Genomic DNA, 115,343 nt, shown 5'->3' on the forward strand with positions numbered 1-115,343 from the left:
AAACGTATGTGTTAATAGTCCTGCAAAAAGCACAATTGCAAATTCGTAGCGAGATTCGTCCCCCCCAACATTCCACTTTGCTTTAAATACAACTGAAAACAAAAAGGTATAAATTACCAGCATTACCATTGGAGTGATTACGGACCACATCAATCCCAGTGATGAACCCTTATAACGGCTAAGTATTTCTCGCCTCGCCATTTGAAATATCAGACTGCGGTTAATCCATATTGATTTAACCATATTTTTGGGCGATACATTTGCTTTTGAATTAGAGGCCAGTACCTGAGTGTTTTTCATTGAACCTTCTCATTAAATTTACAGAAGCGATTCGTACCAAACGAATTTTAAAATTCTTATTCGTTTTATTTCAATAGTCCAAAAAATCAAATCGCTCATGTCAGAAGCCTTTAGCTTTCTATATTTTTTTTAGTAAAACTGCTATATAGAATGCAATCGTTCCATAGCGAGTCTGCCGATAGAGTTTCAACTCTCTAAAAAGACAAATGCGTTTCACTAATGGAGCTTTTCTGGCTTCAATAAACTTATTCAATAACTGGGCATTCTCCTCTGGAAGATCGATCTCCATGGACTGTAATGCTTTAATGTTTTTTCCAATCCAGTCGCGGAACTTACCGTCCATCAAACCAGAAATACGTTTTATTCTGGCAAACCACCCTGTGTTTGATCCAACAATATTATTCGTATGCTGTCGGTAGTCGATAGTCGGTGTCATATCGTAGTGAACTATCCCGTTATAACTTGAAAGTAAGATGTAAATCCACCAATCATGCGATACGATTTCTGTCCAGCGTGGCGTCATTATAACTAACTCACGCGCCTTATGGTTCAACGTCATTGTATTGCCGCCTGCAATACTTTGAATGAGTGCGTTTCTTAACGATGGCGTTCTTACGAAAAGTGGAGAATAACCAATTGTCGCATCCTGCTCATCAATCAGTTCTGTACGCCCACAATGCACTGTGGGCTTTTGCGCGTCTTGTTGAGAAAGCCAATTGACGCTTGTCTCAAGCTTTTTAGGTTTCCATATGTCATCTTGGTCGCAAAAAGCGTATGCAAAAAACTTATCTCCTGCTGACTCAAGTAGATTAAGAAAGTTCCATGAAAAACCTTTTCCAGGTCCCCTCAGTATGTGAAACTTATCATCGCCAATTTTACTCTGATATTCCTTGAGAATATTTACCGTCTCGTCAGTAGAGCCATCGTCAGAAACAAAAATCACCCAGGATTGATGAGTTTGATTCAATATCGAATCAACTTGTTTTCTTAGATATTTACTTCCGTTATAGGTACAGATTAATACGGCGACCGTCAAATTCGGACTACTCATTAGCGAAAAAGCTCAGCTGAGTTTAAATTTGAACCCTTCAGATCTTTGTCTGACAATTTTATCTGCTTTACGCTCGGCCATTCGATACCAATTTCTTTATCATCCCACAAAATGCAACGCTCGGATGCAGGTGCATAATAGTTAGTTGTTTTATAAAGAAACTGTGCGCTTTCACTGATTGTCAGAAAACCATGCGCAAACCCTGCAGGGATCCACAACTGTTTTTTGTTCTCAGCACTAAGCATTACCCCAACCCATTGACCGAAAGTAGGAGAATTGCAACGAATGTCTACAGCGACGTCAAAAACTTCACCCTCGACACAACGCACCAATTTACCTTGCGCATCGTTTCCCACTTGATAATGTAGTCCACGTAAAACACCATGTTCAGATTGCGAATGATTGTCCTGAACGAAAACCTGAGGTGATACCTGCTCGTCAAATTTTTTCTGCTGCCAGGTTTCCATAAAAAACCCGCGCTCATCGCCAAACACTGCTGGTTCAATAATTTTTACGTCTGCAATTTTAGTATTAATAATCTTCATTAAAGCTTGCCTTCATACAGAGCCAGGAGATATTGACCATATTTGTTTTTCAACATGGGTGTAGCTAAATTTTTTAGCTGTTCTCTGTCAATAAAGCCCATGCGATATGCTATCTCTTCAGGGCAGGCGATTTTTAACCCCTGACGTGTTTCAATAGTCTGAATAAAGTTGTTGGCTTCTATCAGACTTTCATGCGTACCGGTGTCAAGCCATGCATGCCCTCGACCCATTATCGATACGGAAAGCTTACCCTGCTCCATGTAGATACGGTTAATATCCGTAATTTCCAGTTCTCCACGCGGCGATGGCTTAAGATTTTTCGCCATTTCCACAACTTTATTATCGTAAAAATAGAGTCCAGTCACCGCATAGTTGCTGCGGGGATGCTCAGGTTTTTCTACCAGTGAAATCGCTTTACCTTCGCTGTCAAACTCGACAACACCATAGCGCTCAGGATCGGTAACATGATACGCAAAAACAGTAGCTCCATTTTCTTTAATAGATGCGGCTTCAAGTTGCTTGTAGAGATCGTGACCATAGAAAATATTGTCGCCAAGGATTAGCGCGACTGAGTCGTCACCAATGAACTCTTCACCAATGATAAATGCCTGAGCTAGTCCATCCGGGCTTGGTTGTACTTTATACTGAATTGAAATGCCCCATTGGGAACCATCACCTAACAGACTTTCAAAGCGTGGTGTGTCCTGCGGCGTACTGATAATCAGAATGTCGTTGATCCCTGCCAGCATCAGCGTGCTGAGTGGGTAGTAAATCATCGGCTTATCATAGACCGGGAGCAATTGCTTGCTGACTGCCATCGTTACCGGATAGAGGCGTGTTCCTGAGCCACCAGCGAGAATAATACCTTTATTCTTTTTCACAATATCACCTTAAATGGACAGGCCACTTATGCGGCCTGCTGCTATTAAATAAGAGTTTCAAGCAACATACGTTCGACGCCCACAGACCAGTCCGGCAGTGTCAGACCAAAAGCCTGCTGGAACTTCTCTGTATTCAGTCTTGAGTTAGCCGGGCGTTTAGCCGGTGTCGGGAATGCACTGGTGGGTACCGCATTAATTGTCTGAACCTGAAGCTCAACACCCTGTGCTTTCGCAAACTCAATCACTTTAGTGGCATAGGCATGCCAGGTGGTCTCACCTGCTGCAATAAGATGGTAAATGCCAGCAACGCTGCTGTTACCCAGCGCCACTCTGATTGCGTGAGCAGTGCTATCCGCGATGAGTTCTGCTCCAGTTGGCGCGCCATACTGATCGTTAATCACAGACAATGCATCACGATCTTTTGCCAGTTTAAGCATAGTCTTAGCGAAGTTATTTCCCTTTGCGGCATAGACCCAGCTGGTACGGAAGATGAGGTATTTCGTCATGTTACTGACGATGGCCTGCTCCCCTTCCAGCTTGGTCTGCCCATAGACATTCAGTGGCGCTGTTGCATCGTCTTCACGCCAGGGTTGAGAACCCGATCCATCAAACACATAGTCGGTTGAGTAATGAATCAACCACGCGCCCGTTTCTTCGGCCGCTCTGGCCAGCGCATCAATTGAGGTAGCATTGACCAGACGGGCTTTGTCCTCTTCTGACTCAGCCTTATCCACTGCGGTATAGGCAGTAGCATTGACGATAACGGCTGGCCTGATTCTGCGAACTGTCTCTGCAATCCCCTCAGGATTTTCAAAATCGCCACAGAAGTCAGTAGAGTGACGATCTACGACAATCAGATTACCCAGCGGTGCCAGTGCACGCTGTAACTCCCAGCCAACCTGACCGTTCTTACCAAAAAGCAGAATATCCATTAGCTACGTTTCTCGTAGTTTTGTTCGATCCAGTTCTGATAGGCACCACTCTTTACATGCTCAACCCATTGTGAATTGTTCAGGTACCATTCGACAGTTTTCTTCAGACCTGTTTCAAAGGTCTCTTCCGGTTTCCAGCCCAAATCTTTTTCAATTTTAGCAGCATCGATCGCGTAACGGCGATCGTGTCCCGGGCGATCCTGAACGTAGGTAATCTGATCGCTATACGGGGTTGCTTTTGGACGCAACTCATCCAGCAATTCGCAGACCTTCAGCACTACATCGATGTTTTTCTTTTCGTTATGGCCACCGATGTTGTAAGTAGTCCCGGTTTTTGCATTTTTCACCACGGTATAGAGTGCGCGCGCGTGGTCTTCAACATAGAGCCAGTCACGGATCTGATCGCCTTTACCGTAGATTGGCAGTGGTTTGCCTTCAAGCGCATTGCTGATGATCAGCGGGATCAATTTTTCCGGGAAGTGATAAGGACCATAGTTGTTTGAGCAGTTAGTGACAATCACCGGCAACTTGTAGGTGCGGCCCCATGCGCGAACCAGATGATCGCTGGCAGCTTTAGTCGAGGAGTAAGGGCTGCTCGGCGCATAAGGTGTCTCTTCGGTAAACAATGGCAGCTCGCCATCCATTTCATCCGGATGCGGCAGATCACCATAAACTTCATCCGTCGAGATATGGTGAAAACGGAAGGCATTTTTTCGTGCTTCAGGTAAGGCACTCCAGTAATGACGTGCCGCCTCTAACAGAGCATAGGTGCCTACCACGTTCGTCTGAACAAACTCTGCCGGACCAGTAATTGAACGGTCAACATGGCTTTCAGCGGCCAGGTGCATGATGGCATCAGGCTGAAATTCATTCAGTACGTCAGTGACAGCCTGTCCATCACAGATATCAACCTGTCTGAACGTGTAGCGGGAGCTGTCGCTGACGTCTTTTAATGACTCCAGGTTGCCTGCATAAGTCAGTTTATCAACGTTTATAACTTCATCATTCGTATTGTTAATAACATGACGGACAACTGCCGAACCGATAAAACCTGCACCACCAGTGATAAGTATCTTCATAACGTGTTTATTCCTGACAAGCTATCTGAGGCATGGGTGCCTGTATAAAATGCAGACAATCATATGCGTCCAGAGCACGCTACCGCCCCTGGGTTACAGCTCCCACAATGCTGATTGTCTTCAGACGAATGACTATGCTGATACCGAGCACTCGCTTCACGATCAGCATTTCATTGATTGATATCACTTTATTAATGAAATTGTTTAAGTGGGTTTATCATTCAACAATCGCAAATTCTATCACTCAGGTATGGCTATTACGAATAAAATGCGTTTGTTTAACAGGTGTTAGTTCAACTTATGAGCGCTTGACTGACGCAGGGGATGGTTACTGATGTGCCAGGACGAGACAATCAGAATAGTGAGAAAGGGTCGATAAGATATTTCAATGTAAACATTAAAAAAGGCGAACCTCCGTTCGCCTTTTTTCAACTACCGAAACCCATCCGGGTTCTTACTCTGCCAGTTCCACGTATCACGCATCATCTCATCGATGCCGCGCGTCACGCGCCAGTCGAGCTCACGGTTCGCCAGGGACGCATCCGCCCAGAAGGCAGGCAGGTCGCCGTCACGACGGGGTTTGATCTCAAACGGAATCGCTTTGCCGGAGGCCTGCTCAAACGCCTTGATCATTTCCAGAACCGAGAAGCCTTTACCGCCGCCGAGGTTAAAGGCGGTGTAGCCCTCAACTTTGCTCAGATGGTCCAGCGCTTTCAGGTGTCCTTCAGCCAGGTCAACCACATGGATGTAGTCACGCAGGCAGGTGCCGTCTGGCGTATCGTAGTCACCGCCAAACACACCCAGCTTCTCCAGACGACCAATCGCGACCTGTGCGATGTAAGGCAGCAGGTTATTAGGGATGCCGGTCGGGTCTTCGCCGATTTCGCCTGACTCATGCGCGCCAACCGGGTTGAAGTAGCGCAGCGCAATCGCCTTAAACTTCGGCTCTGCCTTAGCAAAGTCGCGCATGACGAACTCGATCATCAGCTTAGAAGTGCCGTAAGGACTTGTGGTGCCGCCAATCGGGGTCGTTTCCACATAGGGAACCGGTGCATCCGCGCCATAAACGGTGGCAGACGAACTGAAGATGAAGTTCCAGACGCCCGCGTTACGCATCTCTTCCAGCAGCACTACCGTACCCGCGACGTTGTTCTCGTAGTACTCCAGAGGCATACGCGTCGACTCACCGACCGCTTTCAGCGCGGCGAAGTGAATGACGGCGGAAATGCTGTTTGAGGCAAACAGGTCGCGCAGGCAGGCGCGGTCACGGATGTCGCCTTCGACGAAGGTCGCTTTCTTCCCCGCCAGCTTTTCAACGCGGTTGATCGCTTCGCGTGAGGCATTGCAAAGGTTATCCAGCACCACTACATCATCACCGCGCTGCAGCAGCGCCAGTACGGTATGGGAACCGATATAGCCTGCCCCGCCCGTTACCAAAATAGCCATGTGCACTCCTTGTAAGCTGCCGCGCAGTGCGCGGCAAAATAATTACTGTTGTTTTGCCAGGATGTTCTGAATCGCTTCGCGGAAATCGCGGCCCTGGGCGTTGTTACGCAGTCCGTAAGAGACGAACGCCTGCATGTAACCCAGTTTACGACCGCAGTCGAAGCTGTGGCCGGTCAGCAGTGAAACATCAACAGGTTTGTTTTTGCTCAGGCTGGCGATCGCATCGGTCAGCTGGATACGGCCCCAGGCACCCGGTTCAGTGCGCTCCAGTTCAGCCCAGATGTCCGCAGAGAGCACATAGCGTCCTACCGCAGCCAGGTCAGAGTTCAGCTCAGCCGGATGCTCCGGCTTCTCAACAAAGTTGGTGATACGGCTGATATCGCCTGGGTTGTTGATCGGCTCTTCGGTGGTGATCACGGAGTACTCAGAGAGGTCGGAGGCAGGCATATGCTGTGCCAGAACCTGACTGTGGCCGGTCTCTTCAAAACGGGCAACCATCGCCGCGAGATTATAACGCAGGTGGTCAGCAGTGGAATCATCCAGCAGCACATCCGGCAGCACCACGACAAACGGATTATCACCGATCATCGGACGGGCGCAGAGAATCGAGTGGCCCAGACCCAGCGGCTGTGCCTGACGCACGTTCATGATGGTCACGCCCGGCGGGCAGATAGACTGCACTTCGCTCAGCAGCTGACGCTTCACACGCGCTTCCAGCAGCGCTTCCAGTTCATAAGTGGTATCGAAGTGGTTCTCTACCGCATTTTTCGATGCATGCGTGACCAGCACGATCTCTTTAATACCTGCGGCAACACATTCGTCAACGATGTACTGGATCATCGGTTTGTCGACGACAGGCAGCATCTCTTTCGGAATGGCTTTAGTCGCAGGGAGCATATGCATACCGAGGCCCGCAACCGGGATTACTGCTTTAAGCTTGGTCATATTTATTCCGTTTAATAAAATGAAGATGTGGGTCGATTATGCAGGATCGGCCGGAAGAGCAAGTATAATCTTTATCTGAAAAGCGGACAGTAACTCTCTGTCATAACTTAGAAATTCGGCATTTTGCCCATTGCCAGCGATACCATAAACTGAGTAAAGACAATCAGTAATCGCAGATTGCTATTGTGATCTGCAGCACTGTTCGTTGCATGGCTGAGACCAGCCATAAATGAAAACGGGCCACCCTGAGGTCGCCCGTTGATATCGCTGTGTGATGATTACAGCCAGCCTTCAAACCACTCCGGCATGATGAAGAGATTGAAGTGGTTCACCAGCACCATCAGGCCGACAAAGACCACCGACACCGCCACCCACTGCCGGGCATAGGGCATAAAGCGAATGCCAATCACCGGCTTGATAAAGAACGGGTGTGCCAGTGCCGAGATCAGGATCTGCGAGATGGAGAGCGTCAGCGCCACATAGAGTACGTTAGGCCAGATAAAGGTGGTCGCCAGCACGCCCAGCACCACGATACTCGCCACGATGTTCCAGTAGAACTCGACGTTGGTGCGTCCGTTAGCCTGCGAAATGGCACCGGTCAGTCCCCCCATCGGCCGCAGCATACCGAACAGCAGCATCAGCGGGATCAGGTGGTAAACCTGCTCGTGAGATGCGCCATAAAGTATACGGACGATCACCGGCGAGAAGATGCCAATGACCAGATACATGGCACTGCTGAACAGCATGATCCCCAGCGTTCCCTTGAGGAACAGCTTTTTCAGCTGCTCGGCATCGTGCTGTTTCTCAGCAAAGCGCGGCAGCGCCAGACGGTTGATGACCGGCGTCACCAGTTTCAGCGGTTGCAGCACCAGCTCTTTCGCCAGCGAGTAGACACCCAGCATCTCTGCGCCCATCACCTTACCGACCACCAGCGCATCCGCCTGGGTGCGCAGTTGATTAATGGTCTGGGAGCCAAGCTGGTAGCTGCCGTAGCGAATCGCCCCGAAGAAGGTCGCTTTGTCGAACTCCCAGGTAGGGCGCCATGACTTCTCACCCAATGCAATCATACAGAGGATACGGGTAAAGGCATTGATGAACAGGCCGAGAATCGCTGCCGCTACGGTCAGTGAGGTGAACTCCAGCATTGCCACCACACAGAGGAAGGCAAACAGCTTGGTGCCCATCTCAATCTTCGCCAGCGACACCATCCGCTTGGTCTTGATGTAGTGCGCCTGGTACTGCGACAGATGTCCCAGCACGAGGAAGTTGAGACTGGTCAGCATGATCAGCCCCGTCAGCTCTGGCAGGTGATAGAACCAGGCCACCGGGAAAGCGATCAACAGCATGATCAGGCCGGTGCAGAGACTGAGTGATACGTTAACCCAGTAGATGGTGCTCTGCTCACGGCGGGTGATGTTCTGGCGATGCACCAGATAACTGCTCATCCCCATATCCTGCAGGACACCCGCCACCGCCAGAATGGCGTTGATGATGGCCAGCAGTCCCAGCTCGTGGGTTTCCAGTTTGCGGGCGAGAAAGCTCAGCTGTGCAACCTGCAGCACCGCAGAAAAGCAGGTGCTGCCAAACAGCCAAATCGCCTGTGACTTAAATCCACTCACACCAGTCGCTCCAGAATCTGTGCCAGTTCGCCGTAGGCGATATGCTGATTGAACTCCGTCTCAACTTTATGCCGCGCAGCAGCGACCACCGGGGCCACATCCACTTCGCCCTCAGAGAGCTTAAGCAGCGTCTCTGCCAGCGCCTCGGGATCGTCCTCTTCCACCAGCCAGCCGGAGACGTTGTTCTCAATCAGTTCGGGAATACCGCTGTGGAAGGTGGAGACCACCGGCAGGCCGACCGCCATCGCCTCCATCAGCGCAACCGGAATCCCTTCCATGTCACCATCGGCGGCAGTTTTGGAGGGCAGCAGGAAGATGTCCGCTTCGCTCAGCGCGCGACGGATCTCCTCCTGCGGTTTGAAGCCCGGCATACTGACGCAATCTTCCATCCCCTCGCGGGCGATGAAATCACGCATCATCTCATCCTGATCGCCATTGCCGATGATGGTGTACTGGAACTGACCGCCCCGCTGCTTCAGGATGGCGCTGGCTTTCACCGCCACATCCAGCCCTTTCTTCTCGGTGAGGCGCGCCACCGAGACGATACGCAGCGGCTTGTGAAATGCCTGACGCGGCTGGAAGTTAAACTTCTCTGGCTCAATCCCCATGCGTGTCACATGAATTTTTTCCGGCGGGCAGCCCATCTCAATCAGCTTGTTTTCCCACAGGTGGCTGATTGGCAGCATCAGTTCGCTCTGGCGGAACAGGTTGACGTAGTCGAGCTTGTGCTCTTCCAGAATGTGACGACGGGAAATATCGGCGCCGTGAAACACGGTCGCCTGCTTGCCCTTCAGTACGCCCAGCTCACGCAGCTTGTTCGCCAGCGCACCGGCATAGCCGAAATGCACCAGGAAAACATCCGCGGTGAAGGTCTGCTTCGCGTTGGCCACGATCGACGGCAGCAGCAGCTTGCTGGACTGCGCGCCGTAACGACGCATGTTCAGCGAACGCAGCAGCGACGGTTTGGTCACGTTCGGCAGCACCAGCCTGATGCGCTGGTTGAGCTTATCGACAATCGAGATCTTCTCTTCCGGCAGCAGATAATGCGTCTTCGCCGCCAGACCATATTCATCAAACGCGGCGTGCCGGTTCACTAAATCGCCGGGAAAGACTGAAATAATCTCCACCTCGTAACCGGCATCAATAAAATGGGTTACCTGATTCAGAACGAATGTCTCAGAGGCAACCGGGAAACGCATGGTGAAAAAAGTCAGTTTCATCACATTACCCTAATACTTTGAGAATCTCTTCAGTGATCCGGTTGCCAATTTCCCTTTCATTCGCAACGGCCGTATTGACCTTCAGCTTAATGTTGTCGTAGTCGGCAAGCACACTTTTCACCTTGTCGATCAGCGAGCCATCCATCAGGCTTTTCACATCGGTTGCCATCTGCGGCAGACCCAGCTGGTTCATCACACCCATCGACTTGTGCTCATAGTTGATCGCCACGGCCGGGGTGCCAAAGTTCATGGAGATAATCGCCGAGTGCAGGCGGGTACCAATGGTCAGATGGCAGTGGCTCAGCAGGATGCCCAGCTCCAGGTCATTAAACTCATCCATGATGACATGGTAATGCTCAGGCTGCTCCACGTGATCGCGCAGGGTCAGTGCCACCATGCGGTCATCTTTGGCATAGCTGTCGATGCCGGTACAGGTGGAGAACGCCACGACCTGGTAGCCTTCTGCGATCATCGCATTGATCACCCGACCAAAGGCTGCTTCATACTCTTTCTGTGTGACGCCCAGACGTTTATCAAACGGCGCCAGTTCGCGCACGGTGATGGCGATGGTTTTACGGCTGCTGATAATCCCCTGCCAGTGAAGCAGGTTATGGCTCGGATTTTCCACTTCCCGCGCGCGCACCAGGAAAGCGGTGTCGACGCCGGCCGCGACTTTCGAGCTGGTCACGCCATCACGTTTCATCAGATCGAGGCTGACCGACTCACGCAGAACCAGGCTGTTAACGCGGTCAAAAACAAAGTTCGCCAGCGCATTGACGCGCGGGTTCTGGAACGGACCCACCGAGTGACCAATCAGGTAAATAGGCTTTTTCGCCATCAGCGCACAAAGCGCGTGGTCAAACTGGGTGACGCCATAGAGATCGACGAAGAATGACCCGCCAACCTGAATAATGGCGTCATATTTCGCCAGGCTTTCGGTAAAGGCTTTGAGGTGCGGTGGCACGGCAAACGACTTAAAGACGCCGCCCTTGCCCAGGTGCGCCATCATGATGTCGGGCATCAGACGGTTCGCGACTTTACGCTTAAACGAACCGACCAGACCTTTGCCTGACTTGCTGTTGTGCAGAAACAGCGCATCCTGCTGAATATCCTGCTGGAGCAGATAACCGGAGCTGGTTGGATAACGGCTAATCACATCAATGTCTAAATCACTGCGTGCAGACTTCATAGAATCAATCAGTCCACGAAGAATCGCGCCATCCCCACGATTCCCACACGTATGGTTACCCACCAATAAAATTTTCATAACAACTCCGAATAAATTTTTTTAATTCTGTAAGCCGCCCGGATCCGTCATGGGCAAAATGAGCTCTGTTCAAAATAATGCTTACGGGATAACGCACCCAAAGGTACCGCTCCTGTTAAAACCGGCCGCCTCCGTTGTGGCGGCCGTCATGCAAGGGTTAGGACTTAATGGCAAAGTAAGGCAGGGCAACCTGTTTCCCGTTGATGACCACGGAAACAAAGCCTTCCGGCTTGCTGGTATCGACCTGGTCGGCAGAAAGCGGACGCGACGCCATCAGCAGGTCGCCCTGCTCGTTGGCCCCGACACCCGCTTTGCCGTTGTGCAGACTGAAGCGCTGCGGCGCGCGTTTGGTCTTATCGCCCGCCGGCGGATTGCCTGGCTCCATCCGCGCGTTAACGCGCGCACAGCGACCGGTAACAAAGCGATCCTTGCCGGTGGTTTTCACCAGCACGGCGGCCGATGGCGTCCAGCCCGCCAGTTTGACGAAGAGGCGAACGTCGGTGTCATGTTCAGCGACATAGCGCACATCGAGGACCGGGCTGCTGCCTTCGGCTGACCAGCTCGCTTCAGAGAGGTCTTTCTTGCGCTGCACGTGGATCACGGCGCGGCCACCGGTGGTTTTGTCGCTGATCAGGTTCATCAGGGGCTTGTCGCCGCTGCCGTTGCTGAACTGCGCCTGACCAAAGATTTCGATCTCCCAGGAGTCGCCCACCGTGGGTGAGTAGAGGCTGCCGAGATCAAACCAGGTCTCCTGGTTGGTGTTGTTCTCCAGACGCCAGCGCGAGGTGATGTAGTTGTATTTCAGGCTGCCATCCAGCGCGACGCCGTAAGATTCAACGCGGGTCGACCCCATCTCCCAGATGCTGAGCAGACGATCGCCCTGCATCGAGTTATCGATCCAGCTGCCCGACTGCAGGCTGGTCTGGCGCATATTCAGACGCGTGTTGTGGGCAATCAGCGGGTTCTTACAATCCTCCAGGCTCAGCGCATCAACGATCCACTGACCGTTGGAGAGATCGCCCGGGTTGTCACAGTGCTCAATCCAGCCGTTGTGGATAATCGACTGACCGCAGCGCGGCAGGTTGAGGACTTTGCCCCCACGGCAGTATTGCGCGTTGAAGTTCGACAGCTCGATAGCGGTGCTGTGGTCCCATTTGCCCTGCTTCTGTCCTGACCACCCCGACTTGATGACGTCGCCGCTGCAGCGGGAGGCGTACCACTGGTCGATTTTACAATCGAGGGTATCCTGCAGGCTGATCGCGGTACCGCCGACGGCGTTAAAGCGCAGGCAGGCACCCCGGAAATATTGTCCGCCCGGACAGATGTTATGGAAAAAGCCCTGCTGGTTCGGACTCTTATCGCTGTTGCCGTTGAAGATCAGGTTGGAAAGCTCAACCCGGCGGGCATTCATCTGGAAGACGAACTCTGACTTACCATCGGAAACGAGGGTGGTCGCCGGGAAGTAACCAAAGTTGACCATCGCACCGGACATGCGGAAGAAGTTGAGATACTTGTCGCCCAGGTTGCAGGCGGAGACCATAAAGGTCCCGGCCGGGAACTGAACGCAGATCTGCTGGTTCGCCTGCTGCGACCACTGGAACATCGCCATAATGGCGGGTGCCGTATCAGTTTTCCCATCGGCGATGGCACCGAAATCAAACAGCGTCAGGCGGTTGAAATCGTCTACCACACGACGCCAGTGAAAGCCGTCACCGGCAAAGTTGACGCCGCCATCATTCTGCGCGGGCTGGAAGCTGCCGACGAACTCGCCGCCGCCCACTTCCCGTCCTTCGTGCCAGCTTTTGAGTTTGATCTTAGCCCCTTCAAACAGCGGACGGGTCTTGCGTAACTCCGCCACGGACGGGATCTCGCCAATCAGCTGATAACCCGCCGGCTGAGACAGGCGCTGACTGAAATCAGCGGCGCCCGGGCGACTGACATCCGGGATGTTAAACAGAGTCTGCCCGTTATTATCTTCTACCGTCATCGAATGCGAAGGATCGGCAATCAGCGCAGCATTATCCTGGATAAACTGCGCAAAGTTGCCCTTGTTCAACGCGATAGGCTGAGCAATCTCGGAGACCTTACCGCTGGCGTCACGCAGGAAGACCGGAATCTGGTTGCCAGGCTTGCTGGCATCCACACCGGCTTTACCAATCCAGAGCTTACCCTCAAAGCTCTGCCAGAACTGCGGTGGCATCGCGTAAACATTTTCCGGCGTCAGGATCGGCACGTCTCCTTTCGGCACGGCGGTGGCATCAACCGGTTTCAGGGCAATGCCGTTACTTTTAGCAGCGTAGCTGGAAAAGGTGCTCACGGAGAGAGCCCCCACCAGAGCGGAGGCGGCGGTCTGTAACACTTCTCTTCTTTTCATGCATCAATTCCCGTAGTCAATAAGGCCATTGGCCATGGCGGTGTCCCTGAGGCACGTCGCAAGTGAGCGTTTCCAGCTCCGGTTAAACCAATGACAGCCAGCTTTTTTTGATCTGATTACCGTCGAATTTCAGCGCGGTCTGTTTCGTTTTTTCGCTCATGGCATAGAGCAGCGCATCATCTGTCGCCAGCTGCTCCATTCGCGCCAGAAACGTGGCTTTGTCATTCATGGGCACCAGGAAACCATCTTCGCCGTGGTTGATGATCTCCTGAGGCCCGGTCGGGCAGTCGTAGGCGACGACCGGCAGTGACCAGGATTTGGCTTCCAGCAGCACCAGCGGTAATCCTTCATAGCGGGAGGTCATCAGCGCCATGTCGCTGTCGCGATAGTAGTCATTGATGTTGCTGACCTTGCCGACAAACTTCACGCTGTCCGTGATCCCCAGCACTGCCGCCTGATCGTGCAGCTGCTGACGCAGTTCACCGTCACCGGCAATCACCAGCGTCCAGTCCGGGTGTTTTCTGGCAAAGTCGCGCCAGATATCCAGCATCAGGTCAAACCCCTTCTGGTTATCCAGACGTCCGACGGCCAGCGCCTGACGGGAGCGGGTCTGGCGCTGATAGCCTTTGTAAACCACCGGATTGGGGATTTGCATGCTGGGAATGCGCCAGCGGCTGAACACCTGATGATCTTTGTCGGTCAGAACAATCACGCGGTCGTAGTAGCGCAGCAGCAGGAACTTGAGGAACTTAATCGGTTTGCTGAAGGAGTTAATGGCGATGTGTTCGCAGGCGTAGGCTTTGCCACGCTTCTTCTTCATCAGCAGCAGATTCCAGAAGGCGAACATCACGCTCAGGCGGCCCATGCTGATCAGGAAGACGGTGTCGAAACCCTCTTCATGGATTCGGGCAACCGCGCTTTTGATGGGGTTGCTCTGCCCTTCAAAGCTGACAATCTCTTTGACATGCTCAAACGGGTAGAAGGTTTTTCCGCTGCCTTCCAGCGAGTAGATGGTGACGTCATGCGTTTCGCCAAGACATTCTGACATAAAGTTACAGATGTTCTCGGTGCCCGCATAGGAGTAAGCATCTTTGATCACCAGGACAATTTTTTTCATGAAACGCTATCCACCTCAAATTTTAAAGACAATCCTGCCGACGGGCTTAACGATGCTTAAGGGTAAACAGCACACCATTCACCATATACCAGGCGTAATAGTAATAGATTTTTAAAGGATTGTTTTTATAGATAATTCTTAATAATTCGAGGTGCCACTGGGCCGCTTTATTCTTATTACGTGAAAGGGAATCCCCTAACTCGTAATAGTTGACCAGAATCGTCTGAATTACGCGTGCCTGCTTGTAGCGGGTGAACAACTCATAGAGAAACAGGAAATCTTCGTGCCCTTTGCGCTGGAAGAAGAGTCCCTGAGGCGGGCGGCGGAAGCAGACGGAAGAGAAGCAGACGCGATACTGCTTTTTCACGAAATTTTCCTGCTGCAGATAAGGTTTGCCGTAGGTGATGTCGTGCTCAGCCTTGCGGGTTTTGTAGTGATACTCGGTAATGACAAAATCATCACCGGCCTCAATGGCGGCCACCTGCTGAGTCAGCTTATCCGCATGCCATTCATCATCACTGTCGAGGAAGGCGATGATCTCTTCCGTGGCCGCACGCAGCCCGACGTTGCGGGTCTCTGCTGCGCCCATGTTGACCGCGTTGTCCAGAATGGTGATGCGCGGGTCCTGGCAGTGCTCGCGCACAAACGCCAGCGAGTCGTCAGTGGATTTATCGTTGACCAGATAGAGGTGCCAGTCGGTATAGTGCTGGTTGATCACCGATTGCACGGCGCGTAATACCGTCTGACGGGCATTATACATAGGCATCACAATGCCAACGGTTCCAACAGAAGTCTTCATCTTCAACCCTGAATTAAATGAAAAGAGAGTGGCTCCTGATATCAGGAGCAGAGCGGGACGCGCCGCGCGTCAGGAGATCGCTTTCTCACCACCGAAACGTGCTCTGACTTTGTCTTTGACCCGGTTCATGAAATAGGCACGGTTATCTTTGTTGGTGAGGAAGAAGTAGCGGGCAAAGCTCAGGCTCGCCATCAGCGACTTGCCATCCATCTTGTAGCGCAGCGGCAGCTTAAAGGCTTTGTAGGTGTGGATATCACGCGGGGTCAGATGCGGCTTCATGGTATCAAGCCAGAACATCGAATATTTCACCGATTCGCCTTTGTGCTTGGAGCCAAATTTGGTGACCAGATGATAGTTCGCCAGCGGCGCGGCAATCATCACGAAGTCATAGCCCATGCGGTCGGCACGAATGCAGAAATCATAATCCTGATGGCGGATATAGCGGGTATCGAACTGAATTTTTGCCGCGTCTTCCCGCTTCAGCACGATGGTGCTGGTCTGGATGAAACCGTAGCAGCCGAACAGATACTCAGCGACGGTTTCGTTTTTGCCTGGTGGCTGCATCGGCATCACTTTCAGGAACGATCCATCCTGATAGATATTGACCTGACTGAAGATGACAAATTTCTGTCTGCCCTGCCCCTCCAGCTGCGCGATTTTCTCGCTCACCTGCTGCAGTTTGTCAGCGGCCCACTCGTCATCGGCGTCCAGGAAGCTGACATAGTCGCCGGTGGCCAGCTCAATGCCTTTGTTGCGCGCACCGGCGCCGTTAAGTTTCACCTCAGAGAGCACCAGATTGATATCCAGCTCCTGATAGCGTTCGCTGCGAACAACGTCCGCCAGCGCTGCGGCATCCGCCGACTTATCATCAACGATGATGACCTCAAAATTGCGATACGTTTGAGCTTTAACGCAATCCAGCGTCGTGACAATCGATTCTGACGCGTTATAAGCCGGAATTACGATAGAGAAACGAATGTCCTTCATGGCCAGCACCTCATCAAAATAATTCAAAAAATAAACAGTTCAGTCGACAACCGTCGAAGAAAAACCGGGGATCTGACAGGCGGCTGCCTCTCTGGAGAGTCCAGCCGCCCGGTAATCAGTGAATCAACCAAAACTCCCGCGCCACTTCATAGCCGGTCACCGCCTGCTTGGTTGAAATGGTGTTGTAGTAGAGGTAATAGAGCAGGAAGAACACCAGCATGCCAAACAGCGCGGGTTTCCATGACCGTCTGGCCTGATAAATCAGCGAGGTCAGGATGATCGGTTCAACCTGCTGCAGATAGTTAGACAGACGCGAACCGGATGGGAAGTTGTACAGGAAGATCCTGATCGCGCCGCCGATGGCAAAACTTAAAATCAGCAGATAGTTAAGACGATACTGGGCGTAATTTTCGCGCTTCAGTTCATCGGTCAGCATGAAATAGAAAAACACAAACACCAGCATGATGTTTTTCAGGTTCGACACCGCCAGGATACTGCCACCCATCGCATAAGAGGGGTCATTGTTATAGCCCGACGCCCTCTCACCCAGCGATCCCAGATGTCCGGCAATCAGGGCAATAAAGCTGGAACCGCCCACGACGGAGAGCGGCAGGCTGGCCACGATGATGATCACCGGCCACCAGCGCCAGTCACGAATAAACAGGAACGGCACCAGCGTCACGACCATGATTCCGGTGTTGTGACTGGTGAATGACAGCACGAAGAAGGCAAACGCCCACCAGTAGCGCTTGAGATAGATCGACCACAGGACGCCAAGGAACAGCGCCGAGCTCAGGCCAAAACGAATCTGGTTGATGTCTTTGTTGATAAAGATGTGCGCCGAATAGAGCATCAGCGCCAGCACCGGATAGGGTGACATCTTCCGGAAAAAGTAAGTGTTAATGAAAACGGCAATGGCGCAGAAGACAAACAGAAAGATGCTGGCATTGTGCGAAAACAGGCTGGTCAGCCAGGCGATCGCAAAAATCAGCGGTTCATAACGGAAAAATGCGACGGTTTTAAAGAAGCCGTTAATCTCGATACGTCTGACAAAGTCTTCAAAGAAACTCCGATACTGGAAATCATCCATGCCGGTGCCGAGACCGCGAATCCCCCCGAAAACAATCAACAGTATGGCGGCCACGCAGAGCAGCCAGGTCAGAATATGATTTGTGCGTTCGTCTTTTTTTAGCGCGATTTCAAACAGCGCAAGCAGCAGTAAAAAGCCTGATACATACCAATAGGGAGCCATGGTGTGATTCCTTAATTCCACAAGTTCTCATGCCAGCAATCATCCTGCTTCGCCTTCCCGGCCGGCTTTTCCGCGAGCCAGAGAGCACGATCACAAATGACGTGCGGGCGATGCCCTGCTGGAGATGAAGTCTGTTGAGTGACGCTCGCCATGCGATTTATCGTTTTATCGCTTTTCCGGGTCCGGACAGAATAACCTGTGTCAATTGATGCGTGTCGTCATTCAAAGGGACGATAAAAAGGGGCGGTCAGACCGCCCCCTGTTGCTTACTCAATGATCAGCTTTTGTTGGTCTTGCCGTAGTCGTAGGCGTAGTAGTCGTAACCATAGCCATACGCGTTGGCCGCTTTACGCACCACGGCGTTGAGGATCACACCTTTAATCTCAATACCGTTCTGGGCAAAGCGTTTGAAGCTGACGTCCACTTCTTTCGTGGTGTTGGCTTCGAAACGCGCCACCATCAGCGAGGTGCCTGCCAGCTTACCGATAATTGACGCATCGGTAACGGCCAGGATAGGTGGCGTATCGATTAATACCAGGTCGTAGTTCTTGCTCGCCCAGTCCAGCAGCTCACCCATGCGACGATGCATCAGCAGCTCAGACGGGTTCGGCGGCACCTGACCACGAGGCAGGAAGTCGAAACCGTATACCCCCTGCTGAATCAGCGCCGGGCTGAACTCGGTTTTACCGGACAGGACGTTGGACAGGCCTGATTTGTTATCCGCGCCCAGCAGCTCGTGGGTGTAGCCACGACGCATGTCGCCATCGATGAACAGGACACGCTGACCCGCTTTCGCGACCAGGGTCGCCAGGTTGGCACAGATAAAGGTTTTACCAATACCCGGGCTGGCACCGGTGATCATCAGGATGTTGTTTTTCGCTTCCATCATGGCGAAGTGCAGGCTGGTACGCAGACTACGAATCGCTTCGATAGAGAGGTCAGTCGGGTTACCCAGCGCCAGCAGCGTTTCGTGCGGATCGGTTTTCACCTTGCTGCCGCGACGCGCCAGGGCTTCAGTATCCTTCTTACGCTGCCAGTCTGACAGAGGCACGCTGGCATAGACATTCATGCCCAGCTCTTCCAGCTGATCCGGGTTCTCGATGCCGTGATGCAGCAGCGCTTTCAGCAGAACCAGACCGACCGATACGAACAGACCCAGAATCAGGCTTGCGGCGATGATCAGCATCTTCTTCGGTGCGACCGGCGCGTTTGCTGTCTGCGCGCTGTCGATGATGCGGACATCACCCACGGTGCTCGCTTTACTGATGCCCAGCTCCTGCTGACGGTTCAGCAGCTGCATGTAGATCTCCTGACCAGACTGAACGTCACGGGTCAGACGCAGGATTTCCTGCTGAGTCTGAGGCATGCCAGAGATTTTCTTGTTCAGCTGAGCCTGCTCATTCTCCAGCGTTTTACGTTTTTCCAGCAGCGCACGGTAGGTTGGGTGATCTTTGGTGAACAGCTGAGAGACTTCCGCTTCACGGAAGGTCAGTTCGTTCAGCTGGCTCTGCACGCTGACAGAAGAGTCCAGGGCAGATTTCGCTTCCAGTGACAGGTCAACCGATTCGTTCTGACGACGGAAGGCGTTCAGTTTGTTTTCCGCATCATCCAGCTTGCTGCGAACGGCAGGCAGCTGAGTGCGCAGGAACTCCAGACTTTTCTCGGCCTGCTCAGACTTGCGCTCAACGTTCTGCAGCAGATAGTTGTTCACGATCTGATTCAGGACTTTGCTGATCTGCTCCGGATCTTCACCCAGGTACTCCAGACCCAGCACGCCGGTATCTTTACCTTTGTCAGCCACGGTCAGGTTGGAGAGAACAGAACGGATCGCCTGCAGGTCGTTCAGCTTGGTGACGGTGAAGCTGGTGCCTTCGTCAGCGTGGATCTCGCTGACCAGCATGGTGACGTCGCCGTGCGACTCCAGCTGACCGACTTTACCTTTGAACAGCTCATCACCATCTTTAGAAACGGTGTAGCTCTGCGGGCCGGTCACTTCCAGTTCCACGTTACGCTTGTCGATGGTGCGTGGGATTTCCAGGCGGGAAATCGCGATGCTGGCAGGTTTATTCCCCATCAGGCGCGACAGACCCTTACCGATAACCGGGAAGTAGTTCTGCTCAACCACGGTATCCAGACCCAGATCGTCAACCGTTTTGCCGATGACCATACGGGATTCGAGGATCTCGATTTCCGTATCAGACGCCGGGGTCGGTGGCAGAATGCTGTCAATTTCGTTCAGAACGGTGCTGGCGTTCTTCTGCTCAACCTGAACCAGCGCATCTGCGCTGTAAATCGGTGTCGCAAACAGTGTGTAGAGTGTTCCCGCCAGCATGAAAAAAGCGGTAACGGCAACAATGATCCAGCGATGATCAATTAGCTGTCCCACAAGATGCGCCAGATCCCATCCATTCGACTCCTCTCCCGGCGCGGTTCTGACCTTATTTTTTATATTCATGGATAATCCCAACTATCGGCTTAATACGTTGACCCACTTCTGGGTAGCGTTTTCCAGTAACCCGTAAATCTCTTCAAAGGCCTCACGGCTTTTTCGATACGGATCCGCAATTTCTTTCTGATTGAGCCAGTGCCCAAGCAGCATGGTTTTGCCACGCGCAGCGGGGTCGATGCGATTCACCTGTTCAATCTGTCGCTTTTCCATCACCAGAATCAGATCGGCCTGACGGCACATCTCGGCCGTCAGCTGCTGCGCCTGGTGACCGTCCAGCGACAGACCCTGCGCAGCGGCGACGTCAGAGGCTGTCTGGTCAGCCGGGTGGCCTACCAGCGCCCCCAGGCCAGCAGAGCGAACATCCAAATCGGGCAGCGCGCGTTTAAACAGGCGCTCTCCGGTGGGAGAGCGGCAGATATTGCCGACGCAAACGACTAACACGGACGTAATCATGGTCAGACCTTAGTTCGACCAGTTGCGGATACGCAGCGCGCTCTCGCTCACATCGTTGATACCCGCAATGGTTGGCAGTAATTGCGAGATCACACGGTTCCAGCGCGTCAGCGGTGTAGAGGTGACATAAACGATGTCGTAAGGCTGAAGCTGGAAATCGGTGCCCATCACCATGGATGCCGCATCTTTGGTGTTCAACTGATAGATGTTGGCAATCTTGCTGCGATCGGTACCGTGCAGTGGACGGATAACGAAGACACCGGTGGCGTCAGAGGTGGTCTGATCCATCCCGGCCGCATTACCCAGCGCTTCCGCCAGCGTCATGCCGCTGCGGTCCATTTTCAGGGTCGCCTGCTGCTTCACTTCGCCCATGACGAAGATTTTCAGATCGTCATTACGCGGAACGTAGAGGATATCGCCCGGATAGAGGAGATGGTTCTGGCTCAGGTCGCCATTCTGCATCAGCGCCTGCAGAGAGACACGCTGCTCACGACCGTTGTGCGTCAGCACGACGTTACGCCAGTCTGCATCGGCAGCCAGGCCGCCCGCGGCGTTAATCGCATCCAGAATCGTCAGCGGCACGTTGGTAATCGGCTGCTGGCCTGAGGTGGTGACAGAACCGGTCACGTAGGCTTTCTGTGATTTGAACGAGGCGATGCTGACATCAACCTGAGGACTTTCGATGTACTGTGCCAGGCGACGGGCGACTTCGTTACGAACGTCGCCGACGGTACGGCCCGCGACACGCACACGACCGATGTAAGGATAGAAGATGGTGCCGTCTGAGTGTACCCAGTTGCCGGTGTCGCTGGCGCTACGATACTGACCGGCTGGGGTGGTCAGCTCCGGGTGATCCCAGACTGTGATGGTCAGGACATCGCCCACACCGATACGGTATTCGTAGTTCTGAATTTCGTTCTGGAGAGTCGGGTTCGCCTGGGCCACCAGTGGCTTAGGACGCATCTTCTCAACCAGTGAAGGGGTTAACGGAAAGACGTTGACGTATTTGTCGATGTCAAAGTTGCTATCCTGCTGCTCAATGACATCTTTTCCCGACGTAGAAAGGCGCTGACCTGGTTCGATCGTACACCCGCTGAGGAATGTGGCGGATACCAGCAAGGGTATCAATTTCATTTTGATTGTAATCATTTAGATCTTCGCTATCAGTTATTTATTGATAGAGGCGAAACCGCCGCTGTGTAAGCGTCCAACAAAAAAAGTAAATCCTGCCTGACTTAAGCTCTGAACCTGTCGTTCATTATCCTTGCTCCACTTGTTATACGTTGTCGCCATCTGTCAGGGCGAATCTGCGTGCCGTGCATCATAGTAGACTAATAATGCACGACGATATCCCTGACGATGGCGCCAACAACGACACGCCTGACAACGGCACAACACCTCTGAGTGCGCGTTAACGCACTCCTTTCGACTCACACTTAATACGCACCGTCACGTTTCAGGACGACACCCACTGTTTTGAACAGAATGGCGATGTCATTCCACAGTGACCAGTTTTTTACGTACCACGAGTCGAAATAGACGCGGGTTTCATAGTCAACATCATTACGACCGCTGACCTGCCACAATCCCGTCATGCCTGGCTTAGCCATCAGGTAATAATCAACATCACCAGCATAACGGCAGAGTTCATCTTCAATGACCGGACGAGGACCGACCAGGCTCATATCACCGCGCACCACATTCCAGAGTTGAGGTAACTCATCCAGACTGGTTTTACGAATGAAGTGGCCCACTTTAGTAATACGTGGATCATTTTTAAGTTTGAAATCTTTATCCCATTCCGCACGTGCAATCGGGTCAGTACGAAGGACCTCTTCCAGCACTTCTTTGGAATTAATCACCATCGAGCGGAACTTCAGGCATTTAAATTTACGGCCATTCATTCCTACACGTTCGTGACCATAAATCGGCGGTCCACCATCACGGCCAACCAGGAAGCCGAGCACCAGCAGCGCAGGCATCAGCATCAGAATAATCGACAGCGCACCGACAATATCGAATGTCCGCTTCAGGAAGCGCGACGTGCGTTTCGCCAGGTTGTTCTGAACACGCAGAATCATCACTTCATGGCTGAAGATGTAGGCCATGTCGGTCCCGTAGAGCGGCACACCGCGCAGGGTCGGGATAACGGAGACGGAACGGCAGTTGTGCATCGCCAGCGACTTCAGCCACATATCGCGGTACTGACTCTGCTCAAACTCCACCGCCACGATGAACTGGGTTTCACTGCTGGCCAGATGCCAGAGTTCCTGCTCGTCACGCAGCACCGGCACGCCGTTCATGATCTCCTGCGGGCAGGTTCCATCAACGTCATAGAAGGCCACCACGTCAAAGCCCATCACCTCTTCGCTTTGCAGCGCCTGCCAGGCTTCGTGGGCATTTTTGCTGCTGCCAATAATAATGGTCTGTTTTTTCCACAAGCCATTTTTATTAAGCAGACGTTTTGCCAGGGCGCGACAGGTTGGAATGAAAATCAGCGCCAGTACCCAGGTCAGCAGCCAGACGAAACGCGACATCTGCCACTGCGACAGCGCGGTAATCGACAGGTCAATAACAGAAAATATAAGAATGGTACGAAAAACTTCTTTTAATTCGAACCAGAAAGGTTTGCGGTAAGTGTAGTGACGAAGTCTTACCCAGAACCAGCCGATGCAAATAATTGACAGACAAATGTGCGTGGCAATTTGTAGATTCATTTCTTTTTCAGAAATATCTGCCAGCGGCGAATCTGACTGAACATTAATTAGCATCATCGCTATAAATAAAGCTGCGTTGAAACAAATTAAATCTGAACAGGCCAGCGTTAATTTGGTAATAAGACTTTTAAACGTAAATTGTGTATCGCGCATATTTAACTCTTTATTTTATTTCCTTTAACCCGCAACGGCTATCGCCTGTTTAATCGCTGAACGATGAAGCCTCTTCAGACTGAGCCGTTTCTAAGGGGAGCTCCTGCGGCGTTTACGCCCATGATCTTAACCATAAATCCAATAATATTGTGATGAATACCAACAGATTACTCTGACTTTAATCACCGCCAGCGCTGCTCATTTTATCAACGAAAAACACGATTCAGGCACGCTACCGCCCTTGGCTGTCGCTGCCAATATCGCTGTCATCATTCATATTGCTCCCCATAATGCGTCAGCGTTACCGGAACGCATCATACAGACGTTCGCGCTCAAATTACGCAATCCGGACATTGCGATTAATGTCGAATTGGTACGCAAATTACGACTCTGGGGAAGAGTTTGCTAACTTGTTGCTATACTAGTTATTACTGGCTTGTTTACAAGCAGGTCCCGCTATCCCTGGACTATTTTAGGAAAAAGACTACCAGCGATTAGTATTGAAGCCAGACAGGCAGTGCAATCCTTTCGTAATAATTCGGATTAATGCCATACTCCCGCTGCGATAAATCGCATAAGCCCCGCAGGTGAATATCGTTTTCACGGTGCAGAATGAGTAAGAATTATCTCCCCTCCCCTCTGCAGAGTTAATCAAACCGTCACACCGTTATGCTCATCTTTTGCACGATAAATCCGGGCTATCCGGCTGCAACGCCCCTGCCCTGCCATTTGTACCGGGCTTCCCACTCCACTATCATCAGAGAAAACGCAATTTAAAATATTCAGGTGAACACGAGATGCTGGACGTAATGGCGGATCCCTCGCTCTGGGCAGGATTAGTAACGCTAATCGTTCTGGAACTGGTTTTAGGTATCGACAATCTGATCTTCATCGCCATTCTGGTTGAAAAGCTTCCCGGACCGCTTCGTGACCGGGCACGCGTGATCGGACTGCTGCTGGCGCTGCTGTGCCGGCTGCTGCTGCTGGCTTCGCTTTCGTGGCTGGTCACGCTGAAGGAACCCTGGGTTACGCTGGCGGGCCATCCCTTCAGTGCGCGCGATTTGCTGCTGCTGTCAGGCGGGATTTTCCTGCTATTTAAGTCCACAACAGAGTTGAATGCGCGGCTGGAAGGCCATGATGAAGAGAGCGGTCAACAAAAAGGCGGCGCTAAATTCTGGCCGGTGGTGGCGCAGATTGTGGTGCTGGACGCCATCTTTTCACTGGATGCCGTGATTACAGCCGTCGGGATGGTCAATGACCTGCCGGTCATGATGATTGCGGTCACCATTGCCATTCTGCTGATGCTGCTGGCCAGTAAGCCCTTAACCCGCTTTGTGAACAGCCATCCGACGATTGTCATCCTCTGCTTAAGCTTTTTACTGATGATTGGCTTCAGTCTGGTGGCGGAGGGCTTTGGCTTTGTGATCCCGAAAGGGTATCTCTACGCCGCCATTGGCTTCTCGGTAATTATTGAGGCGCTGAACCAGCTGGCTCACTTCAACCGCAGGCGGGTCCTCTCGGCGGGCCGCCCGCTGCGTCAGCGAACGGCGGAGGCGGTGCTGCGACTGCTGCGTGGCGCGGCGGAACCGGCGGAGCTGGACGCAAAGACCTCGTCACTGATTGCAGACAGCGATGACAGCATGCTGTTTAACCGGCAGGAGCGGGTGATGATTGCCCGGGTGCTGGGCCTGGGTCAGCGCCACGTCAACAGCATCATGACCTCGCGCCATGACGTCGAACATATCGATCTCAGTGACGACCCGGCAGAGATCATGTCACGCCTCGACCGCAATCAGCACACGCGAATCCTGATTACCGACCACTCCAGCGAACCGCTGGGTGTGGTTCACGTCATCGATCTGCTGCATCAGTCACTGCACAATGTGTCGCTCGACCTGCGCGCCCTGATCCGCCAGCCGCTGGTGTTTCCTGAACGCCTGACGCTGCTGCAGGCGCTGGAGCAGTTTCGCCAGGCGCACACGCACTTCGCCTTTGTGGTGGATGAGTTTGGTTCGGTGGAGGGCGTCGTCACCCTGAGTGATGTGATGGAAACTATCGCCGGCAATCTGCCGAACGAAGCCGGTGAAATCGACGCCCGTTACGATATTCAGATTCTGGCTGAAGGCCACTGGGTGGCTAACGGCCACATGCCACTGGAAGATCTGGCGCTCTATGTGAAGCTGCCGCTGGATGAACAGCGCGACTATCATACGCTGGCAGGATTACTGATGGATAAGCTGCAACACATCCCGCAGGCCGGCGATGCGCTGCAGCTGGGCGACTATCTGCTGAAAACCCTGCAGGTTGAAAACCACCGGGTTCAGAAGGTGGAGATCCTCTTCCAGCCCCCTGTTGTTGAGGAGGTGTAAGATCCTGCGCCCGTTACGGGCGCAGGATTTTCTTCAGGTTCTGTTTGTTCTCGTCATTTTTCTGACGATCGATCCACTGATTGAGCCGGGATTTCGCTTCACTCTGCAACCGGTCACGCAACACGGCATCCACCGGCAGTGAATATTGCAGACTGTCCCAGTCGCCATACATACGCAGCGGAATCGGCTGAGCAGACAGCGTCTTCACCAGCGCGTCGTCGCCCTGCCAGCCGCTGATTTTCAGACCCAGCGTGACGTCCAGCTGACGCTGCGCCAGATCCACCCTGCCCGCGCCCTGTAAGCCGAGATCCTGACCATTGCCTTCGATGTCGCTGAAGCTGAGCACACCTTTATTCAGGGCGACCTGCGCACTGATCGACTCAATGCCTTCATCGGCCTTCTCAGTATTGCTGACTTTGTCGCTCACCCGCGCCACGGCGCGCTGCACCATCTGCTGAAGGTTAATCTGAGCCAGCTTCAGGTTACTGGCGCTGATCGTCGCCCTGCCCTGCCAGCGACGTTTGGCCGCCTCGACATTCAGCGTGTCGCCGGCCAGTTCGCCATCAAGACTCAGATTGCCCTGCAGACTCTCCGGCAGCGCAAATGCCTTCAGCAGCGGCTGAATGGCAATCAGCCGGAGCTGGGGCTTCAGGGCCACCTGCGTCTCCGGCTGACGGATATCAATGCTGCCAGGGATCGAGAAACTGCCATTGCCCAGTTTGCCGCGCAGGGTGTTCAGGGTCATCAGCCCCTGCTGGTTGATGGCATCGACGGTGAGGCCGGTGAGCGACAGTCCGCGCCAGACCGCACTGTCCGCCTGTAATTTCAGGGCCAGATCCATCTCGTTCAGCGGGGAATCGGCATTGCGGGTTTCACGCGGCGCAGCAATCACCGGCGACCGTGCGACGGTCGCGCGCTGCACGCCGGGCGTCTCGGCAACGGGGGCACCGTTCAGCAGATTATCGAGGTTCAGCGTGGTCGCTTTCAGATCCAGCGCCAGCCGCTGCGGCGGCGCAATATGACCCTCACCCTGACCGGTCAGCGTGGTGTCATTAGCCGTGAGTTGCAGGTTGCTGAAGGCAAACTGCTGGCGGTCGCCATTCCATTCACCCTGCAGGGTCAGCGAACCTTTAATGCCCTGAGGCGGGATATCGGCACCGGAAAGGGTGTAATCAAACTGCTGGAGCTGGCCGGTGAGACGATGAGGATACTGGGCGGCATCCAGCTGACCTTTGAGGGTGACAGTGGCGTTGCGCTGGTTGCGCATCAGCGTGGTGCTCAGCGCCAGCGTCGCCTGCTTGTTCGCGTCCTGCTCCATGTTCATGTTGAGGTCGCGGAAATTGTATTCGTCGCCGCCTGGCTGCTGCCAGATCAGCAGGCTGTCTGCCACCTGCAGTTTAGCGATGTCAAACGACCAGCCGCCGGAGGGAGCAACCGGATCGGCATCACGGGGTCCCTGGGGAGCATTTTTGCTCAGCCGGGCAGCGCTGTCTGGCGTGACGCGCACCACCGCATTTTTCAGCAACACCTGGCTGACGCTCAGCTGATGGGATAACAGCGGCCAGAGATCCACATCCAGCCGCATATTGTCGGCCGAGACCAGCGGCTGGCTGGCACCCGGCGCGGTCAGACTCATCCGGCCGGAGAGAATGCTGAGCTGCGGCCAGACGTGCCAGCGCAGATCGCTGCTGACCTGAAGCTGATAACCACTGCGTTGTTCGACCTGCTGCACCATATAGGCACGGAAGTCGTTGGGATTGACCAGCAGCACCAGCGCGCTCATTCCCGTTACGACCACCACTAACAGGATGGCCAGCGTGGTTATCACTCTTTTCATCAAACCCTCAGATCAGTCTTTGTCGATACGACTGGCGTCAGCGCCCTGCTGACCCCGATATTTGGCATCTTCACGACGGTTATAAGGGCGCGCAGCCGGGCCAGAAAGCGGCTCGAAACTCAGCGCGCCGATAAGCATACCGGGACGCAGCGCCAGCGGCAGTTTACCGGAATTGTAGAACTCCAGCACGATCCGGCCCTGCCAGCCGGGATCGATGCGGTGCGCCGTGACATGCACCATCAGTCCGAGCCGGGCCAGCGAAGAGCGACCATCCAGCCAGCCCACCAGATCGTCCGGCAGCGTCACCGACTCCAGCGTCACCGCCAGGGCCAGCTCACCCGGATGCAGGAAAAAGGCTTCGCCATCCGCCAGCACGATCTCATCGCTCATCACGCGATCCAGTGCCGCGCTCACTTCCTGTTTCGGGCCGCTCAGATCGATAAAGGCTGCGGTATGACCGCTGAAGGTACGGAACTGATTGCCCAGGCGCACATCGACCGTGGCGCCGTTGATGCGCTCGACCGGCGGACGCGGCTCAATCGCCAGCTTGCCACTGTCCAGCCAGGCTTCGATATCGCGATCGCATAATCTCATTGCGGTAACTCCATGACATGAGTGTAGCAAACCGGCAGGCGTGCCTGCCGCCGGTCTGCCTCACGTCCTCAGGGACGTGAACTATTCAAAAAACTGATTGATTTTCGCCTTGAGGATATCGATGGCGATACGGTTCTTGCCGCCGCGCGGCACGATGATATCCGCGTACTGCTTAGACGGTTCGATAAACTGCAGGAACATCGGACGCACGGTCTTCTGATACTGGCTCATCACCGAATCCATGGAGCGGCCACGCTCATTGACGTCACGCTTCATACGGCGCATCAGACAGATGTCGAGCGGCGTGTCTACGAAGATGGAGAAGTTGAGCTCCTGGCGCAGGCGCGCGTCGGTCAGCAGCAGGATCCCCTCAAGGATAATCACCTTCTTCGCCTTGAGGATCTGCGTTTCCTGGGTGCGGGTGTGCTCGACATAGCTATACACCGGCAGCTCAATATCCTGCCCGGCTTTGACGGCCTGCAGATGCTGCAGCAGTAAATCATGATCCATCGCGCTCGGATGGTCATAATTGGTTTTAACCCTCTCTTCCATGGTGAGGTGACTTTGATCTTTGTAATACGCATCTTCCGGGATAACCCCGATATGCTCGCCACCAACCTGATCACGGATTTCACGATAGAGCGTGCTGGCAATTAAACTTTTACCGGATGCGGAAGCGCCGGCAATGCCTACAATCACGCACTGATGGGACTTGTCAGTCATACTTTTTTAAGACCTGATAACTGGAGCCTGCCACTGGTCACACATTACGCGGGCAGCTGACGGGCCGAAATGGAGAGGGTGTGTTCGCGCTAAGTATAGGGATTTCGGCCTTTTGATGCCAGAGAAATGGCGTCTGCGACTTTTCAGACTTTCTCCTTTGGACGCCACTCATTTCACCGATAAACTAGTGTCACCCCCTACTCAGAAAAAAATGGCCTGCGCAGCGGGCCGTTCAGATAACCCGTGTCGCGAACGTGACGACCGAATGATGCATCAGGAGTTGTATGCACTGGAAGACTTTGACCTATTTTGGCGACAGCATGCTGTTGATTCCGACAGCGGTGATTATTGCGCTGATTCTGCCGTGGAAGAGTGATAACCGTCTTACGGTGTTTTACTGGATTGTGGCATTTGGCCTGGCCGGTCTGACCGTCAGCCTCTCTAAAATTCTGTTTCTGGGCTTTGGCATCGGCAGCGCCCGCTTCAACTTTACCGGCTTCAGCGGTCACAGCGCCATGTCTGCCACCCTGTGGCCAGTGATGCTGTGGCTAATCTCCGGGCGCTGGCCTGCGCTGCTGCGCGTGGCGGCGATTGGCGTTGGCTATCTGATCCCGCTGATGGTCGGTTTCTCCCGTCTGGTTATCCACGCACACTCGAAAAGTGAGGTGGCGACCGGTCTGCTGCTGGGCTTCACGCTGAGCACCGCGTTTCTGATCTCCCAGCGCCGCACCGCGCTAAAGGGCTTCAGCTGGCCGCAAATCGGGGCCGCGCTGCTCGTGCCGTTTGTCCTGATGAGTCACGGTCGCGTTGCCACTACCCAGCAGTTTCTGGAGCGCTTCTCCGCCAGCCTGGCGGGTCTGGAAAAACCCTACACCCGGGCCGATCTTTTTCGCCAGTAATCAACAGGCTGCCTATCGATATTTCCCTGCCCGTCAATTCGCTGAATAACGGGCAAACTCGATTTCCTCCCTTTTTTCTTTGCCGAATGTGCTAGCATGCAGTCAGAGAATGACCGGTGCCTGATTCGCCATTGCGGAGCCCTGCACCCTGCCGGAAGTCTGCATGACGATTGAGATCTTTGCCCCGCAAAATAGCACACCTGGCCGCTGGCTCTCGGCCCTGCTCCTGGGCTGTGCGGTATTTGTCCTGACGCTGTTCTGTCTTGAACTGATCGTGGTGAGCGTGAAAATTTCACCGCTCTGGTTCCCGACCACCTTCATGACCATTGTGGTGTTTCGCTGCCCGTTACGTCAGCTGCCGCTGCTGCTGACGGCCTGCGTGCTTGGCACCGCAGCCGCTAATGCCATCGTCATCGGCCCTGCCCTCTCTAACATTAAATTCGCCCTGCTCAACCTGGTGCAGGCAGGCGTGGGCGGGATGCTGCTGCGCGCCCTGCTCGATCGGCGTGCGCCGCTGAATTCGCTGCACGACTGGGCACGGCTGGTGCTGTCGGTGGGCATTGTGACCCCGCTGCTCGGCGGGCTGATGGCGCTGTGGATGCTCAGGGTCAGCGGGCATGCGTCGTTTCCCTTCTTCTATACCTGGGTGATCTCTGAAATCATCGGCATGCTGGTGTTAGGCCCGATGTTACTGCTGATGCCATGGCCGCTGCGTCGCGCGCACTTCAGCGATCTGCGTCCGGCGGAGTGCGTGCTGACGCTGCTTATCACTTTAGGCGCCAGCTACCTGGCACTGCGTTTTATGCCGTGGCCCTTTACCTTTATCGTGGTGATCCTCTTCTGGTGCGCCGTTCGCCTGCCTAAGCTGCAGGCGTTTGTGCTGTTCTTCCTCAATGCCAGCTTTATCGCATTATTGCTGGCCTGTAACCTGGTCAGCGTGGTGAATAACAACACCGCGCTGGGCCCGGTCTCCAGCTGGTTACCCTTCCTGCTGGTCCTGATCCCCAGCCATATTATGTCGCTGGTGATGGATGCGTTCCGGCGCGAAAAGCTGCATATCACCGACAGTGAAACCCGTTTCCGTCATGCGATGGAGTACTCCGCGATCGGTATGGCGCTGGTCGCGCCGCAGGGTAACTGGCTGCAGGTGAACCGTTCGCTTTGCCAGATCCTGGGCTACCCGGCGGAGGAGCTGAAGCGGCTGACGTTTCAGCAGATTACCCATCCCGACGATCTGGCCCTCGACCTGCAGCATGTAAACCAGCTGCTGGAAGGTGAGATTGATACCTACACCTTTGAAAAACGCTATTTCCGTAAGGATGGGGAGATCGTCTGGGCGCGGCTGACGGTTTCGCTGGTGCGTGACGGCGACACAGCACCGCTCTATTTTATTGCGCAGATCATCGACATCTCCGAGCTGAAAAAGAGCGAGCAGGTAAACCGACGCCTGATGGAGCGCATCACGCTGGCGAATGAGGCGGGCGGCATCGGCGTCTGGGAGTGGAACCTGCTGACCGGCGAGATGCTGTGGGACAAGCGCATGTACGCCCTGTTTGGTCTGGCTCCGCACGAGTCGCCCAGTTATGACCTCTGGCTCCATCTGCTGCATACCGCCGATCGCGAATATGCCGCATTGACGGTGCAGCAGGCGATAGAGCTGCGCAGTGCGTTCCATATGGAGTACCGCATCGTGGACGCGCAGGGTCAGCGCTGGATCCGCACGCAGGCGAACCGGCAGCTGAGTAAAGAGGGCCGTATCGAGCGTATGCTCGGCATCTGTCAGGACATTACGCCGCTGCGTAATCTTAATGAAGCGCTGTTTCAGGAGAAAGAGCGCATGGCGATCACCCTGGACTCGATCGGCGAGGCGGTGATCAGTACCGATGAAGCGATGCGCGTAGCCTTTATGAATCCGGTGGCGGAGAAGATGAGCGGCTGGTCTCAGGAGCAGGCCGCCGGCAAGCCGCTGAGCGAGCTGCTGCACATCACCCAGGGACAGACCGGCCCTGAGGTGGAGAATCTGCTACTGTGCCAGTTACCGCCGGAAAAAATCACCCCCGACCTGGATGAAGATCTGGTGCTGCACACCCCGGATGGCGGCCATATCGATATTCACTACAGCATTACGCCACTGCGCTCCGAGGCGGGTCTTGAACAGGGCGCGGTGATGGTTATTCAGGATGTGAGCGAGTCGCGAAAACTGATGAAGCGCCTGAGCTACAGCGCGCTGCATGACACCCTGACACGTCTGCCTAACCGGGCCAGCTTTGAGCTGCAGCTTAAGCGACTGCTGTTTGACGCGGCTGAACATCATCATCAGCACGTGCTGGTGTTCATCGACCTGGATAAGTTTAAAGCGGTCAATGACAGCGCCGGCCATGCTGCGGGCGATGCGTTACTGCGGGAACTTTCAGAGCTGATGCAGCACCATCTGCGCAGCAGTGATTTCCTGGCCCGACTGGGCGGCGATGAGTTTGCCCTGCTGATGGCCGACTGTCAGGTCGACCAGGCGCGTGACGTGGTGCAGCGGATTGTGGCCGCCGTAAACGACTATCGTTTCCAGTGGCAGGAACGCCGCTATCAGGTGGGGGCGAGCGCGGGCGTCACACAGATTTCCGCCGACAACTGCGTCAGCGGTGATGTGCTGTCGCAGGCAGACATCGCCTGCTACAACGCCAAACGCAGCGGGCGCGGACGGTTGGTCGTCTTTGAACAGCACCGCCTGCCGCTGCCGGGCAACCCTCAGGGAGTAGATGCTGCGATGATTGATGCGCTGCAAATTGAGCTGCCCGCCTGGGCTGTCGCCCCACCCAAAACGCCTCAGTCAGCCTTTATCTGGCTGCTGGAGGTCCAGCTATTGACTGCGGAGGGGATACTGGTGGATGAAACCCTGCTGCGTCATAACCTGCCGGATGAAACGCTGCGTCGCCGGCTCGATAGCAATATCATCGAGGCCTTTTTCCGCCAGGACGTCGGGACGCTGAATAAAAAAGGGATCCCGGTCATCCTGCCGCTGAGTGAAGAGCTGCTCGGTGACGCCGCTTTTGTGCAGCAACTCTGTCAGCGCTTTGTCGCCGCAGGTCTCGCCAGCAGCCGCTGTGGTTTTGCTTTTCCGGCCGCCAGCGTACTGAGTAAAAGCGATCGGTTCTATACCGCGCTGCTGCAGCTGCGTGAGTGTGGCTGTCGCATCGCGCTGCACCATTTTGGCCGCAATCTGGACGCCTTTAATCTGCTGAGTGACGAAGTGGTCGATTACCTGGTGCTGGCACCGGAACTGGTTGCTAACGCCCACACCAGCCTGATGGATGAGATGCTGCTGACCATCATTCAGGGCCAGGCAACGCAGCGCCATATTTCGGTGCTGGCGGGTCCGGTTTCCGTTCCGGCGGTGCTTAGCACGCTGGCTGATCTTGACGTCGATGGCGTCTGGGGCAGCGCGATAACCGAGCGTCAGCCGCTCCGTTCCCTGGCGGAAGATCGCCTCTTTGCTATCCGCTGATTCCCGCGCTGGCCGCTTGCCACCCTGCTGAAGCTGCGCTAAAGTCGCCCCCTTTTTTCCGGCATGGGGGCGAAAATGTTCATAGGATTCGATTACGGCACGGCTAACTGCTCCATTGCAGTGAGCGAAAATGGCTCGCCGCGTCTGTTAACGCTGGAAAAGGGTCAGCGTCTGCTGCCGTCAATGATCTGTGCACCGACCCGCGAGTCGGTCAGCGAATGGCTCTATCGCCATCATCAGGTGGCAACCCCTGACAGTGAAACCACCGCGCTGCTGCAGCGCGCGCTGCGTTACAACCGCGAAGAGGATATTGAGGTTCAGCCCGGCAGCGTGCAATTTGGTCTGACCGCCCTGCAGCACTACATGGTCGATCCCGAAGATGTCTGGTTCGTTAAATCCCCCAAATCCTTTCTGGGTGCCAGTGGCCTGAAGCCACAGCAGATCGCCCTGTTTGAAGATCTGGTCTGCGCCATGATGCTGCACATCCGCCAGCAGGGTGAAAGCCAGCTCGGGCAGACCCTCGATCAGGCGGTGATCGGTCGCCCTGTCAACTTCCAGGGGCTGGGCAGCGATGAGTCGAACCAGCAGGCAGAGGGTATCCTGCTGCGTGCCGCCCACCGCGCCGGATTCCGTGACGTTGAGTTTCAGTTTGAACCCGTCGCCGCCGGACTCGATTTCGAAGCGACCCTGCAGCAGGAGACGCGGGTGCTGGTGGTGGATATCGGCGGCGGCACCACCGACTGCTCGATGTTGCTGATGGGCCCGCAATGGCGAAACAGAGCCGACCGTCGTGAAAGCCTGCTGGGCCACAGTGGCTGTCGCGTCGGCGGTAACGATCTCGATATCATGCTGGCCTTTAAGACGCTGATGCCGCTGCTGGGTCTGGGCGGCAACACTCAGAAGGGCACCGCCCTGCCCGCGCTGCCGTGGTGGAACGCGATTGCCATCAACGATGTGCCGGCGCAGAGCGACTTTTACAGCGCCGCCTGCGGGAAATGGCTGCGGGATTTAGTGCGTGACGCAGAACAGGGTGACATCGTGGCGCGTCTGCTGAAAGTGTGGCAGCAGAAGCTGAGTTACCGTTTAGTGCGCGCGGCGGAAGAGAGCAAGATTGCGCTGTCAGACGCCCCGGTGCATACCGCCTCACTCGACTTCGTGGCCGCCGCGCTGCAGACAGACGTGAGCGTGGGTCAGCTGCAGGAGGCGATCAGTCAGCCGCTGGAGAAAATCCTGGAGCAGGTGCAGCTCGCCTTAGCCACCAGCCAGATTAAGCCTGATGTCATTTACCTGACCGGCGGCAGTGCGCGTTCGCCTCTGCTGCGCGCGGCGCTGCAGCAGACGCTGCCCGACACGCCGATTGCCGGTGGCGATGATTTCGCCTCGGTCACGGCCGGTCTGGCACGCTGGGCAGAGGTGTTGTTCCGCTAGGCTGGCACTGTAATACTAAAAACGGCACCTGAGGGTGCCGTTTTTGTTTGCGGATAACTGAGAGCAGACTCCCATCGCTTTACGTCTGAGAGTCCTCTGTTCAGGTGTTATTGAGGATCAGAAGGCAATATTGGCGCTGATACCGCCGATAAAGGCATCTTTGACTTCACTCACCGCACCCGGTGCTACGACATACTGCAGGTTAGGCCGCAGTGACATCCAGTTCGTCACTTTGGCGTTGTAGTAAACCTCATAGTTGTACTCTGACCCTTCCTGAATCGGCAGATAGGTCGGGCTGTCAAAGCGGCTCTCACCGTTAGCCTGATTCTGCTGACGCAGTGAGCGGGTATAGTCGCTGTTCACATGAATGCGTGATGCGCCTACGCCAATCTCATCCTGCGGACGGGCATCAAACGGACCGGTCCAGGTAAAGGCGACAGACTGGTAGTTGTCGGTTTTCGAGGTCTTGTGATCGTTCATCACAGCCTGTACCCGCACGCCCAGACCACGATTCACATCGCCATCCTGCGCGGTCAGCTGCTGTTGTAACAGCAGATAGCCGCCATAGGCGTGAGCCTGATCCTGATAGCCGCCGTTGCGCCAGCTGCCATAAACATCGCCATCCACTGACGAGTAGTAGTAGCCGATGCGGTAGTTACCCGGTAATTTCTCCGGCCCGAACGTCGGTTTCCAGCCCAGTTCGACCGGCACCAGATTGCCTTCAGAGTTGCTGGTATCCAGCCGGAAGCCATCGCCGCGATCGTAGTTGGCGCGGTTCTGGTTGTAGAAACCCACCTGGAAGAACAGCTCAGGCGTCATATTGATTTTTACCCGACCGCCCCACTGCGAGACCGGCCAGTTGAACCAGCGGTCGCCACGCCAGTTACCCGCCTGGCCGCTGCCCAGCGCCAGGTTCTGGAACAGGTTGCCGTCGAAGTTATCGAAGTCCTCGCCCACGGTGACCCGCCCGGCTTTCAGATCAACTACATCGTTGAACAGCCCTTTGCGCAACCAGAACTGCGTCAGCCGCCAGGTCTGACCGCGACCGTACACCTCCTGAACCGATGAGAGCATACCGGTGCGTTTATCCGCCACCTGCTCAGAGAGATTCTGTCCGTCGCGGTTAGTGACGGTCATCTGAAACTCTGCATCCTGCCAGTTCAGCAGTTTTTCCAGGTCGAAGTTGGTGCCAAACGTCCACTGATCGCTGTAGCGCATGGTGGTGTTGGTATCTGCGCCGCCACCCAGATTGGCGGCACTTTCCATGGTGTAGTTAACGTCAAACTTAATCCCTTCGTCCTGCAGCTGCGTTCGGTAACCGTCCCAGTCACCAAACATCCATTCGGAATCCGGGCTCAGAGCGTCAGCCGCCATAGCGGGCGCGGAGAGAATAGCCAGGATCAGGGTGCCGGTTGCCACACGGCGCAGCGGAAAAGCGTGCTCTGCTTGTCTGTTTTTCATGGTGCGTTTTCTTATGTGAGTGACAGGAAGTGACGCGCAGAGGATAGTGCTGGATAAACTTCAGTTTTTGTAAATACGTGCGCATAATTTCCTGAAACATCAGTTTATTAACGCATTTGTGATCGGGATCGCTGAATGGATACTCTGCGGGCAGAATGCGCATTTTTTGACAGGCGTAATCGATAAAGGGGCGCTAGCGCCCCCTGAATCAGCGGCTGGCCTCGTCCAGCTGTGCAATCTGCTCTGGGGTCAGGGTCAGCTGTGTCGCCCCCACCAGGTCATCGATCTGCTGAAGCGAGGTGGCGCTGACGATCGGCGCGGTAATCCCGGGACGGGCGATCTGCCAGGCGAGTGCGACCTGCGTCGACGTCACCTGATGCGCCTCGCTGATGGCATCCAGCGCGTCGAGAATCCGCAATCCGCGCGGATTGAGGTATTTCTCTACCACGCCCTGCCCCCGTGCGCTTTTTCCGGCATCAGCCGCATCGCGGTATTTACCACTGAGAAAACCACTCGCCAGCGAGTAGTAGTTGATGACGCCCAGACCGTGCGCCATGACCACCGGCTCAAGCTCCGATTCATAGGGCTGACGGTCGTAGAGGTTATATTCAGGTTGTAAGGTCTCATAGCGCGCCAGCCCCTGGCTCTCACTTACCTGCAGTGCCTCCTCAAGCCGCGCCGCACTGTAGTTAGAGGCTCCGATGGCGCGCACTTTCCCTTCCCGGATCAGGCTGTCGAAGGCACTCAGGGTGTCGGCCAGGGGCGTATCCTGGTCGTCGCGATGCGCCTGATAGAGATCGATATAGTCAGTCTGTAACCGGCGCAGTGAATCTTCGACCGCCTGGCGAATATATTGCGGCTTCAGCCCGGTTTTCTCGGGTGACAGCTCCATGCCGACCTTGGTCGCCAGTACGATCTGGTCACGTTTACCGCTTTTTTTCAGCCACTCACCAATAATGGTTTCCGATTCTCCCCCTTTGTTGCCCGGTGCCCAGCGGGAATAGACGTCGGCGGTGTCGATAAACCAGAGTCCTTTCTCCACCAGCGCATCCAGCAGCGAAAAGGAGGTCGGCTGATCCACCGTCCAGCCAAATACATTGCCGCCAAACGTCAGTAACGGCACCGCGATACCACTGTCACCTAACTGCCGGGTTTGATTCTGACTCATCCTCTGCTCCTTATTTGCCTGATAAAGGGTCTTTATCTCAGCATAGCAAAGGGATTTTCATGGCTTAATGACGATTGTGCTGCGATTAATGAAAGAACAGGCATAATTACGCCGTCCTGACAGATATCCTTAATTCCTTCAATTTCTGCCTGTCAGAGGCGACTACACTCTGTCGTTTGCAGGCTCCCCCTTTGATGCCTGCGCCTGGGACTACGTCACTGCTGGAGAGCATCAACAATCATGAGCACCCGACATCCTGTTATGAAAAAAACCCTGATCGTGCTGGCCCTGATCGCCGTGGCCGCTGGCGGCTATTACGTCTGGCAGCGCCCCGCTGAGCCGCAGAGCAGCCAGAGTGGCTCGCCAGCCCCACGCGGTAAGGGTGGCGATGACGGCGCACGCCGTTCGCTGGCACCGGTTCAGGCCGCTACAGCGACCCGCCAGAGCGTGCCGCAATATCTGAGCGGTCTCGGCACCGTCACCGCCGCCAATACCGCCACGGTGCGCAGCCGGGTGAATGGCGATCTGCTGGCGATCCATTTTACCGAAGGTCAGCAGGTCAAAGCGGGCGAGTTGCTGGCGGAAGTCGATCCGCGGCCTTATCAGGTAGCCCTCACCCAGGCACAGGGCCAGCTGGCGAAAGATCAGGCGACGCTGGCTAACGCCCGCCGGGACTTGGCACGCTATGAAAAGCTGGCGAAAACGTCGCTGGTGTCGCAACAGGATCTGGATACCCAGCGCTCACTAGTCAGCGAAACGCTCGGCACGCTGAAAGCCGATGAGGGCAGTGTCGCCAGTGCGCAGCTTAACCTCACCTACAGTCGGATCACCGCACCCATTGCCGGCCGGGTTGGTCTGAAACAGGTGGATGTCGGCAACTACGTGACCAGCGGCGACACCAACGGCATTGTGATCATCACCCAGACGCAGCCGATCGATGTGGTCTTTACCCTGGCAGAAAACAGCATCACGCCGATTCTGAAAGCGCAGAAAAGCGGTGAGCCACTGCTGGTGGAAGCCTGGGATCGCAGTAACCAGAATCTGATTGCCAGCGGTAAGCTGCTGAGCCTGGACAACCAGATTGATGTCACCACCGGCACCATCAAAATCAAAGCGCGTTTTGACAATCAGGATGACACGCTCTTTCCCAACCAGTTCGTCAATGTGCGCCTCAAGGTCAACACCCTGCAGGATGCGATTGTGATCCCGCCTGCCGCGCTGCAGATGGGCAACGAGGGCCACTTTGTCTGGGTGGTTAACAGCGACAACAAGGTCAGTAAGAAAAGCGTGATGGCCGGGCTGCAGGACAGCCAGAAGGTGGTGGTCAGCGCCGGTCTGGAAGCGGGTGAGCGTGTCGTCACCGACGGTCTGGATCGCCTGACTGAAGGTGCGAAAGTCGAGGTCGTGACCGCCCAGAGCAGTGCACCGGGCAGCAGCCGGGCCACCCTGCCGTCAAAAGGAGAGCGTGAGTAATGCAGGTCATGCCTCCCGATCACAGTGGCGGGCCGTCCCGGCAGTTTATTCTGCGTCCGGTTGCCACTACGCTGTTGATGATTGCGATTTTACTGGCCGGGGTGCTGGGTTATCGCTTCCTGCCGGTGTCGGCCCTGCCAGAAGTGGACTATCCGACCATCCAGGTGGTCACGCTCTATCCGGGCGCCAGCCCGGATGTGGTCACCTCTTCCATTACCGCCCCGCTGGAGCGCCAGTTTGGCCAGATGTCCGGCCTGAAACAGATGGCGTCGCAAAGCGCAGGGGGCGCCTCGGTTGTGACCCTGCAGTTCCAGCTGTCGCTGCCGCTGGATGTGGCGGAGCAGGAGGTGCAGGCCGCCATTAACTCCGCCACCAACCTGCTGCCCAACGATCTGCCTAATCCACCGGTCTACAGCAAAGTGAACCCGGCCGATCCGCCGATTATGACGCTGGCGGTCACCACCAGCAGCATGCCGCTGACGCAGGTTCAGGACATGGTGGAAACGCGGGTGGCGCAGAAGATTTCTCAGGTCAGCGGCGTCGGTCTCGTCACCCTGTCGGGCGGTCAGCGTCCGGCCGTGCGGGTAAAAATGAATGCCCAGGCGCTGGCGGCGCTGGGTCTGACCAGCGAAAGCGTGCGTACCGCGATCAGCAATGCCAACGTCAACTCCGCCAAAGGGAGCCTGGATGGCCCGACCCGCTCAGTCACCCTGTCAGCCAATGACCAGATGAAATCTGCTGAGGATTACCGCCAGCTGATTATCAGCTACAAAAATGGCGCACCGGTGCGGCTTGGCGACGTGGCGACCATCGAACAGGGCGCGGAAAACAGCTGGCTGGGTGCGTGGGCCAACCGCGATGCGGCGATTGTGCTCAACGTTCAGCGTCAGCCCGGAGCCAATATCATCGCCACCGCCGACAGCATTCGCGCCATGCTGCCTGCGCTGACGGCGACGCTGCCAAAATCGGTGGAGGTGAAACTGCTCACCGACCGCACCACCAATATCCGCGCGTCGGTCAGTGACACACAGCATGAGCTGATGCTGGCGATGGCGCTGGTGGTGATGATTATCTACCTCTTTCTGCGCAATGTGCCGGCCACCCTGATCCCGGCAGTCGCCGTGCCGCTGTCGCTGATCGGCACCTTTGCCGCGATGTATTTCCTCGGTTTTTCGATCAACAACCTCACGCTGATGGCGCTGACCATCGCCACCGGCTTTGTGGTCGACGATGCCATCGTGGTGATTGAGAACATCTCACGCTATATCGAGAAAGGAGAAAAGCCGCTCACCGCTGCGCTGAAAGGGGCTGGCGAGATCGGTTTCACCATCATCTCCCTCACCTTCTCGCTGATTGCGGTGCTTATCCCGCTGCTGTTTATGGGGGATGTGATTGGCCGCCTGTTCCGCGAATTTGCCGTGACGCTGGCAGTGGCGATTCTGATTTCTGCCGTGGTCTCGCTGACGCTGACGCCGATGATGTGCGCCAGAATGCTGAGCGCAGAGTCGCTGCGCAAACAGAACCGTTTCTCCCGGGCCAGTGAAGCGATGTTTGACCGCATCGTGGCCGTTTACGGTCGCGGCCTGAGCCGGGTGCTGAATCACCCCTGGCTGACGCTGTCGGTGGCGCTGGGCACGCTGGTTCTGACCCTGGTGCTCTGGATGATCATCCCCAAAGGCTTCTTCCCGCAGCAGGACAACAGCATTATTCAGGGCACGCTGCAGGCTCCCCAGTCCGTTTCCTACGCCAGCATGGCGCAGCGCACCCGCGACGTCGCCTCGGTCATCATGAAAGATCCGGCGGTGCAGAGCCTGACCTCCTTTGTCGGCGTGGATGGCACCAACGCCTCGCTGAACAGCGCGCGGCTGCAGATCAACCTGAAACCGCTGGATGAGCGCGATGACCGTATTCCTGAAATCGAGCAGCGCCTGCAACAGCAGGTCAGTCAGCTGCCGGGCGTCCAGCTGTGGCTGCAGGCGGTGCAGGATCTCACTATTGATACGCAGGCGAGCCGCACCCCCTATCAGTTCACGCTGCAGTCGGGTTCCCTGTCGTCGCTCAGCACCTGGGTGCCCGCCCTGCTGAACCGGCTCAGAACCCTGCCGCAGCTGCGCGATGTCAGCAGCGACTGGCAGGATCAGGGGCTGGAAGCCTACGTCAATGTCGATCGCGACAGCGCCAGCCGCCTCGGCATCAGCATGGCGGATGTCGATAATGCGCTCTATAACGCCTTCGGCCAGCGGCTGATCTCTACCATCTACACCCAGGCCAATCAGTATCGCGTGGTGCTGGAGCAGGACAATCACGCCACGCCGGGCCTGCAGAGCCTGGACGCGATTCGCCTGAACAGCACCGACGGCGGCAGCGTGCCGCTGAGCGCCATTGCCCGCATCGAACAGCGCCATGCGCCCCTCAGCATCAGCCATCTCGACCAGTTTCCTTCGGCGACCTTCTCTTTTAATGTCGCTGACGGCTACTCGCTGGAAGATGCGGTGAAAGCGGTGTCGCAGGCTGAAGCAGAGCTGGGGATGCCGGCGGAGATGATGACCCAGTTCCAGGGCAGCACCCTGGCGTTCGAAGCGGCGCTGAGCAGCACCGTCTGGCTGATTGTGGCGGCGATTGTCGCGATGTATATCGTGCTGGGTGTGCTCTATGAGAGCTTCATCCACCCCATCACCATCCTCTCCACCTTGCCCACGGCCGGTGTCGGCGCGCTGCTGGCACTGATGCTCAGCGGTAACGAGCTGGATATTGTGGCGATCATCGGCATCATCCTGCTGATCGGTATTGTGAAAAAGAATGCCATCATGATGATCGACTTTGCGCTGGCGGCCGAACGTGAACAGGGAATGAAACCCTATGACGCCATCTATCAGGCCTCACTGCTGCGCTTCCGTCCGATTCTGATGACCACGCTGGCGGCCCTGCTGGGTGCACTGCCGCTGATGCTCAGCACCGGCGTCGGCGCGGAACTGCGTCATCCGCTGGGGATTGCGATGGTCGGCGGCCTGATTCTGAGTCAGGTGCTGACGCTGTTCACCACGCCGGTGATCTACCTGCTGTTTGATCGCCTGGCGCACGCCACCCGCCGCCGCTTCGGCCGCACGGAGGCCGCAGAGTGAAGTTCTTTGCCCTGTTTATTCACCGGCCCGTCGCCACCACCCTGCTGACGCTGGCCATTGCGCTGGCCGGAATTCTGGGGTTCCGGCTGCTGCCGGTTGCCCCGCTGCCGCAGGTCGATTTTCCGGTGATCGTCATCTCCGGCTCGCTGCCGGGGGCCTCACCCGAGATCATGGCGTCGTCGGTCGCCACGCCGCTGGAGCGGTCGCTGGGACGTATCGCGGGCGTCAGTGAAATGACCTCGATGAGCTCGCTGGGCAGTACCCGTATCATTCTGGTGTTCGATTTCGACCGCGACATCAACGGTGCCGCGCGCGACGTGCAGGCTGCGCTGAACGCGGCGCAAAGCCTGCTGCCGACCGGCATGCCCTCACGTCCGACTTACCGCAAAGTGAACCCCTCTGATGCGCCGATTATGATCATGACGCTGACCTCAGATACCTACAATCCGGGCCAGCTCTACGATTATGCCTCGACGCAGCTGGCGCAGAAGCTGTCGCAGATTCAGGGGGTTGGCGACGTTACCGTGGGGGGCAGTTCGCTGCCCGCCGTGCGCGTGGCGCTGAATCCGCAGGCGCTGTTTAATCAGGGTGTCTCGCTGGATGCGGTGCGCACCGCCATTTCCGACGCCAACCAGCGCCGCCCGCAGGGCGCAGTGGATGATTCACAGCAGCGCTGGCAGTTGCGCACCAATGACGCGCTGCAGACCGCCCGCGAGTATCAGCCGCTGATCGTGCATTATAAAAACGGCGCGGCGGTGAAGCTGTCTGATGTGGCGACCGTGGAAGATTCGGTTCAGGACGTACGCAACGCCGGGATGTCACGCGGTAAACCGGCCGTGCTGCTGCTGATCCGCAAAACCCCTGACGCGAACGTCATTGAGACGGTTGACCGCATCCGTGCCGAGATGCCGCTGCTGCATGAGGTGATCCCGGCCGCCATCGACCTGCAGATTGCCCAGGATCGCTCCCCTACCATCCGCGCCTCGCTGCATGAAGTGGAGCAGTCGCTGTTAATCGCCGTCGGGCTGGTGATTCTGGTGGTGTTCGTGTTCCTGCGCTCCGGGCGCGCCACGCTGATCCCCGCCATCGCCGTGCCGGTCTCGCTGATTGGCACCTTCGCGGCCATGTACCTGTGCGGCTTCAGCCTCAACAACCTGTCGCTGATGGCGCTGACCATTGCCACCGGCTTTGTGGTGGACGATGCGATCGTGGTGCTGGAGAACATCGCCCGCCATGTGGAAGCGGGTATGAAACCGCTGGCCGCCGCGCTGAAGGGCGTGCGCGAAGTGGGCTTTACCGTGCTGTCGATGAGCCTGTCGCTGATTGCGGTTTTCCTGCCGCTGCTGATGATCGGCGGGCTGATTGGCCGTTTCTTCTCTGAATTTGCCATTACCCTGTCGGTGGCGATCGCCATCTCGCTGGTTATTTCGATCACCCTGACGCCGATGATGTGCGCGTATCTGCTGAAGCCTCACGCGCCACGCAGCCAGCCGCGCCGGCGCGGTGCAGGTCGGCTGCTGATGGCGATCCAGCAGGGCTATGGCCGATCGCTAAGCGTGGTGCTGAACCATGCGCGCTGGGTGCTGCTGCTCTTTTTCGCCACGATTGCCCTGACCGGCTGGCTGTTTGTCTCTATCCCGAAAACCTTTATGCCGGAACAGGATACCGGGCGACTCGCCGGGTTTATCTCCGCCGACCAGAGTATCTCGTTTCAGGCGATGCGCAGTAAGCTGCAGGATTTCATGGAGATCGTCGGAGCCGACCCGGCGGTGGACAGCGTGGTGGGCTTTACCGGCGGCATGCGCACCAACAGCGGCTCCATGTTTATCTCCCTGAAACCGCTCACTGAGCGGAAAGAGAACGCGCAGGCGGTTATCGCCCGGCTGCGCGACAAGCTGGCGAAAGAGCCGGGTGCCAGCCTCTATCTGAATGCGGTGCAGGATCTGCGCGTCGGCGGCCGGGAGTCGAACGCCGGATACCAGTATTCGCTGCTGTCGGACGATCTCAACGCGCTGCGCACCTGGGAGCCAAAAATCCGTCAGGCGTTCTCTGCCCTGCCGCAGCTGGCGGATGTGAACTCCGATCAGCAGGATAAAGGCAGCGAGATGGCGCTGACCTACGATCGTGAAAGCATGGCCCGTCTGGGCATCGATGTCTCCGAAGCCAATGCGCTGTTAAATAACGCCTTTGGTCAGCGGCAGATCTCCACCATCTACCAGCCGCTTAACCAGTACAAAGTGGTGATGGAGGTGGATCCGCGCTATACCCAGGATATCAGCGCCCTGTCACAGATGTTTGTGATAAACAGCGAAGGCAAAGCGATTCCGCTGTCGTGGTTCGCTCACTGGCAGCCCGCCAATGCCCCGCTGTCGGTGAACCATGAAGGGCTGTCGGCCGCCTCGACCATCTCGTTCAATCTGCCGGAAGGGGTTTCGCTGTCACAGGCCTCTGACGCGATTGAGCGCACCATGACCGCGCTGGGCGTGCCTTCCAGCGTACGCGGCAGCTTTGCCGGCACGGCGCAGGTGTTTCAGCAGTCGCAAAGCAGCCAGCTGTGGCTGATGCTGGCGGCGATTGCCGCGGTCTATATCGTGCTGGGGATCCTCTATGAGAGCTATGTGCATCCGCTGACGATCCTTTCCACACTGCCTTCGGCGGGCGTGGGCGCGCTGCTGGCGCTGGAACTGTTTGATACGCCCTTCAGCCTGATTGCCCTGATTGGTATTCTGCTGCTGATCGGTATCGTGAAAAAGAACGCCATCATGATGGTCGATTTTGCGCTGGAAGCTGAGCGCAACGGCCAGCTCAGCGCACGGGATGCCATTTTCCAGGCGTGTCTGCTGCGCTTCCGGCCGATCATGATGACCACACTGGCGGCGCTGTTTGGCGCGCTGCCGCTGGTGTTATCCAGTGGCGACGGGGCGGAACTGCGTCAGCCGCTGGGGATTACCATTGCAGGGGGTCTGGTGATGAGTCAGTTACTGACGCTCTACACCACGCCGGTGATCTACCTGATGATGGATAAGCTGCGGCGCAGAAAGCGGTCGCGGTCAGCCGCACCGCAGACGTAACGCCTGAGGCTGCGGCAGGCCACCGGGCAGATCGGCTGAATCGGGGGAAGGGATGAGTACGCAAAGCACCAACGTCCGCTGGCAGTTGTGGATTGTCGCCATCGGCTTTTTTATGCAGACGCTGGACACCACCATCGTGAATACGGCTATTCCGGCGATGGCGCACGATCTGGGCGTCAGCCCGCTGCACATGCATGCGGTGATGGTCTATTACGTCCTCACCGTGGCGGTGATGCTGCCGGTCAGCGGCTGGCTGGCGGATCGCTTTGGCGTGCGCAACATCTTCTTCAGCGCGATCCTGCTGTTCAGTCTGGGATCGCTGCTGTGTGCCCTCTCCGGCACGCTGGATCAGCTGGTGCTGGCGCGGGTGGTTCAGGGGATTGGTGGTGCCATGATGGTGCCGGTGGGGCGACTGACGGTGATGAAAATCGTTCCACGTGAGCAGTATATGTCCGCCATGACCTTTGTCACCCTGCCCGGCCAGATTGGCCCGCTGCTGGGCCCGGCGCTGGGCGGGGTGCTGGTCGAATACGCCAGCTGGCACTGGATCTTCCTGATCAATATCCCGGTCGGCATCGCCGGCGCGATTGCCACCCTGATGCTGATGCCCAACTACAGCATGCAGACCCGCCGCTTCGATTTTGCCGGTTTTTTTCTGCTGGCCGCCGGTATGGCGACCCTGACGCTGGCGCTGGACGGTCAGCGCAGCAGCGGCGGCTCCGCCCTGCTGCTGGGTGCGATGATCCTCGCGGGCCTGTTCTCGCTGCTGTTCTACCTGATGCACGCGCGCGGCAATGATAACGCGCTGTTCAGCCTGAAGCTGTTTGATAACCGCCTCTACGCTATCGGCCTGCTGGGCAGTTTTACCGGCCGTATCGGCAGCGGCATGCTGCCCTTTATGACGCCCATCTTCCTGCAGCTCGGCATGGGCTACAGCCCGTTCCACGCCGGTCTGATGATGATCCCGATGGTGCTGGGCAACATGGGGATGAAGCGTATTGTGGTGCGCATCGTTAATCGCTATGGCTACCGCAACGTGCTGGTGATGTCGACCGTGGCGCTGGCGCTGGTGGTGCTGCTGTTTCCGCTGGTGGCGATCCTGGGCTGGGTCTGGCTGCTACCGCTGGTGCTGTTTCTGCAGGGCATGGTCAACGCCATTCGCTTCTCCTCGATGAACACGCTGACGCTGAAAGAGCTGCCGGACACGCTGGCGTCGAGCGGAAACAGCCTGCTGTCGATGATTATGCAGCTGTCGATGAGTATTGGCGTCACCGTTGCCGGGCTGCTGCTGGGCGCCTTTGCTCAGGAGGGCGCAGCCAACAGCGCAGCAGAACATCAGATGTTTATTTACACCTACCTGTGCATGTCACTGATTATTATCCTGCCCGCGCTGATCTTCTGGCGCGTTCCACGGCAGGTGAGCAGCAACGTCGATTTGCGACGCCGGAGAAAACAATGAGAGTTAACCTGCGCCTGGGTATCGGGGCCAAACTGTTTATGGCGATTTTCGCCACCTGCATGCTGGTACTGATTACCATGCACTGGGGAGTCCGCCTCAGCTTTGAGCATGGCTTCGTCGACTATATCAAGCGCGGCAATCAGCAGCGCCTGAGCCTGCTCGGCGATGCGCTGGCCGATCAGTATGAGCAGCACGGCAACTGGGATTTCCTGCGCCACAACGACCGCCTGGTGTTCACCATGCTGCGTTCGCTGGAGCAGAATCCGGGCAACAGTCAGCTGCCGCCGCATGGCTGGCGCACCCAGTTCTGGATCCTCGACCAGCAGTATAGGGTGCTGGTCGGGCCGCCCACGCCGGTGCCGCCCGAGGGCACGCGACGCAACATCACCACCAGCAACGGTAAGGTGGTCGGCTGGGTTATCGGCTCACCGCCGGAGCGGCTGACGCGCAGCACCGACATTAACTTCGATCAGCAGCAGCGCCGCACCAGCTGGATTATCGTTGGCCTCTCGACGCTGCTGGCGGCGCTGGCCACCTGGCTGATGGCGCGCGGGCTGCTGGCCCCGGTCAAACGGCTGGTCGACGGCACCCATCATCTGGCCGCGGGCAACTTTGCCACCCGCGTCGAAGTCAGCAGCCGGGACGAACTGGGCCAGCTGGCCGGTGACTTTAACCTTCTCGCCAGCTCGCTGGAGAAAAACGAAAGCATGCGCCGCGCCTTTATGGCGGATATCTCCCATGAGTTACGCACGCCGCTGGCCATTCTGCGCGGTGAACTGGAAGCGATGCAGGATGGCGTGCGCAAACTGACGCCGGAAGCGATCGCTTCGCTGCAGAGTGAAGTGGTGGTGCTGACCAAGCTGGTGGATGACCTGCATCAGCTGTCGCTGTCGGATGAGGGCGCCCTGGCCTACCGCAAACAGGCGACCGACCTGGTACAACTGCTGGAAGTCACGGCGGGCAGCTTTGCCGAACGCTACCGCGCGCATGGCCTGACGTTAAAGCTGAACCTGCCCGATGATGCTCCCTTCTTCGGCGATCCCGATCGCCTGATGCAGCTCTTCACTAACCTGCTGGAGAACAGCCTGCGCTACACCGACAGCGGAGGCCGGGTTGAGGTGACGCTGAAGTATCAGGCTCCGCACTGGCGGGTAGAGTTTGATGACAGCGCGCCGGGCGTGGATCGGGAACATCAGGCGCAGATTTTTGAACGTTTCTTCCGCACCGAAGGCTCCCGTAATCGGGCCAGCGGCGGATCGGGACTCGGTCTCGCCATCTGTAAGAACATTGCCGACGCGCATGGCGGCGATATCTCTGCGTCGCACTCTGATTTAGGTGGACTGAAAATCGCGCTACACTTGCGCTATGTTCCCCTTGCGTAGACGCTTATGAGCCTGGAAAACCACGACCCGCTGATTCTGGTGGTCGAAGATGAGCCCAAACTGGCGCAGCTGATGATCGACTATCTGCACGCCTCCAATTACCGCACCCATCACATCGCCGACGGCAACGGCGTGCTGGATTATGTGCGCCAGACCCCACCCGACCTGATGCTGCTGGACCTGATGCTGCCGGGCACCGATGGTTTAACGCTGTGCCGGGAAATCCGCCGTCATTCGGAACTGCCGATTATTATGGTCACCGCCCGCACCGAGGAGATCGATCGGCTGCTGGGGCTGGAGCTGGGTGCCGATGACTATATCTGCAAACCCTTCAGCCCGCGGGAAGTTGTCGCGCGGGTTAAGACCATTCTGCGCCGGGTAAAACGTTCGGCGGAAGAGCCGCAGAGCAGTTCGCTGCTCAGAGTCGATGAGAGCCGCTTTTCGGCCAGCTGGCGTGATAAGCCGCTCGATTTAACCCCGGCCGAGTTTCGTCTGCTGAAAACCCTGTCGCTGGAACCGGGCAAGGTCTTTTCGCGCGAGCAACTGCTCAACCATCTCTATGATGATTACCGCGTAGTAACCGATCGGACCATCGACAGCCATATCAAGAATCTGCGGCGCAAGCTGGAGAATCTCGACAGCGAGCAACCCTTTATCCGTGCCGTCTACGGCATGGGCTATCGCTGGGAAGCGGATGCCTGTCATTTGATCTAGTTTGATCCCGATCAATTTACTTCCCTTTTCTCACTGCCTACAATTCCGCACCTTTTGCAGGGCTTCACGGCCCTGCCTCTGCCGCCTCTGGCGGCATACTGACCTGACATCAGTGAGAACCCCATGAAACCTGAACTGCTCTCCCCCGCCGGGACGCTGAAAAACATGCGTTACGCCTTCGCCTATGGTGCCGATGCCGTCTATGCCGGTCAGCCGCGCTACAGCCTGCGGGTGCGTAATAATGAATTTACCCACGAAAATCTCGCGCTGGGCATCAACGAAGCGCACGCGCTGGGCAAAAAATTCTACGTGGTGGTCAACATCGCGCCGCACAACGCCAAGCTGAAAACCTTTATTCGTGACTTAACGCCGGTGGTGGCGATGCAGCCTGATGCGCTGATTATGTCCGATCCGGGTCTGATTATGCTGGTGCGTGAGGCCTTCCCGGCGATGCCGATCCACCTCTCAGTGCAGGCCAATGCGGTCAACTGGGCCACGGTGAAGTTCTGGCAGCAGATGGGGCTGAGCCGGGTAATTCTGTCGCGCGAGCTGTCGCTGGAGGAGATCGCCGAAATCCGTCAGCAGGTGCCGGAGATGGAGCTGGAAGTCTTTGTTCATGGTGCGCTCTGTATGGCCTATTCCGGCCGCTGCCTGCTCTCCGGCTATATGAACAAACGCGATCCGAACCAGGGCACCTGCACCAACGCCTGCCGCTGGGAATACAAAGTGGCGGAAGGCCAGCAGGATGAGGTGGGCAACATTGTCGGCATCCACCAGCCGGTGAAGGTGCAGGAGGTGACGCCAGCGCTGGGCATCGGTCAGCCGACCGACAAGGTGTTCCTGCTGGAAGAGAAGATGAAACCTGGCGAAGTGATGAGCGCGTTCGAAGATGAGCACGGCACCTATATCATGAACTCGCGGGATCTGCGTGCGGTGGCACATGTGGAGCGGCTCAGCGAGATGGGCGTCCATTCGCTGAAGATTGAGGGGCGCACCAAGTCCTACTACTACTGCGCGCGCACCGCCCAGGTGTATCGCCGCGCGATTGACGATGCCGCCGCGGGAAAACCCTTTGATGCGTCACTGCTGCTCACCCTTGAGGGTCTGGCACATCGCGGCTATACCGAAGGCTTTCTGCGTCGTCACACTCATGACAGCTACCAGAACTATGAGCAGGGCTTTTCCGTCTCCGATCGTCAGCAGTTTGTGGGCGAGTTTACCGGCGAACGCCGGGGAGAATGGGCCGAAGTGGCGGTAAAAAATAAGTTCATGCTGCACGACAGCGTGGAGATCATGACGCCCGACGGCAACCTGCAGTGCCAGCTCGATGCGCTGCAGGACAGCCGTGGCGAACCGGCCGACGTGGCACCGGGCGACGGTCACCGCGTCTGGCTGCGGGTGCCTGAGGCGGTGGATCTGCGCTTTGCGCTGCTGCTGCGTAACTTCGATCACGGCGAAGATACCCGGGCCCCTCATAATCGTTTACCAACGGAAACAAATTGATGAAATCAGAACAGGATCACAGACCCCTGCGCCGGGCTGCTTTATAGTCCCGCCTGCTGCTAACGAGTAACAACAAACGGCAGATTTACCAGGAACCACCTCATTTACCCGCCCGGCTCCCCCGTGCGGGTTTTCTTTTTTCATGCTTTCGCCAATAATCTGGTGCTGGAAGCTGTGTTATACCTTCCCCCTCCTACTCTGTAGATCATCAAGGAACGCACAATGGACAATAAACCGCTTACGCTGCTCATCCTGAATGGGAAAGGCGCCGGTAATGACGATCTGCGCGATGCTATCACGACCCTGCGGGAAGAAGGCTTTGAGATTGCGGTGCGCGTCACCTTTGAGAAAGGCGACGGCGATCGCTATGTCAAAGAGGCGATTACGCTGCGGGCTGCTACCGTCGTTGCCGGTGGCGGCGATGGCACCATCAACGAAGTTGCGACGGCGCTGGCGGCTTCGGAAGCGGAACATCGCCCGGTGCTGGGCATTCTGCCGCTGGGCACCGCCAACGACTTTGCCACCAGCGTCGGCATCCCGGAAGAGATGGAGCCGGCACTGCGGCTGGCGATTCAGGGCAAAGCGAGTGCCATCGATCTGGCCCGGGTCAACCAGAGTCACTACTTCATTAATATGGCGACTGGCGGCTTCGGCACCCGGATCACCACAGAAACCCCGGAAAAGCTGAAATCGGCGCTGGGGGGTGTCTCCTACTTTATTCACGGCCTGATGCGCATGGACACGCTGAAACCCGACACCTGTGAGATCAGCGGTCCCGATTTTGCCTGGCAGGGTGATGCGCTGGTGATCGGCATCGGAAACGGGCGTCAGGCAGGCGGCGGACAGCGACTGTGTCCCTCTGCCCTGATTGACGACGGGCGGCTTGATGTCAGCATCGTCACCGCGCAGGAGCTGCTGCCGACCCTGTTCCATTCCCTGACCGGCGATGATGACAATCCCGGCATCGTCACCACGCAGCTGGAATCACTGACGATACGATCGCCTCATGAGATGACCTTTAACCTGGATGGTGAACCGCTCTCCGGACGCGAATTTGTGATTGAGGTAATGGCAGGCGCGCTGAGCTGCCGTCTGCCTCCGCAGTGTGCCTTACTCTCCTGATGCTGAGGGGGCAGCGCCCCCTTTTTGTTTCTCCCTCCCCTCCTGATGTTACCTTTATTAACATACACCCCTGTTTTCTCACGCTTTTTCTGGCGGTAAAAACAGCATGTGACTGGCTTCACAACTCTGTCCTTTTAACTTGTATGGTAGTATTAATGCGCGTACGTTTTCATCATCGAAGGCTGACTCAAGGCAAACAGGATGAAGATTGTAAAGGCAGAAGTATTTGTAACCTGCGCAGGCAGAAACTTTGTCACCGTCAAAATCACCACCGATCAGGGTCTGACCGGCATTGGTGATGCAACCCTCAATGGCCGGGAACTGCCGGTCGCCTCCTACCTGAAAGATCACGTCTGCCCGCAGCTGATCGGCCGCGATGCGCATCAGATCGAAGACATCTGGCAATACTTCTACAAAGGGGCCTACTGGCGTCGTGGCCCGGTCACCATGTCTGCGATCTCGGCGGTCGATATGGCGCTGTGGGATATCAAAGGCAAAGCGGCCAACATGCCGGTTTATCAGCTGCTGGGCGGCGCCTCCCGCACGGGCGTGATGGTCTATTGCCACACCACCGGTCACTCCATTGATGAAGTGATGGATGACTACGCGAAGCACAAAGAGCTGGGCTTTAAGGCGATTCGCGCCCAGTGCGGCGTGCCGGGCATGAAGACCACCTACGGCATGGCGAAAGGGAAAGGACTGGCCTATGAACCGGCGACCAAAGGCAACTGGCCGGAAGAGCAGCTCTGGTCAACGGAAAAATACCTCGATTTCACCCCGAAACTGTTCGCCGCGATCCGCGATAAGTTCGGTTTCGATGAGCATCTGCTGCATGACATGCATCATCGTCTGACGCCGATTGAAGCGGCGCGCTTTGGCAAAAGCGTGGAAGATTATCGTCTGTTCTGGATGGAGGATCCGACGCCGGCTGAGAATCAGGAATGCTTCCGCCTGATTCGCCAGCACACCGTCACACCGATTGCGGTGGGCGAAGTGTTCAACAGCATCTGGGATTGTAAGCAGCTGATTGAAGAGCAGCTGATCGACTATATCCGCACGACCATTACCCACGCGGGCGGCATTACCGGCATGCGACGCATCGCTGATTTTGCGTCGCTCTATCAGGTGCGCACCGGCTCACACGGCCCCTCTGACCTCTCCCCAATCTGCATGGCCGCGGCGCTGCACTTCGACCTCTGGGTGCCCAATTTCGGCGTGCAGGAGTATATGGGCTTCTCTGAGCAGATGATGGAGCTGTTTGACGCCAGCTGGACTTTTGACCAGGGCTATATGCATCCTGGCGACAAGCCGGGCCTCGGCATCGACTTCAACGAAAAACTGGCGGCGAAATATCCCTATGAACCCGCCTATCTGCCGGTCGCCCGTCTTGAAGATGGCACCCTCTGGAACTGGTAAGGAGACCGTTATGAAAAGCGTTGTAATTGAAGAGCCGGGCAGGCTGGTCGTCGCTGAACGTCCCCTGCCGCAGCCTGCGCCAGGGGAAGTCCGGGTGAAGGTGGCCTATGCCAGCATCTGCGGCTCAGATGTGCATATCTGGCACGGCCATAATCCCTTTGCGAAATATCCACGGGTGATTGGTCATGAATTTTTCGGCGTGATCGATGCGGTCGGTGACGGTGTTGATACTGGCCGACTGGGTGAACGCGTTGCCGTCGATCCGGTGGTGAGCTGCGGCAGCTGCTATCCCTGCTCGGTGGGCCGCCCCAACGTCTGCACCACGCTGCAGGTGACGGGCGTGCATCGTGACGGCGGTTTCAGTGAGTATGCGCTGACACCGGCAAACAATGCCTGGCGCCTGCCGGACACCATTCCCGACCAGCTCGCCAGTCTGGTCGAGCCGTTTACCATCGCGGCCAATATCACGGCCTTTCTCAGGCCGCAGCCGGACGACGTGGCACTGATTTATGGTGCTGGCCCGATGGGACTGACCGCGATTCAGGTGCTGAAAGGCGTCTATAAGGTGAAAAAGGTGATGGTGGTGGATCGGCTGCCGGAACGTCTGGCGCTGGCTGAACAGAGTGGTGCCGACCAGCTGTTCGACAACAGCGCGATCCCGCTGGCAGCGCAGCTGGAGGGCGTGCAGCCCACGCTGATTATTGATGCGGCCTGCCATCCCGCCATTCTGGCGGAAGCCGTCGCCCTCGCCTCACCGGCGGCGCGTATCGGCCTGCTCGGCTTCTCCGGTGAACCCTGCAGCCTGACCCAGCAGAGCCTGACCAGTAAAGAGCTGTCGCTGTTTACCTCACGTCTGAACAGCAACCGCTTTCCGCAGGTGATCGACTGGATAGAAAAAGGGTTAATCCAGCCAGAAAAACTGGTCACACACACTTTCCCCCTGCAGGAGATTGAGCGCGCGATGACCCTGTTCGAAAAAGATCCGCGCACCTGCTGCAAAGTGATCCTGCAGATGGGGTAATGCGTTGCTGAACACCAGGTGTCCTGAGCCAGCGTTCGCGCTGGCACACTTAAAAAGAGAAAACAGATCACGGAGTTTTTATGTTCAAGAATCTGCGCTGGACCCTCGTTTTACTGCTGTTTCTGGTTTACATGATCAATTACCTCGATCGTGTCGCGCTCTCCCTGACGGTTCCGCTGGTTGAAAAAGATCTGGCGATCAATGCAGAGCAGTTCGGCATGATTTTCGGCAGCTTTTTCTTTGGCTATGCCCTGTTCAACTTTGTCGGCGGCCTCGCCACCGACCGCTTTGGCCCTAAGATCGTGCTGGCCGTAGCGGTGGCCGCGTGGTCCATCTTCTGCGGTATGACCGCGCTCGCCACCGGCTTCTGGTCGCTGCTGATCCTGCGCGTGCTGTTCGGCATGGCAGAAGGCCCCATCTGCTCCTCGGCTAACAAAGCGATTAACGGCTGGTTCCCGAAAAAACAGGCCGCGACAGCCATGGGCTTACTGAGTGCCGGGTCGCCGCTGGGCGGTGCCGTCGCCGGTCCGATTATTGGCTATCTGGCCCTGGCTTACGGCTGGCGTCCGGCGTTTGTGATTGTCTGCTGCATCGGGCTGGTCTGGATGACATTCTGGCTCTTCTTCGCGGCGGACAATCCGGCGAAGAGCAAACGCGTCACTGAAGAAGAGCGGCTGCTGATCGAACGCCTCAAGGCGACCAGCCCGAACGATGAGGTTGACCTGTCAGAAACGGCCCATCCGTTTGGTTACTACCTGCGCCAGCCGATTATCCTGGTCACGGCATTTGCCTTCTTCTGCTACAACTACATCCTGTTCTTCTTCCTGAGCTGGTTCCCGGCCTATCTGGTGCAGGCACACGGCCTGGATATTAAATCGATGAGTATCACCACCATGATCCCGTGGATCGTCGGTTTCGTCGGCCTGGCACTGGGCGGCTGGATCTCCGATAAAATCTTTAACATCACCGGCAAGCTGTTGTTGTCACGCAAAATTGTGCTGGTGGTCTCACTGCTGGCCGCGGCAATTTGCGTGGCGCTGGCGGGTACGATAAAAGAGGTCGTGCCTGCCGTGATTATGATGTCGGTATCGATTTTCTTTCTCTACATCACCGGCGCGATCTACTGGGCCATCATTCAGGATGTGGTACATAAGAGTCGCATCGGCAGCATCAGCGGCTTCATCCATCTGACAGGCAGCCTCTCCGGCATCATCGGGCCGATTGTCACCGGCTTTATTGTTCAGCACACCGGCAAATTCGACAGCGCCTTCGTGCTGGCCGGTTGTGTCGCCGCGCTGGGCGCCTTCCTGGTCTTGTTTGTGATTCGCAGTCCGAAAACCCAGGACAAACCGGTTTCGGTCTGAGTGTTGTTCCGCTAACAGAACGCTGACTGGGGCGCTGAGCGCCCCGCTTTTCAAAAGGACGGATTATGTTACAGATTGATCGCCTGCCTGCTGAGGTTAAACGCCCCTCCTACGACCGCAGCAAACTGAAGACCCGCATGGTACACATCGGTTTTGGTGCCTTTCACCGCGCACATCAGGCGATGTGCAGCGACAGGCTGGCCGAAGAACAGGGCAGCGACTGGGGCTACTGTGAGGTCAATCTCATGAACAGCACCGGACTGATTACGGCGCTGCGCCAGCAGGACCTGCTCTACACCCTCACTGAGCTGGCGGATGGTTCTCAGCAGACCCGGGTGATCGGCGTCATCACCAGCGCCCTGAAGGGCGACAAAGACGGTATTGAAGCTGTGATCAACGCCATGAGCCAGCCGGATATCGCCATCGTCTCCATGACCGTGACCGAAAAGGGTTACTGCCATCTGCCCGCCAGCGGCAATTTAAACAGCGATCATCCTGATATCGTCCATGACCTGCAGAATCCGCAAGCCCCCCGCACGGTGCCCGGTGTCATTCTGGCGGCGATCCGCCGTCGCCGCGAGCTGGGATTACCGCCCTTCACCGTGATGTCCTGTGACAACATGCCGGAGAATGGGCATGTAACCCGCAATGTAGTGACTCAGCTGGCGGAACGGCAGGATCCTGCGCTGGCAGAGTACATTCAGCAGCACATCACCTTCCCCTCCACCATGGTGGACCGCATCGTTCCGGCCATGACCGACACCGCACTGGCCGCGCTGCACAAGCGTCTGGGATGTGAAGATCCGGTCGCGATTGAAGCAGAACCCTTCTTTCAGTGGGTGATAGAAGATAACTTCGTTAATGGTCGCCCGGCGTGGGAGAAAGCGGGTGCGGAACTGGTCAGTGATGTACTGCCCTATGAAGAGATGAAACTGCGCATGCTGAATGGCAGTCACTCTTTCCTGGCCTACCTCGGCTTTCTGGCGGGGTATGAGTACATCAGCGACTGTGTGGCCGATCCCCATTTCCGCGCCGCCGCCCGTTCACTGATGATTGATGAACAGGCCCCGACGCTGCGCACCCAGGGCGTGGATCTGAATGCCTATGCCGATTCGCTGATCGCCCGCTATGAAAACCGTGCGATTAAACATCGCACAGGGCAGATCGCCACTGACGGCACACAAAAACTGCCGCAGCGCCTGCTCGACAGTCTGCGCTGGCACCTGCAGCGTGGCAGCCGCTGCGACCTGCTGCTGCTCGGCGTCGCGGGCTGGATGCGCTATGTGGGCGGCGTTGATGAACAGGGCCAGCCGATTGAGATCCGTGACCCGATGCAGAAAAAACTGGCGGAGTGTGTTGCCGCCAGCGAAGAGGGTGAAGCGCGCGTGCGGGCGCTGCTCGCCCTCCGCGAAGTGTTTGGCGATGATTTGCTGCAGAACGACGACGTGGTCGCCCGACTGACGGCCTGGTATCAGCAACTGACCAGCCAGGGCGCGCGTGCCACAGTGCATCAGTGCCTGAATCGCGGCTGAAGGCGGGACAATAAAGCGCTGGCGCAGACGCAGCGTGCTGATTAGACTGACACTTTGCCAACGCGCTGGCCTCTGCCAGCCGTAATAGGGATATTGCTGCATGTCGAGCGCCTATACCATAACCACCAGCGAACCGGTCAATCAGCAGATTTACCGTTATCTGCGCAAAGATATTGTCACCTGCGCGATTCAGCCAGGTTCGCTGCTCTCTGAAAAAGAGGTCTCCGCACGCTTCAGCGTTTCACGTCAGCCGGTGCGCGAAGCGTTTATCAAGCTGGCGGAAGCCGGACTGGTACAGGTATTGCCGCAGCGCGGCACGTTTGTGCGTAAAATCTCCGCTAAGCGGGTCGCGGATGGCCGCTTTATCCGTGAGGCGGTGGAAGTGTCGGTGGTTCGTCGTGCCGCGCTGGAGATTGATGATTCGGCACTGATGACGCTGGAGCACAATCTGCAACTGCAGCGGATGGCGGCGGAGCGGCATGACAGCCAGGCGTTCCTCACGCTTGACGATGAGTTTCATCGTCTGATCGCGGAAAGCATTGACTGCAAGCTGGCCTGGGAAACGGTCGAGAATATCAAAGCGACGATGGATCGGGTGCGCTTCCTGACGCTGAGTGAAGTCTCACCGCCGGAAAAGGTCATTGAGCAGCATGAAGAAATTTATGCCGCGCTGAAACAGCACGATGCCGATGCCGCCGAAGCGGCCATGCGTCATCACCTGCAGGAGATGATCTTCTCCATCACCCCGATTGCTGAGCGCAACAGCGCCTGGTTTGAAGCCCCCTGAACCCCTCCCGCGGGGTGCCCGCCTCGCCTGATTATCCGGGCGAGAGGGGCAGTCTCTCTTACCACCATTGATGAAAATGGTGAACCGGCCCGATGCCCTTCCCGACCTCCAGCGAATCCGCCTGCATCAGCGCCTGCTGCAGCCAGTTTTTCGCTTCCTCAATCGTCGTCGCCCATCCGTCATGACGCGGACGCAATGCGGCCAGTGCCGCCGACAGCGTGCAGCCGGTGCCATGCGTATGACGGGTCTTCACGCGCGGTGTACTGAACCGCTGCTCTGCCGATGGTGTAATCAGCCAGTCGGGACTCTCCGCTGCCGTAAGATGCCCTCCTTTCATCAGCACGGCCTGACAGCCCAGCGCCAGCAACGCCCGCCCCTGTTCGCGCATCTCCGTCTCATCGGTGGCAATGGCGCAACCCAGCAGGGCCGCCGCCTCTGGCAGGTTCGGAGTGATCAGCGAAACCTGCGGCAGCAACCGCTCACGAACGCTGGCGACGGCGTCCGGTGAGAGCAGCGCATCACCACTTTTCGCCACCATCACGGTATCCAGCACCACAAAAGGGATCGCCGCCTGCTTCAGCCGCGCCGCCACCTGCTCCACGATAGCCGTTTCTGACAGCATGCCGATTTTCGCGCTGTCGATACGCACGTCATTCAGCACAGAATCGAGCTGGGCGGCGACAAAGTCCGGTTCGATGCGATAAACAGCCTGCACGCCCTGCGTATTTTGTGCCACCAGCGCGGTAATGACGCTGGTGCCATAAGCGCCCAGCGCCGAGAACGTTTTCAGATCGGCCTGGATCCCTGCGCCACCGCTGGGATCGGTGCCGGCAATGGTCAGGGCATTAATGCGTTTCATGATCGCCCTCCAGGGTCCAGAGTGCATCCAGAAACGCCGTGGCAAAGCTGCCCGGCCCAGTCGCCTGCCCCGCGGCCTTTTCACCGGCTGTCGCCATCACCTGACAGGCCGCGGCAATATTCAGCAGGCCATCGCCGGGCAGCGCGCTGAACCCGGCCACCACCGCCGAGAGCGCACACCCGGTTCCCACAACCCGCGTCAGCATGGGAGAGCCGCCACGAATGGCAAAAGTGCGCTGACCATCGGTTGCGTAGTCCACTTCACCGGTGACGATGACCCGCGTGTTCCACTCTTTCGCCAGCTGCCGCGCCGCGTCGAGCGCCGCAACTGCCGGGTGAAGCGTATCCACGCCGCGTCCGCCACTGGCCTGCTGCGCCAGCGCCAGAATCTCTGACGCATTGCCGCGTATCACCGCCGGTTGCTGACTTAATAATTGCTGGCAGAAGTCGCTGCGCAGCGTCAGGGCACCGACAGCGACCGGATCGAGCGTCCAGGGCGTGCCCGCCTCCCGCGCCGCGCTAACCGCTGCCTGCATCGCCCGCTGACGCTCACGCGTCAGCGTCCCGACATTAATCAGCAGGGCATCCGCAAAGCCGCTGAACTGTGCCGCTTCGTCAGCATCGATCACCATCGCGGGTGACGCATTGAGTGCCAGCAGGACGTTGGCGGTAAAGTTCTGCACCACGTCATTCGTCATGCAGTGCACCAGCGGTGACTGACGGCGAAAGGTGTGCAGAAGGGGCGCGAACTGCGCGGCAGAAAGGTGTTGAGATGGCTGTATCATCGTAGCTCCCAACCGGCGGACAAGAAGGCGAATGCGGTCAGGCATCAGACTTCCCTACGCTGGCATTATCCAGATCAGGTAATACGGGTATTTCTCAGCCTTCACAAAGAAGGGCACCCCGAGTCATGAAGAGTGAATCTCTATACTTTTTGCAAGATTAGGGGAAGTTACTCGCAGACGCAAGCGCGCCCTTCCGGTTACCACTTCTTCGCACGGTACCCCAGCTTTACCCCACCACCGAAAAGAAAAAAGAGCCGTTAAGCTCCTTTGTGATATACCCCACGCCCACCGGAATTCATTTTTGTGTTCTGCTTATACCTGCGCTGAAGTGAAGAAAAGGGAGGCGGTTTATCCCCCTATTCGTACAACCATCTTCCTGCTTTAGCTGACTGGATAAACATATTAATGGTGAAGTCTGGTACATCAACAGGCTCAGGCTTTTTAAACGGGTTCCATGAGAAATTCACCTCGGGGTAGTAGAGTTCGAGATGGAAATCCGACATATCAACGTTAAACTCTTTCGAATACTCTTCCACCAACTCTTCAACATCATCCAGATCAAGCTGCACATCAAAATGAATATTCGATTCTGGCGTGTAAGTATCGTATTTCTTTTTTCTGAACAGGTAAGTACCACTACGGATAGTGAACATCCCGATCACACGTTTCTCGATATCATCTACCATAACTTATCATCACCTCGGGCAATGGTGTTGTATTCAGTGATCGAGTAGTAGATGATCTGCGACATATCAGCTACAAGAATCACCTCACCTAAGAGAGGAATTGTTCGCCCTACCCACGTTCCAATCTTCCTCACCATCCTTCGCTTTACAGTCCATGGAGTATAACCGCCAATCCACGTAGGCATCTCCAAACCAAACGGGAACATTCTGTTTCCAAATACCCGCCGTACACCTTTCGATAGTCTGGAGGTGCCAGGGATTGCCGTTCCTGGTTTAGTCCGTGTAGTCTGGTCATTCATACCAGCATAGAGCGCATAGACAGCAGCGATATCCTTGATACCGAACTGATCAGCAGTATTGAAAACAAACACCATAAAAAAGAGTTCGGTGGCGGTGAGGTTTGAACGCCCCGCATAAAAGTATGTTCCATTCACTTCCTCAACCGTGTCCATGTCTCAATCCTTATGACCCTGCAATTGCAATCACAACGGCTGATTTATATACCGCTGAATGAATCGTTACTGCGCCTTTTTTAAGGTGTGCAGAAGTGATTTTACCTCATGAACAAACCCTTTATGTACCGTAAGTGCATTACGTATGGACAATAAGAGAGTCAATCTCATAATAAGCAGGCTGAACACAGATGCCTACGCTGGCATTATCCAGATCAGGTAATACGGGTATTTCTCAGCCTTCACAAAGAAGGGCACCCCGAGTCGAATTACGGTTTGCAGCATAGGCAAGCCGTCCTCTGAAAGCAGGCAACAGCCGCCAGCGAAATGACCGGAACGGAACCTTACGCATGATCCCGATCAACGTTCCATGGTGCAAAAAAAGGCTTAATGCTGCGGGCCTCAGGGATACCTCTTAAGAGGTACTCCTGCTATCAGGCCTGATGGGTCCTGGCCATCGCTCAGACTCTGACCATTTCATAATAATTAACCTGCGCGAAACACCGTTGTAAAAAAACACTTTATTTCATGGAGTTATCGACTCCTGAAGCGGAACTTCATACTACTCAGGATGTATGATGCGATTGTCAGCGCTTATTCCTCACCGCCATCGATGGCAGGATATTCAAATCGAACGCCAGGGCGCCATCGCCCCTAATGGCCGACATTACCTTTCCACCTATATTTCGGCCCGTTGTGCGGGCTGCGGCGAAACTATCCATCGTGTTTATTACCGGGACATCAGTGACCAGCAGGCGCGTCGCTGGTTAGGCTGACAGCCCGCCCGACGGCCGATTCCAAAGCAGGGATGAGTTAACAGTTAGTTTGCGATTTGTTAGTCTGGTAACTATCCATGATTTACCCAGACGCCTCTTATGCCACTGCTGTTTGAAAGCCTGAGCCATCAGATTTACCTGTCAGCCCCGCTGTTTATCCTGATCCTGCTCGGATATGGGCTGACACGCTTCGGGAAATGGCCTGCCAGCATCAGCGAAGGCATGAACCGCTTTGTGTTTAACGTTGCGCTGCCCTGCATGCTGTTTCGGGTGATGAGTACCTTCTCGCAAAGCCCGCCGGTGGATGCGCGCCTGCTGCTGGCCTTCTTTGGCAGTTGCCTGCTGGTGTTTATCGTGGGACGCCTGCTGGCGACACGGCTGTTTCAGCTTGACGGCGTGGCCGCCTCGGTCTTTGCGCTGGGGGGTATCTTCTCCAACAACGTGATGCTGGGGATCCCGGTGGCTACCGTCCTGCTCGGGCCAGAAGCGCTGCCACCGGTGGCGCTGGTGCTGGTGTTTAACAGCCTCATCCTCTGGACCCTGCTGACCGTTTCGGTCGAGTGGGCAAAACAGGGCAGCTTTTCCCTGACAGGTCTCTGGCGCACCCTGATCGGCGTGCTGAAAAATCCGCTGATCGTCGGCATTCTCAGCGGCACGGCCTGGAGCTTTCTGCAGCACCCCTTGCCGCAGATCGCCGCTGAACCGCTTCGGATGCTGGCCTCGCTGGCGGCCCCCCTGTCGCTGGTCACGCTGGGCATGAGCCTGGCACATTATCGGGTGCGGGAGGGTTTAAAAGAGAGTTATACGATCTGCCTGCTGAAGCTGGTTCTGCAACCGATGACGGTATGGGCTATCGCGTGGCTGACCGGTCTACCCCCGCTGGAGAGTAAAGTGGTGGTGCTGCTGGGGTCGATGGCGGTCGGGGTTAACGTCTATCTGATGTCGCAGAAATTCAATGTCATTACCGGCCCGGCGGCGGCCAGTATGCTTTTCTCTACGGTGTTTGCGGCCGTAACGACGCCGGTATGGATGATGCTGATGACGCTGGCGGGCTATTAACAGGCGCATAAAAAAAGCCCCTCAGCACAGGGGCTGAAGGGCTTATTGCCTGGCTGATGAAACTTACTCAGCCGTTTTGGTACGGATCAGATAGTCAAAGGCACTCAGTGACGCTTTCGCACCTTCGCCGCTGGCGATGATGATCTGCTTGTACGGCACGGTGGTGCAGTCGCCTGCTGCGAAGACGCCTTTCAGGCTGGTTTCGCATTTCGCATCAATGATGATTTCGCCCATTTTGTTGCGCTCAACCGCGCCTTCCAGCCATGGGGTGTTCGGCAACAGACCAATCTGGACAAAGATACCGGAGAGCGGCAGCTCATGGGTGGTCTGCGTCGTACGGTCAATGTAGTGCAGGCCGGTCACTTTGCTGCCGTCGCCTTTCACTTCCGTGGTCTGCGCGTTCAGGATCACATCAACGTTCTTCAGGCTGCGCAGTTTATCCTGCAGCACGCGGTCAGCACGCATCTCACCAGCAAACTCCAGCAGCGTCACGTGTTCCACGATACCGGCCAGATCAATTGCCGCTTCCACGCCAGAGTTACCGCCGCCGATGACCGCGGTGCGCTTGCCTTTAAACAGCGGGCCATCACAGTGCGGGCAGTAGGTAACACCTTTGGTGCGATACTCTTCTTCACCCGGCACGCCCATGTTACGCCAGCGTGCGCCGGTCGCCAGGATGATGCTGCGTGATTTCAGTACGGCACCGGAGGCGGTTTCGATGGCGTGCAGTCCGCCCTCTTTCGCCGCCGGGATCAGTTTAATGGCGCTCTGGCTGTCGATGACATCCACATTGTAATCATCAACGTGTGCACGCAGTGAACCTGCCAGTTTTGCACCTTCGGTTTTAGGTACAGAGATATAGTTTTCGATATCGACCGTATCCAGCACCTGCCCGCCGAAACGCTCGCCCATCAGGCCGGTACGAATACCTTTACGCGCGGAGTAGATGGCTGCTGCTGCGCCTGCCGGGCCGCTGCCGATAATCAGAACTTCATACGCGTCACGCTTGTTCAGCTCTTCCGCTGCGCGTTTGTCCGCGTTGGTATCCACTTTGCTGACGATTTCCGCCAGGCTCATGCGACCCTGACCAAACTCTTTACCGTTAAGGTAAACCGCCGGCACGCCCATCACGTTGCGTTCCTGAATCTCATTCTGGAACAGGCCACCGTCGATTGCGGTGTGGCTGATGCGCGGGTTAATCACCGCCATCAGGTTCAGCGCCTGCACCACATCAGGACAGTTGTGGCAGGAAAGTGAATAGTAGGTCTCGAAATGGAGATCGCTGTCCAGCTCAGCAACCTGATCCAGCAGGCTCTGTGCTTCTTTAGACGGATGCCCACCGGTCTGTAACAGTGCCAGCACCAGTGAGGTAAATTCGTGACCCAGAGGTGAACCGGCAAAACGCGGGCCGCTGTTCGAACCTGGGTTAGTGATCAGAAACGAGGGCTTACGCACCTGACGATCGTTCTCTTCGCGGAAGCTGACTTTGTCAGACAAACCAGCGATATCAACCAACAGTTCACGGATCTCGGTTGATTTTGCACCCTCATCCAGGGTGGCGATCAACTCAACAGGTTTGGTTAATTTCTCAAGGTAAGCCTTGAGCTGCGTTTTCAAATTTGTGTCGAGCATAGTGATATCCTGGTCAAAAAATCGGGTGCCGTGGCACCCGATTGGAGAATGGTCGAAAGGCCGAAGCGGGATTAGATTTTGCCAACCAGGTCCAGAGATGGAGCCAGCGTTGCATCACCTTCTTTCCATTTCGCCGGGCAGACTTCACCTGGGTGAGAAGCAACGTACTGAGCCGCTTTCACTTTGCGCAGCAGGTCAGAGGCGTCACGGCCAATGCCTTCAGCGGTGATTTCGATAGCCTGGATAACGCCTTCCGGGTCAACGATGAAAGTACCACGGTCAGCCAGACCTTCTGCTTCACGCATGATTTCGAAGTTGCGGGTCAGCGCGCCAGTCGGGTCGCCGATCATCGCATACTGGATCTTCGCGATGGTGTCAGAAGAACCGTGCCAGGCTTTGTGGGTAAAGTGGGTGTCGGTAGAAACGGAGTAGATATCTACGCCCAGTTTCTGGAACTCTTCGTAGTGATCAGCCACGTCACCCAGCTCGGTCGGGCAGACGAAGGTGAAGTCAGCAGGATAGAAGAAGAACACACTCCATTTACCTTCAACGTCTTTCTCGGTTACGTCGATGAATTCGCCGTTTTTGAATGCTGCGTTTTTGAACGGCTTGATTTTGGTATTGATAATAGACATCTGTGGCCTCCGTTAAAATATGTGATGCAGGTTACATAATTTTCGGGCCAACATCTAATATGCAGACGTTATCAATCTGATTAACGAAAGCTATCAAACGCTGAGAGCCTGATGCTCTCTGGCCCGCCGGGCAGTGTACAGCGATTTTCGTGACATTAAACCCGCTTTGTCTTTCCCCCTCTCTTCCCGAATCGCTGCTAGTTTTGTAAGACCGGATAAAAAGGGAGCAGAGCTGTGGAGATACGTCCGTTTACTGAAGCCGATCGTCCTTTCCTGCGAACGCTGTTTCTGGCGGCGCGTCGGCATAACTGGCGCTGGCTGGATGGCAGCGAGTGGCAGCTGGAAGATTTTGATGGGGTGATCCTGGGGGAGACGGTGCTGGTCGCCGAGGCTGAGGGGCAGCGCGTCGGATTTGCCGGACTGCTGGAGAACGACAACTTTCTGCACAGTCTCTATGTCGATCCCGACTGGCAGGGGCGCGGCGTGGGCAGTGCCCTGCTGGAGAACGTCCAGGCGCGCTTCACCTCAACCGGGGCGCTGAAGTGTCTGCAGATGAACAAAGCCGCCCAGGCGTTTTACCTGAAACATGGCTGGAAGATGATTTCGGCAGGCGAAGGGGAGCATGGCGGCTACGTGCTGATGCACTACCCGCTGGCGTCGGCCTATGCCAGCGGGTCGGGTCGGGCTTAGAGTGCGCGGAAGGCGATCTCGCCAGGGATCACCTCACCCTGCCAGTAAAGCTGGGCGGCGACGCGTCCGGCCAGCTGGCGATAGAGCGCCGTAAAATCGCTGTCTGGCCGGCGGATCACCGTCGGTTCGCCTTCATCGAGATCCTCGCGCAGGTCGATGTGCAGCGGCAGCTGGGCCAGCAGCTGCGTCTGGTAAGTCTCAACCAGTTTCTGCGCCCCGCCGGTGCCGAAAATCGGCTCGTGATAGCCGCACTGACTGCAGATATGCAGACTCATATTTTCCACCACGCCCAGCACCGGAACATTGACCTTCTCAAACATCACCAGCCCTTTGCGGGCATCAATCAGGGCAATATCCTGCGGCGTGGTGACCACCAGCGCCCCGGTGACCGGCACGTTCTGCGCCAGCGTGAGCTGAATGTCGCCGGTACCCGGAGGCATATCCAGCACCAGATAATCCAGTTCCGGCCACAGCGTCTCGTTCAGCAGCTGCATCAGCGCTTTACTGGCCATCGGGCCGCGCCACACCATCGCGTTATCATCGGTGACCAGATAGCCAATTGAGTTCGTTGCCAGCCCGTGCGCCATAATCGGGGCCATATGGGTGCCATCCGGCGAAGTCGGCCGCTGGTCCTGCGTGCCGAGCATGTTCGGCACTGACGGGCCATAGATGTCGGCGTCGAGGATCCCGACGCGCGCGCCTTCGGCGGCCAGCGCCAGCGCCATATTCACGGCAGTGCTCGATTTGCCGACGCCCCCTTTGCCGGAGCTGACCGCGATGATATTTTTCACACCGTTCACGCCCGGCTGATTTTTCACCCGCTTCAGGGTGGCAATATCATGACTGAGCCGCCAGTCGATCGCACGCGCGCCGGTCTGGCGCAGCAGTTCGGCGCTGACCTGCTCTTTCAGGGCGTCGAACCCGCTGGCCCAGGCAAAAGGCATCATCATTTCAATGTGCAGCGTACCGTCAAGCTGCGCCACATGATGCAGCGCCTTCAGCGCGGTCAGGTTCTGGTGCAGGGTCGGATGCTCAAAGCGTTTCAGTACGCCAGCCACAATGGCGCGCAGCCCTTCTGGCGTATGCGGTTCCCGGGATTGTGCTGTCATCCCTCACTCCTTATTTCTGCTCTGCTTACGCTGTTTTCAGCGAGGTAACCTCAATGATATCAGAAGCACATGGATTCGCGGCGACTGGCGGGATGAATCCCTTGTGTTTACGCAGGAGAAGCCTTCAGTTACCATCTAAGCCCGTTTTTTCAATCAACAGAAAGCTACGCAAACTATGACTCAAGTCGCTAAAAAAATTCTGGTAACGTGCGCCCTGCCCTACGCGAACGGATCAATCCATCTCGGCCACATGCTCGAGCATATCCAGGCAGACATTTGGGTGCGTTATCAGCGAATGCGTGGCAATCAGGTTTATTTCATCTGCGCCGACGATGCGCACGGTACCCCTATCATGCTGAAAGCGCAGCAGCTGGGGATTGCACCGGAGCAGATGATTGCAGAAATGAAACAGGAGCATGAAACGGACTTTGCCGGTTTCAATATCAGCTATGACAACTATCACTCAACGCATGGCGACGAAAACCGTGAGCTGGCCGGGCTGATCTACGGTCGCCTGAAAGAGAACGGTTTCATCAAGAACCGCACGATTTCGCAGCTGTATGACCCGGAAAAAGGGATGTTCCTGCCGGACCGCTTTGTGAAAGGCACCTGCCCGAAATGTAAGTCACCTGACCAGTATGGCGACAACTGCGAAGTCTGCAGCGCGACCTACAGCCCGACAGAGCTGATCGATCCGAAATCCGTGGTGTCCGGTGCGACGCCGGTGCTGCGTGATTCCGAACACTTCTTCTTTGATCTGCCCTCCTTCAGCGAGATGCTGCGTGCCTGGACCCGTTCTGGCGCACTGCAGGATCAGGTTGCGAACAAAATGCAGGAGTGGTTTGAGTCGGGCCTGCAGCAGTGGGATATCTCCCGCGACGCGCCTTACTTCGGCTTTGAAATTCCGGGTGCGCCGGGCAAATATTTCTACGTCTGGCTGGATGCGCCTATCGGCTATATGGGCTCGTTCAAAAACCTGTGCGACAAGCGCGGCGACATCGACTTCGACGAGTTCTGGCGTAAAGACTCCACCACCGAGCTGTACCACTTCATCGGTAAAGATATCGTCTATTTCCACAGCCTGTTCTGGCCCGCGATGCTGGAAGGCAGCAACTTCCGCAAGCCAAACAACCTGTTTGTGCACGGCTATGTCACCGTCAACGGTGCAAAAATGTCGAAGTCGCGTGGCACCTTTATTAAGGCCAGCACCTGGCTGCAGCATCTGGATGCCGACAGCCTGCGCTATTACTATGCGGCGAAACTCTCTTCACGCATCGACGATATCGACCTGAACATGGAAGATTTTGTTCAGCGCGTTAACGCCGACATCGTCAATAAAGTGGTTAACCTGGCGTCACGTAACGCGGGCTTTATCACCAAACGCTTTGACGGGAAACTGGCGGCTGAGCTGGCCGATCCGGCCCTTTATCAGACCTTCGTGGATGCCTCAGAGAAGATTGGTGAAGCCTGGGCCAGCCGTGAGTTCAGCCGTGCGATTCGTGAGATCATGGCGCTGGCCGATCTGGCTAACCGCTATGTCGATGAGCAGGCACCGTGGGTGGTGGCGAAGCAGGAAGGCCGCGATGCCGACCTGCAGGCTATCTGCTCAATGGGGATCAACCTGTTCCGCATCCTGATGACCTGGCTGAAGCCGGTGCTGCCTTCCCTGAGCGCACGCGCCGAAGATTTCCTGAAGTGTGAGCTGAGCTGGGATGCTATCGCCCAGCCGCTGCTGGATCACCAGGTCGCGCCGTTTAAAGCGCTCTACAGCCGCATTGAAATGGCGAAGGTTGAGGGACTGATTGCGGCTTCAAAAGAGGATGCCGCTGCCGCAGCTGCACCGGCCGCAAGCGGTCCGCTGGCAGAGTCACCTGTCGGTGAGCCCATCACCATCGACGATTTTGCCAAAGTGGATATGCGCGTGGCGCTGATTGAGCAGGCGGAACTGGTTGAGGGCTCAGACAAGCTGCTGCGTCTGCAGCTTGACCTGGGCGGGGAAAAGCGTCAGATCTTCTCCGGCATCCGCGCCGCTTATCCTGATCCGTCAGTGCTGGTCGGTAAAATGACCATCATCGTCGCCAACCTCGCACCACGTAAGATGCGCTTCGGCATCTCTGAAGGCATGGTGCTGTCAGCAGGACCGGGCGGCAAAGATCTCTTCGTGCTCTCCGTGGATAGCGGTGCGGTACCGGGTATGCCGGTTAAGTAACCCGCGGCTGACGAAATCCGTTCCGGACTGAAACCCTTTGCGCCTCTGCAGGTGCGAAGGGTTTTTTTATATCGGTCAAGCACGCTCTCTTTCTGCACAGGTGAACGCGGCCTCCTCTCCTGCCGCTTTCCGGCGCATAAATGTGATCGCTAGCACGCTAAGCGGTTAATGCGTATGATGAAGCTCAGTAAAAACAGGAGCCTGCCATGCTCACCGTGCTGTCTGTCTGCGGGCGCTATCTGCGCGCCTTTATCATCATTTATCTCTGCCTGTATGCCGGAATCGGCATCGCCTCGCTGCTGCCCATTACCCTGCCCGGCAGCATTATCGGCATGTTAATTCTGTTTGCCCTGCTCGCGTCGCAAATCCTGCCGGTAAGCTGGGTGAAACCGGGCTGTCATCTGCTGATTCGCTATATGGCCCTGCTGTTTGTGCCGATCAGCGTCGGGGTGATGAACTACACCGATGTGCTGACCGCGCAGTTTGGCCCTATCGTGATCTCCTGTGTCGTCAGCACCCTGCTGGTGCTCTCGATTGTCGGCGTGAGCGCCCACAAGCTGCACAGCCGGAAGCCGGCCGGGGAGTCGGGCGATGAGTGAAATCTGGTGGTCACTGCCGCTGACGCTGGCGGCCTTTTTCCTGGCGCGTAAACTGGCAATACGGCTGAAGCTCCCGCTGCTCAATCCGCTGCTGGTCGCGATGGCGATAATTATTCCGATACTGCTACTGTTGCAGCTGCCCTACTCGCGCTATTTCGCCGGCAGCCAGATTCTCAATCAGCTGCTGCAACCGGCGGTGGTGGCGCTGGCACTGCCGCTCTATGAACAGATCCATCAGATCCGCGCCCGCTGGAAATCCATTATCGGCGTCTGCTTTATCGGCAGCCTGACCGCCATGACCTCGGGCACGGCCATTGCGCTCTGGCTGGGGGCGACGCCCCAAATTGCGGCCACTATCGTGCCGAAATCGGTGACCACACCGATTGCCATGGCCGTCTCCGGTTCATTGCACGGTATTCCGGCCATCAGCGCCATCTGTGTGCTGATCGCCGGGGTGCTGGGTGCGGTCTTCGGTCATATGGTGCTGAACCTGCTCGGCGTGAAGTCTAAAGCCGCACGCGGTCTGGCGATTGGCAATGCGTCACATGCACTCGGCACGGCGCGTGCAGCCGAACTCGATTTTCAGGAGGGCGCCTTCAGTTCGCTGGCCCTGGTGATCTGCGGCATCATCACCTCACTGCTGGCCCCCTTTGTTTTTCCGCTGCTGCTGCATTGGTTTGGCTAAAACTTTGCGAGAGATCTCGCAAAGTTGAAACATGCAACACAGGTTACATTGTCAGAGCGACCTGGATCACATATAAACCGGTGACCGGCACGTCGCCCTGCTGAATTTAATGAGGCTCTCATGCAATCCCGTTTCCTCTCCGCTTTTGAGGCATTGCCATCAACGCTGCAAACGGCGCTGGCTCCCCTGCTGGACGATCCTGACTTTGAGGCGCGACTGAGCGCCAGCCAGGTCGCTGCACTGCAGCAACAGACGCAGATGGATGCCGATACGCTGGCGCTGGCGCTGCTGCCCCTGGCAGCGGCCTGCGCTGTCGCCACCGTCTCCCACTTCAACGTCGGCGCGATTGCCCGTGGCGTCAGCGGTGCCTGGTACTTCGGGGCGAACATGGAGTTTGTCGGCGCCCCCCTGCAGCAGACGGTTCACGCCGAGCAGAGCGCGATCACCCACGCCTGGCTGTGTGGCGAGCCGCAGCTGGAGAGCATCACCGTCAACTATACGCCGTGCGGTCACTGCCGCCAGTTTATGAACGAGCTGAACAGCGGCACCGCTATTCGTATCAGCCTGCCGCAGCGCGCAGTGAGTACCCTGGCTGACTATCTGCCGGATGCATTTGGCCCGCGCGACCTCGACATCAGCACTTTCCTGATGGACCACGTTGACCACGGCTACGTCGCTGCGGGTGACGAACTGGTGCAGGCTGCCGTTGCCGCCGCCAATGCCAGTCACGCCCCCTACAGCCAGTCGCACGCCGGGGTTGCGCTGCTGACCGTGAGCGGTTCGATTGTCACCGGCCGCTATGCGGAAAACGCCGCGTTTAATCCCAGCTTCCCGCCCCTTCAGGCGGCGCTGGTGCGGCTGAACATGCAGGGCGGCGATGTCCGTCAGATAAAAAGAGCGGTATTAGCGGAAGCAGAAAATGCCACGCTGAGCCAGTTTGCCGCCACGCAAGCCACGCTGCAGACATTTGGCTGCAGTGAGCTGCTGCATGTGACGCTGAACAAAGCATAACCGGCTGTCAGAAAGGCCACAGTTTTGTGAGCTTTTATGAACAAACGCTGTACTTCTGCGGGAAATTTCATAGGATCTGGCGCCAGAATTCACGTCATGACAAATTACTCTGAATAATTCAGGTTGCAGGATGGCAGCACGGTCGTGAATTTTCCCGCAGCGGTGACCCTGCCGCTACAGGCCTGCAGTCTGAGCTATAACGGGTAAGAAAACTGGCGCTACCTTTCCGGCGTGACGCCAGACAACACTGCAACCGGAGCATCACCGCATGGAACTCGACTACGAAAGTAAACGCCCGCTTTATATCCCATATGCTGGCCCGATTTTGCTTGAATTTCCCCTGCTGAACAAAGGCAGCGCCTTTACCCTCGAAGAACGTAACGAATTTAACCTCAATGGTCTGCTGCCTGAAGCGGTGGAGTCGATTGAAGAGCAGGCAAAGCGCGCCTGGCGTCAGTTCCAGGACTTCAAAAACAATAACGATAAGCACGTCTACCTGCGAAACATCCAGGACACGAACGAAACGCTGTTCTACCGCCTGCTGGATAACCATCTCGAAGAGATGATGCCCATCATCTACACCCCGACCGTCGGCGCAGCCTGCGAACACTTCTCTGAAATCTACCGTCGTGCGCGTGGCGTTTTCATCTCCTACCCGAACCGCGATCGCATCGAAGATATGCTGCAGAACGCCACCAAACAGAATGTGAAGGTGATTGTGGTGACCGATGGCGAGCGTATCCTGGGTCTGGGCGACCAGGGCATCGGTGGAATGGGGATTCCGATTGGTAAGCTTTCACTCTATACAGCCTGCGGCGGCATCAGCCCGGCTTACACCCTGCCGGTCGTGCTGGATGTCGGCACCAATAACCAGCAGCTGCTGAACGACCCGCTCTATATGGGCTGGCGTCATCCGCGTATCACCGGCGAAGAGTATGACGCCTTCGTCAATGAGTTCATTCAGGCCGTTAAGCGCCGCTGGCCGAAAGTGCTGTTGCAGTTCGAAGATTTCGCCCAGAAGAACGCGATGCCGCTGCTGAACCGCTATCGCGAAGAGGTCTGCTGCTTTAATGATGATATCCAGGGCACTGCTGCCGTCACCGTCGGCACGCTGATCGCCGCCAGCCGCGCAGCCGGCAGCCGTCTGTGCGAGCAGAAAGTGGTCTTCCTGGGAGCCGGTTCCGCGGGTTGTGGTATCGCTGAGCAGATCATCGCGCAGATGAAATCTGAAGGTCTGAGCGACGACGAAGCCCGTAGCCGGGTGATGATGGTGGATCGCTTTGGTCTGCTCACTGACAAACTGCCTAACCTGCTCGATTTCCAGAGCAAGCTGGTGCAGAAGAGCGAAAACCTGCAGAACTGGGATGTCGCCAGTGATTCAATCTCGCTGCTGGACGTGGTGCGCAATGCCCAGCCCGATATCCTGATTGGTGTTTCCGGTCAGCCGGGTCTGTTCACTGAAGAGATCATCCGTGAGATGCACAAGCACTGTAAGCGCCCTATCGTGATGCCACTGTCGAACCCGACATCACGCGTGGAAGCGACGCCAGCCGATATCATCGCCTGGACTGACGGTGCAGCACTGGTCGCCACCGGCAGCCCGTTCTCGCCAGTAAGCTGGAACGGTAAAACCTATCCGATCGCGCAGTGCAACAACTCCTACATCTTCCCGGGAATTGGTCTGGGTGTGATTGCCTCAGGCGCCAGCCGCGTCACCGACAGCATGCTGATGACCGCCAGCCGCGCACTGGCTGACTGCTCTCCGCTGGTCAACGAAGGCGAAGGCCCGGTACTGCCCGAGATCAAAGATATTCAGGGCGTGTCGAAGATCATTGCGATGGAAGTGGGCAAAGCCGCTCAGCTGGCGGGCGTTGCCGTGGTGACCTCAGAAGATGTGTTGTCACAGGCTATTGCCAACAACTTCTGGCTGCCGCAGTACCGTCACTATCGCCGTACCTCGATTTAATCCTCAGCCTGCCGGACCTGATAGGGTCCGGCAGTGTTCAAAAAGCGCACAGCCAGCCGGCAGTAACTTGCTTCGCTGCGACGCCTCAAGTAGCCTTGTGCCATCTCAACATTCTGACACCGAGTCTCCAGGCGCATGCTGAAACGCGTTTTCATTGGTCTGCTTTTCATCATCTTAGTGATGGTGGCAACTGCGCTCGGCCTTGATCGCTGGATCAGCTGGAAAACGGCGCCTTTCATCTACGAAAATGTCTCTTCTCTGCCGCATCGTCAGGTGGGCGTGGTACTGGGAACGGCAAAATATTACCGCACCGGCGTGATCAATCAGTATTACCTCTATCGGATGCAGGGTGCGCTGAACGCCTATAACAGCGGTAAAGTCAATTATCTGCTGCTGAGCGGGGATAACGCGCTGCAGAGTTATAACGAGCCGATGACAATGCGCCGTGATTTAATCAAAGCGGGCGTCGATCCGGCCGATATCGTGCTCGACTACGCCGGATTCCGCACGCTGGATTCGATCGTACGTACCCGTAAGGTCTTTGATACTAACGACTTCATTATTATCACGCAGCGTTTTCATTGTGAGCGCGCGCTCTTCATCGCCCTGCAGCTGGGCATTCAGGCGCAGTGTTATGCCGTGCCCTCGCCGAAGAACATGCTTAGCGTGCGCTTCCGTGAAGTGGGGGCCCGGCTGGGTGCGCTGGCAGACCTCTTCCTGCTCAAGCGTGAACCCCGTTTTCTCGGCCCGCTGGTGCCCATTCCCGCCGTGCGAACCGTTCCGGATGATGCGCAGAGTTATCCTGCTGTAACGCCGGAACAGCTGCTGGAGCTGGAACAGAAGCTGCGGAAATAAATCTTCGATTAAGAGGGGGCTGGTGCAGCGCCAGACAGGCATGCGCTAGCTCAGGGAGCATACGCCTTCCGCAAAGATGCAAAGGGAATTCTGACAGCAGCGAATAAGCCCAACGCGCAGGGAATTGGGTCAGAAGAGGAAAGCGTCCCGCGCCAGGGACGGCGCGGGCCGAGCGTGTCATGGATGACGGCTTTTGCGTCTTTCCGATCTGACCCTGTTCCCTGCGCAGACTCCGTCTCAAAGCAATGACCTCAGCCTTTAAGCAGGCCGAGCGTGTCATGGATGACGGCCTTTGCGACTTTCCGATCTGACCCTGTTTCCTGCGCAGACTCCGTCTCAAAGCAATGACCTACAGTCCTCTTCCATAAACAAAGCAGGCCGGGTGTGTCATGGACAACAGCCTTTGCAACTTTCCGATCTGACCCTGTTCCCTTCGCAGACTCGATCTCACAGCAACGACCCCGGCACTACCCATAAAAAAAGCGACCCGAAGGTCGCTTTTTTCGCAGCAGAGAACGTTACTTCTTACGCGAATACTTCAGTGAATCCAGCGCCACGGCGAAGATGATGATGCCGCCTTTAATAATGTACTGCCAGTAAGGGTTAACGCCGATATAGGTCAGACCGTAGTTAATAACGGTGAAGATCAACACACCGGTAACCACGCCCGCCACGCTGCCCACCCCCCCGGCGAACGAGACGCCGCCAACCACACAGGCTGCAATCGCATCCAGCTCATACATAAAGCCGAGGTTGTTAGTCGCCGAACCGATACGACCCGCTTCCAGCATCCCGCCAAAGGCGTAGAACACACCAGACAGCGCATAAATCAGGATCAGGTTCAGCGGCACGTTCACGCCTGACACTTTCGCCGCTTCCGGGTTACCCCCGATAGCGAAAATGTTTTTGCCGAAACGGGTTTTGTTCCACAGCACCCAGACGAACACAATCGCAATCACCGCGTAGAACGTGATGAACGACAGTTTAAAATCACCAAACCGCAAAAAGCCCTGAGCGAATTTCGAGAAGCCTGCATCAAAACCGGCAATCGGTGACGCACCCACATAGTCGTAATAGAGTGAGTTAATACCGTAAACGATAATCATGGTACCCAGCGTGGTGATAAAAGGCGTCACCTTCAGATAGGCAATGATCACACCGTTCACCAGACCAATTACTCCCCCGATCACACACACGGTCAGGATAACCAGCGGAATTGGCACCGTATCCAGCGTCGGGAACACTTTGTTCGCGTTGTCCATCGACTGCAGCAGCGTCGCTGCCACAACCGCCGCCAGCCCAACCTGACGTCCGGCTGACAGGTCAGTCCCCTGGGTCACAATCAGGCCCGCCACGCCCAGTGCAATAATAATGCGCACTGAAGACTGGGTCAGGATATTACTCAGGTTCATTAAACTTAAAAATGTCGGGTCCTGGAAAATAATAATAGCCAGCAATACCAGCAGCACGACATAAATGCCGCCCTCTTTTAACCAGGTTAGCGCATTCTTTTTTGTAGTCGCTTTCATGTTAACAGCCCTTGCTTCATTAAAGGTGTAATGACGCTAAACGCAATATTTCGTTCTGCGTGGTCGTTTTGGTATCAACTATGCCTGCTACCAGACCATTACTCATTACCAGAATACGATCGGTAATGCCTAACAGCTCCGGCATTTCGGATGAGATAATAATGATGCCCTTGTCTCTTTTCGCCAGCTCAGCAATCAGCTGGTAAATTTCGAATTTTGCACCAACATCAATACCGCGTGTTGGTTCATCAAGCATCAGGATTTCAGGCTGGGTCAATAACCAGCGGCCAATAATCACCTTTTGCTGATTACCGCCCGAAAGCGAACCAATCTGCGTATGGTGGCCCGGCGTTTTTACCCGCATGGAATCGATCACCCACTGGGTGTCACTTTTCATGCGTTTATTATCCAGCAGCCCCATACTGCTTTTATATTTTTTAATATTCGAGATAAGGGAGTTAAATCCGATATCCAGATAAGCATAAATACCGGTTGAGCGACGCTCTTCCGTCACCAGTGCGAAACCGTGATTAATCGCTTCATTCGCACTGTGGTTATTAATCGGTTTACCATGCAGTTTGATGGTGCCGCCCGATTTTTCGCGAATGCCAAACAGCGTTTCGACGATATCGGTACGTTTGGCGCCCACCAGCCCGGCGATGCCGAGGATCTCCCCTTTACGCAGATCAAATGAGATGTCACGAATCGAAGGCTGACGCAGAGAGGTCAGATTCCGCACCTCAAGAATGGTTTCCCCCGGCACGTTGGTACGGTCAGGAAAACGCTGGTTCAGTGAACGGCCGACCATCATCGCGATGATCTTATCCATATCCAGCCCTTCCAGCGGCTGAGTCGCAATCCACTGTCCGTCACGCAGAATGGTAATCTCATCACACAGCTGGAAAATCTCTTCCATTTTATGAGAGATATAGACGATGCCGCAGCCACGATCTTTCAGCTTGCGAATAATCGTGAACAGGTGATTAACCTCTTTCTCCGTTAACGAGGAGGTTGGCTCATCCATAATCACAATTTTTGCGTCATAAGAGAACGCTTTGGCAATTTCAATCATCTGCATCTGCGATACAGACAAATTCGCCACTTTGTCGCGCGGATCGATATCGATATCCAGCTCGTCAAAAATAGCTTTGGTATCCTGATACATCTTATCCTGATCGACAAAGAAGCCTTTGCGCGGATAACGCCCCAGCCACATGTTGTCCATCACGGTGCGCTGCAGGACCAGGTTTAATTCCTGATGTACCATCGACACGCCATTTTCCAGCGCCTCTTTGGAGCTTTTATAGTCGATCTCTTTACCCTGAAACAGGATACTGCCGGAATCTTTTTTATAAATACCAAACAGGCATTTTAATAAGGTGGATTTACCGGCACCGTTCTCGCCCATTAACGCATGAACAGAGTGAGGCCGCACTTTTAAATTCACATTATCTAACGCTTTAACGCCGGGAAATGATTTTGAGACATCCTTCATCTCCAGCAGATATTCTCGCTGCGCGGTCGTATTATCACTGGCCATATTTTACCTGGCTAAAAAACGGTGGTGACATAAAAAAGGCGCGACAGGGGTCGCGCCCGGAATCGAACTTACTTCTGGAACTGAGCCAGATTCTCTTTATCAACCGGAACGTAAGGTACGCGGACGATCTTATCCACCATCTTGAAGTTCGTACCTTCGGTCGCGGCTTTGCCGTTAGCCAGGTTGTTGGCGATATCCAGCGTGGCTTTCGCCTGGTTTTCCGCATCGTTCAGCACGGTACCGGCCAGCGCACCCGATTTCACCAGCGCCATCGCTTCCGGCAGGGCATCGACGCCGAAGACCGGGATAGAGGTCATGTTGTGCGCTTTCAGCGCTTCAACGGCACCCATCGCCATCGCATCGTTGTTGGCAATCACCACTTCGATTTTCTTCGCGTTCGGGCCTGACAGCCACGCATCCATCTTATCTTTAGCCTGTGCGGTATCCCACATCGCCGTATCCATCGCTAACTGCTGGGTTTTCAGACCATCTTTGTTCAGCGTATCGATCACATATTTGGTACGGGCTTCCGCATCAGGATGGCCTGGCTCACCTTTCAGCAGCACAAACTGGATGGTGCCATCTTTGTTCAGATCCCAGGCCGGGGTCGCTTTCCAGTGTTTCTCAATCAGCTGACCCTGAATGATGCCGGACTCTTTAGAGTCGGTCCCGACATAGTAGGCTTTGTCATAACCGGCCAGCACTTTCGCGTTAGGCTCTTTGTTGAAGAAGACCACCGGCACGTCATTCGCGCGCGCTTTGTCGACCACCACGGCCGCGGCAGCCGGGTCAACCAGGTTAATGGCCAGCGCTTTCACGCCTTTTGCCATCAGTACGTCAACCTGATCGTTCTGTTTGGACTGGTCGTTCTGCGAGTCATTCATCAGCAGCTGAATGCCGCCAAGGGTTTTCGCTTCTTTCTCAATGTCTTTGCGCACCATTGACATGAAGTTGTCATCATATTTGTAAATGGTCACGCCGATACGGGTGTCAGCTGCGTGAGCGGTTGCACCAAACATCATGCTGGCAACCAGTGCGGTAAGCGTGAAAACCTTCTTATTCATGGTATCTCCGGTTTTATTATGCAGGGTCTTTTTAGCGCTGCCGCGCGACGTGGCGCGAAAGCAATCGGTAAAACAGATCGGCGGGGCAGTCTGCGCAATTTGCCGCTTACCGCTGACGCCGTCTAAAACCTGACTTCCCTGTGCCTGAACACGTCCGTGAAGAGGGGATGAACCCGTTAACCGGCTACTGAGACCACAACTGATGCCGTTACACTGGCGTTACATAATGTTTCAGTCCGGTAAGACGCTGCCATCATAGTGAGAGCAATGTTAATTAACTGTGAATGTAATCACAGATTGAAAGCGGTTACATGGCTGAATCGCCTGAATTAGTGACGGACTCCACATTTTGCCGCTGCGCGACTGAATGACGCCGCACCAGCGTCGGCATAAAGATGTGCGTGGCGGTGTCATCCAGCAGGCCTGCCGCCCCCTGCAGCGCCAGCTCTGTCGCAATTTTTGCCATAGAAACAATAGGATAACGTACAGTGGTAAGCTGAGGGTCGGTGTAACGCGAGATGGGGATGTCATCAAAGCCAATGACAGAAAAATGCTGTGGCACCTGAATGCCGTTGTCTTTCAGCGCCGTGAGTGCGCCCGCTGCCATACCGTCGTTGTAAGCAAACACCGCGCTGAGATTGAGATTGCGCCCCAGCAGCTCCACCATCGCCGCTTCGCCGCCCTGCATGTCGGGCTCTGCGCTGGCAATCCAGCTCTCATGCGGCCGGATACCCTGCTCTGCCATCGCCTGCATCCACCCTTCGCGGCGCTGGGCGACATCTTCGATAGGATGACTGGAACAGAGATAGCCGATGCGGCTATGCCCCTGTTGTATCAGGGTCCGGGAGGCCATCAGCGCACCGGCGACGTTATCCAGACTGACGCTGCGCTGCTCAAATCCCGGTATGACGCGGTTGATGACAACCATGCCCGGCACATGCTGCATAAAGTCAGCCAGCTCCGCGTCTGAAAGCGTTTTCGCGTGCACCACCAGGGCGCTGCAACGCTGGCGGATCAGCACTTCAATGGCATGACGCTCTTTCTCTTCCTGATGCCAGGAGTTGCTGATGAGGACATGCTTATGGACGCGCTGCGCCACGGTATCCACCGCTTTAACCAGTGCGCCAAAAAAGGGATCGGAAACATCCATCACCACCACCCCGATGGTGTCGCTGACCTGAGTCGCCAGCGCCTGTGCGTTGGCGTTAGGACGATACCCCAGCGCCTCAACCGCCTGTAACACAGCGTCGCGGGTATCAGAGGTGACGGCGCTGCTCTGATTGAGGACGCGCGATACGGTCGCCACTGAGACGCCAGCCTGACGGGCAACATCACGAATTGTTATCATGCAGCAGTTCCAGAAAGGAAAAAGAGGGCATCACGCCGGGTTGAACACCGGCGCTATTTTGTCAGGGGCGGACGATATGCAGCGTGAATTGCGTCACATCAATGAAAGCGGTTACATACAATTCTGTAACCTTTGTGATGGCGGTCATTATCTGGCGTGGTCGGACAGGCGTGGTTTTCCGGCTGAGAGCTGGGTAAGCCTCCGCCACAGCCACTCCAGCGGGCCCTGTGCGAAGAAATGTAACCAGATGAGTGAAAAGAGGATATTGATAAGCCAGACCGCAGGCACCATCAGCACCAGCTCCAGCCGTGTAAAGTGCATATAGAAGCCAAAGCGGTAGAACAGCGTGGTACAGATCAGCGACTGCATCAGGTAGTTGGTCAGCGCCATGCGCCCGACACACTGAATGGCATAACTGAACCGCCAGCGTGAAATCTGCGGCCACCAGGCCAGACAGAGCGCCGCGTAGCCCAGGCTGATCAGCGGGCTGGCAAGGTCGCGCGGGGTCTGCAGATAAAAGCCGCTCCAGCGGAACTCCCAGTGTAACAGCCACTGCGCAGCGACACCGGCCACCGCTATCGAAAATCCCGCCGTCAGCAGCACGACGGCGGCCTGACGGTAGTGCCGCAGGGGAAACTGGCCCGTCAGCCAGCCACAGCGCAGCAGCGCGCCACCGATCATCATCAGGCCTGCCAGCTGCCAGCCATACTGCGCCGCCAGCGCCATCAGTCCCGATGAGAGATGATCAAGCCGGTTCTGAATCGCTTCCCAGCCGCCGGCCAGTTTCCAGTAGCGCTCATATTGCAGATCGGCCGCGCCGGGCAGCCAGGAGCGGGTCGGCTCAGGATCGGAGATCGAGCCGAATACCAGCAGCACACCGCAGCCCACCAGGTAAAGCAGAATACCGGTGTTCATCAGGCTGCGGGTGGAAGGAACATCGCGTACGACCCGCAACACCACCAGCCCGATGATGCCGTAATCGAGCAGGATGTCCCCCTCCCAGAGAAACACCCCGTGCAGAAAACCGATCAGCACCAGCAGTGACAGCCGGGCAGTCAGCCAGCGACTGCCGCGCGGCAGTTGCATCTGCAGACCGGCACCAAACAGCAGCGCAAACAGCGTCAGGAATTTGAGCTGGGCAAAGGTATCGGAGAGGGCCCATGTCCAGGCGTCAGCGAGGGTGACACTCCCCTGCCAGGCCGGATTCAGGTAGGCCGCAGAGGGCAGACCAAAGCCGACGATATTGAGCAGCAGAATGCCGAGAATGGCACAGCCTCGAATAAAATCCAGCGCGTGATAGCGTTGCATGCGGCACCCTGCCCCATTGAGGCGGGCAGCATTATGCGCCCGCTGTTAACTCAACTATGACGTACCGCGCGCAAAAATTCCTGGCGGGTATTCTGACTGGACTTGAACAGGCCGCCCAGTGAGGTGGTGGTGGTCGCGCTGGTGGCATCCTTCACGCCGCGCGCTTTCACGCAGTAATGCACCGCATCAATGGAAACGGCCACGTTGTTGGTGCCGAGCAGGGTCTGCAGGGCAACCAGTACCTGCTGTGTCAGACGCTCCTGCACCTGCGGGCGCTGTGCAAAGAACTGCACGATGCGGTTGATTTTCGACAGGCCAATCACCTTATCTTTGGGAATATAGGCGACGGTCGCTTTACCATCGATAATCACAAAGTGGTGTTCACAGGTGCTGGTCAGGGTGATGTCACGCACGGTCACCATCTCATCCACCTTCATCTTGTTTTCAATGACGGTGATTTTCGGGAAGTTGGCGTAATCGAGACCGGAAAAGACCTCATCCACATACATCTTCGCGATGCGATGCGGGGTTTCCATCAGGCTGTCATCTTCAAGATCCAGATTCAGCAGCTGCATGATTTCGGTCATGTGCCCGGCAATCAGGCTCTTGCGCGTGTTGTCATCAATGTCGCGTGTTGGTGCGCGTAATGGCGTTTCCAGGCCACGCGCCAGCAGCGCTTCATGAACCAGGGCAGCTTCCTGACTTAGGGTGCTCATCGTACTCTTCTCCGGCTGGGTGTTGCGCCCGTCGGCTGTTGCGGCGGGCCCTGTAATCAGGCGCGTATTGTGAAACTTTCTTTGCGGGGAATCCAGCAATCAATCAGATTGGTGAAGAAAGCGTTTATCGGCTCCGCCGCCAGACCAGCAGGCCCGCCCAGATGAGGCTCGCGCCGGCCACCCACAGGGCGGGTTCCAGCCGGTGTAAAAAGGCGGTGGAGAGAAACGAGAGTAGCGGGCCCACCAGTTGTCCCACGGCATAGCCGGTGGTCAGCAGGCCAGCCATATAGCGCAGATGATTGGGGGCCAGCTCACGCGCGCAGAGCAGCGACAGCTGCACCACGCTGAGGAAGCCGCCGCCGACCAGCAATGCGCTCACCAGCAGGCCGCTGAAGCCCGGCAGCAGCGCCGCCGCAAAGACCCCCAGCGCCTGCGCCCAGAGCACCAGCGCCAGACGGACGTGGCTGCGCCCCAGGTGGCGCGTGAGGATGCCCAGCAGGATCCCCACCATCGCTGCGCCACCAAAAATCGGCCAGACAAACTGGGCGAATGCGCCATCCGGAAAACGCGCAGCAGCCATCTGCGACAGGAAGGTCGCAGGCAGGATGTAGCCAAAGCCCGCCAGACTGTAGCTCAGCACCAGCCGTTTAAGGTTGCGGTCCAGCACCAGCGGCTCCGGGGCCTGATCGGGGCGATGCAGCTCGCCACGCCGGGGCAGGTTACGGGCAATCAGCGCCACCAGCAGCAGCGCCAGTGCGCCATAGGCGGCCCAGGCCAGCCCCGCGGAGACCTGCAGCGTGTGCAGCGCCACCCCCAGCAGGCCGCTGACAAAGATGCCGCAGCCTGGCCCGGCAAACACGGCCGCCGACAGCCCCGCCCGGCCATGACGATGCAGCTGTTCATTGCTCCAGGCGGCCACCAGCACCATCGCCCAGCCGCTGGCCCAGCCGATCAGGAAACGAATGGCCCCGTGCAGCCACGGCCCGCTGGCCCAGGCCGAGAGCAGCGTCAGGATCACCGCGCCCCATATGCCCGCCGTCAGGCGCAGCTCCACCCGCTTGTGCGCCCGCATGGCATCGAACGAGCCACAGAGATAGCCAAGATAGTTGAGTGCGGCCACCAGGCTGGCGCTGGTGAGGGTCAGCTGGTGCGCCTGAATCATCAGTGGCACCTGGGGCGTAAAGGCAAACCGGCCAATACCCATCGCGACAAACAAAGTTAAGAACGCGCTGAGCGCGACGCGTAACGCCATGGCTGAACTCCTGTGGTTTCGGGCTGGGATCTTTTCTGACTTGCTAACAGCTTGCAGGATGTTTACACTCACGAAAAGTGAATAATCATGACCAACTTGTTTACAGGAAGAGAAGATATGGATTTAGTACAACTACGTATGTTCTGTTCCGTCGCCGAAACGGGTTCCCTGGCACGCGCCGCCGAACAGCTGCACCGCGTCCCCTCTAATCTCACCACGCGGCTGCGTCAGCTGGAAGAAGAATTGGGTGTGGACCTCTTTATTCGTGAGAAGCAGCGCATTCGCCTGTCACCGATGGGCCATAACTTCCTCAATTATGCGCAGCGCATTCTGGCCCTGAGTGAAGAAGCGCTGAGCATGACCCGCACCGGTGAACCGGCGGGTAACTTTGCGCTCGGCTCGATGGAGAGCACCGCCGCCACCCGCCTGCCTGGTTTACTGGCTGCCTATCACCAGCGCTTTCCCGGTGTTGCCCTCTCGCTGATTACCGGCACCTCGGGCGAAATTATCGATCGGGTGCGTGAAGGCACCCTGGCGGCTGCGCTGGTGGATGGCCCGGTGGCGCATGATGACCTGAACGGCTGCATCGCGTTTCGCGAGGAGATGGTGCTGATTACCGGGCTGGATCATGCCCCTATCACCACCGCCCGCGACGTGCAGGACGATACCCTGTTTGCTTTCCGCAGCAGCTGCTCTTATCGGGTGAAGCTGGAGAGCTGGTATCGCGACAGCCAGACCGCGCCGGACAATGTGATGGAGATTCAGTCCTATCACGCCATGCTGGCCTGCGTGGCGGGCGGTGCGGGCGTCGCCATGATCCCGGCCTCGGTGCTGAAACAGATGCCGGACCGTTCACGGGTGCAGGCGCACACCCTCCCCCCTGCTTATCGCAATACGGCCACCTGGCTGATGTGGCGACGGGACGCCTTTACTCCCAACGTGGAGGCGCTGAAGTACCTGATTATCGAAAAATTTGACGATCGGCCGCTCAATGATGAGCTGATCTACCCCCTACAGGCGGCGGAATAAGCGTTCCGCGCTATGTTTAAGAGCCTGGCTCTGATTACTCACGACCACCTGGCGCCACCGTGCGTCACAATCTGACTGGAAGAGGGATTGCATGAAAATGATCAAAACCCGTGCCGCCGTTGCCTGGGCTGCTGGCGAACCGCTGAAAATTGAAGAAGTGGATTTGATGCCACCGCAGAAAGGCGAAGTCCTGGTGCGCATCGTCGCGACCGGCGTCTGCCATACCGACGCCTACACCCTCTCCGGCACCGATCCGGAAGGCGTCTTCCCGGCGATCCTGGGCCATGAAGGCGGCGGCATCGTGGAAGCCGTAGGCGAAGGCGTGACCAGCGTGGAAGTGGGTGACCATGTCATCCCGCTTTACACTCCGGAGTGCGGCAAGTGTAAGTACTGTCTGTCGGGTAAAACCAACCTCTGTCAGGCGATCCGTGCAACCCAGGGTAAAGGTCTGATGCCGGATGGCACCACCCGCTTCTTTAAAGATGGCAAACCGATTTTCCACTATATGGGCACCTCGACCTTCTCGGAGTACACCGTCGTTCCGGAGATCTCACTGGCTAAAATCAGTAAAGAAGCGCCGCTGGAAGAAGTGTGCCTGCTGGGTTGTGGCGTCACCACCGGCATGGGCGCGGTCATGAACACCGCCAAAGTGAAAGAAGGCGACACCGTGGCGATTTTCGGCCTCGGCGGCATTGGCCTGTCGGCCGTTATCGGTGCCAAAATGGCGAAAGCCGGCCGCATCATCGCCATCGACATCAATACCAGCAAATTCGACCTGGCGCGCAAGCTGGGCGCCACTGACCTGATCAACCCGAAAGATTACGATAAGCCGATTCAGGAGGTGATTGTTGAGCTGACCGATGGCGGCGTGGATTTCTCCTTTGAATGTATCGGCAACGTCAACGTCATGCGTTCCGCGCTGGAGTGCTGCCACAAAGGCTGGGGCGAGTCCGTGATTATCGGTGTGGCCGGTGCCGGTGAAGAGATCTCTACCCGTCCGTTCCAGCTGGTGACCGGGCGCGTCTGGCGTGGCTCCGCCTTCGGTGGCGTGAAAGGCCGCTCACAGCTGCCGGGCATCGTGCAGGATTACCTCGACGGTAAATTTGCCCTGAACGACTTCATCACCCACACCATGCCGCTGGAAGAGATCAACGACGCCTTTGATTTAATGCACGAAGGAAAATCGATCCGCTCGGTTGTGCATTTCAACAGGTAATCAGGAGGCGTTATGGCATCCACTCTGGAGCTACTGGAAGAACACCGTATTTTTGGTGGCTGGCAACAGCGCTGGCGTCATGCGTCGGCCGTGCTGAACTGCCCGATGACCTTCAGCATCTATCTGCCTGAACCGCAGGGCGATGCGCCGCCACCGGTGGTCTGGTTTCTGGCCGGGCTGACCTGCAACGACGAGAACTTCACCACCAAAGCGGGCGCGCAGCGGGTGGCGGCGGAACTGGGGCTGGTGCTGATTATGCCGGATACCAGCCCGCGCGGCGATGAGGTGGCCAACGATGAGGGCTACGATCTGGGTCAGGGAGCGGGATTCTATCTCAATGCCACCCAGCAACCCTGGGCCGCGCATTTCCGCATGTTCGACTACCTGAGCAGCGAGTTACCTGCGCTGATTGCGGATAACTTTAAGGTCAGCGACCGTCAGTCGATCATGGGTCACTCCATGGGCGGACACGGTGCGCTGATGCTGGCGCTGCGTCTGGGCAACCGCTTTGCTTCGGCGTCGGCTTTCGCACCGATTGTAAACCCGATGCAGGTGCCGTGGGGTCAGAAAGCGTTTCAGGCCTATCTGGGCGATGACCCGGCGGCCTGGCGGGAATATGACAGCTGTCAGCTGATGGCGGAGGTGGCGCATCGTCTGCCGATCCTGATCGACCAGGGCGATAGCGATCAGTTCCTGGCCGACCAGCTGCAACCCGAGCGGCTGGAAAGTGTGGCCAGTGAGGTGGGATTCCCGCTGACGCTGCGCATTCAGCCGGGCTATGACCATAGCTACTTCTTTATCGCCAGTTTTGTGGAAGATCATCTGCGCTTCCACGCGCAGCATCTTCTGGCGTAAAAAATCAGGGCCGCAACTGCGGCCCTGAACTTTTTTGCACGATGCCGGGTCGGTAACGACCCGCCGTTGTGTCAGACCAGCGCCGGACCGGTCAGGCCATCAATCATCACCTGCGGAATGCCGCGCGAACAGTGCTCGATTCGTCCATCGACGCCATAGACTTTCGCCAGGGTCGCGGGCGTAATCACCTTATCCGGCTGCCCCTGTGCCACCAGTGCCCCCTGTTTCAGCATCAGCGCATGCTGCGCATGGCGCAGCGCAATATTGATATCATGCACCACCACCACCGTGACGATGTTGCGCAGGGCGGTTTCGCGCCGCACCAGATCCATCACATGAAACTGATAGTTGAGATCCAGCGCGCTCAGCGGTTCATCCAGCAGCAGCAGCTCAGGGCGACGGATCAGCGACTGTGCCAGCCCGACTAACTGCTTCTGTCCGCCGGAGAGCTGATCGAGATAGCGCATCGCCAGATGGGCAATGCCCAGCTGCTCCAGCAGGTGCATGATTTCGGCTTCACTGCTGGCGCTGTGGAGGCCGCCGGAGGCGCGCTGTGCCACAATGATCGACTCCAGCACATGCAGATGCACGCCCGCAGGCAGGGACTGCGGCAGATAGACCACGTTCTTCGCCCGGCGGGCAAACGGCTGAGTCATGAGATCCTCGCCGTTGAGCCACATTTCGCCCTGCCCTTTGTTCAGTCCGGCCAGGGCCCGCAGCAGCGTCGATTTGCCGCAGCCGTTGGGCCCCAGCAGCACGGTGATCTCCCCACGCGGCAGCGGCGCCACGTTGAGATTCTCAATCACCTTATGTTTTGGGTAACCGGCACTGAAGCCGCGTAACGTCAGACCCTGTTCCATCAGACTGTCCCCCGGTGACGCAGAATAATACTCAGGAAGAACGGCACGCCAATCAGTGAGGTGACGATGCCGACCGGGATGATCACGCCTGGAAGCAGGTTTTTCGACGCGACCGAGGCCAGCGACAGCACCAGCGCTCCGACCAGCGCGCTGGCTGGCAGATAGAAGCGGTGATCTTCACCAAACATCATGCGGGCAATATGGGGAGCGACCAGGCCGATAAAGCCAATCGGGCCGACAAAGGCCACGGCCAGCGCCGAGAGAATACTGATGCGCAGCAGCGTCGCCAGACGCAGACGACGCACGTCAATGCCAAAGCTGACCGCCCGATCCTCACCCAGCCGCAGCGCCGTCAGCTTCCAGCTGCTCATCATGGAGAACGGCACCAGGATCGCCAGCGCCACGGTCAGGACGCCCAGCTTCTCCCAGGAGGCGCGCGCCAGGCTGCCCATGGTCCAGAAAACCAGCCCCTGCAGGGTATCTTCGCTGGCGATGAACTGCATCATGGAGACCAGCGCATTGAAGGTAAAGACCAGTGCAATGCCGAAGAGCACCACGCCCGCCGAGGAGACCTGGGTCCAGCGGGTGATGCCGTCCAGCATCAGGGCGGCAAACAGCGCAAAAACGAAGGCGTTGGCGGAGATCAACCACTGGTCAGGAATGCCGGGGATGCCGATGCCGAGGATGATGGCCAGCGCGGCACCAAATGCCGCCGCCGAGGAGACACCGAGGGTAAAGGGGCTGGCCAGCGGGTTATTCAGAATGGTCTGCATTTCTGCGCCCGCGAGGCCGAGCGACAGGCCCACCACAATCGCCATCAGGGCATAGGGCAGACGGATGTCCCAGACGATGACGCGGGTTCCGGCGTCGACACTGTCGGGACTGAGCAGCGTATTCCACAGCGTCTCCAGCGAGAGTCCGGCCGGACCCAGCGTGAAGTCGAGGACCAGCGAGGCGATGATGGCCAGCAGCAGCACGCCGATCCAGATGACGCGGCGACGCAGCACCAGTTGGTAGCTATGCATGCTGTGCTGACGCGTCTCTTCTCCCGCCAGCAGCGAAGTTTCGGTAGTCATGTTTTAACCCTGTGTGGCTATCCTGTCAGAAAACGCAGCCACAATAGTGCAGGTGATAATAATTATCAATTCGTGAAGATAAGCGAGACGTGAAAAATCGTAAAAAACGGTGTTGCAGGCGGGAGAATGGCTCAGGGAGCCTGTGCCTTTCGCAAAGACGCAAAACCCGCCATCCCTGGCGGGCTCAGCGCGGACCATCCCTGGCCCGCTATGCTTTGCTACAGGCACAGGCTCCCATCGCTTCACGATTCCTGCGGCCTGCCAGAACTGCGGCAGGCACCGTGCGCAGGAGTCAGCGCACAGAACTAATCTTTATGAACCGGGAAATCCATCTCGCTGTACTTCACGAAACGGCTGCCGCGCGTCAGCTTGTAGCCGAACCAGATGATCAGGAACAGCGGAAGGCCGATGTAGGTGGCCGCTACGCTGTACCAGTCGATGGTGTCGTTGAGAAACGCCTGATAGTTCTGACCCAGCGTGATGATCAGGCAGAGCACAAAGGCGAAAATCGGACCCAGCGGGAAAAAGCCGGAGCGGTAAGGCAGCGCGTTCAGGTCACGTCCCTGAGCGACATAGCCGCGACGGAAGCGGTAGTGACTGATCGCGATACCGAGCCAGGCGATAAAACCGGTCATGCCTGAGGTGTTCAGCAGCCAGAGGTAAACCTCCTGATTGCCAAATTTCGAGGTCAGGAAGCAGAGTCCCGCCACCACCGTCGTCGCCCAGAGTGCATTACGCGGCACGCCGCCTTTAGAGAGTCTGGCGAAAATCCGCGGCGCTTTGCCTTCACAGGCCAGGTTGTAAAGCATACGGGTTGAGGCGTACATGCCGGAGTTACCCGCTGACAGCACGGCCGTCAGGATCACCGCATTCATCACCGCCGCCGCTGACAGCAGACCGGCATTCTGGAACACCAGGGTGAACGGGCTGACGCTGATATCGTTGATGTCATTGTGCAGCAGCTTAGGATCGGTGTACGGCAGGATCAGGCTGATAATCAGAATCGCGAAGACGTAAAACAGCAGGATACGCCAGAAGATCTGCCGCACCGCACGCGGGATATTTTTTGCCGGATCTTCAGATTCGCCCGCCGCGATACCGATCAGCTCGGTGCCCTGGAAGGAGAATCCCACAATCATCGCCACGCCGATCATCGCCGCAAAACCGCCTGCAAACGGCGCTTCGCCCACCTGCCAGTTATGCCAGCCCGCGTGTTCTGCACCGCGCATAATGCCGGTGATCATCAGCACGCCAACCACGATAAAAATCACCACGGTGGCCACTTTGATCAGCGAGAACCAGTATTCCGCTTCACCAAAGCCTTTGACGGAGATGTAGTTGAGCAGGAACATCAGGCCCAGGAACAGCGCGCTCCAGATCCAGCCTGGCGTGTCGGGGAACCAGTAATTCATCACCAGCTGTGATGCCACCAGATCAACCGCGATGGTTACCGCCCAGTTGTACCAGTAGTTCCAGCCGAGTGCGAAACCAAAGCCCTCTTCGACATATTTTGCGCCGTAGGTGGCAAACGACCCGGACACGGGCATAAAGGCCGCCAGTTCACCCAGGCTGGTCATCAGGAAATAGACCATCAGACCGATGAGCATATAGGAGAGAAGTGCTCCGCCGGGTCCGGCCTGAGCAATAGTGGCACCCGATGCGACAAACAGGCCGGTTCCGATGGAGCCGCCGATGGCGATCATGGTGAGATGGCGTGCTTTTAGTGCACGCTGTAACGCAGGTTGTTGTGTTGTTTTTGAGTCATTATGCATGTGTAAACGCTACGAAGGGTAAAAATGAGGCGAGATTGTAGCAGCCAGCTCGCCTCTGTATAGCGAAGCCACGCTGTTATTAGTTAAGTTCATGATCGCGCCCGAATTATTAGCGGTCACTCACGGCAGTAGGATAAAAAGCGCGTCAGCGCTTTGGAAATATGCTTCTGTCGGTGATGGATGCGATACAGCGTCCGGGTCAGGCGCGGCAGCGGAATCGCCAGTTCGATCAGCGTTCCCGCCTCCAGCAGATCGGCGATCACCCGGCGCGACAGGCAGCTGATCCCCATGCCGTGGCGCACCGCATGTTTAATCGCTTCAGAGTTGCCAAGCTCCATCCCCAGCTGAAAGCTCGGCAGGTGAGACAGCAGCAGATAATCGACGATTTCACGGGTGCCGGAGCCGCGTTCGCGCAGGATCCAGGGGGCGTCCGCCAGCGTTTTCAGGGTGACCGGCTGCTGCAGAACAGGCGCATCCGGCGCGGCAAACACCACCAGCTCATCCTCCAGCCAGGGTTCACTGACCAGTTCGGTCATATGGCACGGCCCCTCAATCAGGCCGACATCGACGCGGAAGTCGGAGACCGCCTGAATCGCATCCTGACTGTTGCCCACGCTCAGCTCCAGCGGCAGGCCGGGAAAATCGCGTCGCCAGGCCGCCATCATGCCCGGCAGCAGATAGTTACCGATGGTGCTGCTGGCGAAGATGCGGATGGCCCCGTTGTCCTCTTTGAACAGCTGCTCAATCTCCCCCGCCTGCTCCAGCAGACCCACGGCGCGGGGATAAAGCAGGCGGCCATGTTCGTTCAGCACCAGCCGTTTACCGACCCGATCAAAGAGCTGAACCCCAAGCTGACTCTCCAGATCGGCCAGCGCCGCGCTGACCGCCGACTGCGACAGCGCCAGCAGCTGCGATGCCTGGGTCGTCGAGCCACTCTTGAGCACTTCGGTAAAGACTTCGATTTGCCGCAGGGTAATGTGCATCGTCGATCCTTAAGTCTGTTAATGTCTGACGAGATAGATGATCAGCGCCAGCCAGATCAGCCCCACCACCATCAGCCAGCCTGCGATTTTTTTGCCGCGGGAACGCCGGGTTGCGGCCCTTTCGCTGCTGCTGATGCGCACCTCACGTGGCAGCAGGCGCAGCAGCAGCATAACACCGGTCGGGATGATGACCGCGTCATCCAGCAGTCCCACAAACGGAATCACATCCGGGATGAAATCGATCGGACTGACGCCATAGGCGACCAGGCCCAGCATGCCCAGCTTGTTCCACCAGGGCGTGCGCGGGTCGCGAAAGGCGAACCAGAGTACCAGCACATCCCTCTTGATCAGCGTTGCCCAGCGGCGCAGACGCAAAACGCTCATAATGTCGGCCTTATCGTTTATTCCGGTTGATTATAAATATATTATCAATTTCACTTTTAAGCCAGTGCGCGCCATGATCGACACTCACTGAAGAGGAGTGACCCTTATGGCCGAACTGAGCATCGTTAAAACGCACTATCCCGTTGTGCGCCTGTTTCCCGGTCTGCTGCTGACCGCCGCGCTCGCCGCTGCGGCGAACTGGCTGGCGCAACAGCCGTTAATCGCGGGGCTGGGACTGGGTTCACTGACGCTGGCGATCATGCTGGGCATCGTGGTCGGTAATAGCGTCTGTTCCCCTCTCTCGTCACACTGCGACAGCGGCGTCGCGCTGGCGAAGCAGAAGCTGCTGCGGCTCGGGATCATCATGTTTGGCTTTCGTATTACTTTACAGCAGATTGCCGATGTCGGCGTCAGCGGCATCCTGATCGATGCGCTGACCCTGAGCAGCACCTTCTTTATCACCTGTCTGCTGGGTATCCGGTTACTGAAGCTGGATCGCGAAACCGTCTGGCTGATTGGCGCAGGCAGCAGTATCTGCGGTGCGGCAGCGGTTCTGGCGACCGAGCCGGTGGTCAAAGCCGCGCCGTCGAAAGTCGCGGTGGCCATCGCGACCGTGGTGCTGTTCGGCACGCTGGCGATCTTCATCTATCCCCTGCTCTGGCCGCTGGCGCATCATCTGTTTCCGGCTCTGAGTGCTGCACAGTTTGGCGTTTTCACCGGGTCCACGATTCATGAAGTGGCGCAGGTGGTGGCAGCCGGACACAGTATCAGCCCGGAAGCCGAAAACAGCGCGGTCATTGCCAAGATGCTGCGGGTGATGATGCTGGCCCCGTTCCTGCTCTGCCTGGGGACGATGCTGCGCGGCGGACGTCAGGGCGGCGCCCGTCAGCCGGTGACCTTTCCCTGGTTTGCCTTACTGTTTATTGCGGTCGCGCTGTTTAATTCGCTGCAGCTGCTGCCTGCTGCGCTGGTGGCCTCACTGAATCAGCTGGCTGGCCTGCTGCTGGCGATGGCGATGGCCGCGCTGGGCTTAACCACCCGTTTCAGCGCGCTGCGTGAAGCGGGCGTTAAACCCCTGCTGCTGGGTGCGCTGGTCTTTGGCTGGTTAATCGCAGGCGGTGGCACGATCAATCTGCTGGTGCAACATTTCATGGGCTAACCGCATCGGGTATCATGCCGTTTCATCCGTGCATAGCCCCAGGAGAAAGGCATGAAATATATTGGCGCACACGTCAGTGCGGCAGGGGGAGTAGATCAGGCCGTGATCCGCGCCCATGAATTAGAAGCCACCGCCTTCGCCCTCTTTACTAAAAATCAGCGTCAGTGGAAGGCCGCCCCGCTGACCACTGAGGTCATTGATGCTTTTCGCGCCGCCTGCGAGACTTATCACTTCACGTCACAGCAGATCCTGCCGCACGACAGTTTTCTGATTAATCTGGGCCATCCGGTTGAGGAGGCGCTGGAGAAATCCCGCGCGGCCTTCATTGATGAACTGCGGCGTGCTGACCAGCTGGGGCTGACGCTGCTGAACTTCCACCCCGGCAGCCATCTGCATCAGATTGACGAGGAGAGCTGCCTGAAGCGCATCGCCGAGTCGATCAATGTCGCGCTCGACCAGACGCAGAACGTTACCGCCGTCATTGAAAATACGGCCGGTCAGGGCAGTAATCTGGGCTTCCGCTTCGAGCATCTCGCCACCATTATTGAGCATGTCGAAGACAAATCGCGTGTCGGGGTCTGCATTGATACCTGCCATGCGTTTGCCGGCGGGTATGATCTGCGTACCGAGGCAGACTGCGAAGCAACCTTTGCCAGCTTTGAGCGCATCGTCGGTTTTCAGTATCTGCGTGGCATGCACCTGAACGACGCCAAAAGCGCCTTCGACAGCCGCGTTGACCGCCATCACAGTCTGGGAGAAGGAAACATCGGCAGGACGGTGTTCAGCTGGCTGATGAAAGATCCCCGCTTCGATGGCATCCCGCTGATTCTGGAAACCATCAATCCCGATATCTGGAAAGATGAGATTGCGTGGCTGAAAGCCGAGCAGCAGGCATAGGAAAAGGAGCCTGAAGACTTTCCAGACGGTGATGACATCAATGCGAGGGAAGCAGGTACCTTATCAAAGCAAACAGGGAGCCATCTGGCTCCCTGTTTATTTCACTTCCGCGTATCAGGCTTTCGCCAGCTGCTCTTCCGGACGTTTCAGTACCGCGTAGCTCAGACCCGCAATCGCGGTGCCGATGACGATCGCCATCAGATAACCGAGTACCGGGGTAATCGCGCCAGGGATCAGCAGAACGAACAGTCCACCGTGCGGCGCCATCAGTTTCGCGCCAATCGCCATGGAGATGGCACCGGTCACCGCGCCACCCACGATGCAGCAAGGCAGAACACGCATCGGGTCGCGGGCCGCGAACGGAATCGCACCTTCAGAGATAAAGCAGAGACCCAGAACCAGCGCCGCTTTGCCCCCTTCCTGCTGACCTTTGTTGAACTTACGACGCGCAACCAGCGTAGCCACACCCATCGCCAGCGGTGGCACCATGCCGGCGGCCATGATGGCGGCCATCGGTGCATACGTCTGCGAGCTCAGTAAGCCAACGCCAAACGCGTAAGCCACCTTGTTCACCGGACCACCCATGTCAGTACACATCATGCCGCCCAGAATCGCGCCCAGCAGAACCGCGTTCGCGGTGCCCATGTTCGCCAGCCAGTGGGTCAGACCGTTCATGATGCCCGCAACCGGTTTGCCTACCACGTAGATCATCAGCAGGCCGGTAATCAGACTGGCAAACAGCGGAATAATCAGTATCGGTTTCAGCGCTTCCATACTCTGCGGCAGTTTAACTTTGCCGCTGATCAGCTTCGCCGCATAACCGGCAATGAAGCCCGCGATAATACCGCCTAAGAAGCCGGCGTTGATGCTGGTGGCGATCATACCGCCAATCAGACCCGGGGTCAGACCCGGACGGTCAGCGATGGAGAAGGCGATAAAGCCCGCCAGTACCGGCACCATCAGGGCAAAGGCGCTACCACCACCGATTTGCATCAGGGCAGCCGCCAGCGTGCCCGGCTCTTTAAATGCGGTGATACCAAAGGCAAATGAGAGTGCGATGCTCAGACCGCCTGCGACCACCATCGGCAGCATATAGGAGACGCCGGTCAGCAGATGACGATACGCCCCTGCGCCGCCCTGCTTTTTCTCCTCTTCTGCGCTGGCGTTGCTCTGTCCGCTGGCAGCCGCTTTATAAGGCTTCGCTTCGGCTACCGCTTTATCCAGTTCCTGGGCGGTTTTCTTCAGCGCCAGTCCGGTTGAGGTGCGGTACATCGGCTTACCGGCAAATTTCGCCAGGTCGACTTCGATATCGGCGGCCACGATCACCAGATCGGCTGCCGCCACTTCTTCCGGGGTAATGGCGTTACCGGCCCCGACTGAACCGCGGGTTTCAACTTTCACCCACCAGCCGCGACGGGTTGCTTCGGCCTGAATCGCCTCTGCCGCCATAAAGGTGTGCGCCACGCCGGTCGGACAGGCGGTAACGGCAACCACACGTTTCTGCGCGCCAGCCTGAGCCGGAGCCGCAGCAGATGCGCCCGCCGGTGTCGCCACCGCAGCCTGCGACTGCCAGGTCTTGGCTTCTGCTTTCGCGCGGTTCAGAAAGGTTTCCGGCTCACGGACGGCCAGCTGGACATCGCCCTGCCAGAGCGCTTTGCCGTTCAGCGCCGCGTCGTCCGGCACGTTTTTACCCAGCACAATCACCAGTTCAGCATCGGCAGGGTTTTCAGTCAGGGTCAGGCCCGCAGCAGCTGCCGCAGCAGCCAGGCGCTGTTGCGCCATGTAAGCGGAAGCCAGTCCCAGTGTAGGGTCTTTTATCAGCAGCGTTTTCATTATCGCTCTCCTGCTGTCAGTTAACGGGTTGTAAGTCGACACGCGCCATCATGGCGGCCAACTGAGTTCGATCGGATACACCAACATTACTCTGGCTGACGGCCATCGCCGCCACGGCAGTGGCAAGACGCAGCGTATGCTCGCTGGACTCGCGCATCAGCAGACCATAAATCAGGCCGCCCACCATTGAGTCGCCGGCACCCACGGTGCTGACCACATCGCAGACCGGGGGTTTGGCAATCCATTCGCCGGAGGCGTTGACCCACAGCGCCCCTTCTGCGCCCAGTGAAATCACCACATGGGCGATGCCCTGCTCGCGCAGTTCGTGCGCGGCACCAATCACATCCTGCAGCGTCGGCAGTTTGCGACCGGCCCAGATTTCCAGCTCACGGCGGTTAGGCTTCACCAGCCACGGGGCGGCTTTCAGTCCTGCCACCAGCGCCTCACGGCTGCTGTCAAAGATGATGCACGGGCAGTGGGTGCGCAGTTCGGTCATCCAGCGGGTAAAGGCGTCGTGATCGACTCCTTCCGGCAGGCTGCCGCTGACGCAGACCATATCGAACTGGCCCAGCCAGGTCAGGGAGTCGGTGGTGAAGCGATCCCAGTCCTGACCCGTCACCTGAAAACCGGAGAAATTCAGATCGGTCACATCGCCGGTCTGTTCGGTGAGTTTTACGTTGATGCGGGTGCGGCCTGGCACCACCTGAAAACGGTTAGCAATACCCAGCTCGCTGAACAGCTGCTGGAAGCCATCCTGATTCTCTTTGCCCAGGAAGCCGCCGACGGTCACGTCAATGCCCAGATCTTTCAGGACTTTGGCGACGTTAATGCCCTTGCCCGCCGCATGCAGTCCGGTGGTTTTCACCAGATTGACTTCGCCGCGTTCAATTTCAGGGGTATAGCCCACCAGGTCATACGCCGGATTCAGCGTAATGGTGGCGACACGTCTGCTCATGCTGCCCCCTCGCCCAGACCACTGCTGATCGCCTCTTCAATGGCGTTCAGCGCCTGCTGAGCATCATCGCCGCTGGCGGTAAAGCGCAGGCGATGCCCTTTCTTCACGCCCAGCGCCACCACTTTCATCAGGCTACGACCATTGGCAGGTTTACCGCTGCCGTCGAGATTGGTCACGGTGATCTCGCTGTTGAACTGCTTGATGACGCTGACCAGCGCCGTGCCCGGACGGGCATGCAGGCCATGTTCGTTGCGGATGGTGAATTCAGCGGTCAGGACGTCAGCCTGCTCATCCACTTCGCTGGTCAGCAGCGCATACACGCCTGCGGCATCCGCTTTCAGCAGACGATCGGCTTTCCCCTGTTGCAGTAAGGCGCTCAGGTAACCCAGCACCTCCAGCGGACGTTCATCGGTTGCCGACACGCTGATCAGCATCGCAGCCGATTCGCCCTGATGGTCGAAGGGATGCGCAGCACGGCTGATCGCCACGCCACTGCGCAGGTTGCCCAGGCTGCTGTCGCTGAGCCAGATGCCCTGCCCCAGATTCAGCGGGGAGGCTGAAACCACATCCGCCACATAGCTGGCATCCACAACGCCAGCGGATTGCAGACGACCGGCGTTCATCGCCTGTAGGGTGATCAGGTCGCTGGCCGCGACGTCAAGGGTAATTAATGCGGTGTCGAAGCTGAATTCGGCGGCTTGTTTCTCGCCCATCAGCAACGCACGAAGATCTTCAGCAGAGGCGGTTTTCAGCTGTTCGGCAACGGAGTCATCGCTCAGAACGTGGGTCAGCTGACGCAGCAGCGCCAGATGCTCATCAGACTTCGCGGCAATGCCGATGGCGACATAGGCGGTCTGATCGTCACCCCAGGCAATGCCCTGCGGGAACTGAAACACCTGAACGCCGGTTTTTAGCACCAGATCGCGGGTGTCTGTGGTGCCATGAGGGATAGCGATGCCGTTACCGAGAAAGGTGGAGGTTTGCTGTTCGCGCGCCAGCATGCCGTTGACATACCCTTCAGTCACATTGCCCGCCGCGGTTAACGCGGCAGCGACCTGACGAATGGCCTCTTCTTTATTCTGGGCGCTGGCTCCGGTATGGATAGCCTGCAATTCGAGCTGGAACATAATTCTCCTCGCTTGCTGAGATTGAATCGTTTCAGCCGGTGGGGAGATTTTTGCGTCGCACTGTCAGGGACAGGTTGCCGGACCACCGCTGAAACGTTTCAGGGATTGTGGTACAGCGCGATTCTGCAGGCAAGAAAATGCGCAAACGGCGTAGCAGATTTTTGATGTTACGCACATTTCATGACGGTTGTGAGGCAGAAAGGCCGATCCGGCTGAAGCTGTTGCTGTAAGGCAACCGCGCCGTCAGAAAAACGTCAGCTGCGTCAGCGCCTCAGGGGGCCGTATCCGCTTCCAGCTGCAGCAACCAGGTCATCGCCTGCTCGCGCGAGTCGCCGCACATGCTCGCTTGCGGCTGCAGCCCGGAACAGACGGCGGGACGCAGGGGCGAACCAAAGAGTTTGCAGCGCAGCAGCGCATCAAGCTGAATGCAGGGGGTATTGGCGGGCTTGCCGTCGGGCATACCGGGGATGGGAGATGAGATTGAGGGTGCCGTGCAACAGGCACCGCACTGGCTACGGCATTGCATGCTGAGCTCCGGCAAAGAAAGTCGCGGCGACAATAGCAGTCCGGCGCGACAATTACCATGAATGCGGCGGCCTGACGCAAAATTTCGCACCCGCGATATTGCCAGTTTTCACCGGCGCGAGTAACGTTGCGCGCACTTCACTCTCAAGATAGCGAGAACAGCAATGCCAAAAGCCAACGAAATCAAAAAAGGGATGGCCGTCACGCACAACGGTAAACTGCTGCTGGTTAAGGACATTGATGTCCAGAGCCCCAGCGCACGCGGTGCCGCCACCCTCTATAAGATGCGCTTTACCGATGTCCGCACCGGTTTAAAAGTTGAAGAGCGCTTTAAGGGCGACGAGATTATTGATGCGATTTCGCTCAGCCGTCGCAGCGTGACCTTCTCTTATATAGATGGTGACGAATATATCTTTATGGATGACGAAGACTACACCCCCTACACCTTCAAACGCGATCAGATTGAAGAAGAGCTGCTGTTTATTCCGGAAGGAGGCATTCCAGGTATCCATGTGCTGACGATGGAAGGCCAGGTGCTGGCACTGGAACTGCCCCAGACAGTCGATATGGAGATCGTTGAAACCTCGCCGGGTATCAAAGGTGCTTCTGCCAGCGCCCGCACCAAACCCGCCGGAATGAGCACCGGCCTCTCGATTCAGGTGCCGGAATATCTGAGCAACGGTGACCGCATCCGCATCCATATTGCCGAACGTCGCTATATGGGGCGCGCCGAGTAAGCGAGGGCGGGAAACCGAACGTGATAATGTTATAGTATTACATTATCACGCTATCCCGGCAGGAGCCTTTCCCATGACGCGCGTTAATCTCATCACCGGTTTTTTAGGCAGCGGAAAAACCACCCTGCTCTGCCATCTGCTGGCCGCCAGGCCCGCAGGCGAACAGTGGGCCGTGCTGGTCAATGAATTTGGTGAAATCGGCATCGATGGCGCGCTGCTGGCGGATCGCGGCGCGACGCTGAAAGAGATCCCTGGCGGCTGTCTCTGCTGCGTCAATGGCCTGCCCATGCAGGTCGGGCTGAATATGCTGCTGAAGAGCAGGCCTGACCGGTTGCTGATAGAGCCGACCGGCCTGGGGCATCCGCGCCAGGTGGTGGAGATGCTCAGCGCACCGGTCTATCAGTCGTGGCTGCAACTCAATGCCACCCTGACGCTACTCGATGCGCGCCAGCTTGCCGACCCGCGCGTGGTCGCCGATGAGAACTTCCGCGACCAGCTGGCCGCCGCCGACATCATTATCGCCAACAAGCGCGACTGCTGGGAGGACGAAGATCGTCAGCGTCTGACTGACTGGCAGCAGCAGATGCAGCCGCCACGTCCGGTGATAGCGACCGAGTTTGGCCGGATTCCCTCCGGCCTGCTTGATACGCCGCGCCAGCCACGTGACCTTCCCCTGCCACACCATCATCACCCTCACACGACGAAACCGGCGAGCGGTCTGGCCGCCTTACAGCTGGAGGGAGCGGCGCGCTGGCGGCGGGCGCTGAACCACGGACAGGGCTATAGCGCCTGCGGCTGGCTGTTTGATGGTGACACATTGTTTGACGCCGCTGCGCTGCTGGAGTGGGTCCGGCAGGCGCCGGTGGATCGGATCAAAGGCGTGATGCGCATCCGCGAAGGCACAATGCGTATTAACCGTCAGGCAAAAGAGTTGCAGAGTGAGACACTCGCCGCCACGCCATCCGACAGCCGCATCGAGATTATTCATTCTGAGCAGGCTGACTGGAATCGGCTACAATCGGCGTTGTTGAAGTGCCGTTTACGCTAACAGAGGTATTGTCGGCGGTTATTTTTTTAATTGAGCTTACTTATGCGCGCAATTCGTCTTATTACTATCCTGCTGCTGAATGCCCTGGGCGTCGTGCTCTTTCTTTCGTGGTATCTGCCGCCTCAGCATGGCTTCTGGTTCGGCATCGATAAATCGATTTTTTATGGCTTCAATAATCAGATGGTGACCCATCCGCTGTTTGCGCTGATCGTCGCCATAACCAACTTCCGTGGCTTTGATGTGGTGTCACTGCTGGCGATGGGCCTGCTGTATCTGTCGATCTGGCGACATGAAGCGCCTCAGGCACGCCGCCGGATGCTGGCTATCGGTATCACCATGCTGCTGACTGCCGTGGTGCTGAATCAGCTGGGGCATCTGCTGCCGGTGAAACACTCCAGCCCGACCCTCTTCTTCGAAAACGTGCATCGCGTCAGTGAGCTGACCGGCATTCCCGCCAAAGATGCGTCGAAAGACAGCTTCCCTGGCGACCACGGCATGATGCTGATTATTTTCGCCTGCTTTATCTGGCGTTATTTTGGTTTCAGCCGTTTTTTAATCGCGCTGGCAATTGTGGTGCTATTTTCTCTGCCGCGCGTCATGGCCGGGGCGCACTGGTTTACCGATATTGCCGTGGGATCGCTGTCCGTGGTTCTGGTGGGTCTGAGCTGGTGGCTTTTAACCCCTGCCAGTGACGCGCTGGTTAACTGGTTTTATCGCAAATTACCGGGAAAATATAAGCCCGTGATGTAAATGTTAAGCGCGGTCGGTTTATTTGACAGGATGTTAACTGCCCGCGCTAATAAAAAACAGCTCATCATTATTAGTCTGCTAATTAAAATAGCGAGAGGAAAAGGTTATGACCCCGCCAGGTGGTTAAATAGTCGTCACCCGCCGCTGTCAATAAAGAAAATTCCAGAATCCGTTTCTATGCGCCGAATTGGCGCCCCTTTTACCGCTTGTTATCGCCATCATTTCCCCATAATTGTTGCTAAATTAGTCAGCGTGTTACGGTTTGATTTCACATCAAAAAAACCTATATAAAATTGATTAAAAGCACTCGCCACGGCGTGTGTAATCAGTTAACCTCAGTCCCTGTGAGGCATTAGCGGCAGAAAATTCGGATTTTTACCGTGAAAAAATGTGTCCATTAACACATTTTAGTCATTAAGGATTTGTCTTAGTCTGTCTCGCTTATTAATCTCCCTGTTTTGTTATCTGGCTGGCGACAATTCTGTCGTAAGGACATCGAAGGAAAACCCGAATAATGGTCAAGTCTCAACCAATACTGAGATATATTTTGCGGATTGTGCCCGCACTGGCGCTGGCAACCCTCCTCTCAGCTTGTAGCAGTACCCATAGCAGTCAGAACGCGAATAACGAGAATCATGAAGTTAACAACCAGAATGGTTTTTTACTTCAGGCGTCTCAGGATGAGTTTGAAGAAATGGTGCGTAATGTCGACGTTAAGTCGCGCATCATGGAACAATACGCCGTCTGGAAAGGTGTGCGCTATCGTCTCGGTGGCGATACCAAACGCGGAATCGACTGTTCCGCCTTTGTACAACGCACCTTCCGCGATCAGTTTGGCTTAGAATTACCCCGCTCCACCTCTGAGCAGCAGGACACCGGCAGAGAGATTACCCGCAGTAAACTGCGTCCGGGCGATCTGGTGATGTTCCGCGCAGGTTCAACCGGTCGTCATGTCGGGATCTATCTGGGCAACGATAACTTCGTTCATGCCTCAACCAGCAGTGGCGTCATGATCTCCAGTCTGAATGATGACTACTGGAAAAAGCGTTACCGTGAAGGGCGCCGGGTACTGAGTCGTAACCCGTCCTGATCCTCAGATTCGATTTTCTCTCAGCCAGAGAACATGAAACGCTGCTTACGCAGCGTTTTTTTTCGTCTTTTGTTTTATCCGCCTTCGCCATAGCAGATAAAAGCATTGTATTTCAGATTAATAACGAGACATCCCCGGCATTCTCGTTATATTCTCGGTCGCTTAAACCGAAGCAGTCGTGTGCATTAACATAATAATAATTTGATCAGGGGAAGCTCCTCATGCCACTGTCGGGGGCGCTACAGCGCCATGCCACCTATCCTCACCGAATCGCATGGCGTAGCGCGATGGTCGGCGGCCTATTCTTTCTCCTGTTCACGCTGCTGGCGATTCATCACACCTGGCATAAGCGCGAGCGGCAACATCAGCGCCTGCTGGAGCACAGCCGGTCGGCACTACAGCAAACGCTCGCCAGCCTGTATAACAGCACCCTCAGTCCCCTGCTCCCGTTTACCCATAATGCCTGCCACACCATCAATCGTGAACTGACCTCACGCGCCGCCTTTGCCGGAAATCTTCGTGCCATCCTGCTGGTGAATAATGGCAATGCCTTTTGCTCCTCGGCCACCGGCAGTTTCAGTCTGCCAATCAACGTGATTTCGCCCCAGAGTGATATCTCGCGCGATACCGATTTGCAGCTGATGCCGGGCACGCCGTTGCAGCCGGATAAACCGGCCCTGGCCCTGTGGGTGAAGAATCCCGGCAATCTGCAGACCGGGGTTTTCGCGACACTCAACATCAGCCTGGCCCCCTATCAGCTGATGGCCTCCTGGCATCCGGAGATTACCGGTATGGCTCTGGTGGCACAGCACAGTGCCCTGACCAGTTGGCAGCATGGCATAACGGAGAATGAGAACCTGCCGACACCGCTGGTTCAGCAGTCGCTGGAGGGCTATCCGCTGCAGTTTGTTCTCTACGGTTCCACTCTCGCCTTCAGCGATTATCAGAACATTGTGCTGAGTGGTCTGCTGCTGTCACTGCTGGTTGCCGGTGGCTGCTGGCTGCTGCTCGCCCACTATCAGCGTCCGGGCAGAGAGCTGATTCGGGGCATGAAGCGGGGCGAGTTTCACGTGGAGTATCAGCCGCTGGTTACTTCTCACGATAGTCAGCCTTATGGCATGGAGGCACTGCTGCGCTGGACGCACCCGACGGAAGGTCCGATCCCGCCCGATGTCTTTATTCAGTATGCCGAGTCGCAAAACCTGATTGTTCCACTGACCCGCCATCTGTTTCAGCTGGTTTCCCGCGATGCGCACCTGCTCTGTCACACCGTTCCCCGTTATGCCAGCCTCAGCCTCAACATTTCGCCCCTGCACCTGGCCGACCGCAGCTTCCGTCAGGATGTCCTGAACTGGCTTGAGAGCATGCCGGCCGGCCACTTTAATTATGTGTTCGAGATTACCGAACGCGTCATGGTGCGCGACGAAAATGTCGGCGAGCTGTTTGACTGGCTGCATCAGCAGCAGATCCGCATCGCCATTGATGACTTTGGCACCGGGCACAGCGCACTGATCTATCTGGAGCGCTACGCCTTTGATTACCTGAAAATCGATCGCGGCTTTGTGCAGAGTATCGGCACCGAGACGCTGACCTCGCCGGTGCTGGATACCGTGCTGCAGCTGGCAAAAAAGCTGAACCTGAAAAGCGTGGCCGAGGGCGTGGAAACGGGCGAACAGGCGGCCTGGCTGATCAATCGCGGCGTGACTCACCTGCAGGGTTATATCTTTAGTCGCCCGCTGCGGCCGGAAACGCTGATAGACTATTTTCAGCGTCATCGCGCCTGACCGGTCTGGCCCGGGCGGAGCCGAACACTTACTGGAGAGGGCATTCGCTATGCTGCTTCGCGCTGGACTTCTGCTGACAGGTGCCCTACTCAGCGCCCCGCTGCTGGCCGCCTCCGTTCTGCAAAGTTACGCTTTTACTCAGGCCGGGGAAGCGAAATATCCGCCTGGCTTCAGCCACTATGAGTATGCCGATCCCGATGCGCCCAAAGGCGGCAGCATCACCCTGGCGGTCATTGGCACCTACGACAACTTCAACCGCTACGCCTCGCGCGGCAATCCGGGTATCAATACCGGTGCGCTTTATGATGGGCTCTACACCAGTTCAGACGACGAGCCGGGTAGCTACTACCCGCTGATCGCCCTGTCGGCGCGCTACGCCAGCGATTTTTCGTGGACGGAGATTCACCTGAATCCCCGCGCCCGCTTTCACGATGGCTCACCGATTACGGCCCGCGATGTGGCTTTCAGCTTTCAGAAGTTTATGACCGAAGGCGTGCCTCAGTTCCGTGTGGCCTATCGCGGCGTGACGGTGACCGCGCTGAACGATCTTACGGTGCGCATCGACGCCACCAAACCGGACAGAGATCTGTTGATGGGCTTGCTGACGCTGCCGGTCATTCCGGCGTCATTCTGGAAAGATAAGCAGTTTAATGAGCCGCTGAGCGCCCCGCCGCTCTCCAGCGGGCCCTATCGCATCAGCCGCTGGAAGCTGGGTCAGTTTATTGAGTTCAGCCGGGTCAAAGATTACTGGGCCGCCGATCTGCCGGTGAATCGCGGGCGCTTCAATTTTGATCGGATGCGCTACGACTACTATCTGGATGACAACGTGGCGTTCGAAGCCTTTAAAGCGGGGGCTTACGACTGGCGTGAGGAGGTCTCAGCGAAGAAATGGGCCACCCAGTATCGCGGCCGCGCCTTCGACGAGGGCGATATAGTGAAGCAGACCACGCCCAACGAGGCCGCTACTGATACCCGCTGGCTGGCGTTTAACAATGAGAAACCGCTGTTCCATGACCGTCGCGTGCGCCAGGCTTTTTCACTGATGTTCGATTTTAACTGGATGAATAAGGCGCTCTATTACGGCGCCTGGCAGCGCGCCAGCAGCTACTTCCAGAACACAGAGTATGCTGCTCAGGGTGCGCCGGATGCGGAACAGCGGGCCCTGCTGGCACCGTGGCGCGCGCAGTTGCCCGCCGGACTGTTCACTCAGCCTTACCAGCCTCCGGTGAGCGATGGCAGTGGCTACGACCGCGCCAGCCTGTTAAAAGCATATGCGCTGCTGAAAGAGGCCGGCTGGCAGATTAAGGATCAGCGTCTGGTCAATGACAAAACCGGTCAGCCGTTCACCGTTGAGCTGCTGCTGCGCGGCGGCACCAGCACGGAGTGGGCACTGCCGTTCCAGCACGCGCTCTCGCGGCTCGGCATCACCCTGAACCTGCGGCAGGTCGACAGCTCGCAATATCTGCGGCGCTGGCGTGAAGGCGACTATGACATGATCGCCACCCTCTATCAGGCGATGCCGATCCCCACCTCCAGCCTGCAGATCCTGTGGCAGTCGGACTACATCAGCTCCTCCTGGAATACCGCGCAGGTGAAAGATCCTGTCGTTGACCACTTCGTGCAGCAGATCGTGGCGCACCAGGGCGATCCCGCTGCGCTGCGGCCGCTGGCGCAGTCACTGGATCGGGTACTGCTGTGGAATGCGTATATGATCCCGATGTGGTACAACGCAGAGCAGCGGCTGGCTTACTGGGATAAGTTTTCCCATCCCGCCCGCAAGCCTGCCTACAGTACCGGTCTGGATAGCTGGTGGTACGACGCACACAAAGCCGGACGCCTGCCGGCCAGTAAACGCTAAGGAGGCACCGTTGGCCGCTTACTTTCTGCGCAGACTCCTGCTGATCGTTCCGACGCTGTGGGCGATCATCACGCTGAACTTCTTTATCGTGCAAATCGCTCCCGGCGGACCGGTCGATCAGGCGCTGGCAACTATTGAGTTTGGTCAGACAACCGGCCTGCCCGGCAGCGGCGCCGACAGCGCCGGTTCACATGCCACGCGCAGTCATCTCAATCCCGCCGACAATCAGTACCGGGGCGCACGCGGGCTGGACCCGGAGGTAATTGCAGAGATCAAACAGCGCTACGGATTCGATAAACCCCTGTGGCAACGCTACGGCGAGATGCTGTGGAACTATCTGCGCTTCGATTTTGGCGACAGCCTGTTTCGCAGCGCCTCAGTGGTGGGGCTGATCAAAGAGAGCCTGCCGGTTTCCATCAGTCTGGGGTTATGGAGCACCCTGATTATCTATCTGGTGTCGATCCCGCTGGGTATCCGCAAGGCCGTGCGCAACGGCTCTGCGTTTGATATCTGGAGCAGCGCCCTGATTATTGTGGGCTACTCCGTTCCGGCTTTCCTGTTCGGTATCATGCTGATCGTGCTGTTTGCCGGGGGCAGCTATCTGGACTGGTTTCCGCTGCGCGGGCTCACCTCTGCGCAGCACGACACGCTGCCCTGGTATGCTCAGGTGCTGGATTACTTCTGGCACATCGCACTGCCGGTGCTGGCGACGGTGATCGGCGGCTTCGCCACGCTGACGATGCTGACGAAAAACGCGTTTCTGGATGAGATCCGCAAACTCTATGTGGTGACCGCGCGCGCCAAAGGGGTGCCGGAGCGGCGTATTCTCTATCATCATGTGTTTCGCAATGCGATGCTGCTGGTCATCGCCAGCTTTCCTGCCACCTTTATCAGCATGTTCTTTACCAGTTCCGTGCTGATCGAGGTAATGTTCTCCCTGAACGGGCTGGGGCTGCTCGGCTATGACGCCACCCTGCAACGCGACTATCCGGTCATGTTTGGCACGCTCTATATTTTTACCCTGATCGGGTTACTGATGAACATTCTCAGCGATCTGACCTATACGCTGGTCGATCCGCGCATCGATTTCAGGAGCCATTGATGCCGCTTTCTCCCCTCACTCAGCAGCGCTGGCAGCGCTTTCGCCATAACCGGCGCGGCTACTGGTCGCTGTGGATCTTTCTGGTCCTTTTTCTGCTGTCGCTGGGTGCCGAGCTGATTGCCAATGAAAAGCCGCTGCTGGTGCATTACCAGCAGCGCTGGATGCTGCCACTGCTGTTTAACTACAGCGAAACGGACTATGGCGGCGTGCTGCCGACCGCCGCCGATTATCAGGACCCGTGGCTGCAGCAGCGCATTGCCCGGCAGGGCTGGGCCCTGTGGGCGCCGATTCGCTTCAGCGACAGCACCCTCAATTTTGCGACCCAGGAGCCCTTCCCCTCTCCGCCGTCGGCACAGAACTGGCTTGGCACCGACGCCAACGGGGGCGACGTGCTGGCACGGCTGCTTTATGGCACGCGCATCTCGCTGCTGTTCGGTCTGCTGCTGACGCTCTTCTCCAGCGTAATTGGCATTGTGGTCGGCGCGGTGCAGGGCTATTTCGGCGGCAGAATCGATCTGATCGGGCAGCGGCTGGTTGAAGTCTGGTCCGGCATGCCCGCGCTGTTTCTGCTGATTTTACTCTCCAGCGTGATCCAGCCCGGCTTCTGGTGGCTGCTGCTGGTCACCGTCGCCTTCGGCTGGATGAGTCTGGTCAGCGTGGTGCGGGCCGAGTTTCTGCGCACCCGTAACTTCGATTACATTCGCGCGGCGCAGGCCCTTGGCGTCAGCGACGGCCGGATTATGCTGCGCCATATGCTGCCTAACGCCATGGTGGCGACCCTGACCTTTCTGCCGTTTATTTTGTGTGGGTCGATCACCACCCTCACCTCACTCGACTTTCTCGGCTTTGGTCTGCCGCTGGGCTCGCCCTCGCTGGGGGAGCTGCTGCTGCAGGGCAAAAATAACCTGCAGGCGCCATGGTTAGGCCTGGCAGGCTTTTTCACACTCGCGATCCTGCTTTCGCTGCTGATTTTTATTGGCGAAGCGGTGCGCGATGCCTTCGATCCGGGCAAAGGAGCCTGAATGACGACACCCTTACTGGCCATCAACGATCTTTCGATTGCCTTTCGTCAGGGCGATGCGCTTCGCCCGGTGGTGGAGGATCTCTCCCTGCGCATCAATGCAGGCGAAACCCTGGCGCTGGTGGGCGAGTCAGGCTCCGGCAAGAGCGTAACGGCGCTGTCGGTGATGCGACTGCTGCATGAGGCGTCGGTGGTTTATCCCCGGGGCGAGATCCTGTTTCAGGGTGAAGATCTGCTGCGCGTCCCGGAGGCGCGGCTGCGTGCCCTTCGCGGCAATCAGATGGCGATGATTTTTCAGGAGCCGATGGTGTCGCTCAACCCGCTGCACACCGTGGAAAAGCAGCTGTATGAAGTGCTCTCGCTGCATCGCGGACTGCGTCGTCCGGCGGCACGCGGAGAGATACTCAGCGTGCTCGATCGGGTCGGCATCCGGCAGGCTGCCGACCGGCTCAACGATTTTCCGCACCAGCTCTCCGGCGGCGAACGCCAGCGCGTGATGATCGCCATGGCCCTGCTGACCGAACCCCAGCTGCTGATCGCCGATGAGCCGACCACCGCGCTGGATGTGACGGTGCAGGCGCAGATCCTGAAGCTGCTCCGCGAACTGCAGCGGGAGATGAACATGGGCATGCTGTTTATCACCCATAACCTGAATATTGTGCGCCAGCTGGCGGATAGCGTCAGCGTGATGCGTCAGGGTCGCATCGTGGAACAGAACCGCGGTCAGGTTCTGCTGGACCAGCCGCAGCATCCCTACAGCCAGCAGTTACTGGCCGCCGAACCGGAAGGAACCGCGCTGCCGCTGCCTGCGGACGCCCCGGTGATACTTCGGGTCGAACAGCTTCAGGTCAGTTTTCCGCTACGGCGCGGCCTGTTCCGGCGGCAGGCGGCCGAAAAGATCATACTCGCCGGGCTGAGTTTTACCCTGCGGCGCGGCGAAAGCCTGGGCCTGGTTGGCGAGTCCGGTTCGGGCAAAAGCACCACCGGGCTGGCGCTGCTGCGGCTGATTCGCTCGCGCGGGGAAGTCTGGTTTGATGGTCAGCCGCTGCATCAGCTGACGCGCTGGCAACTGCTGCCGCTGCGCCAGCGCATTCAGGTGGTGTTTCAGGACCCCAACTCCTCCCTGAATCCGCGGATGACGGTGCAGCAGATTATTGCCGAAGGCATGGCGGTACATCTGCCCGCTATCGGTCGGGCAGAACAGGAGCAGCGCGTCATCGCGGTGATGCAAGAGGTGGGACTCGAACCGGAAAGCCGCCACCGCTATCCGGCCGAATTTTCGGGGGGTCAGCGACAGCGAATCGCCATCGCGCGGGCGCTGATTCTGGAACCGGAGCTGCTGGTGCTGGACGAACCGACCTCCTCGCTGGACCGCACGGTGCAGAAACAGATCCTGACGCTGCTACGTCGTCTGCAGCAGCAGCGCCAGCTCAGCTATCTGTTTATCAGTCACGATCTCGATGTGGTTCGATCCCTGTGTCACCAGCTTATCGTGCTGCGTCAGGGGAAAGTGGCAGAACAGGGAGAGTGTGAAAAGTTGTTTGCTTCACCTGAGAACGACTACACCCGCGAGCTGCTGCAGTCGTCCCGGCTCAGCCTGCGTTAAAGGTTTCGGCAATCGCCACGCCCTGATTTTTCAGGCAGCAGTTAGTGGCACTCTCGTCACGGCGCTGAATGAACAGGCAGGGCTGCCCTTCACATTCGGCCACTTTACAGTCGACCTGAATCTCTGCCAGCACCTCTTTTAACTGCTGCAGGATTTCCCACGCCGGAATGCCATCGTGGCTGATCAGACGCAGCGCCACGAACTCCTGGTCATCCAGGGCTTCATCAGGCTCAATAGCACTGTGGCGATCGCTGGCCCAGCGGAAACGCTGCGGCAGGCGATGCACAATTGAAAGTTGCAGCATCGTTTACTCTCCCCGAATGAGTTTATGTCGCAACACACAGCAACCGACGCTGAAAGCTGACCGACAACCGCTGAGTCCGGACGAGTGTTAATCGTCTGCCCGCGCGCATTTTTTGCGACTCGCATCGCACTTCTGGCTATATGTACCGCGTTCACACGCCGTTAACAATCATTTTAGACGCAATATGATTACTTTTTTAGCTAAAGATTTTCACAATAAAGAAACATAACCAGAAAGGCCGCTAACAGAGCCAGCGGTAACGGGGGAAAACTCCTGCGCCCGGCTAGCGGGACGCAGGATGGGGACGTGACGCGTAGAAAAAGAGCAGCAGGGAAATCGTCGCGCACAGCGCGATGGTGCCCACCATCGGCCAGGCGCTGTTGAAACTCATCAGCGACAGTAGCGCCCCCACAAAAGCCCCGACGCCAAAACGCAGGGTGCCCGCCAGAGAGGAGGCCGTGCCCGCCATATGCGGGAACGCATCGAGGATCACCGCCATCGCATTGGATGAGACGATCGACACACAGCCGATAAACAGTGCGACACCCAGCACCAGCGGCAAAAAGCCCAGGTCAAAGGCGCTGACCAGCAGCAGCCAGATCCCCATAGAGAACTGGATCAGCAACCCCAGCCGGAACATCGCGACCGGGCCAAAGCGACGCACTGCCCTGCTGTTAATCAGGGTCAGCACGAAGAGAAACACCACGTTAAGGCCAAAGTAGTAGCCGAAGTTTTGCGGCGAAACGTAATTCAGTTCGATATAAACAAAGGGACCGGCGTTAAGAAAGGTGAAGAGTCCGGCAAAGGAGAAGCCGCTCGCCAGCATATAACTGAAGGCCCGTTTGTGACGAAACAGCGTGACGAAATTACCCAGCGTGGTGCGCAGATGGAACCGCTGACGCTGCTCCGGCTTCAGGGTTTCACGAATCTGCGTGGTCACCAGCAGTGTGGTGACTAATGCCGCGCCCGACAGCGCCCAGAAGATGGCGTGCCAGCTCCAGAGCACCAGCAGCCAGCCGCCGATAATCGGCGCCAGCAGCGGCGCAATGGTGGTGATCAGCATCACGAAGGACATCATGCGCGAAAAGTCCTCTTTCGAATAACTGTCGCGCATCAGGGCGTTGATCACCACGCTGGCGGCCGCAGCCGACAGCCCATGCAGAAAGCGCATGGTAATCAGCTGATCAATGCTTTGTGACAACGCACAGGCAGCGGCGGCGCAGGCAAAGATCAGCGTGCCAAGCGCAATCACCGGCTTGCGGCCGTAGCTGTCCGCCAGCGGCCCATAGATGAGCTGCCCGATCGCGAACCCCAGAATGTAGAGATTCAGTGACATCTGCACGCTACCCGCCGACACGTCAAACTCACGCGCAATCTGCGGCATGGCAGGCAGATACATGTCAATCGACAACGGCATCAGCATGGCTAACAGACCGAGAATGACGACCAGACCTGTTGGCGAATTCTTTTCCTTACGCACACCTTCTCCTGCCCTGTGGGACTGGCACGGGCTGCTGGCAGCCCGTCCGCTTATTTAGCCTGTAACTCTTTTGGCAGACCAATACTGGCGATCTCTTCTGCCGTCAGCGGCCGGTATTCGCCCGGTTCCAGATCGGCATCCAGCACGATGTCGCCAATGCGCTCACGATGCAGCTCAACCACCCGATTGCCGACTGCCGCAAACATCCGTTTCACTTGGTGATAACGCCCTTCGCTCAGGGTCAGCAGCACTTCGGTCGGCGTGATCACCTCCAGCTGTGCCGGTTTGGTCAGGCTCTTCTCATTGTGCAGCTGTACGCCCGCCGTAAACTGCGCGGCCGTATCGTCACTGACCGGCGATTCCAGTGTGACGCGATAGGTTTTCTCGCAGTGATGACGCGGCGAGGTAATCCGGTGTGACCACTGACCATCATCTGTCATCAGCACCAGTCCGGTCGTGTCGATATCGAGACGCCCTGCTGCGTGCAGTTTGAAAGACATCGGCTCTTCGAGGAAATAGAGGATGGTGGGATGATCGGGATCGTCGGTTGAGCAGACGTAACCCTGTGGTTTGTTCAGCATAAAGTAGCGTGGACCGGTGAGCATCTGCAGCACGTTGCCGTCATAGGCGACTTCGTGGTCGGGCAGCAGTTTAAACGCGGTATCGCGCACGATCTCCCCGTTCACGGTGACACGCTGGCCGCGGATTTCGCGATGAGCGATGGCGCGGCTGATTTCCAGTTGCTGAGAGATGAATTTGTCGAGTCGCATGAATTCGTTTTGCCTGTTACTGCGGAGGGAATCTGAAACGGCCTGGTTAACCGTTGAAAATGTGCGGGAAGTATAACGTGATCTGCGTCCGCCTGACAGCGCGTTTACCGGACTTTCATGGCATAATTGCCGCCAGTTTTGCAAAAGTGAGCGCCATGTCTTTTACCTTACGCCCCTATCAGCAGGATGCGGTTAATGCCACCGTTGCGCATTTCCGTCGTCATCAGGAACCTGCAGTGATCGTACTGCCCACCGGTGCCGGTAAGAGCCTGGTGATCGCCGAGCTGGCACGGCTGGCACGTGGCCGGGTGCTGGTGCTGGCGCACGTCAAAGAGCTGGTGGCACAGAACCACAGCAAATATGAAGCGTACGGGCTGGAGGCGGACATCTTTGCAGCCGGACTGCAGCGCAAAGAGAGCCAGCGCAAAGTGGTATTTGGCAGCGTGCAGTCCATCGCGCGTAACCTCGAACAGTTCGACAGCGCCTTTTCACTGGTGATTGTCGACGAGTGCCATCGCATCGGCGATGACAAAGAGAGCCAGTATCAGCAGATCTTCAGTCATCTGCGCCAGCACAATCCTCAGCTCCGTTTACTTGGCCTGACCGCCACGCCGTTCCGGCTGGGCAAAGGCTGGATCTATCAGTTCCACTATCACGGCATGGTGCGGGGCGACGAGAAATCGCTGTTCCGCGACTGCATCTATGAACTGCCGCTGCGTTACATGATCAAGCATCAGTTCCTGGTGCCGCCGGAGCGGCTGGATATGCCGGTGGTGCAGTATGACTTCAGTCGTCTCACGGCGCAGTCGAACGGCCTGTTCAGCGAAGCCGATCTGAATCGCGAACTGAAACAGCAGCAGCGCGTGACGCCCCATATCATCCGTCAGATTGTGGAGTTCGCTGAGGATCGGCTGGGGGTGATGATCTTCGCTTCCACTGTGGATCATGCGCGTGAAATCCTGCAGCTGCTGCCCGAAAACAGCGCGCTGGTCTCCGCCGAAACGCCCGCCCGCGAGCGTGATGCCCTGATCCTGGCATTTAAAGCACAGCAGCTGAAATTCCTGGTGAACGTAGCGGTACTGACCACCGGCTTTGATGCGCCGCACGTAGACCTGATTGCGATACTGCGCCCGACCGAGTCGGTCAGCCTCTATCAGCAAATCGTCGGCCGCGGCCTGCGGCTCTCGCCCGGTAAGCGCGACTGCCTGATCCTGGATTATGCCGGTAATCCCCACGACCTTTTTACGCCGGAAGTCGGCGCGCCAAAAGGGGCCAGCGACAATCAGCCGGTGCAGGTTTTCTGCCCCGCCTGCGGCTTTGCCAACACCTTCTGGGGCAAGGCGACCGAAGATGGCATGGTCATCGAACACTTTGGCCGGCGCTGCCAGGGGGTGCTGGAAGATGATGAGGGAGAACGCGAACAGTGCGACTATCGCTTCCGCTTTAAGAGCTGTCCCGACTGCGGCGCGGAAAATGATATCGCCGCCCGGCGCTGTCACCAGTGCGATAAAGTGCTGGTCGATCCCGACGATATGCTCAAAGCGGCACTGAAACTCAAGGATGCACTGGTGCTGCGCTGTGCCGGCATGACGCTGGAACAGGGATCGGATGCCAAAGGTGAGTGGCTCAAAGCGACCTACCATGACGAGGATGGCACCAGCGTCAGCGAACGTTTCCGGCTGCAGACGCCCGCGCAGCGGAAAGCGTTTGAGCAGCTCTTTATGCGTCCGCATCAGCGCGCACCCGGCGTACCGCTTGGCTGGCAGACCGCCGCCGACGTGCTGGCGCTGCAGCCGCTGTTGCGTCATCCCGATTTTGTGGTGGCCAGGGCTAAAGGCCAGTTCTGGCAGATCCGTGAAAAGATGTTTGATTATCAGGGCCGCTACCGCCGCGCGAATGAGCTGCGCTGACGCGGATGCGCCGCTGGCAGGCGGCTATATCGTTTGCTCCCGGCAGGGATAACCGCTATACTGCCGCCCGCTTTTGCATGTGCATCAGCGGAATTGAATAACCTGCCTGTTACTGGGTCGCCTGTAGCAGGAATTAAATAAAGAGACGTATTAATGTTCACTATCAATGCAGTAGAACGTAAAGAGCAGGGTAAGGGTGCGAGCCGCCGCCTGCGTACAGCAAACCGTTTCCCGGCCATCATCTACGGTGGTTCTGAAGCGGCTGTTGCCATCGACCTGGATCACGACTCCGTAATGAACCTGCAGGCAAAACCAGGTTTCTACGAAGAAGTGCTGACCCTGGTTGTTGACGGTAAAGAAACCAAAGTGAAAGTTCAGGCTGTTCAGCGTCACCCGTTCAAGCCAAAACTGTTTCACATCGACTTCGTTCGCGCGTAATCGCGAGCCTTGTTGAACGTAGAAGGGCCGGTTGCGAAACCGGCCCTTTTATTTTGTCTGTCGCTGCCAAAGGTTATCACCGCGCAGCGTCAAAAAAGCCGGGCTGAGCCCGGCTTTTTTATTTGCTGCTGGTGCGGCGCTGTAGCTGGTCACGCAGATTGGGGGGCGTGCCTTTGATTGTCAGGGTGTCCGTTGCCGGGTCCCAGAAAATACGCTCGCCCAGTAACATGGCGTCGAAGTTCAGGGTCAGTCCCCCGCCGCTGCCGGCAAACTTCGTCAGCTGGCGCAGCGTGCTGCGATCCGCCGGGAAGCTCTCCTCAAGTTCGTAGCCCTGCTCCTGGGTAAAGGCCTGAAAGGTTTTTTCACCCACCGGTGGCAGTTCGCCTGACAGATCTTCCAGCGCAATCTCTTCGCCCGCCTGCAGCTGCTCGTTGCAGTAGCTGTAGACCTGCTGGCGATAATTCTGCCGCTCCTGCTTATCCAGCCCGGATTCGTTGCAGTAGTCATCCACCGCCTGCAACAGTCCCCGGTTCTGCGCCTTGGTGTCTAATCCCACTTCGGCACCGAGGAAGTCCATGAAGAAGTCAGCCACTTTACGTCCGACGCGGCCGCGCAGGAAGGTCAGATAGCGGGTCGATTCCGGGTTGGTTTCCCACTCGGTTAAATCGATGCGCGCGACGATGTCCGCATGATTGATGTCGAGATAGTGGGTGCTGCTGATATCCATCTGCTCGTTGACGCGCATGCTGGACTGGCTGTTCAGCACGGCGATCAGCAGATAGTCTACGGCCAGATAGCGGTAGTGAATAAACAGCACCACGCCGCTTTCGGCGAACGGATATTTCGCCAGTTCGTCACGCAGACGGCCGGTGGCGGCACGGCTAAAGGCGAGAAAATCATCGTTGCCCTTACGACAATTACGCAGCGCTTCTGCCAGTTCACTCTCTGCATTAAACAGGCCGTAGGCTTTGCTTTTTGCGCTGTAAACCCGGTGTAACTCCTCCACCATCGCGTTGACCGTGTTGGTGGCAGGCAGCAGCGAATCGCGCAGCGCCAGCTCAAGCTGGTTTTCATCGCGTTTGATTAACTGGTGCAGGGCAATCTGGTCGATATCCAGACTCATGGTAGACTCTCCTTTTAGCTCAGGCGCGTATTCAAACACCGCCGGCATCGGCTTTCAACTCCATACGTAAAGCGGACGCGGTACTTTCGATAAAATTGCGGAAAAAAATACGCTGTTCCGGTACTATATCGCCTTTTGAAATGAGCTCAGACGACCCTATGCCACAATCATCCCGTTACAGCGACGAACGCGTGGAACAACTCCTCGCGGAAATGGCCCAAATCCTGCAGAAGGATAAGGCCCCCACCGACCTCTCCCTGATGGTCCTGGGCAATATGGTGACTAACCTGATTAACAGCGATGTTGCCCCGGCGCAGCGTCGCTCTCTGGCCCGATCTTTCGCCGATGCCCTGCAGGCGTCAGTGCGTGACGACAACGCTCACTAATTGGCTGATTTGATTTTATAATATGGTAACCAACCGGCAGCGCTACCGCGAAAAAGTCTCCCAGATGATTAGCTGGGGGCACTGGTTTGCTCTGTTTAATATCTTATTCGCGCTGATTTTAGGCAGTCGCTACCTGTTGGTCGCCGACTGGCCTTCTTCACTGGCGGGGCGTATCTACGCCTATACCAGCTGGGTTGGCCACTTCAGTTTTATCGTTTTTGCCGCCTATCTGCTGATCATCTTCCCGCTGACGTTTGTGGTGATGTCGCAACGGCTGATGCGGGTAGTGTCCGCGGTGGTCGCCACCGCAGGTCTGACGCTGGTCATGGTCGACAGCGCGGTGTTCAGCCGCTTCCACCTTCACCTGAACCCGGTGGTGTGGGAGCTGGTAATTAACCCCGATCAGAGCGAGATGGCGCGCGACTGGCAGCTGATGTTTATCAGCGTGCCGCTGATTTTCCTGGTCGAGATGCTCTTTGCGACCTGGAGCTGGCAGAAACTGCGCAGCCTGAATCGCCGTTCATTTGGTAAGCCGCTCGCGGCCCTGTTTATCAGCGCCTTCTTTGCCAGCCACCTGATGTATATCTGGGCTGATGCCAACTTCTATCGCCCGATAACCATGCAGCGCGCTAACCTGCCGCTCTCCTATCCGATGACCGCCCGCCGTTTCCTGGAGCGTCACGGTCTGCTGGATGCGCAGGAGTATCAGCGTCGCCTGGTTCAGCAGGGCGACCCGGAAGCGCTGGCGGTGGAATATCCGCTGAGCGACATTACCTTCCGCGATGGCGGTACACGCAATAACCTGCTGGTGCTGACCGTGGATGGCCTGAATAACGCCACGATGGCCAGTGCGCTGCCGCAACTCAACCAGTTTGCCAGCGAAAACGTGCGTTTCACGCAGCACTACAGCGCCGGAGATACCCCGGAGAAAGGGTTGTTTGGCCTCTTCTACGGCATCTCCTCCAGCTACA

The 115,343-nt window shown here is 57.0% G+C and carries 95 protein-coding genes, 1 pseudogene and 2 riboswitches (1 of these 98 running past the window's edge); of the genes and pseudogenes, 44 read left to right on the forward strand and 52 right to left on the reverse strand.

Annotated features, from left to right (window positions below; genetic code table 11):
* The 20 genes from FJW00_RS02090 to wbaP form a co-directional block, all read right to left on the reverse strand.
* A partial coding sequence (locus tag FJW00_RS02090; RefSeq protein ID WP_181405336.1) for an ABC transporter permease occupies positions 1 to 300 on the reverse strand: 300 nt, incomplete at its 3' end.
* A 118-nt stretch (positions 301 to 418) separates the two neighbouring features.
* Positions 419 to 1,351 (reverse strand): glycosyltransferase family 2 protein, encoded by a 933-nt coding sequence (locus FJW00_RS02095; protein WP_140922967.1) that lies wholly within the window; start codon positions 1,349 to 1,351, stop codon positions 419 to 421.
* Positions 1,351 to 1,896: a dTDP-4-dehydrorhamnose 3,5-epimerase gene (gene rfbC / locus FJW00_RS02100; protein WP_140922969.1), complete on the reverse strand. Its 546-nt coding sequence runs from the start codon at positions 1,894 to 1,896 to the stop codon at positions 1,351 to 1,353. The genes FJW00_RS02095 and rfbC overlap by 1 nt, the downstream gene beginning before the upstream one ends.
* Positions 1,896 to 2,777, reverse strand: coding sequence for a glucose-1-phosphate thymidylyltransferase RfbA (rfbA, locus tag FJW00_RS02105; RefSeq protein ID WP_140922971.1), 882 nt, complete (start codon positions 2,775 to 2,777; stop codon positions 1,896 to 1,898). The genes rfbC and rfbA overlap by 1 nt, the downstream gene beginning before the upstream one ends.
* Before the next feature lie 44 nt (positions 2,778 to 2,821).
* Entirely contained in the window at positions 2,822 to 3,709 is an 888-nt protein-coding gene (gene rfbD, locus FJW00_RS02110) for a dTDP-4-dehydrorhamnose reductase (RefSeq protein ID WP_140922973.1), read from the reverse strand.
* A complete protein-coding gene (gene rfbB / locus FJW00_RS02115) occupies positions 3,709 to 4,788 on the reverse strand; it encodes a dTDP-glucose 4,6-dehydratase (protein WP_111208246.1) in 1,080 nt (359 codons plus the stop codon). The genes rfbD and rfbB overlap by 1 nt, the downstream gene beginning before the upstream one ends.
* 432 nt (positions 4,789 to 5,220) lie before the next feature.
* Positions 5,221 to 6,234: a UDP-glucose 4-epimerase GalE gene (galE, locus tag FJW00_RS02120; RefSeq protein ID WP_009089272.1), complete on the reverse strand. Its 1,014-nt coding sequence runs from the start codon at positions 6,232 to 6,234 to the stop codon at positions 5,221 to 5,223.
* Between the two features lie 42 nt (positions 6,235 to 6,276).
* Positions 6,277 to 7,179 carry a UTP--glucose-1-phosphate uridylyltransferase GalF gene (gene galF / locus FJW00_RS02125; protein ID WP_009089271.1) on the reverse strand — a complete coding sequence of 301 codons (903 nt, stop codon included), beginning with the start codon at positions 7,177 to 7,179 and terminating at the stop codon, positions 6,277 to 6,279.
* 278 nt (positions 7,180 to 7,457) lie between these two features.
* Positions 7,458 to 8,798, reverse strand: coding sequence for a lipopolysaccharide biosynthesis protein (locus FJW00_RS02130; RefSeq protein WP_009089269.1), 1,341 nt, complete (start codon positions 8,796 to 8,798; stop codon positions 7,458 to 7,460).
* Positions 8,795 to 10,018: a glycosyltransferase gene (locus tag FJW00_RS02135; protein ID WP_009089267.1), complete on the reverse strand. Its 1,224-nt coding sequence runs from the start codon at positions 10,016 to 10,018 to the stop codon at positions 8,795 to 8,797. The genes FJW00_RS02130 and FJW00_RS02135 overlap by 4 nt, the downstream gene beginning before the upstream one ends.
* A gap of 4 nt (positions 10,019 to 10,022) precedes the next feature.
* Positions 10,023 to 11,285: a colanic acid biosynthesis pyruvyl transferase WcaK gene (gene wcaK, locus FJW00_RS02140; RefSeq protein WP_033736181.1), complete on the reverse strand. Its 1,263-nt coding sequence runs from the start codon at positions 11,283 to 11,285 to the stop codon at positions 10,023 to 10,025.
* A gap of 157 nt (positions 11,286 to 11,442) precedes the next feature.
* Positions 11,443 to 13,659 (reverse strand): phage tailspike protein, encoded by a 2,217-nt coding sequence (locus FJW00_RS02145; protein ID WP_111208248.1) that lies wholly within the window; start codon positions 13,657 to 13,659, stop codon positions 11,443 to 11,445.
* Between the two features lie 82 nt (positions 13,660 to 13,741).
* Positions 13,742 to 14,776, reverse strand: coding sequence for a glycosyltransferase (locus FJW00_RS02150; RefSeq protein WP_009089262.1), 1,035 nt, complete (start codon positions 14,774 to 14,776; stop codon positions 13,742 to 13,744).
* Between the two features lie 46 nt (positions 14,777 to 14,822).
* Positions 14,823 to 15,575, reverse strand: coding sequence for a glycosyltransferase family 2 protein (locus FJW00_RS02155; RefSeq protein ID WP_046102193.1), 753 nt, complete (start codon positions 15,573 to 15,575; stop codon positions 14,823 to 14,825).
* 69 nt (positions 15,576 to 15,644) lie between these two features.
* Positions 15,645 to 16,562, reverse strand: a complete 918-nt coding sequence (locus tag FJW00_RS02160; RefSeq protein WP_009089259.1) for a glycosyltransferase family 2 protein — start codon at positions 16,560 to 16,562, stop codon at positions 15,645 to 15,647.
* 115 nt (positions 16,563 to 16,677) lie between these two features.
* Positions 16,678 to 17,814: an EpsG family protein gene (locus tag FJW00_RS02165; RefSeq protein ID WP_009089257.1), complete on the reverse strand. Its 1,137-nt coding sequence runs from the start codon at positions 17,812 to 17,814 to the stop codon at positions 16,678 to 16,680.
* A 277-nt stretch (positions 17,815 to 18,091) separates the two neighbouring features.
* Positions 18,092 to 20,269: a tyrosine-protein kinase Wzc gene (wzc, locus tag FJW00_RS02170; RefSeq protein ID WP_009089255.1), complete on the reverse strand. Its 2,178-nt coding sequence runs from the start codon at positions 20,267 to 20,269 to the stop codon at positions 18,092 to 18,094.
* Positions 20,270 to 20,281: 12 nt separating this feature from the next.
* Positions 20,282 to 20,716: an arsenate reductase/protein-tyrosine-phosphatase family protein gene (locus FJW00_RS02175; protein WP_009089253.1), complete on the reverse strand. Its 435-nt coding sequence runs from the start codon at positions 20,714 to 20,716 to the stop codon at positions 20,282 to 20,284.
* Positions 20,717 to 20,725: 9 nt separating this feature from the next.
* The gene (locus FJW00_RS02180) at positions 20,726 to 21,865 is read right to left on the reverse strand and encodes a polysaccharide export protein (RefSeq protein ID WP_009089251.1); all 1,140 of its coding nucleotides are present in this window, start codon (positions 21,863 to 21,865) and stop codon (positions 20,726 to 20,728) included.
* Between the two features lie 287 nt (positions 21,866 to 22,152).
* On the reverse strand, positions 22,153 to 23,586 hold the full coding sequence (gene wbaP, locus FJW00_RS02185) for an undecaprenyl-phosphate galactose phosphotransferase WbaP (RefSeq protein ID WP_009089249.1): 1,434 nt from the start codon (positions 23,584 to 23,586) through the stop codon (positions 22,153 to 22,155).
* A 797-nt stretch (positions 23,587 to 24,383) separates the two neighbouring features.
* Between wbaP and FJW00_RS02190 the strand changes: the two genes are divergently transcribed.
* Positions 24,384 to 25,955 (forward strand): TerC family protein, encoded by a 1,572-nt coding sequence (locus FJW00_RS02190; RefSeq protein ID WP_140922974.1) that lies wholly within the window; start codon positions 24,384 to 24,386, stop codon positions 25,953 to 25,955.
* A gap of 13 nt (positions 25,956 to 25,968) precedes the next feature.
* Here FJW00_RS02190 and asmA read toward each other — a convergent pair whose 3' ends face one another.
* The 3 genes from asmA to udk form a co-directional block, all read right to left on the reverse strand.
* Positions 25,969 to 27,792: an outer membrane assembly protein AsmA gene (gene asmA / locus FJW00_RS02195; protein ID WP_140922975.1), complete on the reverse strand. Its 1,824-nt coding sequence runs from the start codon at positions 27,790 to 27,792 to the stop codon at positions 25,969 to 25,971.
* Between the two features lie 12 nt (positions 27,793 to 27,804).
* Entirely contained in the window at positions 27,805 to 28,386 is a 582-nt protein-coding gene (gene dcd / locus FJW00_RS02200; protein ID WP_009089244.1) for a dCTP deaminase, read from the reverse strand.
* 81 nt (positions 28,387 to 28,467) lie between these two features.
* Positions 28,468 to 29,109 carry a uridine kinase gene (gene udk, locus FJW00_RS02205; RefSeq protein WP_009089240.1) on the reverse strand — a complete coding sequence of 214 codons (642 nt, stop codon included), beginning with the start codon at positions 29,107 to 29,109 and terminating at the stop codon, positions 28,468 to 28,470.
* Positions 29,110 to 29,393: 284 nt separating this feature from the next.
* Here udk and FJW00_RS02210 point away from each other — a divergent pair, with 284 nt between their 5' ends.
* The 3 genes from FJW00_RS02210 (at position 29,394) to yegD (ending at position 34,935) form a co-directional block, all read left to right on the forward strand.
* Positions 29,394 to 30,008, forward strand: coding sequence for a phosphatase PAP2 family protein (locus FJW00_RS02210; RefSeq protein WP_009089238.1), 615 nt, complete (start codon positions 29,394 to 29,396; stop codon positions 30,006 to 30,008).
* A 163-nt stretch (positions 30,009 to 30,171) separates the two neighbouring features.
* Positions 30,172 to 33,507, forward strand: coding sequence for a diguanylate cyclase (locus tag FJW00_RS02215; protein ID WP_140922976.1), 3,336 nt, complete (start codon positions 30,172 to 30,174; stop codon positions 33,505 to 33,507).
* Between the two features lie 75 nt (positions 33,508 to 33,582).
* Positions 33,583 to 34,935 carry a molecular chaperone gene (gene yegD, locus FJW00_RS02220; RefSeq protein WP_046102197.1) on the forward strand — a complete coding sequence of 451 codons (1,353 nt, stop codon included), beginning with the start codon at positions 33,583 to 33,585 and terminating at the stop codon, positions 34,933 to 34,935.
* A gap of 117 nt (positions 34,936 to 35,052) precedes the next feature.
* On the opposite strand, the gene FJW00_RS02225 is transcribed toward yegD, so the two are convergent.
* Both FJW00_RS02225 and FJW00_RS02230 read right to left on the reverse strand, forming a co-directional pair.
* Positions 35,053 to 36,396 (reverse strand): carbohydrate porin, encoded by a 1,344-nt coding sequence (locus tag FJW00_RS02225; RefSeq protein WP_009089231.1) that lies wholly within the window; start codon positions 36,394 to 36,396, stop codon positions 35,053 to 35,055.
* A gap of 208 nt (positions 36,397 to 36,604) precedes the next feature.
* Positions 36,605 to 37,564: an aldo/keto reductase gene (locus FJW00_RS02230; protein ID WP_140922977.1), complete on the reverse strand. Its 960-nt coding sequence runs from the start codon at positions 37,562 to 37,564 to the stop codon at positions 36,605 to 36,607.
* 240 nt (positions 37,565 to 37,804) lie between these two features.
* Here FJW00_RS02230 and FJW00_RS02235 point away from each other — a divergent pair, with 240 nt between their 5' ends.
* The 13 genes and pseudogenes from FJW00_RS02235 to FJW00_RS02300 all read left to right on the forward strand — a co-directional run bounded on the left by FJW00_RS02235 (position 37,805) and on the right by FJW00_RS02300 (position 57,530).
* On the forward strand, positions 37,805 to 39,037 hold the full coding sequence (locus tag FJW00_RS02235) for an MdtA/MuxA family multidrug efflux RND transporter periplasmic adaptor subunit (RefSeq protein WP_058956690.1): 1,233 nt from the start codon (positions 37,805 to 37,807) through the stop codon (positions 39,035 to 39,037).
* Entirely contained in the window at positions 39,037 to 42,159 is a 3,123-nt protein-coding gene (locus FJW00_RS02240; protein WP_046102202.1) for an MdtB/MuxB family multidrug efflux RND transporter permease subunit, read from the forward strand. The genes FJW00_RS02235 and FJW00_RS02240 overlap by 1 nt, the downstream gene beginning before the upstream one ends.
* Entirely contained in the window at positions 42,156 to 45,230 is a 3,075-nt protein-coding gene (gene mdtC, locus FJW00_RS02245; RefSeq protein ID WP_140922978.1) for a multidrug efflux RND transporter permease subunit MdtC, read from the forward strand. Before FJW00_RS02240 ends, mdtC begins: the two co-directional genes overlap by 4 nt.
* A 40-nt stretch (positions 45,231 to 45,270) precedes the next feature.
* Positions 45,271 to 46,689, forward strand: a pseudogene (mdtD, locus tag FJW00_RS02250) (multidrug transporter subunit MdtD); the annotation flags it as partial.
* Positions 46,686 to 48,071: an envelope stress sensor histidine kinase BaeS gene (baeS, locus tag FJW00_RS02255; protein WP_058956693.1), complete on the forward strand. Its 1,386-nt coding sequence runs from the start codon at positions 46,686 to 46,688 to the stop codon at positions 48,069 to 48,071. The pseudogene mdtD and the gene baeS, both read left to right, overlap by 4 nt.
* Positions 48,072 to 48,077: 6 nt before the next feature.
* Positions 48,078 to 48,785 carry an envelope stress response regulator BaeR gene (gene baeR, locus FJW00_RS02260; RefSeq protein ID WP_009089220.1) on the forward strand — a complete coding sequence of 236 codons (708 nt, stop codon included), beginning with the start codon at positions 48,078 to 48,080 and terminating at the stop codon, positions 48,783 to 48,785.
* A gap of 123 nt (positions 48,786 to 48,908) precedes the next feature.
* A complete protein-coding gene (trhP, locus tag FJW00_RS02265; RefSeq protein WP_140922980.1) occupies positions 48,909 to 50,288 on the forward strand; it encodes a prephenate-dependent tRNA uridine(34) hydroxylase TrhP in 1,380 nt (459 codons plus the stop codon).
* Between the two features lie 222 nt (positions 50,289 to 50,510).
* Entirely contained in the window at positions 50,511 to 51,410 is a 900-nt protein-coding gene (gene yegS / locus FJW00_RS02275) for a lipid kinase YegS (protein WP_046102207.1), read from the forward strand.
* 201 nt (positions 51,411 to 51,611) lie between these two features.
* A complete protein-coding gene (gene manD / locus FJW00_RS02280; protein ID WP_009089214.1) occupies positions 51,612 to 52,826 on the forward strand; it encodes a D-mannonate dehydratase ManD in 1,215 nt (404 codons plus the stop codon).
* Positions 52,827 to 52,836: 10 nt separating this feature from the next.
* Positions 52,837 to 53,847 carry a Zn-dependent oxidoreductase gene (locus FJW00_RS02285; RefSeq protein WP_046102209.1) on the forward strand — a complete coding sequence of 337 codons (1,011 nt, stop codon included), beginning with the start codon at positions 52,837 to 52,839 and terminating at the stop codon, positions 53,845 to 53,847.
* An 80-nt stretch (positions 53,848 to 53,927) separates the two neighbouring features.
* Positions 53,928 to 55,211 carry an MFS transporter gene (locus tag FJW00_RS02290; RefSeq protein ID WP_058956697.1) on the forward strand — a complete coding sequence of 428 codons (1,284 nt, stop codon included), beginning with the start codon at positions 53,928 to 53,930 and terminating at the stop codon, positions 55,209 to 55,211.
* Positions 55,212 to 55,276: 65 nt separating this feature from the next.
* Complete coding sequence (locus tag FJW00_RS02295; protein WP_140922981.1) at positions 55,277 to 56,743, forward strand: mannitol dehydrogenase family protein; 1,467 nt, start codon at positions 55,277 to 55,279, stop codon at positions 56,741 to 56,743.
* A 100-nt stretch (positions 56,744 to 56,843) separates the two neighbouring features.
* Positions 56,844 to 57,530, forward strand: coding sequence for a GntR family transcriptional regulator (locus FJW00_RS02300; protein ID WP_140029045.1), 687 nt, complete (start codon positions 56,844 to 56,846; stop codon positions 57,528 to 57,530).
* 58 nt (positions 57,531 to 57,588) lie between these two features.
* Here FJW00_RS02300 and thiD read toward each other — a convergent pair whose 3' ends face one another.
* From thiD to FJW00_RS02320, 4 genes are all read right to left on the reverse strand, one after another.
* Complete coding sequence (thiD, locus tag FJW00_RS02305; RefSeq protein WP_058956698.1) at positions 57,589 to 58,389, reverse strand: bifunctional hydroxymethylpyrimidine kinase/phosphomethylpyrimidine kinase; 801 nt, start codon at positions 58,387 to 58,389, stop codon at positions 57,589 to 57,591.
* Complete coding sequence (gene thiM, locus FJW00_RS02310) at positions 58,376 to 59,173, reverse strand: hydroxyethylthiazole kinase (protein WP_140922982.1); 798 nt, start codon at positions 59,171 to 59,173, stop codon at positions 58,376 to 58,378. Before thiM ends, thiD begins: the two co-directional genes overlap by 14 nt.
* 34 nt (positions 59,174 to 59,207) lie before the next feature.
* Positions 59,208 to 59,304, reverse strand: a riboswitch (TPP riboswitch).
* A 225-nt stretch (positions 59,305 to 59,529) separates the two neighbouring features.
* On the reverse strand, positions 59,530 to 59,859 hold the full coding sequence (locus tag FJW00_RS02315; RefSeq protein WP_140922983.1) for a DUF1493 family protein: 330 nt from the start codon (positions 59,857 to 59,859) through the stop codon (positions 59,530 to 59,532).
* Complete coding sequence (locus tag FJW00_RS02320; protein ID WP_140922984.1) at positions 59,853 to 60,311, reverse strand: STM2901 family protein; 459 nt, start codon at positions 60,309 to 60,311, stop codon at positions 59,853 to 59,855. The genes FJW00_RS02315 and FJW00_RS02320 overlap by 7 nt, the downstream gene beginning before the upstream one ends.
* Positions 60,312 to 60,485: 174 nt before the next feature.
* Positions 60,486 to 60,583: riboswitch (TPP riboswitch) on the reverse strand.
* A 306-nt stretch (positions 60,584 to 60,889) separates the two neighbouring features.
* On the opposite strand from FJW00_RS02320, the gene FJW00_RS22655 reads away from it, so the two are divergent.
* Complete coding sequence (locus FJW00_RS22655) at positions 60,890 to 61,087, forward strand: hypothetical protein (protein ID WP_071987797.1); 198 nt, start codon at positions 60,890 to 60,892, stop codon at positions 61,085 to 61,087.
* Between the two features lie 99 nt (positions 61,088 to 61,186).
* Positions 61,187 to 62,146 carry an AEC family transporter gene (locus FJW00_RS02330; RefSeq protein WP_009089200.1) on the forward strand — a complete coding sequence of 320 codons (960 nt, stop codon included), beginning with the start codon at positions 61,187 to 61,189 and terminating at the stop codon, positions 62,144 to 62,146.
* Between the two features lie 63 nt (positions 62,147 to 62,209).
* Here FJW00_RS02330 and ahpF read toward each other — a convergent pair whose 3' ends face one another.
* On the reverse strand, positions 62,210 to 63,778 hold the full coding sequence (ahpF, locus tag FJW00_RS02335) for an alkyl hydroperoxide reductase subunit F (protein ID WP_009089198.1): 1,569 nt from the start codon (positions 63,776 to 63,778) through the stop codon (positions 62,210 to 62,212).
* Between the two features lie 71 nt (positions 63,779 to 63,849).
* Complete coding sequence (gene ahpC / locus FJW00_RS02340) at positions 63,850 to 64,413, reverse strand: alkyl hydroperoxide reductase subunit C (protein ID WP_009089196.1); 564 nt, start codon at positions 64,411 to 64,413, stop codon at positions 63,850 to 63,852.
* A gap of 234 nt (positions 64,414 to 64,647) precedes the next feature.
* Here ahpC and FJW00_RS02345 point away from each other — a divergent pair, with 234 nt between their 5' ends.
* Positions 64,648 to 65,103 (forward strand): GNAT family N-acetyltransferase, encoded by a 456-nt coding sequence (locus tag FJW00_RS02345; protein ID WP_140029047.1) that lies wholly within the window; start codon positions 64,648 to 64,650, stop codon positions 65,101 to 65,103.
* Here FJW00_RS02345 and apbC read toward each other — a convergent pair.
* Positions 65,100 to 66,212, reverse strand: coding sequence for an iron-sulfur cluster carrier protein ApbC (apbC, locus tag FJW00_RS02350; RefSeq protein WP_140922985.1), 1,113 nt, complete (start codon positions 66,210 to 66,212; stop codon positions 65,100 to 65,102). The two genes, FJW00_RS02345 and apbC, sit on opposite strands and share 4 nt — an antisense overlap.
* A gap of 175 nt (positions 66,213 to 66,387) precedes the next feature.
* Between apbC and metG the strand changes: the two genes are divergently transcribed.
* From metG to sanA, 6 genes are all read left to right on the forward strand, one after another.
* Positions 66,388 to 68,421: a methionine--tRNA ligase gene (gene metG / locus FJW00_RS02355; protein WP_046102221.1), complete on the forward strand. Its 2,034-nt coding sequence runs from the start codon at positions 66,388 to 66,390 to the stop codon at positions 68,419 to 68,421.
* Between the two features lie 206 nt (positions 68,422 to 68,627).
* Complete coding sequence (locus FJW00_RS02360) at positions 68,628 to 69,020, forward strand: CidA/LrgA family protein (protein WP_009089187.1); 393 nt, start codon at positions 68,628 to 68,630, stop codon at positions 69,018 to 69,020.
* Complete coding sequence (locus tag FJW00_RS02365; RefSeq protein ID WP_140922986.1) at positions 69,013 to 69,705, forward strand: CidB/LrgB family autolysis modulator; 693 nt, start codon at positions 69,013 to 69,015, stop codon at positions 69,703 to 69,705. The genes FJW00_RS02360 and FJW00_RS02365 overlap by 8 nt, the downstream gene beginning before the upstream one ends.
* 120 nt (positions 69,706 to 69,825) lie before the next feature.
* Entirely contained in the window at positions 69,826 to 70,716 is an 891-nt protein-coding gene (gene cdd, locus FJW00_RS02370) for a cytidine deaminase (RefSeq protein ID WP_140922987.1), read from the forward strand.
* Positions 70,717 to 70,984: 268 nt separating this feature from the next.
* Positions 70,985 to 72,682 (forward strand): NAD-dependent malic enzyme, encoded by a 1,698-nt coding sequence (locus FJW00_RS02375; protein WP_009089183.1) that lies wholly within the window; start codon positions 70,985 to 70,987, stop codon positions 72,680 to 72,682.
* Positions 72,683 to 72,817: 135 nt separating this feature from the next.
* Complete coding sequence (gene sanA, locus FJW00_RS02380; protein WP_009089181.1) at positions 72,818 to 73,537, forward strand: outer membrane permeability protein SanA; 720 nt, start codon at positions 72,818 to 72,820, stop codon at positions 73,535 to 73,537.
* A gap of 518 nt (positions 73,538 to 74,055) precedes the next feature.
* On the opposite strand, the gene mglC is transcribed toward sanA, so the two are convergent.
* The 7 genes from mglC to FJW00_RS02415 form a co-directional block, all read right to left on the reverse strand.
* Positions 74,056 to 75,066: a galactose/methyl galactoside ABC transporter permease MglC gene (mglC, locus tag FJW00_RS02385; protein WP_009089178.1), complete on the reverse strand. Its 1,011-nt coding sequence runs from the start codon at positions 75,064 to 75,066 to the stop codon at positions 74,056 to 74,058.
* A gap of 19 nt (positions 75,067 to 75,085) precedes the next feature.
* Positions 75,086 to 76,606 carry a galactose/methyl galactoside ABC transporter ATP-binding protein MglA gene (gene mglA, locus FJW00_RS02390; protein ID WP_140922988.1) on the reverse strand — a complete coding sequence of 507 codons (1,521 nt, stop codon included), beginning with the start codon at positions 76,604 to 76,606 and terminating at the stop codon, positions 75,086 to 75,088.
* Between the two features lie 68 nt (positions 76,607 to 76,674).
* Positions 76,675 to 77,670, reverse strand: a complete 996-nt coding sequence (gene mglB, locus FJW00_RS02395; RefSeq protein WP_009089175.1) for a galactose/glucose ABC transporter substrate-binding protein MglB — start codon at positions 77,668 to 77,670, stop codon at positions 76,675 to 76,677.
* A 307-nt stretch (positions 77,671 to 77,977) separates the two neighbouring features.
* Positions 77,978 to 79,018, reverse strand: a complete 1,041-nt coding sequence (gene galS, locus FJW00_RS02400; RefSeq protein ID WP_009089173.1) for an HTH-type transcriptional regulator GalS — start codon at positions 79,016 to 79,018, stop codon at positions 77,978 to 77,980.
* A 147-nt stretch (positions 79,019 to 79,165) separates the two neighbouring features.
* Positions 79,166 to 80,326: a DUF418 domain-containing protein YeiB gene (gene yeiB, locus FJW00_RS02405; protein WP_140922989.1), complete on the reverse strand. Its 1,161-nt coding sequence runs from the start codon at positions 80,324 to 80,326 to the stop codon at positions 79,166 to 79,168.
* Between the two features lie 50 nt (positions 80,327 to 80,376).
* The gene (folE, locus tag FJW00_RS02410) at positions 80,377 to 81,042 is read right to left on the reverse strand and encodes a GTP cyclohydrolase I FolE (protein WP_009089168.1); all 666 of its coding nucleotides are present in this window, start codon (positions 81,040 to 81,042) and stop codon (positions 80,377 to 80,379) included.
* A gap of 124 nt (positions 81,043 to 81,166) precedes the next feature.
* Positions 81,167 to 82,294 (reverse strand): YbfB/YjiJ family MFS transporter, encoded by a 1,128-nt coding sequence (locus tag FJW00_RS02415; RefSeq protein ID WP_140922990.1) that lies wholly within the window; start codon positions 82,292 to 82,294, stop codon positions 81,167 to 81,169.
* Between the two features lie 117 nt (positions 82,295 to 82,411).
* Here FJW00_RS02415 and ptrR point away from each other — a divergent pair, with 117 nt between their 5' ends.
* The 3 genes from ptrR (at position 82,412) to fghA (ending at position 85,394) form a co-directional block, all read left to right on the forward strand.
* Complete coding sequence (gene ptrR / locus FJW00_RS02420; RefSeq protein WP_140922991.1) at positions 82,412 to 83,323, forward strand: putrescine utilization regulator PtrR; 912 nt, start codon at positions 82,412 to 82,414, stop codon at positions 83,321 to 83,323.
* A gap of 91 nt (positions 83,324 to 83,414) precedes the next feature.
* Positions 83,415 to 84,539, forward strand: coding sequence for an S-(hydroxymethyl)glutathione dehydrogenase/class III alcohol dehydrogenase (locus FJW00_RS02425; protein ID WP_009089162.1), 1,125 nt, complete (start codon positions 83,415 to 83,417; stop codon positions 84,537 to 84,539).
* Positions 84,540 to 84,551: 12 nt separating this feature from the next.
* Complete coding sequence (gene fghA / locus FJW00_RS02430) at positions 84,552 to 85,394, forward strand: S-formylglutathione hydrolase (RefSeq protein WP_046102229.1); 843 nt, start codon at positions 84,552 to 84,554, stop codon at positions 85,392 to 85,394.
* Between the two features lie 71 nt (positions 85,395 to 85,465).
* Here fghA and FJW00_RS02435 read toward each other — a convergent pair whose 3' ends face one another.
* The 5 genes from FJW00_RS02435 to FJW00_RS02455 all read right to left on the reverse strand — a co-directional run bounded on the left by FJW00_RS02435 (position 85,466) and on the right by FJW00_RS02455 (position 90,469).
* On the reverse strand, positions 85,466 to 86,254 hold the full coding sequence (locus tag FJW00_RS02435) for an ABC transporter ATP-binding protein (protein WP_046102230.1): 789 nt from the start codon (positions 86,252 to 86,254) through the stop codon (positions 85,466 to 85,468).
* A complete protein-coding gene (locus FJW00_RS02440; RefSeq protein ID WP_140922992.1) occupies positions 86,254 to 87,330 on the reverse strand; it encodes a FecCD family ABC transporter permease in 1,077 nt (358 codons plus the stop codon). Before FJW00_RS02440 ends, FJW00_RS02435 begins: the two co-directional genes overlap by 1 nt.
* A 305-nt stretch (positions 87,331 to 87,635) precedes the next feature.
* Positions 87,636 to 89,102, reverse strand: coding sequence for an amino acid permease (locus FJW00_RS02445; protein WP_140922993.1), 1,467 nt, complete (start codon positions 89,100 to 89,102; stop codon positions 87,636 to 87,638).
* Positions 89,103 to 89,218: 116 nt separating this feature from the next.
* Entirely contained in the window at positions 89,219 to 90,085 is an 867-nt protein-coding gene (gene yieE, locus FJW00_RS02450; protein ID WP_009089154.1) for a DNA-binding transcriptional regulator YeiE, read from the reverse strand.
* An 18-nt stretch (positions 90,086 to 90,103) separates the two neighbouring features.
* Positions 90,104 to 90,469, reverse strand: a complete 366-nt coding sequence (locus FJW00_RS02455; RefSeq protein WP_140922994.1) for a YkvA family protein — start codon at positions 90,467 to 90,469, stop codon at positions 90,104 to 90,106.
* Positions 90,470 to 90,575: 106 nt separating this feature from the next.
* On the opposite strand from FJW00_RS02455, the gene FJW00_RS02460 reads away from it, so the two are divergent.
* Positions 90,576 to 91,628: a YeiH family protein gene (locus FJW00_RS02460; RefSeq protein ID WP_140922995.1), complete on the forward strand. Its 1,053-nt coding sequence runs from the start codon at positions 90,576 to 90,578 to the stop codon at positions 91,626 to 91,628.
* Positions 91,629 to 91,679: 51 nt separating this feature from the next.
* Positions 91,680 to 92,525 carry a deoxyribonuclease IV gene (gene nfo, locus FJW00_RS02465; RefSeq protein ID WP_058956715.1) on the forward strand — a complete coding sequence of 282 codons (846 nt, stop codon included), beginning with the start codon at positions 91,680 to 91,682 and terminating at the stop codon, positions 92,523 to 92,525.
* 114 nt (positions 92,526 to 92,639) lie between these two features.
* Here nfo and fruA read toward each other — a convergent pair whose 3' ends face one another.
* The 4 genes from fruA to FJW00_RS02485 all read right to left on the reverse strand — a co-directional run bounded on the left by fruA (position 92,640) and on the right by FJW00_RS02485 (position 96,966).
* Entirely contained in the window at positions 92,640 to 94,358 is a 1,719-nt protein-coding gene (gene fruA, locus FJW00_RS02470; RefSeq protein ID WP_058956716.1) for a PTS fructose transporter subunit IIBC, read from the reverse strand.
* 16 nt (positions 94,359 to 94,374) lie between these two features.
* Positions 94,375 to 95,313: a 1-phosphofructokinase gene (gene fruK / locus FJW00_RS02475; RefSeq protein WP_009089145.1), complete on the reverse strand. Its 939-nt coding sequence runs from the start codon at positions 95,311 to 95,313 to the stop codon at positions 94,375 to 94,377.
* On the reverse strand, positions 95,310 to 96,440 hold the full coding sequence (gene fruB, locus FJW00_RS02480) for a fused PTS fructose transporter subunit IIA/HPr protein (protein ID WP_009089143.1): 1,131 nt from the start codon (positions 96,438 to 96,440) through the stop codon (positions 95,310 to 95,312). The genes fruK and fruB overlap by 4 nt, the downstream gene beginning before the upstream one ends.
* Before the next feature lie 271 nt (positions 96,441 to 96,711).
* A complete protein-coding gene (locus FJW00_RS02485; RefSeq protein WP_009089140.1) occupies positions 96,712 to 96,966 on the reverse strand; it encodes a YkgJ family cysteine cluster protein in 255 nt (84 codons plus the stop codon).
* A 163-nt stretch (positions 96,967 to 97,129) separates the two neighbouring features.
* Between FJW00_RS02485 and yeiP the strand changes: the two genes are divergently transcribed.
* The 9 genes from yeiP to yejF all read left to right on the forward strand — a co-directional run bounded on the left by yeiP (position 97,130) and on the right by yejF (position 107,961).
* The gene (gene yeiP / locus FJW00_RS02490; RefSeq protein WP_009089138.1) at positions 97,130 to 97,702 is read left to right on the forward strand and encodes an elongation factor P-like protein YeiP; all 573 of its coding nucleotides are present in this window, start codon (positions 97,130 to 97,132) and stop codon (positions 97,700 to 97,702) included.
* Positions 97,703 to 97,775: 73 nt separating this feature from the next.
* The gene (locus tag FJW00_RS02495) at positions 97,776 to 98,750 is read left to right on the forward strand and encodes a CobW family GTP-binding protein (RefSeq protein WP_140922996.1); all 975 of its coding nucleotides are present in this window, start codon (positions 97,776 to 97,778) and stop codon (positions 98,748 to 98,750) included.
* A gap of 42 nt (positions 98,751 to 98,792) precedes the next feature.
* A complete protein-coding gene (locus FJW00_RS02500) occupies positions 98,793 to 99,500 on the forward strand; it encodes a phosphatase PAP2 family protein (protein ID WP_009089134.1) in 708 nt (235 codons plus the stop codon).
* Positions 99,501 to 100,014: 514 nt separating this feature from the next.
* Positions 100,015 to 100,590 carry a bifunctional murein DD-endopeptidase/murein LD-carboxypeptidase gene (gene mepS, locus FJW00_RS02505; RefSeq protein WP_046102239.1) on the forward strand — a complete coding sequence of 192 codons (576 nt, stop codon included), beginning with the start codon at positions 100,015 to 100,017 and terminating at the stop codon, positions 100,588 to 100,590.
* Between the two features lie 221 nt (positions 100,591 to 100,811).
* Positions 100,812 to 102,374 (forward strand): cyclic di-3',5'-guanosine monophosphate phosphodiesterase PdeN, encoded by a 1,563-nt coding sequence (gene pdeN, locus FJW00_RS02510; protein WP_181405337.1) that lies wholly within the window; start codon positions 100,812 to 100,814, stop codon positions 102,372 to 102,374.
* A 49-nt stretch (positions 102,375 to 102,423) separates the two neighbouring features.
* Positions 102,424 to 104,232 (forward strand): extracellular solute-binding protein, encoded by a 1,809-nt coding sequence (locus FJW00_RS02515; protein ID WP_140922997.1) that lies wholly within the window; start codon positions 102,424 to 102,426, stop codon positions 104,230 to 104,232.
* A gap of 10 nt (positions 104,233 to 104,242) precedes the next feature.
* Positions 104,243 to 105,334, forward strand: coding sequence for a microcin C ABC transporter permease YejB (locus tag FJW00_RS02520; protein WP_140922998.1), 1,092 nt, complete (start codon positions 104,243 to 104,245; stop codon positions 105,332 to 105,334).
* The gene (locus tag FJW00_RS02525; RefSeq protein WP_140029061.1) at positions 105,334 to 106,356 is read left to right on the forward strand and encodes an ABC transporter permease; all 1,023 of its coding nucleotides are present in this window, start codon (positions 105,334 to 105,336) and stop codon (positions 106,354 to 106,356) included. Before FJW00_RS02520 ends, FJW00_RS02525 begins: the two co-directional genes overlap by 1 nt.
* Positions 106,357 to 107,961, forward strand: a complete 1,605-nt coding sequence (gene yejF, locus FJW00_RS02530) for a microcin C ABC transporter ATP-binding protein YejF (protein WP_140922999.1) — start codon at positions 106,357 to 106,359, stop codon at positions 107,959 to 107,961. It abuts the gene before it with no gap.
* Here the strand turns inward: yejF and FJW00_RS02535 are convergent.
* The 3 genes from FJW00_RS02535 to rsuA all read right to left on the reverse strand — a co-directional run bounded on the left by FJW00_RS02535 (position 107,948) and on the right by rsuA (position 110,515).
* The gene (locus FJW00_RS02535; protein WP_009089120.1) at positions 107,948 to 108,265 is read right to left on the reverse strand and encodes a YejG family protein; all 318 of its coding nucleotides are present in this window, start codon (positions 108,263 to 108,265) and stop codon (positions 107,948 to 107,950) included. The two genes, yejF and FJW00_RS02535, sit on opposite strands and share 14 nt — an antisense overlap.
* Positions 108,266 to 108,548: 283 nt before the next feature.
* Positions 108,549 to 109,745, reverse strand: coding sequence for a Bcr/CflA family multidrug efflux MFS transporter (locus tag FJW00_RS02540; protein ID WP_140923000.1), 1,197 nt, complete (start codon positions 109,743 to 109,745; stop codon positions 108,549 to 108,551).
* A gap of 50 nt (positions 109,746 to 109,795) precedes the next feature.
* Positions 109,796 to 110,515 (reverse strand): 16S rRNA pseudouridine(516) synthase RsuA, encoded by a 720-nt coding sequence (gene rsuA / locus FJW00_RS02545; protein WP_009089116.1) that lies wholly within the window; start codon positions 110,513 to 110,515, stop codon positions 109,796 to 109,798.
* A 155-nt stretch (positions 110,516 to 110,670) separates the two neighbouring features.
* On the opposite strand from rsuA, the gene radD reads away from it, so the two are divergent.
* On the forward strand, positions 110,671 to 112,425 hold the full coding sequence (gene radD, locus FJW00_RS02550; RefSeq protein ID WP_140923001.1) for a DNA repair helicase RadD: 1,755 nt from the start codon (positions 110,671 to 110,673) through the stop codon (positions 112,423 to 112,425).
* A gap of 153 nt (positions 112,426 to 112,578) precedes the next feature.
* Positions 112,579 to 112,863 carry a 50S ribosomal protein L25 gene (gene rplY, locus FJW00_RS02555; RefSeq protein ID WP_009089112.1) on the forward strand — a complete coding sequence of 95 codons (285 nt, stop codon included), beginning with the start codon at positions 112,579 to 112,581 and terminating at the stop codon, positions 112,861 to 112,863.
* 118 nt (positions 112,864 to 112,981) lie between these two features.
* On the opposite strand, the gene yejK is transcribed toward rplY, so the two are convergent.
* Positions 112,982 to 113,986: a nucleoid-associated protein YejK gene (gene yejK / locus FJW00_RS02560; RefSeq protein ID WP_009089109.1), complete on the reverse strand. Its 1,005-nt coding sequence runs from the start codon at positions 113,984 to 113,986 to the stop codon at positions 112,982 to 112,984.
* 158 nt (positions 113,987 to 114,144) lie between these two features.
* Between yejK and FJW00_RS02565 the strand changes: the two genes are divergently transcribed.
* Together FJW00_RS02565 and yejM are read left to right on the forward strand one after the other, a co-directional pair.
* The gene (locus FJW00_RS02565; RefSeq protein ID WP_009089108.1) at positions 114,145 to 114,372 is read left to right on the forward strand and encodes a YejL family protein; all 228 of its coding nucleotides are present in this window, start codon (positions 114,145 to 114,147) and stop codon (positions 114,370 to 114,372) included.
* Positions 114,373 to 114,394: 22 nt separating this feature from the next.
* Positions 114,395 to 115,343: the 5' portion of an LPS biosynthesis-modulating metalloenzyme YejM gene (yejM, locus tag FJW00_RS02570; RefSeq protein ID WP_058956728.1), read on the forward strand. 806 nt of this gene lie beyond the right edge of the window; only the first 949 of its 1,755 coding nucleotides appear in the window; the start codon lies at positions 114,395 to 114,397; the stop codon falls past the right edge of the window.

This window comes from Pantoea anthophila (assembly GCF_006494375.1).
Lineage (GTDB): Bacteria > Pseudomonadota > Gammaproteobacteria > Enterobacterales > Enterobacteriaceae > Pantoea > Pantoea anthophila.

Excerpts from the sequence above, each read along its gene's own strand:
- FJW00_RS02285 (WP_046102209.1), top strand. The coding sequence starts at position 52,837 with ATGAAAAGCGTTGTAATTGAAGAGCCGGGCAGGCTGGTCGTCGCTGAA.
- rsuA (WP_009089116.1), bottom strand. The coding sequence starts at position 110,515 with ATGCGACTCGACAAATTCATCTCTCAGCAACTGGAAATCAGCCGCGCC.
- galE (WP_009089272.1), bottom strand. The coding sequence starts at position 6,234 with ATGGCTATTTTGGTAACGGGCGGGGCAGGCTATATCGGTTCCCATACC.
- yeiP (WP_009089138.1), top strand. The coding sequence starts at position 97,130 with ATGCCAAAAGCCAACGAAATCAAAAAAGGGATGGCCGTCACGCACAAC.
- FJW00_RS02495 (WP_140922996.1), top strand. The coding sequence starts at position 97,776 with ATGACGCGCGTTAATCTCATCACCGGTTTTTTAGGCAGCGGAAAAACC.
- wcaK (WP_033736181.1), bottom strand. The coding sequence starts at position 11,285 with ATGAAAATTTTATTGGTGGGTAACCATACGTGTGGGAATCGTGGGGAT.
- FJW00_RS02330 (WP_009089200.1), top strand. The coding sequence starts at position 61,187 with ATGCCACTGCTGTTTGAAAGCCTGAGCCATCAGATTTACCTGTCAGCC.
- FJW00_RS02445 (WP_140922993.1), bottom strand. The coding sequence starts at position 89,102 with ATGCATAATGACTCAAAAACAACACAACAACCTGCGTTACAGCGTGCA.
- apbC (WP_140922985.1), bottom strand. The coding sequence starts at position 66,212 with ATGACAGCACAATCCCGGGAACCGCATACGCCAGAAGGGCTGCGCGCC.
- nfo (WP_058956715.1), top strand. The coding sequence starts at position 91,680 with ATGAAATATATTGGCGCACACGTCAGTGCGGCAGGGGGAGTAGATCAG.
- rplY (WP_009089112.1), top strand. The coding sequence starts at position 112,579 with ATGTTCACTATCAATGCAGTAGAACGTAAAGAGCAGGGTAAGGGTGCG.
- FJW00_RS02320 (WP_140922984.1), bottom strand. The coding sequence starts at position 60,311 with ATGGACACGGTTGAGGAAGTGAATGGAACATACTTTTATGCGGGGCGT.
- fruA (WP_058956716.1), bottom strand. The coding sequence starts at position 94,358 with ATGAAAACGCTGCTGATAAAAGACCCTACACTGGGACTGGCTTCCGCT.
- trhP (WP_140922980.1), top strand. The coding sequence starts at position 48,909 with ATGAAACCTGAACTGCTCTCCCCCGCCGGGACGCTGAAAAACATGCGT.
- yejF (WP_140922999.1), top strand. The coding sequence starts at position 106,357 with ATGACGACACCCTTACTGGCCATCAACGATCTTTCGATTGCCTTTCGT.
- mglC (WP_009089178.1), bottom strand. The coding sequence starts at position 75,066 with ATGAAAGCGACTACAAAAAAGAATGCGCTAACCTGGTTAAAAGAGGGC.
- yieE (WP_009089154.1), bottom strand. The coding sequence starts at position 90,085 with ATGCACATTACCCTGCGGCAAATCGAAGTCTTTACCGAAGTGCTCAAG.
- FJW00_RS02230 (WP_140922977.1), bottom strand. The coding sequence starts at position 37,564 with ATGAGTCAGAATCAAACCCGGCAGTTAGGTGACAGTGGTATCGCGGTG.
- galF (WP_009089271.1), bottom strand. The coding sequence starts at position 7,179 with ATGACCAAGCTTAAAGCAGTAATCCCGGTTGCGGGCCTCGGTATGCAT.
- FJW00_RS02295 (WP_140922981.1), top strand. The coding sequence starts at position 55,277 with ATGTTACAGATTGATCGCCTGCCTGCTGAGGTTAAACGCCCCTCCTAC.
- mglA (WP_140922988.1), bottom strand. The coding sequence starts at position 76,606 with ATGGCCAGTGATAATACGACCGCGCAGCGAGAATATCTGCTGGAGATG.
- baeS (WP_058956693.1), top strand. The coding sequence starts at position 46,686 with ATGAGAGTTAACCTGCGCCTGGGTATCGGGGCCAAACTGTTTATGGCG.
- radD (WP_140923001.1), top strand. The coding sequence starts at position 110,671 with ATGTCTTTTACCTTACGCCCCTATCAGCAGGATGCGGTTAATGCCACC.
- FJW00_RS02455 (WP_140922994.1), bottom strand. The coding sequence starts at position 90,469 with ATGAGCGTTTTGCGTCTGCGCCGCTGGGCAACGCTGATCAAGAGGGAT.
- FJW00_RS02240 (WP_046102202.1), top strand. The coding sequence starts at position 39,037 with ATGCAGGTCATGCCTCCCGATCACAGTGGCGGGCCGTCCCGGCAGTTT.
- yeiB (WP_140922989.1), bottom strand. The coding sequence starts at position 80,326 with ATGCAACGCTATCACGCGCTGGATTTTATTCGAGGCTGTGCCATTCTC.
- FJW00_RS02435 (WP_046102230.1), bottom strand. The coding sequence starts at position 86,254 with ATGGAACAGGGTCTGACGTTACGCGGCTTCAGTGCCGGTTACCCAAAA.
- galS (WP_009089173.1), bottom strand. The coding sequence starts at position 79,018 with ATGATAACAATTCGTGATGTTGCCCGTCAGGCTGGCGTCTCAGTGGCG.
- dcd (WP_009089244.1), bottom strand. The coding sequence starts at position 28,386 with ATGAGATTATGCGATCGCGATATCGAAGCCTGGCTGGACAGTGGCAAG.
- FJW00_RS02155 (WP_046102193.1), bottom strand. The coding sequence starts at position 15,575 with ATGAAGACTTCTGTTGGAACCGTTGGCATTGTGATGCCTATGTATAAT.
- manD (WP_009089214.1), top strand. The coding sequence starts at position 51,612 with ATGAAGATTGTAAAGGCAGAAGTATTTGTAACCTGCGCAGGCAGAAAC.
- wbaP (WP_009089249.1), bottom strand. The coding sequence starts at position 23,586 with ATGCGCGATACACAATTTACGTTTAAAAGTCTTATTACCAAATTAACG.
- rfbD (WP_140922973.1), bottom strand. The coding sequence starts at position 3,709 with ATGGATATTCTGCTTTTTGGTAAGAACGGTCAGGTTGGCTGGGAGTTA.
- yegD (WP_046102197.1), top strand. The coding sequence starts at position 33,583 with ATGTTCATAGGATTCGATTACGGCACGGCTAACTGCTCCATTGCAGTG.
- FJW00_RS02225 (WP_009089231.1), bottom strand. The coding sequence starts at position 36,396 with ATGAAAAACAGACAAGCAGAGCACGCTTTTCCGCTGCGCCGTGTGGCA.
- FJW00_RS22655 (WP_071987797.1), top strand. The coding sequence starts at position 60,890 with ATGCGATTGTCAGCGCTTATTCCTCACCGCCATCGATGGCAGGATATT.
- pdeN (WP_181405337.1), top strand. The coding sequence starts at position 100,812 with ATGCCACTGTCGGGGGCGCTACAGCGCCATGCCACCTATCCTCACCGA.
- fruB (WP_009089143.1), bottom strand. The coding sequence starts at position 96,440 with ATGTTCCAGCTCGAATTGCAGGCTATCCATACCGGAGCCAGCGCCCAG.
- thiD (WP_058956698.1), bottom strand. The coding sequence starts at position 58,389 with ATGAAACGCATTAATGCCCTGACCATTGCCGGCACCGATCCCAGCGGT.
- rfbC (WP_140922969.1), bottom strand. The coding sequence starts at position 1,896 with ATGAAGATTATTAATACTAAAATTGCAGACGTAAAAATTATTGAACCA.
- FJW00_RS02150 (WP_009089262.1), bottom strand. The coding sequence starts at position 14,776 with ATGAAAAAAATTGTCCTGGTGATCAAAGATGCTTACTCCTATGCGGGC.
- fghA (WP_046102229.1), top strand. The coding sequence starts at position 84,552 with ATGGCATCCACTCTGGAGCTACTGGAAGAACACCGTATTTTTGGTGGC.
- baeR (WP_009089220.1), top strand. The coding sequence starts at position 48,078 with ATGAGCCTGGAAAACCACGACCCGCTGATTCTGGTGGTCGAAGATGAG.
- FJW00_RS02460 (WP_140922995.1), top strand. The coding sequence starts at position 90,576 with ATGGCCGAACTGAGCATCGTTAAAACGCACTATCCCGTTGTGCGCCTG.
- FJW00_RS02565 (WP_009089108.1), top strand. The coding sequence starts at position 114,145 with ATGCCACAATCATCCCGTTACAGCGACGAACGCGTGGAACAACTCCTC.
- FJW00_RS02175 (WP_009089253.1), bottom strand. The coding sequence starts at position 20,716 with ATGATTACGTCCGTGTTAGTCGTTTGCGTCGGCAATATCTGCCGCTCT.
- udk (WP_009089240.1), bottom strand. The coding sequence starts at position 29,109 with ATGACTGACAAGTCCCATCAGTGCGTGATTGTAGGCATTGCCGGCGCT.
- metG (WP_046102221.1), top strand. The coding sequence starts at position 66,388 with ATGACTCAAGTCGCTAAAAAAATTCTGGTAACGTGCGCCCTGCCCTAC.
- FJW00_RS02210 (WP_009089238.1), top strand. The coding sequence starts at position 29,394 with ATGCACTGGAAGACTTTGACCTATTTTGGCGACAGCATGCTGTTGATT.
- asmA (WP_140922975.1), bottom strand. The coding sequence starts at position 27,792 with ATGAAAAGAGTGATAACCACGCTGGCCATCCTGTTAGTGGTGGTCGTA.
- FJW00_RS02415 (WP_140922990.1), bottom strand. The coding sequence starts at position 82,294 with ATGGCGTTACGCGTCGCGCTCAGCGCGTTCTTAACTTTGTTTGTCGCG.
- FJW00_RS02300 (WP_140029045.1), top strand. The coding sequence starts at position 56,844 with ATGTCGAGCGCCTATACCATAACCACCAGCGAACCGGTCAATCAGCAG.
- FJW00_RS02145 (WP_111208248.1), bottom strand. The coding sequence starts at position 13,659 with ATGAAAAGAAGAGAAGTGTTACAGACCGCCGCCTCCGCTCTGGTGGGG.
- FJW00_RS02135 (WP_009089267.1), bottom strand. The coding sequence starts at position 10,018 with ATGAAACTGACTTTTTTCACCATGCGTTTCCCGGTTGCCTCTGAGACA.
- FJW00_RS02165 (WP_009089257.1), bottom strand. The coding sequence starts at position 17,814 with ATGGCTCCCTATTGGTATGTATCAGGCTTTTTACTGCTGCTTGCGCTG.
- FJW00_RS02525 (WP_140029061.1), top strand. The coding sequence starts at position 105,334 with ATGCCGCTTTCTCCCCTCACTCAGCAGCGCTGGCAGCGCTTTCGCCAT.
- ptrR (WP_140922991.1), top strand. The coding sequence starts at position 82,412 with ATGGATTTAGTACAACTACGTATGTTCTGTTCCGTCGCCGAAACGGGT.
- FJW00_RS02235 (WP_058956690.1), top strand. The coding sequence starts at position 37,805 with ATGAGCACCCGACATCCTGTTATGAAAAAAACCCTGATCGTGCTGGCC.
- FJW00_RS02315 (WP_140922983.1), bottom strand. The coding sequence starts at position 59,859 with ATGGTAGATGATATCGAGAAACGTGTGATCGGGATGTTCACTATCCGT.
- FJW00_RS02160 (WP_009089259.1), bottom strand. The coding sequence starts at position 16,562 with ATGAAGGACATTCGTTTCTCTATCGTAATTCCGGCTTATAACGCGTCA.
- FJW00_RS02535 (WP_009089120.1), bottom strand. The coding sequence starts at position 108,265 with ATGCTGCAACTTTCAATTGTGCATCGCCTGCCGCAGCGTTTCCGCTGG.
- ahpC (WP_009089196.1), bottom strand. The coding sequence starts at position 64,413 with ATGTCTATTATCAATACCAAAATCAAGCCGTTCAAAAACGCAGCATTC.
- FJW00_RS02425 (WP_009089162.1), top strand. The coding sequence starts at position 83,415 with ATGAAAATGATCAAAACCCGTGCCGCCGTTGCCTGGGCTGCTGGCGAA.
- fruK (WP_009089145.1), bottom strand. The coding sequence starts at position 95,313 with ATGAGCAGACGTGTCGCCACCATTACGCTGAATCCGGCGTATGACCTG.
- sanA (WP_009089181.1), top strand. The coding sequence starts at position 72,818 with ATGCTGAAACGCGTTTTCATTGGTCTGCTTTTCATCATCTTAGTGATG.
- folE (WP_009089168.1), bottom strand. The coding sequence starts at position 81,042 with ATGAGCACCCTAAGTCAGGAAGCTGCCCTGGTTCATGAAGCGCTGCTG.
- FJW00_RS02290 (WP_058956697.1), top strand. The coding sequence starts at position 53,928 with ATGTTCAAGAATCTGCGCTGGACCCTCGTTTTACTGCTGTTTCTGGTT.
- FJW00_RS02190 (WP_140922974.1), top strand. The coding sequence starts at position 24,384 with ATGCTGGACGTAATGGCGGATCCCTCGCTCTGGGCAGGATTAGTAACG.
- yegS (WP_046102207.1), top strand. The coding sequence starts at position 50,511 with ATGGACAATAAACCGCTTACGCTGCTCATCCTGAATGGGAAAGGCGCC.
- FJW00_RS02215 (WP_140922976.1), top strand. The coding sequence starts at position 30,172 with ATGACGATTGAGATCTTTGCCCCGCAAAATAGCACACCTGGCCGCTGG.
- FJW00_RS02485 (WP_009089140.1), bottom strand. The coding sequence starts at position 96,966 with ATGCAATGCCGTAGCCAGTGCGGTGCCTGTTGCACGGCACCCTCAATC.
- FJW00_RS02500 (WP_009089134.1), top strand. The coding sequence starts at position 98,793 with ATGCGCGCAATTCGTCTTATTACTATCCTGCTGCTGAATGCCCTGGGC.
- FJW00_RS02375 (WP_009089183.1), top strand. The coding sequence starts at position 70,985 with ATGGAACTCGACTACGAAAGTAAACGCCCGCTTTATATCCCATATGCT.
- FJW00_RS02440 (WP_140922992.1), bottom strand. The coding sequence starts at position 87,330 with ATGACTACCGAAACTTCGCTGCTGGCGGGAGAAGAGACGCGTCAGCAC.
- wzc (WP_009089255.1), bottom strand. The coding sequence starts at position 20,269 with ATGAATATAAAAAATAAGGTCAGAACCGCGCCGGGAGAGGAGTCGAAT.
- FJW00_RS02180 (WP_009089251.1), bottom strand. The coding sequence starts at position 21,865 with ATGATTACAATCAAAATGAAATTGATACCCTTGCTGGTATCCGCCACA.
- FJW00_RS02360 (WP_009089187.1), top strand. The coding sequence starts at position 68,628 with ATGCTCACCGTGCTGTCTGTCTGCGGGCGCTATCTGCGCGCCTTTATC.
- yejK (WP_009089109.1), bottom strand. The coding sequence starts at position 113,986 with ATGAGTCTGGATATCGACCAGATTGCCCTGCACCAGTTAATCAAACGC.
- ahpF (WP_009089198.1), bottom strand. The coding sequence starts at position 63,778 with ATGCTCGACACAAATTTGAAAACGCAGCTCAAGGCTTACCTTGAGAAA.
- FJW00_RS02515 (WP_140922997.1), top strand. The coding sequence starts at position 102,424 with ATGCTGCTTCGCGCTGGACTTCTGCTGACAGGTGCCCTACTCAGCGCC.
- FJW00_RS02095 (WP_140922967.1), bottom strand. The coding sequence starts at position 1,351 with ATGAGTAGTCCGAATTTGACGGTCGCCGTATTAATCTGTACCTATAAC.
- mepS (WP_046102239.1), top strand. The coding sequence starts at position 100,015 with ATGGTCAAGTCTCAACCAATACTGAGATATATTTTGCGGATTGTGCCC.
- FJW00_RS02365 (WP_140922986.1), top strand. The coding sequence starts at position 69,013 with ATGAGTGAAATCTGGTGGTCACTGCCGCTGACGCTGGCGGCCTTTTTC.
- rfbB (WP_111208246.1), bottom strand. The coding sequence starts at position 4,788 with ATGAAGATACTTATCACTGGTGGTGCAGGTTTTATCGGTTCGGCAGTT.
- thiM (WP_140922982.1), bottom strand. The coding sequence starts at position 59,173 with ATGATACAGCCATCTCAACACCTTTCTGCCGCGCAGTTCGCGCCCCTT.
- cdd (WP_140922987.1), top strand. The coding sequence starts at position 69,826 with ATGCAATCCCGTTTCCTCTCCGCTTTTGAGGCATTGCCATCAACGCTG.
- mglB (WP_009089175.1), bottom strand. The coding sequence starts at position 77,670 with ATGAATAAGAAGGTTTTCACGCTTACCGCACTGGTTGCCAGCATGATG.